Annotated in this window: 98 protein-coding genes, 7 tRNA genes and 3 rRNA genes (2 of these 108 cut by a window edge); 66 read left to right on the top strand and 42 right to left on the bottom strand. The window is 60.1% G+C overall.

Annotated elements, in window-relative coordinates; all coding sequences use genetic code 11:
• Both OGV19_RS21865 and OGV19_RS21860 read left to right on the top strand, forming a co-directional pair.
• Positions 1–1,624 carry the 3' portion of a phenylacyl-CoA dehydrogenase gene (locus tag OGV19_RS21865; RefSeq protein WP_264310597.1) on the top strand. 182 nt of this gene lie to the left of the window's left edge, so the window shows 1,624 of its 1,806 coding nt (coding positions 183–1,806); the start codon falls outside the window, past its left edge; the stop codon is at positions 1,622–1,624.
• A 201-nt stretch (positions 1,625–1,825) separates the two neighbouring features.
• A complete protein-coding gene (locus OGV19_RS21860) occupies positions 1,826–3,604 on the top strand; it encodes an acyl-CoA dehydrogenase C-terminal domain-containing protein (RefSeq protein WP_264310596.1) in 1,779 nt (592 codons plus the stop codon).
• Positions 3,605–3,924: 320 nt separating this feature from the next.
• On the opposite strand, the gene OGV19_RS21855 is transcribed toward OGV19_RS21860, so the two are convergent.
• On the bottom strand, positions 3,925–4,848 hold the full coding sequence (locus OGV19_RS21855) for a LysR family transcriptional regulator (RefSeq protein WP_264310595.1): 924 nt from the start codon (positions 4,846–4,848) through the stop codon (positions 3,925–3,927).
• 210 nt (positions 4,849–5,058) lie between these two features.
• On the opposite strand from OGV19_RS21855, the gene OGV19_RS21850 reads away from it, so the two are divergent.
• Positions 5,059–6,339 carry an aspartate aminotransferase family protein gene (locus tag OGV19_RS21850; protein ID WP_264310594.1) on the top strand — a complete coding sequence of 427 codons (1,281 nt, stop codon included), beginning with the start codon at positions 5,059–5,061 and terminating at the stop codon, positions 6,337–6,339.
• 151 nt (positions 6,340–6,490) lie between these two features.
• Entirely contained in the window at positions 6,491–6,649 is a 159-nt protein-coding gene (locus OGV19_RS21845) for a YqaE/Pmp3 family membrane protein (RefSeq protein WP_033727371.1), read from the top strand.
• 33 nt (positions 6,650–6,682) lie between these two features.
• Here the strand turns inward: OGV19_RS21845 and OGV19_RS21840 are convergent, their stop codons facing one another.
• The 10 genes from OGV19_RS21840 to OGV19_RS21795 all read right to left on the bottom strand — a co-directional run bounded on the left by OGV19_RS21840 (position 6,683) and on the right by OGV19_RS21795 (position 17,381).
• Positions 6,683–8,506, bottom strand: a complete 1,824-nt coding sequence (locus OGV19_RS21840; RefSeq protein ID WP_264310593.1) for a S9 family peptidase — start codon at positions 8,504–8,506, stop codon at positions 6,683–6,685.
• Positions 8,472–9,632 carry a pyrroloquinoline quinone biosynthesis protein PqqE gene (pqqE, locus tag OGV19_RS21835; RefSeq protein WP_264310592.1) on the bottom strand — a complete coding sequence of 387 codons (1,161 nt, stop codon included), beginning with the start codon at positions 9,630–9,632 and terminating at the stop codon, positions 8,472–8,474. The genes OGV19_RS21840 and pqqE overlap by 35 nt, the downstream gene beginning before the upstream one ends.
• On the bottom strand, positions 9,604–9,879 hold the full coding sequence (gene pqqD / locus OGV19_RS21830; protein ID WP_264310591.1) for a pyrroloquinoline quinone biosynthesis peptide chaperone PqqD: 276 nt from the start codon (positions 9,877–9,879) through the stop codon (positions 9,604–9,606). The genes pqqE and pqqD overlap by 29 nt, the downstream gene beginning before the upstream one ends.
• Entirely contained in the window at positions 9,876–10,631 is a 756-nt protein-coding gene (gene pqqC / locus OGV19_RS21825) for a pyrroloquinoline-quinone synthase PqqC (RefSeq protein WP_264310590.1), read from the bottom strand. Before pqqC ends, pqqD begins: the two co-directional genes overlap by 4 nt.
• A 9-nt stretch (positions 10,632–10,640) precedes the next feature.
• Positions 10,641–11,552 carry a pyrroloquinoline quinone biosynthesis protein PqqB gene (pqqB, locus tag OGV19_RS21820; protein ID WP_264310589.1) on the bottom strand — a complete coding sequence of 304 codons (912 nt, stop codon included), beginning with the start codon at positions 11,550–11,552 and terminating at the stop codon, positions 10,641–10,643.
• 78 nt (positions 11,553–11,630) lie between these two features.
• A complete protein-coding gene (pqqA, locus tag OGV19_RS21815) occupies positions 11,631–11,702 on the bottom strand; it encodes a pyrroloquinoline quinone precursor peptide PqqA (RefSeq protein WP_003243383.1) in 72 nt (23 codons plus the stop codon).
• Between the two features lie 170 nt (positions 11,703–11,872).
• On the bottom strand, positions 11,873–14,152 hold the full coding sequence (pqqF, locus tag OGV19_RS21810) for a pyrroloquinoline quinone biosynthesis protein PqqF (RefSeq protein WP_264310588.1): 2,280 nt from the start codon (positions 14,150–14,152) through the stop codon (positions 11,873–11,875).
• Positions 14,153–14,211: 59 nt separating this feature from the next.
• The gene (locus OGV19_RS21805) at positions 14,212–15,009 is read right to left on the bottom strand and encodes a carbon-nitrogen hydrolase family protein (protein ID WP_264310587.1); all 798 of its coding nucleotides are present in this window, start codon (positions 15,007–15,009) and stop codon (positions 14,212–14,214) included.
• Positions 15,010–15,023: 14 nt separating this feature from the next.
• On the bottom strand, positions 15,024–16,706 hold the full coding sequence (locus OGV19_RS21800; RefSeq protein ID WP_264310586.1) for a flavin monoamine oxidase family protein: 1,683 nt from the start codon (positions 16,704–16,706) through the stop codon (positions 15,024–15,026).
• A gap of 213 nt (positions 16,707–16,919) precedes the next feature.
• Positions 16,920–17,381 carry an Lrp/AsnC family transcriptional regulator gene (locus OGV19_RS21795; RefSeq protein WP_264310585.1) on the bottom strand — a complete coding sequence of 154 codons (462 nt, stop codon included), beginning with the start codon at positions 17,379–17,381 and terminating at the stop codon, positions 16,920–16,922.
• A gap of 114 nt (positions 17,382–17,495) precedes the next feature.
• Between OGV19_RS21795 and OGV19_RS21790 the strand changes: the two genes are divergently transcribed.
• The 8 genes from OGV19_RS21790 to OGV19_RS21755 all read left to right on the top strand — a co-directional run bounded on the left by OGV19_RS21790 (position 17,496) and on the right by OGV19_RS21755 (position 24,796).
• Positions 17,496–18,050, top strand: coding sequence for a serine acetyltransferase (locus OGV19_RS21790; RefSeq protein WP_264310584.1), 555 nt, complete (start codon positions 17,496–17,498; stop codon positions 18,048–18,050).
• Between the two features lie 264 nt (positions 18,051–18,314).
• Complete coding sequence (locus OGV19_RS21785; RefSeq protein WP_264310583.1) at positions 18,315–19,736, top strand: site-specific integrase; 1,422 nt, start codon at positions 18,315–18,317, stop codon at positions 19,734–19,736.
• A 481-nt stretch (positions 19,737–20,217) separates the two neighbouring features.
• Positions 20,218–20,433: a helix-turn-helix transcriptional regulator gene (locus tag OGV19_RS21780; RefSeq protein WP_016715743.1), complete on the top strand. Its 216-nt coding sequence runs from the start codon at positions 20,218–20,220 to the stop codon at positions 20,431–20,433.
• Between the two features lie 312 nt (positions 20,434–20,745).
• Positions 20,746–21,060: a hypothetical protein gene (locus OGV19_RS21775; RefSeq protein WP_016715744.1), complete on the top strand. Its 315-nt coding sequence runs from the start codon at positions 20,746–20,748 to the stop codon at positions 21,058–21,060.
• A 100-nt stretch (positions 21,061–21,160) separates the two neighbouring features.
• Complete coding sequence (locus OGV19_RS21770) at positions 21,161–21,775, top strand: YdhT family protein (protein WP_264310582.1); 615 nt, start codon at positions 21,161–21,163, stop codon at positions 21,773–21,775.
• Entirely contained in the window at positions 21,772–22,014 is a 243-nt protein-coding gene (locus tag OGV19_RS21765; protein ID WP_264310581.1) for a hypothetical protein, read from the top strand. Before OGV19_RS21770 ends, OGV19_RS21765 begins: the two co-directional genes overlap by 4 nt.
• The gene (locus OGV19_RS21760) at positions 22,011–23,027 is read left to right on the top strand and encodes a toprim domain-containing protein (RefSeq protein ID WP_264310580.1); all 1,017 of its coding nucleotides are present in this window, start codon (positions 22,011–22,013) and stop codon (positions 23,025–23,027) included. The genes OGV19_RS21765 and OGV19_RS21760 overlap by 4 nt, the downstream gene beginning before the upstream one ends.
• Positions 23,024–24,796: a DUF927 domain-containing protein gene (locus OGV19_RS21755; protein ID WP_264310579.1), complete on the top strand. Its 1,773-nt coding sequence runs from the start codon at positions 23,024–23,026 to the stop codon at positions 24,794–24,796. Before OGV19_RS21760 ends, OGV19_RS21755 begins: the two co-directional genes overlap by 4 nt.
• Positions 24,797–25,225: 429 nt before the next feature.
• Here OGV19_RS21755 and OGV19_RS21750 read toward each other — a convergent pair whose 3' ends face one another.
• Together OGV19_RS21750 and OGV19_RS21745 are read right to left on the bottom strand one after the other, a co-directional pair.
• The gene (locus OGV19_RS21750; RefSeq protein ID WP_264310578.1) at positions 25,226–25,438 is read right to left on the bottom strand and encodes a DUF4224 domain-containing protein; all 213 of its coding nucleotides are present in this window, start codon (positions 25,436–25,438) and stop codon (positions 25,226–25,228) included.
• On the bottom strand, positions 25,435–25,692 hold the full coding sequence (locus OGV19_RS21745; protein ID WP_264313986.1) for an ogr/Delta-like zinc finger family protein: 258 nt from the start codon (positions 25,690–25,692) through the stop codon (positions 25,435–25,437). Before OGV19_RS21745 ends, OGV19_RS21750 begins: the two co-directional genes overlap by 4 nt.
• A gap of 129 nt (positions 25,693–25,821) precedes the next feature.
• Here OGV19_RS21745 and OGV19_RS21740 point away from each other — a divergent pair, with 129 nt between their 5' ends.
• The 3 genes from OGV19_RS21740 (at position 25,822) to OGV19_RS21730 (ending at position 28,527) form a co-directional block, all read left to right on the top strand.
• Positions 25,822–26,400, top strand: a complete 579-nt coding sequence (locus OGV19_RS21740) for a GPO family capsid scaffolding protein (protein ID WP_413470106.1) — start codon at positions 25,822–25,824, stop codon at positions 26,398–26,400.
• A 55-nt stretch (positions 26,401–26,455) separates the two neighbouring features.
• Entirely contained in the window at positions 26,456–27,181 is a 726-nt protein-coding gene (locus OGV19_RS21735) for a hypothetical protein (RefSeq protein WP_264310577.1), read from the top strand.
• Positions 27,182–27,807: 626 nt separating this feature from the next.
• Entirely contained in the window at positions 27,808–28,527 is a 720-nt protein-coding gene (locus OGV19_RS21730) for a hypothetical protein (RefSeq protein WP_264310576.1), read from the top strand.
• A 42-nt stretch (positions 28,528–28,569) separates the two neighbouring features.
• Here OGV19_RS21730 and OGV19_RS21725 read toward each other — a convergent pair whose 3' ends face one another.
• From OGV19_RS21725 to rpsU, 6 genes are all read right to left on the bottom strand, one after another.
• Positions 28,570–29,232, bottom strand: a complete 663-nt coding sequence (locus OGV19_RS21725) for a hypothetical protein (protein ID WP_264310575.1) — start codon at positions 29,230–29,232, stop codon at positions 28,570–28,572.
• 389 nt (positions 29,233–29,621) lie between these two features.
• Positions 29,622–29,698: transfer RNA gene (locus tag OGV19_RS21720), tRNA-Ile, on the bottom strand.
• A 16-nt stretch (positions 29,699–29,714) separates the two neighbouring features.
• Positions 29,715–33,458, bottom strand: a complete 3,744-nt coding sequence (locus OGV19_RS21715; protein WP_264310574.1) for a bifunctional diguanylate cyclase/phosphodiesterase — start codon at positions 33,456–33,458, stop codon at positions 29,715–29,717.
• 131 nt (positions 33,459–33,589) lie between these two features.
• A complete protein-coding gene (rpoD, locus tag OGV19_RS21710; RefSeq protein ID WP_264310573.1) occupies positions 33,590–35,437 on the bottom strand; it encodes an RNA polymerase sigma factor RpoD in 1,848 nt (615 codons plus the stop codon).
• A 67-nt stretch (positions 35,438–35,504) separates the two neighbouring features.
• Complete coding sequence (dnaG, locus tag OGV19_RS21705; RefSeq protein ID WP_264310572.1) at positions 35,505–37,487, bottom strand: DNA primase; 1,983 nt, start codon at positions 37,485–37,487, stop codon at positions 35,505–35,507.
• A 307-nt stretch (positions 37,488–37,794) separates the two neighbouring features.
• Entirely contained in the window at positions 37,795–38,010 is a 216-nt protein-coding gene (rpsU, locus tag OGV19_RS21700; protein WP_003255575.1) for a 30S ribosomal protein S21, read from the bottom strand.
• Between the two features lie 204 nt (positions 38,011–38,214).
• On the opposite strand from rpsU, the gene tsaD reads away from it, so the two are divergent.
• Positions 38,215–39,240 carry a tRNA (adenosine(37)-N6)-threonylcarbamoyltransferase complex transferase subunit TsaD gene (gene tsaD, locus OGV19_RS21695; protein WP_264310571.1) on the top strand — a complete coding sequence of 342 codons (1,026 nt, stop codon included), beginning with the start codon at positions 38,215–38,217 and terminating at the stop codon, positions 39,238–39,240.
• A gap of 6 nt (positions 39,241–39,246) precedes the next feature.
• On the opposite strand, the gene plsY is transcribed toward tsaD, so the two are convergent.
• Positions 39,247–39,816, bottom strand: coding sequence for a glycerol-3-phosphate 1-O-acyltransferase PlsY (plsY, locus tag OGV19_RS21690; protein ID WP_264310570.1), 570 nt, complete (start codon positions 39,814–39,816; stop codon positions 39,247–39,249).
• Positions 39,817–39,890: 74 nt separating this feature from the next.
• Between plsY and folB the strand changes: the two genes are divergently transcribed.
• Entirely contained in the window at positions 39,891–40,247 is a 357-nt protein-coding gene (gene folB, locus OGV19_RS21685; RefSeq protein ID WP_264310569.1) for a dihydroneopterin aldolase, read from the top strand.
• Positions 40,238–40,747 carry a 2-amino-4-hydroxy-6-hydroxymethyldihydropteridine diphosphokinase gene (gene folK, locus OGV19_RS21680; protein ID WP_264310568.1) on the top strand — a complete coding sequence of 170 codons (510 nt, stop codon included), beginning with the start codon at positions 40,238–40,240 and terminating at the stop codon, positions 40,745–40,747. Before folB ends, folK begins: the two co-directional genes overlap by 10 nt.
• Positions 40,748–40,975: 228 nt before the next feature.
• Here folK and OGV19_RS21675 read toward each other — a convergent pair whose 3' ends face one another.
• From OGV19_RS21675 to OGV19_RS21625, 11 genes are all read right to left on the bottom strand, one after another.
• Positions 40,976–42,094, bottom strand: a complete 1,119-nt coding sequence (locus OGV19_RS21675) for a multifunctional CCA addition/repair protein (RefSeq protein WP_264310567.1) — start codon at positions 42,092–42,094, stop codon at positions 40,976–40,978.
• Between the two features lie 60 nt (positions 42,095–42,154).
• Positions 42,155–43,723 carry a SpoVR family protein gene (locus tag OGV19_RS21670; RefSeq protein ID WP_264310566.1) on the bottom strand — a complete coding sequence of 523 codons (1,569 nt, stop codon included), beginning with the start codon at positions 43,721–43,723 and terminating at the stop codon, positions 42,155–42,157.
• The gene (locus tag OGV19_RS21665) at positions 43,720–44,991 is read right to left on the bottom strand and encodes a YeaH/YhbH family protein (protein ID WP_264310565.1); all 1,272 of its coding nucleotides are present in this window, start codon (positions 44,989–44,991) and stop codon (positions 43,720–43,722) included. The genes OGV19_RS21670 and OGV19_RS21665 overlap by 4 nt, the downstream gene beginning before the upstream one ends.
• 119 nt (positions 44,992–45,110) lie before the next feature.
• The gene (locus tag OGV19_RS21660) at positions 45,111–47,033 is read right to left on the bottom strand and encodes a PrkA family serine protein kinase (RefSeq protein WP_264310564.1); all 1,923 of its coding nucleotides are present in this window, start codon (positions 47,031–47,033) and stop codon (positions 45,111–45,113) included.
• A 283-nt stretch (positions 47,034–47,316) separates the two neighbouring features.
• Positions 47,317–47,646 (bottom strand): thiosulfate sulfurtransferase GlpE, encoded by a 330-nt coding sequence (gene glpE, locus OGV19_RS21655; RefSeq protein WP_264310563.1) that lies wholly within the window; start codon positions 47,644–47,646, stop codon positions 47,317–47,319.
• A 14-nt stretch (positions 47,647–47,660) separates the two neighbouring features.
• Positions 47,661–48,527, bottom strand: a complete 867-nt coding sequence (locus tag OGV19_RS21650; RefSeq protein ID WP_264310562.1) for a symmetrical bis(5'-nucleosyl)-tetraphosphatase — start codon at positions 48,525–48,527, stop codon at positions 47,661–47,663.
• On the bottom strand, positions 48,527–48,907 hold the full coding sequence (gene apaG, locus OGV19_RS21645) for a Co2+/Mg2+ efflux facilitator ApaG/CorD (RefSeq protein ID WP_264310561.1): 381 nt from the start codon (positions 48,905–48,907) through the stop codon (positions 48,527–48,529). The genes OGV19_RS21650 and apaG overlap by 1 nt, the downstream gene beginning before the upstream one ends.
• A 210-nt stretch (positions 48,908–49,117) precedes the next feature.
• Positions 49,118–49,918 carry a 16S rRNA (adenine(1518)-N(6)/adenine(1519)-N(6))-dimethyltransferase RsmA gene (gene rsmA / locus OGV19_RS21640; RefSeq protein ID WP_264310560.1) on the bottom strand — a complete coding sequence of 267 codons (801 nt, stop codon included), beginning with the start codon at positions 49,916–49,918 and terminating at the stop codon, positions 49,118–49,120.
• Positions 49,915–50,904, bottom strand: coding sequence for a 4-hydroxythreonine-4-phosphate dehydrogenase PdxA (pdxA, locus tag OGV19_RS21635; RefSeq protein ID WP_264310559.1), 990 nt, complete (start codon positions 50,902–50,904; stop codon positions 49,915–49,917). Before pdxA ends, rsmA begins: the two co-directional genes overlap by 4 nt.
• On the bottom strand, positions 50,901–52,220 hold the full coding sequence (gene surA, locus OGV19_RS21630; RefSeq protein WP_264310558.1) for a peptidylprolyl isomerase SurA: 1,320 nt from the start codon (positions 52,218–52,220) through the stop codon (positions 50,901–50,903). The genes pdxA and surA overlap by 4 nt, the downstream gene beginning before the upstream one ends.
• Entirely contained in the window at positions 52,201–55,008 is a 2,808-nt protein-coding gene (locus OGV19_RS21625; RefSeq protein WP_264310557.1) for an LPS-assembly protein LptD, read from the bottom strand. Before OGV19_RS21625 ends, surA begins: the two co-directional genes overlap by 20 nt.
• A 130-nt stretch (positions 55,009–55,138) precedes the next feature.
• Here OGV19_RS21625 and OGV19_RS21620 point away from each other — a divergent pair, with 130 nt between their 5' ends.
• From OGV19_RS21620 to OGV19_RS21610, 3 genes are read left to right on the top strand one after another with little or no spacing between them, the layout of a single operon-like run.
• The gene (locus OGV19_RS21620; protein WP_264310556.1) at positions 55,139–56,158 is read left to right on the top strand and encodes an aminoglycoside phosphotransferase family protein; all 1,020 of its coding nucleotides are present in this window, start codon (positions 55,139–55,141) and stop codon (positions 56,156–56,158) included.
• Positions 56,155–56,826: an N-acetylmuramate alpha-1-phosphate uridylyltransferase MurU gene (gene murU, locus OGV19_RS21615; RefSeq protein ID WP_264310555.1), complete on the top strand. Its 672-nt coding sequence runs from the start codon at positions 56,155–56,157 to the stop codon at positions 56,824–56,826. Before OGV19_RS21620 ends, murU begins: the two co-directional genes overlap by 4 nt.
• Before the next feature lies 1 nt (position 56,827).
• Positions 56,828–57,592, top strand: coding sequence for a TerB family tellurite resistance protein (locus OGV19_RS21610; protein WP_264310554.1), 765 nt, complete (start codon positions 56,828–56,830; stop codon positions 57,590–57,592).
• A gap of 38 nt (positions 57,593–57,630) precedes the next feature.
• Here the strand turns inward: OGV19_RS21610 and OGV19_RS21605 are convergent, their stop codons facing one another.
• Entirely contained in the window at positions 57,631–58,629 is a 999-nt protein-coding gene (locus OGV19_RS21605; protein ID WP_264310553.1) for an alpha/beta hydrolase family protein, read from the bottom strand.
• A 95-nt stretch (positions 58,630–58,724) separates the two neighbouring features.
• Here OGV19_RS21605 and OGV19_RS21600 point away from each other — a divergent pair, with 95 nt between their 5' ends.
• The 9 genes from OGV19_RS21600 to trpE all read left to right on the top strand — a co-directional run bounded on the left by OGV19_RS21600 (position 58,725) and on the right by trpE (position 69,670).
• On the top strand, positions 58,725–61,112 hold the full coding sequence (locus OGV19_RS21600; protein ID WP_264310552.1) for a PAS domain-containing sensor histidine kinase: 2,388 nt from the start codon (positions 58,725–58,727) through the stop codon (positions 61,110–61,112).
• 7 nt (positions 61,113–61,119) lie between these two features.
• Positions 61,120–61,752 carry a response regulator gene (locus OGV19_RS21595; protein ID WP_264313985.1) on the top strand — a complete coding sequence of 211 codons (633 nt, stop codon included), beginning with the start codon at positions 61,120–61,122 and terminating at the stop codon, positions 61,750–61,752.
• 305 nt (positions 61,753–62,057) lie between these two features.
• Positions 62,058–63,182: an ABC transporter ATP-binding protein gene (locus OGV19_RS21590; RefSeq protein ID WP_264310551.1), complete on the top strand. Its 1,125-nt coding sequence runs from the start codon at positions 62,058–62,060 to the stop codon at positions 63,180–63,182.
• A 40-nt stretch (positions 63,183–63,222) separates the two neighbouring features.
• The gene (locus tag OGV19_RS21585) at positions 63,223–64,257 is read left to right on the top strand and encodes an ABC transporter substrate-binding protein (RefSeq protein ID WP_264310550.1); all 1,035 of its coding nucleotides are present in this window, start codon (positions 63,223–63,225) and stop codon (positions 64,255–64,257) included.
• Between the two features lie 66 nt (positions 64,258–64,323).
• Complete coding sequence (locus OGV19_RS21580) at positions 64,324–65,571, top strand: ABC transporter permease (RefSeq protein WP_264310549.1); 1,248 nt, start codon at positions 64,324–64,326, stop codon at positions 65,569–65,571.
• An 11-nt stretch (positions 65,572–65,582) separates the two neighbouring features.
• Positions 65,583–66,410, top strand: coding sequence for an ABC transporter permease (locus OGV19_RS21575; protein WP_264310548.1), 828 nt, complete (start codon positions 65,583–65,585; stop codon positions 66,408–66,410).
• Between the two features lie 218 nt (positions 66,411–66,628).
• Entirely contained in the window at positions 66,629–67,303 is a 675-nt protein-coding gene (rpe, locus tag OGV19_RS21570) for a ribulose-phosphate 3-epimerase (protein WP_264310547.1), read from the top strand.
• The gene (locus tag OGV19_RS21565; protein ID WP_264310546.1) at positions 67,300–68,118 is read left to right on the top strand and encodes a phosphoglycolate phosphatase; all 819 of its coding nucleotides are present in this window, start codon (positions 67,300–67,302) and stop codon (positions 68,116–68,118) included. Before rpe ends, OGV19_RS21565 begins: the two co-directional genes overlap by 4 nt.
• Before the next feature lie 70 nt (positions 68,119–68,188).
• Positions 68,189–69,670 (top strand): anthranilate synthase component I, encoded by a 1,482-nt coding sequence (trpE, locus tag OGV19_RS21560; RefSeq protein WP_264310545.1) that lies wholly within the window; start codon positions 68,189–68,191, stop codon positions 69,668–69,670.
• A gap of 63 nt (positions 69,671–69,733) precedes the next feature.
• Here the strand turns inward: trpE and estP are convergent, their stop codons facing one another.
• Entirely contained in the window at positions 69,734–71,623 is a 1,890-nt protein-coding gene (estP, locus tag OGV19_RS21555; protein WP_264310544.1) for an esterase EstP, read from the bottom strand.
• 373 nt (positions 71,624–71,996) lie between these two features.
• On the opposite strand from estP, the gene OGV19_RS21550 reads away from it, so the two are divergent.
• From OGV19_RS21550 to OGV19_RS21535, 4 genes are read left to right on the top strand one after another with little or no spacing between them, the layout of a single operon-like run.
• A complete protein-coding gene (locus tag OGV19_RS21550) occupies positions 71,997–72,590 on the top strand; it encodes an aminodeoxychorismate/anthranilate synthase component II (protein ID WP_027594404.1) in 594 nt (197 codons plus the stop codon).
• A 9-nt stretch (positions 72,591–72,599) separates the two neighbouring features.
• Positions 72,600–73,649 (top strand): anthranilate phosphoribosyltransferase, encoded by a 1,050-nt coding sequence (gene trpD, locus OGV19_RS21545; protein WP_264310543.1) that lies wholly within the window; start codon positions 72,600–72,602, stop codon positions 73,647–73,649.
• Positions 73,646–74,461: an indole-3-glycerol phosphate synthase TrpC gene (gene trpC, locus OGV19_RS21540; RefSeq protein ID WP_264310542.1), complete on the top strand. Its 816-nt coding sequence runs from the start codon at positions 73,646–73,648 to the stop codon at positions 74,459–74,461. The genes trpD and trpC overlap by 4 nt, the downstream gene beginning before the upstream one ends.
• Before the next feature lie 19 nt (positions 74,462–74,480).
• Positions 74,481–75,185 carry a lipoate--protein ligase family protein gene (locus OGV19_RS21535; protein WP_264310541.1) on the top strand — a complete coding sequence of 235 codons (705 nt, stop codon included), beginning with the start codon at positions 74,481–74,483 and terminating at the stop codon, positions 75,183–75,185.
• On the opposite strand, the gene crp is transcribed toward OGV19_RS21535, so the two are convergent.
• Complete coding sequence (crp, locus tag OGV19_RS21530; protein WP_264310540.1) at positions 75,182–75,826, bottom strand: cAMP-activated global transcriptional regulator CRP; 645 nt, start codon at positions 75,824–75,826, stop codon at positions 75,182–75,184. The two genes, OGV19_RS21535 and crp, sit on opposite strands and share 4 nt — an antisense overlap.
• A 191-nt stretch (positions 75,827–76,017) precedes the next feature.
• On the opposite strand from crp, the gene OGV19_RS21525 reads away from it, so the two are divergent.
• A complete protein-coding gene (locus tag OGV19_RS21525; protein WP_264310539.1) occupies positions 76,018–76,440 on the top strand; it encodes an OsmC family protein in 423 nt (140 codons plus the stop codon).
• Positions 76,441–76,480: 40 nt separating this feature from the next.
• Here OGV19_RS21525 and OGV19_RS21520 read toward each other — a convergent pair whose 3' ends face one another.
• The 6 genes from OGV19_RS21520 to hemJ form a co-directional block, all read right to left on the bottom strand.
• Entirely contained in the window at positions 76,481–77,521 is a 1,041-nt protein-coding gene (locus OGV19_RS21520) for a DUF2157 domain-containing protein (RefSeq protein WP_264310538.1), read from the bottom strand.
• Between the two features lie 10 nt (positions 77,522–77,531).
• Positions 77,532–78,179, bottom strand: coding sequence for a 2-polyprenyl-3-methyl-6-methoxy-1,4-benzoquinone monooxygenase (gene coq7 / locus OGV19_RS21515; RefSeq protein WP_264310537.1), 648 nt, complete (start codon positions 78,177–78,179; stop codon positions 77,532–77,534).
• A gap of 65 nt (positions 78,180–78,244) precedes the next feature.
• Entirely contained in the window at positions 78,245–78,583 is a 339-nt protein-coding gene (locus OGV19_RS21510) for a histidine triad nucleotide-binding protein (RefSeq protein WP_264310536.1), read from the bottom strand.
• A gap of 64 nt (positions 78,584–78,647) precedes the next feature.
• Positions 78,648–79,430 carry an SDR family NAD(P)-dependent oxidoreductase gene (locus OGV19_RS21505; RefSeq protein ID WP_264310535.1) on the bottom strand — a complete coding sequence of 261 codons (783 nt, stop codon included), beginning with the start codon at positions 79,428–79,430 and terminating at the stop codon, positions 78,648–78,650.
• A gap of 68 nt (positions 79,431–79,498) precedes the next feature.
• Positions 79,499–80,455 carry an NAD(P)H-dependent flavin oxidoreductase gene (locus tag OGV19_RS21500; RefSeq protein WP_264310534.1) on the bottom strand — a complete coding sequence of 319 codons (957 nt, stop codon included), beginning with the start codon at positions 80,453–80,455 and terminating at the stop codon, positions 79,499–79,501.
• A gap of 27 nt (positions 80,456–80,482) precedes the next feature.
• Positions 80,483–80,908, bottom strand: a complete 426-nt coding sequence (gene hemJ / locus OGV19_RS21495; RefSeq protein WP_264310533.1) for a protoporphyrinogen oxidase HemJ — start codon at positions 80,906–80,908, stop codon at positions 80,483–80,485.
• A gap of 142 nt (positions 80,909–81,050) precedes the next feature.
• Here hemJ and argC point away from each other — a divergent pair, with 142 nt between their 5' ends.
• Together argC and erpA are read left to right on the top strand one after the other, a co-directional pair.
• Positions 81,051–82,085 (top strand): N-acetyl-gamma-glutamyl-phosphate reductase, encoded by a 1,035-nt coding sequence (gene argC, locus OGV19_RS21490; RefSeq protein WP_264310532.1) that lies wholly within the window; start codon positions 81,051–81,053, stop codon positions 82,083–82,085.
• Between the two features lie 145 nt (positions 82,086–82,230).
• Positions 82,231–82,581 carry an iron-sulfur cluster insertion protein ErpA gene (erpA, locus tag OGV19_RS21485; protein ID WP_099455778.1) on the top strand — a complete coding sequence of 117 codons (351 nt, stop codon included), beginning with the start codon at positions 82,231–82,233 and terminating at the stop codon, positions 82,579–82,581.
• Between the two features lie 58 nt (positions 82,582–82,639).
• On the opposite strand, the gene OGV19_RS21480 is transcribed toward erpA, so the two are convergent.
• Positions 82,640–83,731 (bottom strand): anhydro-N-acetylmuramic acid kinase, encoded by a 1,092-nt coding sequence (locus tag OGV19_RS21480; protein ID WP_264310531.1) that lies wholly within the window; start codon positions 83,729–83,731, stop codon positions 82,640–82,642.
• A 3-nt stretch (positions 83,732–83,734) separates the two neighbouring features.
• Positions 83,735–85,156 (bottom strand): peptidoglycan DD-metalloendopeptidase family protein, encoded by a 1,422-nt coding sequence (locus OGV19_RS21475; protein ID WP_264310530.1) that lies wholly within the window; start codon positions 85,154–85,156, stop codon positions 83,735–83,737.
• A 217-nt stretch (positions 85,157–85,373) separates the two neighbouring features.
• Between OGV19_RS21475 and tyrS the strand changes: the two genes are divergently transcribed.
• The 29 genes from tyrS to rplC all read left to right on the top strand — a co-directional run.
• Positions 85,374–86,573, top strand: coding sequence for a tyrosine--tRNA ligase (gene tyrS, locus OGV19_RS21470; protein WP_264310529.1), 1,200 nt, complete (start codon positions 85,374–85,376; stop codon positions 86,571–86,573).
• A 573-nt stretch (positions 86,574–87,146) separates the two neighbouring features.
• Positions 87,147–88,683: ribosomal RNA gene (locus OGV19_RS21465) — 16S ribosomal RNA — on the top strand.
• 87 nt (positions 88,684–88,770) lie between these two features.
• Positions 88,771–88,847 (top strand) — tRNA-Ile (locus OGV19_RS21460).
• A 23-nt stretch (positions 88,848–88,870) separates the two neighbouring features.
• Positions 88,871–88,946: transfer RNA gene (locus tag OGV19_RS21455), tRNA-Ala, on the top strand.
• A 237-nt stretch (positions 88,947–89,183) separates the two neighbouring features.
• Positions 89,184–92,076 (top strand): 23S ribosomal RNA (locus OGV19_RS21450).
• A 135-nt stretch (positions 92,077–92,211) separates the two neighbouring features.
• Positions 92,212–92,327, top strand: a 5S ribosomal RNA gene (gene rrf, locus OGV19_RS21445).
• Together the 16S, 23S and 5S rRNA genes with 2 tRNA genes alongside form the textbook arrangement of a ribosomal RNA operon.
• 155 nt (positions 92,328–92,482) lie before the next feature.
• Positions 92,483–93,442: a bifunctional biotin--[acetyl-CoA-carboxylase] ligase/biotin operon repressor BirA gene (gene birA, locus OGV19_RS21440; RefSeq protein WP_264310528.1), complete on the top strand. Its 960-nt coding sequence runs from the start codon at positions 92,483–92,485 to the stop codon at positions 93,440–93,442.
• The gene (locus tag OGV19_RS21435) at positions 93,432–94,181 is read left to right on the top strand and encodes a pantothenate kinase (RefSeq protein WP_264310527.1); all 750 of its coding nucleotides are present in this window, start codon (positions 93,432–93,434) and stop codon (positions 94,179–94,181) included. The genes birA and OGV19_RS21435 overlap by 11 nt, the downstream gene beginning before the upstream one ends.
• A gap of 8 nt (positions 94,182–94,189) precedes the next feature.
• Positions 94,190–94,615, top strand: coding sequence for a hypothetical protein (locus tag OGV19_RS21430; RefSeq protein ID WP_264310526.1), 426 nt, complete (start codon positions 94,190–94,192; stop codon positions 94,613–94,615).
• Positions 94,616–94,767: 152 nt separating this feature from the next.
• Positions 94,768–94,851: transfer RNA gene (locus OGV19_RS21425), tRNA-Tyr, on the top strand.
• Positions 94,852–94,875: 24 nt separating this feature from the next.
• Positions 94,876–94,949, top strand: a tRNA-Gly gene (locus tag OGV19_RS21420).
• A gap of 29 nt (positions 94,950–94,978) precedes the next feature.
• Positions 94,979–95,054 (top strand) — tRNA-Thr (locus OGV19_RS21415).
• Between the two features lie 87 nt (positions 95,055–95,141).
• Positions 95,142–96,335: an elongation factor Tu gene (tuf, locus tag OGV19_RS21410; protein ID WP_264310520.1), complete on the top strand. Its 1,194-nt coding sequence runs from the start codon at positions 95,142–95,144 to the stop codon at positions 96,333–96,335.
• A gap of 54 nt (positions 96,336–96,389) precedes the next feature.
• A tRNA-Trp gene (locus tag OGV19_RS21405) sits at positions 96,390–96,465 on the top strand.
• Positions 96,466–96,509: 44 nt separating this feature from the next.
• A complete protein-coding gene (gene secE, locus OGV19_RS21400) occupies positions 96,510–96,878 on the top strand; it encodes a preprotein translocase subunit SecE (protein WP_099452743.1) in 369 nt (122 codons plus the stop codon).
• Positions 96,879–96,887: 9 nt separating this feature from the next.
• Positions 96,888–97,421 carry a transcription termination/antitermination protein NusG gene (nusG, locus tag OGV19_RS21395; RefSeq protein WP_003255501.1) on the top strand — a complete coding sequence of 178 codons (534 nt, stop codon included), beginning with the start codon at positions 96,888–96,890 and terminating at the stop codon, positions 97,419–97,421.
• A gap of 119 nt (positions 97,422–97,540) precedes the next feature.
• Positions 97,541–97,972, top strand: a complete 432-nt coding sequence (gene rplK / locus OGV19_RS21390; RefSeq protein WP_027595466.1) for a 50S ribosomal protein L11 — start codon at positions 97,541–97,543, stop codon at positions 97,970–97,972.
• On the top strand, positions 97,972–98,667 hold the full coding sequence (gene rplA, locus OGV19_RS21385; RefSeq protein WP_027595467.1) for a 50S ribosomal protein L1: 696 nt from the start codon (positions 97,972–97,974) through the stop codon (positions 98,665–98,667). The genes rplK and rplA overlap by 1 nt, the downstream gene beginning before the upstream one ends.
• A 197-nt stretch (positions 98,668–98,864) precedes the next feature.
• Complete coding sequence (rplJ, locus tag OGV19_RS21380; RefSeq protein ID WP_264310525.1) at positions 98,865–99,365, top strand: 50S ribosomal protein L10; 501 nt, start codon at positions 98,865–98,867, stop codon at positions 99,363–99,365.
• Positions 99,366–99,443: 78 nt separating this feature from the next.
• On the top strand, positions 99,444–99,809 hold the full coding sequence (gene rplL, locus OGV19_RS21375; RefSeq protein ID WP_007957596.1) for a 50S ribosomal protein L7/L12: 366 nt from the start codon (positions 99,444–99,446) through the stop codon (positions 99,807–99,809).
• Positions 99,810–99,859: 50 nt separating this feature from the next.
• On the top strand, positions 99,860–100,030 hold the full coding sequence (locus OGV19_RS21370) for a hypothetical protein (protein ID WP_264310524.1): 171 nt from the start codon (positions 99,860–99,862) through the stop codon (positions 100,028–100,030).
• Entirely contained in the window at positions 100,030–104,103 is a 4,074-nt protein-coding gene (rpoB, locus tag OGV19_RS21365; protein ID WP_264310523.1) for a DNA-directed RNA polymerase subunit beta, read from the top strand. Before OGV19_RS21370 ends, rpoB begins: the two co-directional genes overlap by 1 nt.
• A 64-nt stretch (positions 104,104–104,167) precedes the next feature.
• Positions 104,168–108,367, top strand: a complete 4,200-nt coding sequence (gene rpoC / locus OGV19_RS21360) for a DNA-directed RNA polymerase subunit beta' (RefSeq protein WP_264310522.1) — start codon at positions 104,168–104,170, stop codon at positions 108,365–108,367.
• 211 nt (positions 108,368–108,578) lie between these two features.
• Complete coding sequence (gene rpsL / locus OGV19_RS21355) at positions 108,579–108,950, top strand: 30S ribosomal protein S12 (protein ID WP_003255492.1); 372 nt, start codon at positions 108,579–108,581, stop codon at positions 108,948–108,950.
• Positions 108,951–109,056: 106 nt separating this feature from the next.
• The gene (rpsG, locus tag OGV19_RS21350; RefSeq protein WP_008089143.1) at positions 109,057–109,527 is read left to right on the top strand and encodes a 30S ribosomal protein S7; all 471 of its coding nucleotides are present in this window, start codon (positions 109,057–109,059) and stop codon (positions 109,525–109,527) included.
• A 30-nt stretch (positions 109,528–109,557) separates the two neighbouring features.
• On the top strand, positions 109,558–111,705 hold the full coding sequence (gene fusA, locus OGV19_RS21345; RefSeq protein WP_264310521.1) for an elongation factor G: 2,148 nt from the start codon (positions 109,558–109,560) through the stop codon (positions 111,703–111,705).
• Between the two features lie 27 nt (positions 111,706–111,732).
• Positions 111,733–112,926 (top strand): elongation factor Tu, encoded by a 1,194-nt coding sequence (gene tuf / locus OGV19_RS21340; protein WP_264310520.1) that lies wholly within the window; start codon positions 111,733–111,735, stop codon positions 112,924–112,926.
• Positions 112,927–113,067: 141 nt separating this feature from the next.
• Entirely contained in the window at positions 113,068–113,379 is a 312-nt protein-coding gene (gene rpsJ / locus OGV19_RS21335; RefSeq protein ID WP_003186070.1) for a 30S ribosomal protein S10, read from the top strand.
• Positions 113,380–113,459: 80 nt separating this feature from the next.
• Positions 113,460–114,007 carry the 5' portion of a 50S ribosomal protein L3 gene (gene rplC, locus OGV19_RS21330; protein ID WP_027594871.1) on the top strand. 88 nt of this gene lie beyond the right edge of the window, so the window shows 548 of its 636 coding nt (coding positions 1–548); it begins with the start codon at positions 113,460–113,462; its stop codon lies beyond the right edge, outside the window.

Here is a 114,007-nt window from a genome sequence, read left to right as displayed (position 1 = left end):
CGATCAGGAAGGCTGCACCTGGAGCGAGTCGGGTGTGAAGACGCCGACCGGTTTCAAGGCAGCTTACGAGCAGTTCGTCGAGGGTGGCTGGCCGAGCCTGGCCCATGATGTGGCCCACGGCGGCCAAGGCCTGCCAGAGTCGCTGGGCCTGGCCCTGAGCGAGATGGTCGGTGAGTCGAACTGGTCGTGGGGCATGTACCCTGGCTTGTCCCATGGCGCCATGAACACCATCTCCGAGCACGGCACGCCCGAGCAGCAAGAGACCTACCTGACCAAGCTGGTCTCCGGTGAGTGGACCGGCACCATGTGCCTGACCGAGCCGCACTGCGGCACCGACCTGGGCATGCTGCGCACCAAGGCTGAGCCGCAGGCTGACGGTTCGTACAAGGTGTCTGGCACCAAGATCTTCATTTCTGCTGGCGAGCACGACATGGCCGACAACATCGTCCATATCGTCCTGGCCCGCCTGCCCGATGCACCGGCCGGCACCAAAGGCATCTCGCTGTTCATCGTGCCCAAGTTCCTGCCCAACGCCGAAGGCGCTGCCGGTGAGCGCAACGCGGTGACCTGCGGCTCGATCGAGCACAAGATGGGCATCCACGGTAACGCCACCTGCGTGATGAACTTCGACGGTGCTACCGGCTACCTGATCGGCCCGGCCAACAAAGGCCTGAACTGCATGTTCACCTTCATGAACACCGCTCGCCTGGGCACCGCGCTGCAGGGCCTGGCCCACGCCGAAGTGGCCTTCCAGGGTGGCCTGAAGTACGCCCGTGAGCGCCTGCAGATGCGTTCGCTGACCGGCCCTAAAGCGCCTGAAAAGGCTGCCGACCCGATCATCGTCCACCCAGACGTGCGCCGCATGCTGCTGACCATGAAGGCCTTCGCCGAAGGCAACCGCGCCATGGTCTACTTCACTGCCAAGCAGGTGGACATCGTCAAGTACAGCCAGGACGAGGAAGAGCGCAAAAAAGCCGACGCCCTGCTGGCCTTCATGACCCCGATCGCCAAAGCCTTCATGACCGAAGTCGGCTTCGAAGCCGCCAACCACGGCGTGCAGATCTACGGTGGCCATGGCTTCATCGCCGAGTGGGGCATGGAGCAGAACGTGCGCGACAGCCGTATTTCCATGCTGTACGAAGGCACTACCGGCATCCAGGCCCTCGACCTGCTCGGCCGCAAGGTACTGATGACCCAAGGCGAAGCGCTGAAGGGCTTTACCAAGATCGTGCACAAGTTCTGCCAGGCGCAGGAAGGCAACGCTGCGGTCAAAGAGTTCGTCGAGCCTTTGGCGGCCATCAACAAGGAATGGGGCGAGCTGACCATGAAGGTCGGTATGGCTGCCATGAAAGACCGCGAAGAAGTGGGTGCCGCTTCTGTCGATTACCTGATGTATTCCGGTTACGCCTGCCTGGCCTACTTCTGGGCTGACATCGCCCGCCTGGCGGCCGAGAAGCTGGCTGCCGGTACCGCAGAAGAGGCGTTCTACACCGCCAAGCTGCAGACCGCGCGCTTCTACTTCCAGCGCATCCTGCCGCGTACCCGTACCCACGTGGCGACGATGCTGTCGGGTGCTGGGAACCTGATGGCAATGGATGAAGAGCACTTCGGTCTTTCTTACTGATCCACCGCTTGCCCAAAAACCCGCCTGCCTTCATCGGCAGGCGGGTTTTTGCATTTTTGGGCGCCTTGTAGTGCGTGACTGTAAATGACTATGCGGTCTAGTGATGACCCTATGTCTCGTAAAAGTTGTTCGGTTACACTGCCAACAACCCAGTGTCGCGGTTCTCCGAGACCGCCCCGACCCTACTAGCGAGAGGTTGTCATGGCCGACTATAAAGCGCCCCTGCGCGACATGCGCTTCGTTTTGAATGAAGTCTTCAACGTGACCGAGCAATGGGCGCAGTTGCCCGCGCTGGCCGAAGTGGTCGATGCCGAGACCGCCCTGGCCGTGCTGGAAGAGGCCGGCAAGGTGACCGCCAGAACCATCGCCCCGCTCAGCCGCGCTGCCGACGAAGAAGGCTGCCACTGGGACAGCGGCGCGGTGCGCACGCCGGCCGGCTTTATCGAGGCCTACAACACCTACGCAGACGGCGGCTGGGTGGGCGTTGGCGGTGACCCGCTGTTCGGTGGCATGGGTATGCCCAAGGTCATCTCGGCCCAGGTCGAAGAAATGGTCAACGCGTCGAGCCTGGCCTTCGGCCTGTACCCGATGCTGACCGCTGGCGCTTGCCTGTCGATCAATGCCCACGCCAGTGAAGCGCTCAAGGCAAAGTACCTGCCCAACATGTACGCCGGTGTGTGGGCCGGCTCCATGTGCCTGACCGAGCCCCATGCCGGTACCGACCTGGGCATCATCCGCACCAAAGCAGAACCCCAGGCCGACGGCAGCTACAAGGTCAGTGGCACCAAGATCTTCATCACCGGTGGCGAACACGACCTGACCGAGAACATCATCCACCTGGTGCTGGCCAAGCTGCCTGACGCGCCAGCCGGGCCTAAAGGCATTTCGTTGTTCCTGGTGCCTAAGTTCCTGGTCAATGACGACGGCAGCCTGGGCGCGCGTAACCCGGCCACCTGTGGCTCGATCGAACACAAGATGGGCATCCAGGCTTCGGCCACCTGTGTGATGAACTTCGACGAAGCGGTCGGGTACATCGTCGGTGAGCCCAACAAGGGCCTGGCGGCCATGTTCACCATGATGAACTACGAGCGCCTGGGTGTAGGCATCCAGGGCCTGGCCTCGGCCGAACGTTCCTACCAGAACGCCGTGGAATACGCCCGCGACCGCCTGCAGAGCCGTGCCCCGACCGGCCCGCACGCCAAGGACAAGGCCGCCGACCCGATCATCGTCCACCCCGACGTGCGCCGCATGCTGTTGACCATGAAAGGCTTGATCGAAGGTGGCCGCGCCTTCTCAAGCTACGTGGCGATGCAGCTCGACAGTGCCAAGTACAGCGAAGACGCGACCACGCGCAAGCGCAGCGAAGAGCTGGTGGCGCTGTTGACCCCGGTGGCCAAGGCCTTCCTCACCGACCTTGGCCTGGAGTGCACCGTGCATGGTCAGCAGGTGTTCGGTGGGCATGGCTACATTCGCGAATGGGGGCAGGAGCAATTGGTGCGTGATGTGCGCATCACGCAGATCTACGAAGGCACCAACGGCATCCAGGCCCTCGACCTGGTGGGGCGCAAGGTGGTTGCCAGTGGTGGTGCGTACTACAGGCTGTTCTCGGACGAAATCCGTGGGTTTATCGCCAGTGCTGGCAGTGACCTGGACGAGTTCGCCAAGCCGCTGGGCGCTTACCTCGACCAACTGGACGGGCTGACCGAGTGGGTACTGGAGCAGGCCAAGGGCAACCCCAATGAAATTGGCGCAGCCTCGGTCGAGTACCTGCATGCCTTTGGTTACGTTGCCTATGGCTACATGTGGGCGTTGATGGCGCGGGCTGCCAAGGCCGGCGAGGGTGATGAAGCATTCTATTCGGGCAAGCTGGGGACGGCGCGGTTCTACTTCGCGCGCCTGCTGCCGCGGGTGCAGTCGTTGGTGGCGTCGGTGAAGGCGGGGAGTGAGTCGTTGTACCTGCTGGACGCTGAGCAGTTCTGAGGACGCCGGGGCCGCGTTGCGGCCCTTTCGCGGCGCAAGGCCGCTCCCACAGGGACAGCACCGCCCCCATTGCCTGTATGACTAGCAATGAGTCGTCTTTGTAAGCTTTCTCCTACACGACGTGGTGACTTTTCACCACTGTTCTCAGATTGGATCCACGTGTAATCTTTACCACATGGACGTTGCGCAGGAAGCGCAAAGGACAGATCAAGGATGACGACGAAGGACCACCTGCCAGGATGGCGGGGCGATACGGATGTCACAGGGAAACAGTCTGGGAAACCCCGCTTCGGCGGGGTTTTCTTTGTGCGCGTGTTTTGTCAGCCGAGCACATCCAGCGGCGAGCCCCCCAGCTGGCGCGCGTCTGTCTCTTCTTCCAGCAACGTACGCAGCAGCTCGACCGACGCTTGCTGGCGCTGCGCATCGCGGAACACCAGGCCAACCTTGAGCGGTACTCGCGGCTCGCTCAGCGGCTTCCACAGCAGACCCTGGTCATCCTCGGCCGCATCCTTGGCCCGACCCGGCAGAATGGTGGCCAGCGCCGTGTGCGCCAGGCTGTCGAGAATCCCCGCCATGTTATTCATCTCTGCCTGAACCTGTGGCCGACGGCCCTGGCTGGCCAGTTGCGCCTGCCAGATCTGGCGAATCTGGAACTCCTCGCCCAGCATCAGCATGGGCAGCTCGGCGGCCTGGCGGATCGATACCTTCTTGAAATCCTTCAAGGGGTGGGTATCGGGGATGACCAGCTGCAGTTCATCTTCGTACAACAGCAGGCCATGCAGGCCAGGTTGGCGCGGCGGCAGGTAGCTGATGCCGATGTCCAGGCTGCCATTGAGCAGGCGCCGTTCGATTTCCAGCCCCGACAATTCGTAGATCTGCACGACGAGATGCGGCTGCGCCCTGCGCAAGCGTTCGAGCAACTGCGGCACCAGGCTGGGCCGCACGGTCTGCAGCACGCCGATGGCCAAGGTGCGCAGGGACTGGCCCTTGAAGTTGCGCATGGCCTCATGGGCCCGCTGCAGGCCATCGAGTAGCGGCAGGGCATGGTTGTACAGGGTGTGGGCGGCCAAGGTCGGCAGCAGGCGCTTGTTGCTACGTTCGAACAGGCTCAGGTCGAGGCTGTGTTCCAGTTGGCGGATCTGCTGGGAAAGCGCCGGTTGGGACAGTGACAGACGCTCGGCGGCGCGGCCCACATGGCCTTCTTCGTACACCGCGACGAAATAACGCAGTTGGCGGAAATCCATAAGTAACACTTATCGAAAATGCTGGAAAAACGGAATGGTCGAAAACCTTCGCGAAGCCTAGTCTATCGCCGTATTCCAGTGGGTTACAGCGGTTAATCAGCCGATTGTTACCTGGAATGAAAAACACTTTTGATAGGCAAGGCTGAATATCAAGTGCTGGCATCAAGACCGCACGTTGGCCGCCCTTTACCGTGATTGGTTGGAGCCCTGATGAACCTGTTCAACCTGCGCCGCTCGGCTACTGCCGCCGTCGCCGAGGCCGAGCGTGCGCCGGTGATCGTGGCGGATGCGCCGCAGTTGTCCCGTGAGCGCCTGATGCCGAGTACCGAACGTGCTTCGCAGGTTTTCGTGCGCGGCCAGGGGTCGTGGTTGTGGGACAGCGAGGGCCATGCCTTCCTTGACTTCACCCAGGGGGGCGCGGTGAACAGCCTGGGCCACAGCCCCAGCGTGCTGGTCAAGGCGCTGGGTAGCCAGGCCCAGGCGCTGATCAATCCGGGTGCGGGTTACCACAGCCGTGCCCTGCTGGCCCTGGTCGAGCGCCTCTGCCAAAGCACCGGCAGCGACCAGGCCTACCTGCTCAACAGCGGCGCCGAAGCCTGCGAAGGGGCAATCAAGCTGGCGCGCAAATGGGGCCAACTGCACCGCAACGGCGCCTATCACATCATCACCGCCAGCCAGGCTTGTCATGGCCGCAGCCTGGGCGCGCTGTCGGCCTCCGACCCGCTGCCGTGCAATCGCTGCGAGCCCGGCCTGCCGGGCTTCAGCAAGGTGCCGTTCAATGACCTGGCGGCGCTGCATGCCGAAGTAGATTCACGCACCGTGGCGATCATGCTTGAGCCGATCCAGGGCGAGGCGGGGGTTATTCCGGCCACGCAGGCATACCTCAAAGGGGTCGAGAAGCTGTGCCGCGAGCTGGGCATCTTGCTGATTCTGGATGAAGTGCAGACCGGTATCGGCCGTTGTGGCGCATTGCTTGCCGAGCAGACCTACGGTGTGCGTGCCGACATCATCACCCTGGGCAAGGGCCTGGGCGGTGGTGTGCCGCTGGCCGCCTTGCTGGCCCGTGGCAGCGCTTGCTGCGCCGAGCCCGGTGAGCTGGAAGGCAGCCACCATGGCAACGCGCTGATGAGCGCGGCAGGCCTGGCCGTGCTGGACACCGTGCTGGAGCCTGGTTTCTTCGAGCAGGTGCAGGACAACGGCCGCCACCTGCGCGAAGGCCTTAGCCGCTTGGCTGGGCGTTATGGCCAAGGCGAGGTCCGTGGCCAAGGGTTGCTATGGGCCTTGCAATTGCAAGAGCGCGTTGCCCAGGACTTGGTAAAGGCAGCCTTGCACGAAGGCCTGCTGCTTAACGCACCGCAGGCCGATGTGGTGCGCTTCTCGCCGGCGCTGACCGTGAGCAAGGGCAACATCGACGAAATGCTCCTGCGCCTGGCCCGCGCCTTTGCCCGCCTGCATGCACAGCAGCAGGCCCGCCGCGAAATGCCGGCGTAACCGAATTCAACGAACCGTCTGGCGTTCCTGCGCATCGCCCCTGGCCTGTTTCATTTGGTCAGGGGCGTTTTTTTTGCCTGGCATTGGGGGCGTGTGGAACCTCTACGATGCGCGGCTAGTCTCTGTTGAAACCCCTTCAGGAGAGACTTGCATGGACTTCATTCGCATCATCATCGCCATCTTGCTGCCGCCGCTTGGGGTATTTCTGCAGGTGGGGTTCGCCGGGGCGTTCTGGCTGAATATCCTGCTGACGCTATTGGGGTACATTCCGGGGATCGTGCACGCGGTGTATATCATCGCCAAGCGCTGACAACATCGGGGCCGCAACGCGGCCCCCTTGGCTTTACTGCCCCAACACCCGGCAATAGAACTTCCATTCTTCTTCCAACGCATGCGCCAGGTTCTGGGCCTTGCGGAACCCGTGCCGCTCCCCCGCATAGAAGTGCCCTTGCGCATCGATGCCATTTGCCTTGAGTGCATCGAGCATCAGGCGTGTCTGTTCCGGCACCACCACCGCATCCAGCTCACCCTGGAAGAAAACCACCGGCACCTTGATCTGCGCTGCATGCAGCAGTGGCGTGCGGGCGCGATAGCGTTCGGCGTCCTGTAGCGGGTCGCCGATCAACCAGTCCAGGTAATCCCCTTCGAACTTGTGCGTGGCGCGGCCCAGGGCGATGGGGTCACTGACGCCGTAAAGGCTGGCCCCAGCCCGGAACACGTCATGGAATGCCAGGGCACACAGCGTGGTGTATCCCCCTGCGCTGCCGCCCCGAATAAAGGCTTTGCTCGGGTCGATCAGCCCCTGATCCGCCAGGTGCGCGACAACCGCGCAGGCATCCTCGACATCGCTCTCGCCCCAACGCAGGTGCAGTGCCTGGCGATAGTCGCGCCCATAGCCTGTGCTACCCCGGTAGTTGAGGTCAGCGACGGCGAAGCCTCGTTGGGTCCAGTACTGGATGCGTGGGTCGAGTACCGGGTAGCACGCCGAGGTCGGCCCGCCATGGATAAACACCACCAGGGGGGCGGACGCGCCAACGTTCATGGCCGGGTAGAAGAAACCATGGGCGATGCCGTTGCCGCTGGCGTAGCGGATAGCGTGCGGCTGGCTGATGGATTCGGCGGGTAGCACCTCGGCACCACCGGCCAGCACCCGTACCTCATGATTGCTACGGTCGATGGCAATGACTGCCGGTGGGCTGATGGGTGATGCGGCGATGGCATAGAGCTGCTCAGCATCCATGGCCAGGCTGCGAAAGCGCGTGTAGGCGCTGGCGAAGCGCTCTACCGGTTGGTCGGCGGTGCGCAGCCCCAACTGGGCAAAACCGTCCACGAACCAGCTGGCCACATAGCGTTGCGGCCCCAGGGCCAGCCAGGTGCAGGTGCCAAGTTGCCAGGGTGCGGCAGCGTGGTCGGCGGCTTCGGCGGGCAGGGCTTGCCAGTGCCCGTCGATTTCGGCCCAGGGTTGCCAGAAGCCGTTGCGATCCGACAGGCAATACACATGGCCGTCTTCGTCGAAGCGCGGTTGCTGCAAGGACTCTTCCACGCCTGCCAGGCAACGCGCAGCCCCCCAAGCGCCGCTGCTGTCACGCTCGCGAAGCATCAGGCGAGTGTGTGTCCAAGGCTGCGCCGGGCGGTCCCATTCGACCCAGGCCAGGCGCTGACCGTCGTGGCTCAAGGTGGGTGATGCGTAGAAGTCGGCACCTTCTGCCAGCACCTGGCGGGCGCCTTCGCCCAGGGCGATGAGGCGATGCTCCACGGTTTGCCCATGACATTCTTCGACCGCCAGCACCTGGCCGTCATGCCATTGCACATCGCCGTAGCGGCAGTCGTCGGCCTGGGTAAGCGGGCGCGGCATCTCGCCATCCAGCCCTTGGGTGTAAACCTGTTGATCCTTTTCGTTGACGAAGACCACCCCGTCACCGCCGATACAGAAGCTGCCGCCCCCGTATTCGTACACCCGGCTGCGCACGCTGAAGCCATCCGGTGTCAGGCACTGGGCCTGGTGCTGGTGCCAGTGCCAGATTCGGCAAGCACCGTCGGCTGGGCGAAACTCGTTCCAGAACAACCCGGTCGGGTCGACCTTGAGCTCGGCGAAGTCGGTGCCTGCGGCGACTGCCTGGGCCGCGCTGAAATCAGCCGCGGGCGATGACACGGGAGTTTCGTTCATTGCGGAAGGTCATCTGTTCAATGGCGAGTTGGGCGGTTTCTGCCTCCTCGCGGGCCTTGAGGATGATGCCGTGGTCAGCCGATTTTGCGCACACCGGGTCGGCGTTGCTGGCATCGCCAGTGAGCATGAACGCCTGGCAACGGCAGCCGCCGAAGTCCTTTTCTTTCTCGTCGCAGGAGCGGCAAGGCTCAGGCATCCATTGGTAACCGCGGAAGCGGTTGAAACCGAACGAGTCGTACCAGATGTGGTGCAGGTCGTGGTCACGCACGTTGGGGAACTGCACCGGCAGCTGGCGGGCGCCGTGGCAGGGCAGGGCGGTGCCGTCCGGGGTGATGGTCAGGAACAGGTTGCCCCAGCCATTCATGCAGGCCTTTGGGCGCTCTTCGTAGTAGTCCGGGGTGACGAAGATCAGCTTGCAGGGGTTGCCTTCGGCCTTGAGCTTGTCGCGGTACTCGTTGGTGATGCGCTCGGCCCGCTCCAGCTGCGCCTGGGTCGGCAGCAGGCCCAAGCGGTTGAGGTGCGCCCAGCCATAGAACTGGCAGGTGGCGAGCTCGACGAAGTCGGCTTCGAGCGCGATGCACAGCTCGATGATGCGGTCGGTCTTGTCGATGTTGTGCCGATGGGTAACGAAGTTGAGCACCATCGGGTAGCCGTGGGCCTTTACGGCACGGGCCATCTCCAGCTTCTGCGCGAAGGCCTTCTTCGAGCCGGCCAGCAGGTTGTTCACCTGCTCGTCGCTGGCCTGGAAGCTGATCTGGATGTGGTCCAGGCCAGCTTTTTTGAACTCGGCGATGCGGGCTTCGGTGAGGCCGATGCCGGAGGTGATCAGGTTGGTGTAGTAGCCCAGCCGACGGGCCTCGCCGATCAGTTCGGCGAGGTCCTGGCGCACCAGCGGTTCGCCACCGGAAAAGCCGATTTGTGCGGCGCCCATTTCGCGCGCTTCGGCCATCACCTTGAACCACTGCGCGGTGCTCAGCTCCTTGCCCTGCTCCGCAAAATCCAGCGGGTTAGAGCAATACGGGCATTGCAGCGGGCAACGGTAGGTCAGCTCGGCCAACAGCCACAACGGCAAGCCGACCTCGGGCGTGGCCGGCAACTCAGGTGAGGACGATCCAGTGTTCGCCACGGGCCACCTCCATGAACTGCTCAATGTCGTCGGCAACTTCCGGTACATCGGGGAACTGCCGCGCAAGTTCGGCAATGATCGCCGCGACGTCGCGCTGGCCATCGATCAGGCCGCCGATCAGCGCGGCGCTTTCGTTGAGCTTGATCATGCCTTCGGGGTACAGCAACACATGGCCTTTCTGGGCCGGCTCGTACTGGAAGCGGTAGCCGGGGCGCCAGTTCGGCACCTGCTTGCGATCGAAACTCATAGGGCGATCCCCTTGTGCCAGACCCGTTCCTGGGTGACCGAATGATAAGGCGGGCGGTTCAGCTCGTAGGCCATGCTCATGGCATCGAGCATGCTCCAGAGGATATCCAGCTTGAACTGCAGGATCTCCAGCATACGCTCCTGGCCCGCGCGGGTGGTGTAGTGCTGCAAGGTGATCGCCAGCCCGTGCTCGACATCACGCCGGGCCTGGCCCAGGCGAGTGCGGAAGTATTCGTAGCCGGCGGGGTCGATCCAGGGGTAGTGCTGTGGCCAGCTGTCCAGCCGCGACTGGTGGATCTGCGGGGCGAACAGCTCGGTCAGCGAGCTGCTGGCCGCCTCTTGCCAGCTGGCGCGGCGGGCGAAGTTGACGTAGGCATCGACCGCAAAACGCACGCCGGGCAGCACCAGCTCCTGGGAGCGCAGTTGATCGGGGTCCAGGCCCACGGCCTGGCCAAGGCGCAGCCAGGCTTCGATGCCACCGTCTTCGCCAGGTGCACCATCATGGTCGAGCAGGCGCTGGATCCACTCGCGGCGTACTTCGCGGTCCGGGCAGTTGGCCAGGATCGCGGCATCCTTCATCGGGATGTTGACCTGGTAGTAGAAGCGGTTGGCTACCCAGCCCTGGATTTGCTCGCGGGTGGCGCGGCCCTGGTACATCGCCACGTGATACGGGTGATGAATGTGGTAGTAGGCGCCTTTGGCGCGCAGGGCCTGCTCGAATTCGGCAGGGGACATCGGCAATGGGTCGCTCATCAGGCCTCCTTAAAGCTCGATGCTCATGCCATCGAAGGCGACTTCAACGCCCCGACGCTGGACCTCGGCCCGCTCTGGCGAATCTTCATCGAGGATCGGGTTGGTGTTGTTGATGTGGATAAGTACCTTGCGCTGGCGCGGGAAGCCATCGAGCACTTCGAGCATGCCGCCTGGGCCGTTCTGCGCCAGGTGGCCCATTTCGCGACCGGTACGGGTGCCGACACCACGGCGCTGCATTTCATCGTCTTCCCAGAGGGTGCCATCGACCAGCAGGCAATCAGCGCCGTGCATCATGGTCAGCAGCTTGTCGTCGACCTGGCCCAGGCCTGGGGCGTAGAACAGTTTGCCGCCGGTAGCGGTGTCCTCGACCAGCAAGCCCAGGTTGTCGCCCGGGTGTGGGTCGAAGCGGTGCGGCGAATAGGGCGGTGCGGCGCTGCGCAGCGGGAAGGGCGTGAATCTGAGGTTGGGGCAGGCGTCGATGACGAAGCTGCCTTCCAGCTCGATGCGGTTCCATTGCAGGCCACCGTTCCAGTGGCTGAGCATGGTGAACAGCGGAAAGCCGGTGGTCAGGTCTTGGTGGACCATGTCGGTGCACCAGACCTGATGCGGGCAGCCTTCGCGCAGGCTGAGCAGGCCGGTGGTGTGGTCGATCTGGCTGTCGAGCAGGACGATGGCATTGATGCCGGTATCGCGCAGGGCGCGGGCCGGCTGCATCGGCGCGAAGGCCTGGAGCTGGGCGCGGATGTCGGGCGAGGCATTGCACAGGATCCAGTGCTCGCCGTCGTCAGACAGTGCGATGGACGACTGGGTGCGCGCCGTGGCCCGCAGGCTGCCGTCGCGGTAGCCCTTGCAGTTGACGCAGTTGCAGTTCCACTGGGGGAAGCCGCCGCCAGCGGCAGAACCGAGAATCTGGATGTACATGGCCACTCTCTACCGGAAAACCGTATTCGAAAAACACAAACGCCCCGGCGGGCCGAGGCGTCGAACCGTAAGCAGGGCTTAGCGGTTGGCGAAGTACATGGTGACTTCGAAGCCGATACGCAGATCAGTGTATGCAGGTTTGGTCCACATGGGATGACTCCTTCCGAACAGGGTTGGGTTGGTCAGTTACTTGATTGGGTACCGCCGTGCGGCGGAGGTTCCCTTGACTGAGATTGCGCTATCTTACAAGAAAAACTTGTACCGAAAGGTTAATTATTCGAAAAGTGCCCTTGCAGTTCACGTAACAATCCTCGTTTTGCTCACTGCCATGATGGGTCTGGCGCTGCGGCATTGGCCAGGCAGAGCCAGGGGGCATCAGGGCCTAGAAGGCTGCCGAGCAGCGCGTCCAGATCCGCTTGCCGAGTCATCAGGATAGACCTGTGCAGGTCAGTCAGCCTGTCGGGTTGTGTCGCCAGGTATGTCTGCCACGCCCATTCGGCCACTTCGGCATTGGCCATGGCAGGCTCGACGAACTGTTCGGCCAAGGCGTGCTGGGCCGTGCTGTCCAGTACCACGCCTTGGCTTAGCAAAGGCTGCAGGTGAGCGAGAATATCGGCGTGGCTGGCATGGGGCGATTGCACGCCAAACAGCAGGCCACCACAGCCTTCAATCTGACGGAAGGCGCTGAAAACGGCGTAACCCAGTTGCAGTTCTACCCGCAGGCGTTGATACACCGGCCCCTGCAACAGGTGGGCGAGCAGGCGGCCGCTGGCGTGCTGGTTGGCCGGAACAGGGCAGAACAGCAACAGGGCGTTTTCGCTGCCGGCGACGCCTGCGTCAACCCATCGACGGCCCTTCCACAGGGGCAGCGCAGTCGCGGCGGCGGCGTGCCCTGGGCAGTTGCTCAGCACGCTGCCAAGGGGGGCGGTGTTTTCAAAGCCCAGTGCCAGGCCTTGCCAGCGGGCATTCTGCAACACCTGATCAAGCCGTTGCTGGTCAAGTGTGCAAGGCGGTAGCGGTTCGGGGTTGCTGGCAAGAATGGCATCAGGCAGTTGTTTGAGCAGGGCTCTGATCGGGATCAGCGCGGGCTCTGGGCTCGGCTGGGCTTGCCAACTGTCGGGTGAGGGCGCGTTGAGTATCGCCAGGGCTTCATCGACGGCGTGGATGACCGCTGACGGTTGGCCAGCACAACGTAGCTGCCAGTACTCGCCAGCTTCGCTGAACTGTAAGTGCAATGCGGCGCGTTCGGCACGTTCTTGCAAGGGGCGCAGCGCCCGGCAAAGGATCGGGAAAAACCCACGACGCAGACGCGAGGGCAGGTGCCAGCGTAGAGAGAGGGCGGCGTACTGGCGTGCTGCGGGGAGCAAGTCGCTGAGGGCCAGCGCTTCGGGGAGCGGCGCCTGCGTGGAGCTTGATTCGGCTGTCAGCAGAGGGTCTGCGACGGGTATCTGCCAGTGGCCCTGTTCACCGCCGGGAAGGCTGGCGAGCAGCGCTTTCAGTGCGTTCAGGCCTTGCTCGTCGAGTGCTGCGAAAGGCTGGCCTGAGCTGTCCCGCCGTGCCAGCTCCAGAGGGCTTGCAGCCCACTCGCGGCTGCGCTGCAGTTGCCCGAATTGGGCATTGAGTTGCGCAAGGTCGGTCTGACGGATAAAACCGAACCAGCCGTGCAGCAATGCGACAGCCTCGTCTTTACATGCATCGGTACCGAGCTGCAGGTCGATGTGCCAGAGCATCTGCCCGGCGAACGCATACAGCGGTTCGGCTTTGCGCCTCTGCAGCCAACCGCGTTGGCGCAGTGCGCCCAGCCATCCGCCCGGGCGGCTGTCATCGAGCAGATCAATCAGCCATCCCAGTGCCTGCTCGGCCCCCTCTGGTAGGCGTTCGTGGGCGAACGTGAGCGGCTGTTTGGCGGCCAGCAGTGGCGGCGGCAATGCCTGCGCGACACGGCCACCAGTCGGGAACAGGCTGCCGAACTGTCGGCCCAGGCGCTCCAGCGCTTCCAAAGGTTGTGGGCCGCACAGGCTCAGGGTGATCTGCCCGCCTTGGTAGAAGCGTTGGTGAAACAGCCCGAGCGCCTGTTGGAACGCCGGGTCCTGCAGGGCAAGGGTAAACCGATTGCCCGCATGAAAGCCGCTCAGCGGATGCTGAGGCGAAGCCGATTGCAGCAAGGCGAATTGCTGTTGTGCCTGCGCGTTACGCGACCATGCGATGAATTCGGCATGAATCACCTCACGCTCCCGGCGCTGGCGCTCGATGCCAAGGTCGGGTTCGGCCAGCATCTGGCACAGGCGCTCCAGCCCTCCGGCCAAGGCCGCTGGGGGGACTTCAAAGAAAAAGTCGGTGGTGCGCTCACGGGTGCTGGCGTTGACCTGGCCGCCAAGGGACTGCACATAACGCATCAGGCCGTCTTCCAGTGGGAAGCGCGTTGTGCCCAGGAAGAACAGGTGTTCGAGAAAATGCGCCATCCCCGGCCATTTTGCCGGGGCATCATGGCTGCCTGCATGCACCCGCAACGCGGCCGCCGCACGCTTGAGGCGTGGGGCATGGCGCAGGGTCAGCTGCAGGCCGTTGGCGAGGGCTACGTGGTGCGTGGCGTCAGGCATGGGAGCTCCGGGTAGGCGTTCATGCTAGCGCATTTGCACTGCCATAACCCTTGCCGCTCCTACAAACCCTTGCGCACATGCAACTCCTGGCGCAAATCGGTGAGGTAGGAAAACGCCTTGCGACCTTGTACCACCTGCTCACGCTCAAGCTCTGCCAGCAATTGGCACTCATCCCGCCTGGCCATGGCCAGCAGGCTGCCATCCGGGCCGATGATGCTGCTTTGCCCACAGTACTGGATGTCTTCCTCGGCCCCGCAATAGTTGGCGTACACCAGGTAGCACTGGTTCTCCTGCGCCCGTGCTCGCACCGTCACCTGGCAGATGAAATCGTAAGGCGTCATGTTCGCCGTCGGTACCAGGATCAGTTCAGCGCCATCCAGCGCCAGGCGCCGGGCGTTCTCTGGGAACTCGATGTCGTAGCAGATCAGCATGCCGACCTTCCAGCCCTCCAGTTCCACAACCGGGAAATGATCGGGGCCTGCGCTGAACATCGAGCGGTCCAGCTCACCGAACAAGTGCGTCTTGCGGTAGTTGCACAGGCTGCGACCGTGGGCGTCGATCAGTTGCACGCTGTTGTAGAACGCGCCGTCATCGCCCCGCTCCGGGTAGCCATAGGCGATGGCGATGCGATGGGCTTGGGCGATCTCCACCACGTCCATGGCCGCAGGGCCATCGCTGGGCTCGGCCAGGCGCTCGACCTGGGCCAGGCCAATGTTGTAGCCGGTCAGGAACATCTCCGGGCACACCAGCAGTCGAGCGCCGCGCTCAGCCGCCAGTTGGGCCTGGTGCTGCAGCCGTTGCAGATTGCCGGGCACGTCCAGTGGGTTGGGCGCGCCCTGGAACAGAGCGATGCGCATGGCGCCTCCTTGTCTCAGTCGGCCAGCGCGATCGGGCCGATTTCGTCGAACACATCGCCTGGGCCTGGGTTTTCCGGGTGGGTCTGGCCACCGAAGTGATTCATGATACCCCACACGGCATTGAGCGAGGTCTGCACCGCGCCTTCCACCCAGGCCGGCGTCCACGACACATCGTCACCGGCGATGAACATGCCGCGCTGTTCGGCGGGCATGTCCTGTTGCATGAAGTGCGCGTACATGCGCTGGTTGTAGCGGTAATGGCCCGGCAGCGCGCCCTTGAAGGCGCCGAGGAAGTGCGGGTCGGCCTCCCAGGAAATGGTGATCGGGTCGCCGATGATGTGCCCGGCGATATCGGTCTTCGGGTAGATTTTCTTCAGTGCGTCGAGGGCCAGTTGCACGCGCTTTTCGACGGGGTGCGGGAGCATCTTCAACGCATCGCTCATCCACGCGTAGGACAGGCAGATCACCCCTGGTTTGTCGTCACCGTTGTCGAACAGGTAGGTTCCCCGGGTCAGGCGATCGGTGAGGGTCATGCTCATCAGGTCGCGGCCGGTTTGCGGGTCCTTGTCCTTCCAGAATGGGCGGTCGACCATGACGAAGGTTTTCGACGATTGCATGTAGCGGGTCCGGTCCAGGGCCATCCACATCTTCTGCGAGAACAGCGACTCTTCGCAGTCGATCTGCGTGGTCAGCAGCCAGGTCTGGCACGTTGCAAGCACGGCGGCGTATTGGCGGGTGTCGCCCCAATTGTCGGTAACCGCGATGCGGCCATCGGCGGCGCGGGCGATGCGCTTGACCCCGGTGCGCGGCGCGCCCCCGTGCAGCGAGCTGAGGCTGGTGCCTTGCGGCCAATGGGCGCAGCGTTCCGGTACATGACGCCAGATGCCTTGTGGCACCTGCTCGACGCCGCCTACGACCAAGTGCTGGTGATCGTCGCAGTTGGTCATTACCACGCGGAAGATTTCCAGCATCGAGTTGGGGAAGTCCGAGTCCCAGCCGCCGGTGCCGAAGCCGACCTGGCCGAACACCTCCCGGTGCTGGAAGCTCAACTTGGCGAACGAGCGCGAGGTGGCGACGAAATCGTAGAACGTGCGGTCGTCCCACAACGGCACCAGTTCGTTCCACAGCGCCTTGAGGCGCGGCACGTCACGGTCGCGAATCGCCTGCTGGATATCGGCAAATTGCGCGCCGCTTTCCAGGGCGTCGGCCCAGGCGTCGGCCACTTCGTGGAACAGGTCGGGCAGGTCGGCGGCCTTTTCGGCGTAGTAGGTCTGGCCTTCCAGGTCGATCACCGTGCTGCCGGAGGCTGGGGTCAACGGGTTGGGAAAGGGCTTGGTTTCCAGGCCCAACTTATCCACATAGTGGTAGAAGGCCGTTGAAGAGACCGGAAAGCGCATGCCACCCAGCTCGGCGATGATCCCGTCGGTGCCGTTGAAGGCTTGCGAGCGCAGCCGGCCGCCCAGCTTCGACGCTTCGTAGACCACGGGCTTGAGGCCCAGCTTCATCAGCTCGTAAGCCGCCACCAGTCCGGCGATACCGGCACCGACGATCGCCACTTCCTCGCCATGGCGCTCGGCGGGGATGCTACCCAGGCCAGCGGGGTGTTCCAGCCAGTCGTCGAAGGCGAAGGGGAAGTCCGGGCCGAAGATGGTGATGGGCTTTTTGCCGTCGGCGGGGTGGCGGTTCTTGTTATTCATGAAGTGACCTTGCCAGAGGGGCTGCGCGGAGAGCGGAGCCTGAGTATAGGAGATGGCTGGGGGTCATTTTAGGGAGTGAAGTATTCGTAATTAAGGTGCAGAGTGTTGTCTTAATGTATGTTTTTTAGTCGAAATGATCAGCTATTGGTTGTTTTTGACGAAACCGGCGGGACGGGCCACAAAATGCAAGCCAGGCACCTCGTGCCCCTCACGTCAGAGCGGCTGCCCGCGGTCCACCTTGCTGCTCAGAATGATCGACGTGGTGGTCTTCTCGACCCCGTCGACACTGCCGATCTGGTCGAGCAACTGGTCCAGCTGCTCCGGCGAGTCGGTGCGCAGCCAAGCCACATAATCGAACTCACCACTCACCGCGCACAGTTGCTGCACCTGCCCCATGGCACTCAGACGCCGCACCACCTCCTTACCGGAACGGGGCTGCACCTTGATCCCGACATACGCCTGCAAGCCACCGCCCATCACGTGTTGGCCCAGGCGTACGCCGTAGCCTGAGATCACCTTGTTCTTCTCCAGCCGCTCCAGCCGCGAGTTGACCGTGGTACGTGCGATACCCAGCAGGCGGGCGAGGGTGGCAACGCTCTCGCGGGCATTGATTTGCAGCAGGGCGATCAGCTGGCGATCGATTTCATCCAGCGTGATGGGGCGGGCATCCGACATGGCAAGTCTCTACAGTGGGCCCGCTAGCCTAGCCAGCCAATGGCAGCCAGGGCAAGGCTGCGTCGCGGGCTTTCTTTCGGCATCATGACAAACCGACCGTACTGGACTCGCGCCGTGAACCTCGCAAACCTGCTCGAATGCTGGCGACTGGAAGTCTCCAACAAGAAAAAGCCCGGACGCCGCATCAGCCTGCTGTTCAACGTGCTGCGCCGCGCCCGCAAGGACAACAAGCTGCGCTTTCTCTTTGCCTTTCGCCTGGCCCAGTACCTCGACGCACGAGGCGGCCTGGCCCAGCGCCACGCCAAGCGCATGCAGCAACGGCTCAATCTGAAGTACGCCGTGGACATCGACATCGGCGCTCAAATCGCCCCAGGGCTGCGCATTGCCCACCTTCCTGGCGTGGTGATTACCCGTCACGTGAGCATCGGGCGTAACTTTTTCATCCGGCAGAATTGCTCGATCGGCATCAAGACCCTTGGGTTGGAGGCGTATGCGTTGCGCATTGGCGATAACGTCAGCGTGGGCGCCAACAGTTGCATCGTGGCGGACCGGATCAGCATTGGCGATGACGTGGTGATTGGTGCGATGTCGCTGGTGATGCGGGATATTCCGGCGGGGACCACGTTTTACAACACGCGGCAGGTTGAGATGCAGCCTCGGGCGAGCTAGGGAGCTGTATTTTTGCGCTGGGCAACAGGCACAAAAAAGCCGCGCTATTGCGCGGCTTTGTCGTATTTGGTGGGCCCACACGGACTCGAACCGTGGACCAAAGGATTATGAGCGAGCTAAGGTGGCGTTTCGCGGTGTCGCTTACCGTTCCTGCTATTCCATAAAATCCAGTAAAAACAGACAGTTTCCACGTTTCTTTGTTTTCCGGCGTTTCAGTCAGTACCCTAGCTTTTCGTCCGAAACGGGGAAGGAACGGGGAAGGCAATGGCAAAACGTGCAAGATTGACCGACCTGGAAGCTCATGCGGTCAAGACCAGGAAGTCGGAGCCAGTCGGTTCGCGAGGCAAAGGAACGTTGCTCCTGGAGCGCAAGGCATCAGGAGCCATTAACGCCTACTACCGTGAGAGAACACCCACCAGCGATCAGCGTCTGCCGCTTGGCACGCTAGCCCGCAAGCCCCGACCAGGAACAGGTGAGCGAACACTAGATGGGCTGAGGTCTGATGCTATGCGCCTGGCTGGCGAGGTAGGGGCCGCAGGCGGTATTGGAAAGTACCTGGTACAGCTGGCAGAGCATAGCGCGGCGATGGAGGTGGAAAGGCTTCGGCTACAGCGCCAGGCGGAGGCTTTGGCGCGGCGCGGTACCTTTGGTGAGCTGCTGGATAGTTACGTGAGCAAAATGGTGTCAGAGGGCAGGGTGAGCGCCAAGGAAATCGACAACATGTTTCGACTGCATGTGAAGGACTACCATCCGGGGCTGGTAGACCGTGTGGCTGCCGACATCGAGCCAGAGGATATACAGCTCATCCTGGCAGGCGTGCTGGGTCGTAAACCCAAGGGGCGGGGGATTGGCCATAAGGCTGCGGGGACATCGGCCAACGGCATGCGCACGACGTGTGACAAGCTACGCCGCTACCTGCAAGCCGCCTTTAGCCATGCTGCAAAAGCCCACCTTGCTCCTGAGCGGATAGCCAATGAGGGCAAGGTCTTTTCGATCCGCTCCAACCCAGTGAGAGACATTCCTGTCACTCAAGGCACTGGGGCCGGTGACACCGAGTCGCTCACACCTGATGAGTTGGGAGCCCTTCTGAGGCACCTCGACACACTGCCCGTCAGGCACGCGGCGATCGCCAAGGCAGCCATTTACCTGGGTGGTCAACGCCTCACCCAGCTATGCACTGTGCCTTGGGAGGCCGTCACAGACGACACGCTGTGCCTTATGGACGGGAAAGGGCGCAAGCTCCAAGCGTGGGAGCATTTGCTACCGATCACCGAGCGAATCGGCCAGATCCTCAAGCCGCTGCTAGATGACCGCATTGGCCCTGGGCCTTTCTCGCTGACGCTCGGGAAGTCTGCTAATCCAAATACTGTCTCGGCCATGTTTATCGATGCAGGTCGATCACTTTCGGCAGCCGGTAAGTCCCGTGCGTTCACCTGGAAGAATGTCCGCGTGACGGCTGAATCACTCCTGGCACACCTGGGCGTCGGCGCTGAGGTGCGGGCTTGGCTGCTATCACATGGCCGTAGTGGAGTGCAGGCAAAGCACTACGACCGTTATAGCTACCTGCCTGAGAAGCGCGCGGCTCTGGAGCAGTGGGGTAGGTACTTAGATGGCCTGGTCAACGGCGATTCACCTGCCAATGTGGTGTTATTAACCCGTCGCCCAAAAAAATCCGACGAACGGTAAGTTCGTCTCGGTTAATGGATATGTGGCCCACATATCCGTGCATATCCCTCAGAGTGATAACGAGAAAGCTAAAAGCCTTCTAAATCAGCTGCTTGACCGGCTTTTCTGTGCTCTTTGCGCATTGTTTTAAGTGAGAAACCGTAGATACCATTCGATCACTGGATGACCTCCACGAACATCTCTGAAACACCCGAATTAGAGGGTTCTGACCAGAATGACTTCGTGGACTTGTGTGTACTGCAGGCATAAGAAGCCCCGGTATTTGCCGTACCGGGGCTTATCAGATGAGGGCGATATCAGCGCCCTCCTGCGTACATGGGAAAAACCAGTACACGTTCCGAGAGGTGAAGCGGTTGCAGAGATTTCGACATGGGTCGTAAGCCCAGCCGGAACTGTATTGCGAGTGGTGGGGCCATGCAACATCTGCCTTCCACTCGTGCTCCACCGTCTCGGTTTTTCATAGCGCTTAGAGAAATCGACGATGACACCCGCCATTGACAATGCGCCAGTTCCGAATGTTCCGCGTGCTGGTATCCGCGCCACCACCGAACAGCTATGCACCCTGTACCAGATCAGCCGTACGACGTTCTGGCGTTGGACCAAAATCGACAACTTTCCCATACCGATCCGTGCTGGCCGTGTCCTGCGCTGGGATGCTGAAGCTGTAGATGCCTTCCTCACCAACAGGAAGGGTTAAGCCATGGCGATTAACACCGCGACCCAACCGAGGGTTGCAAAGTCACGTGTGCGCCGCTATCGTTTGGCTGTCGTTGCAAATTCAGCGACCGGGTTTGGCGACCCGACTAGTAACAGGCGCATAGGCGCCCATACCATCATTGCAGGCGCTTTTTTTGTGCCCGCAATGTCCTGTTATGGTGGCCGTGCGCGGGAGACCCTCGGGTCTGCCGGGTTCCTGTTACCCCGGTTCGCCAACCTGCGCATGGCTGCCACCCATAATCGTTTGGCGACGGTTTGTGGCAGCTCCTTATCAGTAACAGGAGCACTACCGATGACCTCCCTCATTCCGTCCGCAATCCGCGCACTAGCTCACCGCCGCATGGCTTTGAGCGCCCTCCGCGCAAATTCATCTCTCTCTGTACGTCTCAAGCGCTACAACGACCACATGAACATTGTTCGAACCCTGGAAAGCCAAGGGTGCGCAATGAGCAAGCAACAAATCAACAACCCTGATGCCTTCGCCCCTGCGGGGCTCAGCTCGCTACGCTCGACTCTTTACCAGCGTGGGCTGCTCGCCCACACCCCGGCAGGGCAGTGCCCTGCACCCATGGGCTGCACATCGCCGCTGCTGAATCCGGCCGATTGATCACCTGGGGCACTGGTTGCCATTGATTCGAGCTGTTGCGAAGCGGGTTACAGGCGTATCAGCCCTGTGATCTTCCTCCCCTCATTACGGGACGATTGAGATGAACATTTTCAAAGAGCGCAGTGATGCGCTGACGGGTTCGGCTTGCCTGGAAAAAGCCTTTGATGTGTTGCACCTGGATGCGCACAGCGCTCAAGTCGGGTATGTGAAGCCTATTCGGACATATCGCTTGGTTGGTGACCAAGATAGCGTCCAGGCGGGCGACTACGGAACGGCAATTGGCGGGGACAGTGGCACTGCCATGACCGGGGAAAGCGGAATGGCAGTCGTGGGCGATCGGGGCTCAGCGCTGGCAGGAATGTTCGGGACGGCAAGTGCTGGAGAGTGGGGACGTGCCACCGCTGGTGATGGCGGTGTGGCCTCTGTTCTTACTTGCGGTATCGCCGTTGCTGGGCACTGTGGGGTAGCAAATGCCGGAGATCACGGTACCGCCTCTACCGGAGCCCAGGGTACAGCCAGCGCAGGAGTCGGTGGGACGGTCTGTGCCGGTGAGCAGGGGGAAATTCGCCTCAAATATTGGGATGGTCGGGCGCAGCGCTATCGCACCGCTGTTGGTTACATAGGAGAGAAGGGTTTATTGGCCGGAGTTTTTTACAAGCTGGACAAAAACCATCGCTTCATCGCTGTGGGCGCTTGCAAGGGAGACGTTCAATGAAAATTGGCGTTAAAACCTCCCCACTTACGATAGAGCAGCTATCGCAGCTCTCCGGTCAGTCCATCTCTTCGATCCGTCGTGAGATCAAGAATGGGGCCTATCGCACCATTCCAAAGACTGACGGCACAAAAGGCGTGCTCATCGACATGGAAGACTTGGCGCAGCAAGCAACGCAGCAAGCCGAAGAAGCGCTACTCCAGGTCCGTGGGACAACGTTTCTCCGAAAGGAGCAGAAATGATGAGCCACTTGCGACCTGTTGAATTGATTCGTCATGCAGCAGCCGGAGCCCTGAGTGCGGCTGATGTGCTTTTGGCGGAGTGGCTTCCTGAAGGCAAACGTAAAGGCCGCGAGTGGGTGGCGGCGAACATCGCCCGGGGGGATCGGCAAGCCGGTTCCTTCGGTGTATCGCTCGACACAGGCCGGTGGAATGATTTCGCTGACAGCGGTGCCCATGGCGGCGACCTGGTGTCGCTGCTGGCCTATCTGCGCGGATGCGGTCAACTGGATGCGGCCAAGGAAGTGGACGAGCGCCTGGGCCTGGGCCTCTTCAAGCTTACGGTTACGGATGCTCAGCAGCTACAGGAACGCCAACAAGTGTCCGAGCGCGAGCGTGCCTCTTGGCGCCTGCGTGAACAACAGCTCCAGGAGGAAAAGCAGCTCCAGGCTGCCCGTGAAGCCGCGCAGCTCTGGAAAGTAGCGAAGGCCGCCGATCCACTGCACACCTACCTGTTGGCCAAGGGGGTGAAACCGCACCTAGTGCGCCAGTTGGGCCAAGGGCGGTTGGTGGTGCCGCTCTGTGATAACGGGCGCTTGGTGAACCTGCAGATCATCACGCCGGATGGCAGCAAACGCTTTCTGATGGGTGGGCGTGTCCAAGGCTGCTATTCGCCACTGGGCAAACTCTCCGAGGGATGCCGCCTGTATGTGTGTGAGGGGTGGGCCACGGGCGCCACGCTGCACCAAACCACCGGGTGTCCGGTGGTCTGTGCGATGAATGCCGGAAACCTTAAGGCTGTAGCCATGGCCATGCGTGAGCGCTATGGCGCCACGCTTGACCTAGTTATTGCCGGTGACGATGACCGCAGCACGGCTAGTAATCCGGGAAAGCGTGCTGCCAACCAAGCCGCTCGTGCTGCCGATGCTCGTGTGGTTTTCCCTGAGTGGCCCTCTAACGCCCCCTCCGCCCTATCCGATTTTAACGACCTGCACCTCTGGCTTGCGGGTCAATCCAACAAGAGCTGCAAGCCATGAGCACACATGAAAAGCCCCCGACCTTGAGTCTGGTGGGCGAGCCACAAGCACCTGCATTCGAAAAGCTGGAGCGGCCCCGCTACGCCGTTTACGAGCACCCTTGCACCGTGGAGGGCAAGCTCTATAAGGCCGGCACCTGGTATCACGGATTGAAGCAAAGCGGGCCTGATGAGAAGGCCATTCCGGTCGATCACTGGATCTGTGCTCCCTTGAATGTAGAAGCTGAAACGATTAATTCAGAGGACGGCACCATAGGCCGCTTGCTGTCGTTCACTCACCGGGGACGGCGCATCGAATGGGTCATGCCTATGGAGGCACTGGGTGGGAAGGGTGATGAGGTATTGAAGGTACTGCTGAGTCGCGGCCTTGTCATCGAGCACCACCAGCGCCGCCAGATCGTGCCCTACTTGGCCAGCCACCAGTCACCTGAGTTGGTGATCGCTACCACCAGCAAGCCGGGCTGGCATGAGTCGGGGGCGTTTGTACTGCCGTCTCGCGTCATTGGCGGGGACAACGTGCGTTTCCAAGACTCTGGCAGGGCAGCCAACATTTTCACCAGCAAGGGCACCGTCGACGGTTGGCAGACCGAAATTGCCGCCCGGTGTGTGGGCAACCCCGTGTTGATCCTGTCAGTTTGCTGTGCCCTGGCGGGCCCTTTGCTCGCCAAGGTGGGGGTGAATGGCGGCGGCGTGCACCTGGTGGGTGATTCGTCGAGTGGTAAATCCCTTGCCCAGCTCCTCGCAGCGTCCGTATGGGGCAATCCTGGGGCGTTCGCCGCGTCCTGGGACGTATCGAAGGGCGGTATCGAGATCGAGGCCGCATCGCGTAATGACACCATCCTGATCCTGGACGAAATCAAGCGGGCTGACCCAAAGCGGGTTCAGGAAATGGCGTATGCCATCGCCAACGGCATGGGTAAGGGCACCATGACCAGGGAGCGAGAGGGTCGTGCCAAGTTGACCTGGCGTGTCCTGGCGCTATCCAGCGGGGAGCGTTCACTGTCAGACCACGCCGCCATTGGTGGCAGCAACGCCCACGCCGGTGCCGAACTGCGCATGGTGGATGTCAATGCGGGTACTCGCGCACACCGCGCTTTTGATGACGTGCATGGGTTGACGGGCCAGGAGTTTCACCGAGTTGTGAGCGATGCCGTCACCCAGCATTACGGCCACGTAGGCCCGGCGTTCGTGGAGTCGCTCATTCAGCATCCGGAAGATCTGCACAGCACATTCCGGCAGGTACGGGAAGCCTTTGCCACCGAGAGTTCACAGGCAGGCCGGGTAGCGGATCGCTTCGCAATCATGGCGCTGGCTGGTGAATCGGCTATTCGCCGCAAACTGCTGAAATGGCCGAAAGGGACTGCCGTCAAGGGCTGCCAAACGCTGTTCAACGAATGGCTGCAAACGATGGGTGACGGTAGTGCAGAAGATCGGCAGATACTCAGTGGTATTAGCGAATTTATCGCCCTACACAGTGATAGTCGTTTCTCAGACATATGCGCAGAACATGCCAATGTCACTGTTCGTGAACGCGCTGGTTACTACCAGGTTGAATCCGATAAGCGTCTCTATTTGTTTAACCCTCCAGGTCTTAAAGAGGCTGCCTCGGGTTTTAGCCAGGCACGAATCGTACGCGCCTTGATCGGCGTGGACGCTTTGGTGCAAAAGGATAGTGAAGACAACCGGTGGACGAAAAAGCGACGCACGCCAGGTGGTGGGAATTCCCGTTTTTACGTGATTGACCCCGATAGGCTAGAGAAAGAGGGGTAAGCCGGCCGCGCTACCCCACAAGACATGGGCGCAGAGCTATTTTTGATCGGGAACACCGGGAACACCGGGAACGGCCAGAGAATACGGGGCTTCTGGCGTTCCCATTTAAAACACAAGAGTGGGAACATGGGAACACAACTCTGTTTAATAGGGTACGGCCCACCCATTTTGTTCCCGGTCAAAAAAATACGGGAACAGAAAAATGCTCTGGAGGCCGTATTCTAGAAGGGTTTTCCCGAAAATCCCGCGTTCCCCGTTTTTTTGAAATCAGACGCGGTAAATAGGGGGTGTCGGTGGTTTTTGTTGACAGATATCTGAAACTTTGACCTATGCGAGTGTTTTGCACGCCAGGTGGTGGGGTTGAGGCAAGACGCCGACCGTGACCCCCCATCCCCTTGGCGAGCCGCTTCGAGTCGTTGCCGTCTGGCATCAAATGACGTCTGCACCATACTTATCATCGCTGTCCGGTTTGATACCCCCCGCCTGATTGATTAGATCGATAGTTGTCCAGGGGCCCGAGCGACCACGGAATATCCTTACCCCTTGATCTATTAAGCACCGCTCAACATCAGAGCGCCGTTGGTAGCCTGTAATCTGCTGCAGGTCTTGGAACGTCAGCACACCAGGTACGGCCCTAGTCATGTCAATAGGTCCAGCTGCTGGAGTATCTGTCTTTGCTGTTCCTCAGTGAGCTGCAAGATTCGATCAATAATTGTGTTTCCTACTCTCTTTAAACTTGAAGGCTTTAGAGTATGAGAAAAACTGAACTCTGAAACAAAGCTATGCCCGCAGTGCGACTCAAGACAAATGCAATAGAGTTTTGCATAGGTTGGTGATTCTTCTTCCACTCTAAAAATACGTGCCTTTTTTCCACAAGATCTACAATAAATCCGCATTCGTTGCGCCTCAAAAGGACGGATTGGTGTCTGCTGTATGTTAATATTAACATGTTGGTGCGGCATGTTGCGCAAGTTTGCAGCGGTTGCACTTGTCAGATTTATTACCTTCGCTGAGTGAGGCTATTAATGCCCCGATCACTTATAACCTCCTGGAAGCGTGTCGCTACGAGTGGGCCGACTGCTGACGGGCGAGAAATCAAAGCGCAGGACTTACGTGACTGTGCCGAAACCTATTCGCCATCTAAGTATACCGCCGTTATCTGGAACGATAACCAGCGCGGCTCCGGCGCGCACGGTACGGTTTATTCTGTACGCTTAATTGATAATGATCCTGAGCTTGCAAAGGGCCAAGTAGCATTAGAAGTACAGATGAAGCCAAACGCCCGCTTGCTCCAGTTGAACCGCGACGGGGAAAAATTATTTTCTAGCGTCGAGATAACACCAAACTTCGCAGGGTCTGGTAAATCTTATATGACAGGTCTTTCTGTGACTGATGAGCCCACCAGTCTCGGTACGCAAGAGCTCTTTTTCTCCAGAAAAGCCAATACAGCGACCTATCGCACCAAAGCTATGCCGATGCGCCCTGCACCCATGAGCAAGTCGTTGGCTACCAACTTGAAGAGCGTTAAGCGGGATGTAAGTGCTCTGGTGAGAGCCTTCAGGGCGCGCAAGTACCGAGCCAAACCCACCAAGCGACTGCTCTAGCCACGGTCGTATCAGGGCGCTCTAAATAATGATTTAATAATTAAGGAACAATCATATGAATACCCAAGCCGTAGACGTCGGGAGCCTTACGCCTGATTTGCAACATCGCTTAAATTGCTTTGAGGCGGATAAGGCTGTGTATGTCGACCTGCAAAGTAAGCTAGTGGCAGTAACACAAGAAAACCAACGTCTGCTACAAAAGGCTGCTGAGCTTGAGGGGCAAGCTAGCCGTACTGATGCGTCCTGGAAAAGGCTTGCAGCAACGGGTGATATCGACCAAGCTAAAGTCAATGAAGAAATTGAACGCGCCGAGAAGCTCAGGAAAGAAGCCAAAACCATGCGCGCTACTGTTGAGGCGCGTGCCGAGCTTGAAAACAATTTGATCTTGCGTGCAGCAAAGGCGCGCATGGCGATTGTCAAAGAACCGGGAGCTATCAATAAAGATTTCTGGCAAGGCCAGCTTGAAAGAATTCTGGCTCGCGATGGTCTGCGCGATGAGTTATTGAATGCCTTCATTTTGTCCAGGGCGCTATGTCTCCGCGATCTTGAAGCGAACGAAGTTCTTTTGAGTTCCTGTAATGGCCAGCGCGAGAGAAAGGCAAAGACGGATGAACTTATCTGGGGGTATTTCAGGAAAGAACTGGAAATTATTTTTGATGGGGGCGAGGTTGATGCGAGACCGCCAGCTTTGGCCACTATTCCTGCTGCCTTAGCGAAAGAGGCAGTTGTGAACTCGCCTTCTGCACTGCACAAACTGCAATTCCAGAACGCCAAATCCTGACCTACCCCCCCGCTTGGCGAGCAAAGCGGCTCACGCGGTAGCTGCCGGGGCTGGGCAATCGGCCTCGGTGGGTTTGCGGATTTTTCGCAGCGTCCTTTGATCCACATTCTGCTGCCCCGCAATCAGCTCTGCCGTGCTGTTGAGTGCAACCGCCAAAACCTCTCTATCGAGCCTGAAAGCCTTGCGGTTGCTGGGAGCAAGGCTTTATTCCTGCGTCCTATGGAGCAGAAGTAGCACCGTCAAAACTGAGCGGTGCATTTTGAAAAAATCCGGGCGCCCCCCTATTGCCATTGGGTCTGATGCCGCAGAGCGCGGCCACAATCTGCCAGTTTCTCGTGCAATGGCTTTGCATTAATTTGCAGAACTTTGCACTCAGTGCAATGGCCGATCAGTTGCCAGAGCCCGCAGCGGGCCTGGGCCGGGCATTCAGTTGCACTACCCATAGCCTTTGCACTTTTTTGCGACGGGAAGCGCGTCGGCGGGAGGGGGATAAGTGATTTTACGCCTCAATTTTTCTTCGCAGCTGAAATTTGTCTAGGTGATGCTCATGCAGCATCCAACTGGCCTGACCAGGGTGCTAATCTGCGCCCAGGACGATCATTCGATTACGATCAATAGGAGAGGATATGCGACGTGAGGTAACCATTTGGGAAAACAACTTCGTGCTGATCTTCACGGATGCAGTGATGCTGTATGAGGCTGCCGTCGCCTGTGATAACTCGGACTTGAACAGCGCGATGGCTAAGGCGTCGATCTTGTCTGTAAACTGCGCGATTGAGGCAGCGGCGAACTCGTTTCTTCAGTCGCTCGAAATTAACGACAAGCTGTCGAAGGAGCTAGATAAGCTGAAGACTTTGGATAAGTTTGATTTTGTATTGCAGTGGCATACAGACAAAGAGCTGCCCCGTGGTGATGCTCATGTCCAGGCGATCGCCAAAATGATCGGAAATAGAAATAACATGGTTCATCCTAAGGTGAATTCTAGAAAGGTGATAGCTGAGACAAGCGCTGGGCCTAACGGTATAACTCATACAATGATAAAGCCGCCGTCCAAGAAAGGGCAGGATACTAAGCATAGGTTGCTTGGCGAGGACTTCGAGCTTTATACGGACAAAGACGCAAAGGCTGCTCTAATAGCAATGACAACATTCCTTAATGCGTTTGTACAGTATTGGGGTATTGGATATGAGGAGGCGGAGAAGTTTCTATTTCAGGTGTGGGATGGATCGATTAATGCGCGCCCGGTTATGTTTAGAACGAATCAAATAGAAACTTTAGTCAGGAATGATTACTTTTTAAATATCCAGTTTATGGGTGTTCATGGCATGATAAAGCCCGAGGTTTGATTCGGATGTAAATTGTCTTGGGAAGGCATTTCTAATGCATAATTATCTATCTAGCCCAAGCAATGCGTCATCACGCTGGATGTTCAGAACCAGAGTCCGGTACGCAAGTATAGATGATTTATTTGCGCCTGACTGGAGCATCATTGTTTCAATGCTTGGTAGTTCGATCTCTTTATTCTCAAGTACGCATAGCGTTACCTTGAATACATCGTGCAGTGATGTGAGTAAATTTACTAGGGTCTTAGATATTTTGTACAAGGACTTCTCGGATGGTGAGTCGTTTATGGCTCGTAGTCCTTCATTTATGTCGTCAATGTATCTGAATATTAATTTTATCCATATTTGCTGGTCTGCGCTAAAGGAGCTGGCGATTTCGGGATACATTTTTTCTAAAAGTATAAGCTTTACATTGGATGGAAGACTGTGTGCTTTGGGACGCTTCTTTGTCGCTAGGTCTGCGACCAATACTGATACTTCCTTTGAGGAGTATCCGCAAATACTCTTCAGTTCCTGAATGTCCCTAACACAGCAATCCTTCTTCGCTGTTTCGGTTCGCTTCTCTTTTTTACCTGTTACCCAATGGTTCAACCAGAAGCCAAAGCCGGTGCCAGCTAGCGTACCGGCTATGCCGAGGTAAGCGTCGAATGAATTTTTGGTATTAGCCTGCATATAGAGCAGGCACTGATTGAAAGTATCGATATCCACGTTACAAACCATTCTGAAAGCCTAGAGGCAGTATGCCATGACTCTCCCTCGCGGTGCCGCCACGTCTTTGGACTGCGTTAGGTAGGCGAGCGCATTTGGATGCTTACCTCTCCCTGCCACCAAGCCCATATCTTGTCAGCAGGTTTGCATCGCGGGCGATCATGTCTGGTTCAGTGCGTGGAAGATGCGTTAGATCTCACATACGCGTGGCACGGCGCTGCGTGAAATCTGGGCTAAGAACTGGCCTTGTCCCCTGCGCTTTGCGCCAGGGACCGCATCGGTCACTGGCATCGTAGGATGGCGCGGACGAAACGGGGACGAAACGGGGAAAATTTTGGCCCAAAAACACAAATGGCTTACGCATATTTTGCGTAAGCCATTGATTTCATTGGTGGGCCCACACGGACTCGAACCGTGGACCAAAGGATTATGAGTCCTCTGCTCTAACCAACTGAGCTATAGGCCCTCAGTAAGTGGCCGGATTATAACGAGGGTTTTGAAAGGGTGCCATCCGAAAGATCGGATAGTGCTATACGAAGAAACGCCGCTGCGAACTCCTCCGGCGGCAGGGGCAGGCTGACGATGTAGCCCTGGATCTGTTCGCAGCCCTCGGCGGCCAGGAAGCGTTGCTGGGCCTGGTTCTCCACGCCTTCGGCAATGATCGTCAGTTGCATGCTGCGGCCAAGGGCGATGATCGCGCGGGCGATGGCGGCGTCGTGGGGGTCGTCGGGCAGGCCACGGATGAATGATTTGTCGATCTTGAGGATGTCCAGCGGCAGGCGTTTGAGGTAGCTGAGGGATGAATAGCCGGTGCCGAAGTCGTCGATGGCCAGTTGCACGCCCAGTTTTTTCAGTTGGTGCAGCACGGCCAGGGCTTCCTCGGCTTGGCTCATGATGAAGTTTTCGGTGATCTCCAACTGCAGGTCGCCCGCCTTGAGCTGATAGGTCTTGAGCAACTGCTCAATGCGCCGTGCCAGGTGGGGGTGGCGTAGCTGGGCGCCGGCCAGGTTGATCGACAGTGGGCCAAACACCTCGTAGTGGGTTTTCCAGATGTGCATCTGCTGGCATGCCTGCTCCAGCACCCAGTCACCCAACTGAAGGATGGTGCCGTTTTCTTCCGCGAGGTGGATGAAGTGCTCTGGCGGCACCTCGCCGAAGGTCGGGTGGCTCCAACGGATAAGCGCTTCGGCGCCGACCAGGCTTTGAGTCTTGAGGCTGAGTTTGGGTTGGAAGCACAGGCTCATCTCGTTGCGTTCGACGGCGCGGCGCAACTCATGTTCAAGCGCGATGCGTTCGCTGGCCTGGGCGGTGAGGTCGCGGGTGTAGGCTTCGACGCGGTTACGGCCTTTGGCCTTGGAGCGGTACATGGCGGCGTCGGCATTGCGGATCAGCGTGGAGACGTCGCTGCCGTCCTGCGGGTACAGGCTGATGCCGATGCTGGCACTGGTGAAAAACTCGTGCTCGCCGGCCTGGAAGGGCGCGCTGAAGCACGCCAGCAGTTTGCCGGCGATGCTGTTGGCGTCACTGGGCCTGTGCAGGCCGGGCAGGAGGATGATGAATTCGTCACCGCCCAGGCGGGCCACGGTGTCGACGTCGCGCACCTGCTCTTTAAGGCGCTGGGCGATGCCTTTGAGCAACAGATCGCCGACCGGGTGCCCCAGGCTGTCGTTGATGTGCTTGAAGCGGTCGAGGTCGAGGAACAGCACCGCGCCCTGGCGATTCGAGACCTGGGCGCAGGCGAGCACGGCCTGCAGGCGGTTCTCGAACAGAGCACGGTTGGGTAGGCCGGTGAGTGGGTCGTGGTGCGCCTGGTAGTCAAGCTTGGCCTGGGCGTGCTTGAGGCTGGAAATGTCGGCGAACACGGCAACGAAGTGCGTGATCTCGTACTCGCTGTTGCGCACCGCGCTGATGGTCAGCCAACTGGGGTAGAGCTCACCATTCTTGCGTTTGTTGTAGATCTCGCCCTGCCAATGGCCTTCGTCGGTCAGCTGGTGCCACATGGCGGCATAGAAGGCACTGTCGTGCTGGCCGGAGGCGAGCAGGCGTGGGGTCTGGCCGAGCGCTTCGATCTCGCCGTAGCCCGTGATTTCGCTGAACGCGCGGTTGACCGCGCTGATGCGCTGGTCGATATCGGTGATCAGCACGCCCTCGGCGGTGTTCTCGAACACCGTGGCGGCCAGTTGCAGTTTTTCCTGCATCAGGTGGCGCTCGGTGATATCGCGGGCGATGGTCAGCATGCAGTCGACACCGCCTATCGGCAGGGGCCGGGCAGACAGTTCGCAGAGGCGGATTTGCCCATCGCTGCGGCGGATGTGGCAACTGAAGTCGCGCACGAAACCATCCTGCTTGAGCTGCTCGACCAGCCGTTTGCGTTCGTTGAGGTCAACCCAGATGCCAAGGTCCAGCGAGGTCTGGTCGATACTCGGGTTCAGGTCGTAACCGGTGAGGCGGCAGAAGCCCTCGTTGACTTCGATCAGCAGCCCGTCACTCTGGCGCGACAGCAACAGGCCGTCCGGCGATGCATGGAACGCCTTGGCGAACTTCTCTTCCGAGGTCTGCAGTTGCTCCTGGGTTTCCTTGAGCTGGCTGATGTCACGCACGGCCACCACCAGTGCCGGGGTGCCATCGAGCTCGAACGTTTCTGCCGAGGTCAGCCCTGTGAACAACTGGCCATTGCTGCGCCGGAAGCTCATTTCCAGGTTGCGGATGCCGCCTTGGTGCAGGCGTTCGAGCAGCCGTGGCCCGGTGCCTTCCACGGCCCACAAGTTCAGCTCGGTGGCGGTGCGGCCGATTACTTGGCCTGGCGTCAGGCCGATCTGCTCTTCGAAGGCTTCGTTGACTTCCAGCAGGCAGCCGTCGCTGTGGCGGGCGATCAGCAGGATGTCCGGGCATTGCTGGAACACCGAGGCAAACTTCTGTTCCGACAGGCGCAGGGCATCTTCGGTGCGTTTGGTTTCGCTGATGTCGATCATCAGCCCGCGCATCACCGACCGGTGGCCGTGCTCGATCATGCTGACGATGTTGCGCACCCAGAGGGGTTGGCCATCGGCGCGGATTACCCGGTAATCAAGGCTGTGATCACGCCCGGCGGCGGTTTCACTGTCGCAGTAGGCCTGGGCCCAGAGCGCATCCTCTGGGTGCAGGATGCTGCGCCAGAAGCCGGGCTTGAGCCAGTCGTGCAGAGGATAGCCGAGCAGGTCTTCGGCATGGGGCGAGACATAGCTGTAGTTAAAATCGTTGGCGTCCGCCTCCCAGGCGATTGCTGACAGGCTTTCAACCAGGCCGCGGTAGTGATACTCGCTGCTGCGCAGCTCTTGTTCGAGGGCGATGCGCCGGGAAATTTCCGAGCTGAGCCGGCGATTGATGCGGATGACCACGGCGAGAATCGCCACCAGCAACAGCACCGCAGGCAGGCCATAGACCAGCATGTCGGACCAGAACAGACGCTGGTCCACTACGTTGCCGACCCAGCGTTGTTGAATATGGCTGACTTCGGCGCTGCTCATGTCGGCCATGACTTTGTCGAGAATGCCCACCAGGATTTTCTTGTCCCGTGGTGCGGCCATGGCCAATTGGTAGCGGTAGGGTGTTTCGCCGCTGACGTAGAGGCCGTCGAGCTTGAGCTGACGCAAGCTCCAGATGCTCGAAGCGAGGTCGCCCACCACGGCGTCGACTTCGTCGGTGGCCAGCGCCTGCAGCGCCGAACTGACATTGGGCATGGCCGCCAGGTTGAGGTCCGGGTGGTGGGTGCGCAGCAGTTCGTGTGGTGCGTAGTTCTCGACCACCGCGATCTTCAGGCCGTAAAGGTCCTTTAGTGAGCGTGGTTGCGCTCCGCCTTTGTGGGCCAGGATGACAATGGGGAAGTCGAGGTAGGGGCGGGTGAAAGCCAGATAGCCCTGGCGTTCGGGGGTCGACATGATGCCGGGAAGCAGGTCGAGCTGGCTATTGCGCGCCTGCGCCAATACCTCGGTCCAGCTCTTTGGCTCGACCGGTTTGAGCGTCACACCCAGGCGTTCCTGGATCATGGCGATGTAGTCGGCGGCCAATCCCTGGTACCGGCCCTCCTGGTCGCGAAACTCGAACGGTGGCCATGAGGCGTCTACGCCCAAGCTCAACTGCGGATGAGCAGCCAGCCAGGCTTTCTCCTCGTCTGTCAGGGTCAGGGCGCCGGCCGTTGTGTTCCACAGAATAAGGAGCAGCAACAGGATGGCCGGCATCAGGGGCATAGCGGCCTCGCGATCAGAGTGTCTGACGTCGAGTGTAGACGGGCATTGCGCGGGATGTGGGGTAGAAATCAGGCATTGTGTTGCAGCCGTGGCCGCAAAAGAAAAACCCCGGCCTGGGCCGGGGTTTGTCATCACTCGTCGAGGAAGGAGCGCAGATGCTCGCTGCGAGTCGGGTGGCGCAATTTGCGCAACGCCTTCGCTTCGATCTGACGGATCCGTTCACGGGTCACGTCAAACTGCTTGCCTACCTCTTCGAGGGTGTGGTCGGTGTTCATGTCGATGCCGAAGCGCATGCGCAGCACTTTGGCTTCGCGGGCGGTCAGGCCCGAGAGCACGTCACGGGTGGCTTCCTTGAGGCTTTCGACCGTGGCCACGTCGATCGGGGACTGCATGGTCGAGTCCTCGATGAAGTCGCCCAGGTGCGAATCTTCGTCGTCACCGATCGGGGTTTCCATGGAGATCGGCTCTTTGGCGATCTTCAGTACCTTGCGGATCTTGTCCTCAGGCATTTCCATGCGCTCGCCCAGCTCTTCCGGGGTCGGTTCACGACCCATTTCCTGCAACATCTGCCGGGAAATACGGTTGAGCTTGTTGATCGTCTCGATCATGTGCACCGGAATACGGATGGTGCGCGCCTGGTCGGCGATCGAGCGGGTGATCGCCTGGCGAATCCACCAGGTGGCATAAGTCGAGAACTTGTAGCCGCGACGGTACTCGAACTTGTCCACCGCTTTCATCAAGCCGATGTTGCCTTCCTGGATCAGATCGAGGAACTGCAAGCCACGGTTGGTGTACTTCTTGGCGATGGAGATCACCAGACGCAGGTTCGCCTCGACCATTTCTTTCTTGGCGCGGCGGGCCTTGGCTTCACCGATCGACATGCGACGGTTGATTTCCTTGATCTCGGCGACGGTCAGGCCAGTCTCGGTCTCAAGGTCGATCAGCTTCTGTTGGCAGGCGACGATAGCAGCGTCTTTCTCACCCAGGGCGGCAGCCCACTTGGTGTTACGCTTGGCCAGGTCACCGCTCCAGGTCTGGTCGGTTTCGTTGCTTGGGAACATGCGCAGGAAGTCGGCACGCGGCATGCGGGCGTCACGAACGCACAGTTGCATGATGGCGCGTTCTTGCTGACGCAGGCGGCTCAGTGCATCACGCACGCGCTCGACCAGTACCTCGAACTGCTTGGGTACCAGCTTGATCGGCATGAACAGGTCGGCCAGGGCCTGGAGGGCCGCGATGCTTTCCTTGTGGGCACGACCGTTCTTCTTCACGACCTTGAGGGTCGCCTGAAGCTGGTCGGATACCGCACCGAAACGCTGAGCTGCAACGACTGGGTCCGGACCGCTTTCGGCCTCTTCCTCATCGTCGCTCTCTTCGCTTTCTTCTTCGTCGTCCGATTCTTCCTTGGCAGCCGCGGCCTTGGCGCCTGGAACAGGCACTTCTTCGGTCGGGGCAGCGATGTTGTCATCAGGGTCGATATAACCGCTGAGAACATCGGACAGACGGCCACCTTCGGTGGTGACACGGTCGTATTCGCTGAGAATGTGGTCGACAGTACCCGGGAAGTGAGCGATGGCGCCCATGACTTCACGGATGCCTTCCTCGATACGCTTGGCGATTTCGATCTCGCCTTCGCGGGTCAGCAGCTCGACAGTACCCATTTCACGCATGTACATGCGCACTGGGTCGGTCGTGCGGCCGATATCGGTTTCAACGGCCGCCAACGCTGCTGCGGCTTCTTCGGCCGCGGCTTCGTCGGTGTCGGCTTCCGCCAACAGAAGGGCATCCGCATCCGGAGCACTCTCGAATACGTTGATCCCCATGTCGTTGATCATGCGGATGATGTCTTCCACCTGTTCAGGATCTGAAATATCCTCAGGCAGGTGGTCGTTGACCTCCGCGTAAGTCAGGTAGCCCTGCTCACGACCGCGGGTGATCAACTCTTTGATACGAGACTGCTGTTGCGCTTTTCCGGACATAACACCCTATCCACTGAAGGTCTTGGCGGGCAAAAAACAAGCCGAGGATTATACCCGAGCATGGGCCTCACGCGCCAGATGAGGTCGGCGTTTGTGCGGGAACATTCCTGCTAAGCAGGGCGAGAAGCTGCGATTTTTCCTCACTGCTCAACTCGCTTTGACGTGCTTTCCTGAGCAGATGTTCCAGGCTGCGCTCGCGTTGGCGGGCGGACAAGCTAGTTATAGTGTCGAAAAACTGTTGTTCAAGGTTGTCGGCCACGATCAGCCATTCCTTCTCGGCCAGTGCGCGCAGCAAGCGGCCCTGTTCGGTGCCGTGCCAGCGTGCGATCAACTGCATTGAGCTTAGCCCAGGATTCTTCTGAGCGGCTTCGATCAAGGCCACCAGCAACTGGCTGTACAGGTGCTCTTCGTCGGCGAAGTGGCTGGCATCTTCCACCTTGCCGGCCAGCAGCGGGTGGTGCAGCAGGGTGCGCAAAGCCGCCAGGGTCGGGGGCTCCACGGGGGCCGGGGTGCGCGGTGGTGCCTCGTCGCGTTGCTGCCAGGGCTTGCCACCTTTGCGATTCTTGTCCCAGGGTTTGTCGCTCCACGGCTTCTTGCCACCGGCCTTGTTCGGCTTCCATTGCTGCTCTTGCTGCGCCGGCGCGTAGTCGTGCTGCGGCATGTCGCCGTAGTCTGGCGTGTAGCTGGCCATGGCATCGTAGTCATAGCCCGGATCGTAGTCCGGTACGCTGCTGCTGGCTGCAGGTTGCTGGGCCAGTTGCTCTACTTGCTGCGGGTCGAGGCCGGTGATTTCCTTCAAGCGGTTACGCATGAGCTGACGCAGGTTGGCGCCAGGGATTTTTTCGATCAACGGTGCGGCCAGGGTCGCCAAATGCGCCTTGCCTTCCAGCGAGCGCGGGTCGGCCTCGGCGCTCAGTTGCTCGAAAAAGTAATCCGCCAGTGGCTGGGCGTGCTGGTTGATGCGTGCCATGAAGGCGTCGGTGCCTTCGGCGCGTACCAGGCTGTCCGGGTCTTCGCCTTCGGGCAGGAACAGAAAGCGTGCTCGGCGGCCATCCTGCAGGGTCGACAGGGTCGACTCCAGCGCGCGCCAGGCAGCCTTGCGCCCGGCCTGGTCGCCGTCGAAGCAGAACAGCACGCTGGGCACCACGCGGAACAGGCGTTTGAGGTGTTCTTCGCTGGTGGCGGTGCCGAGGGTGGCCACGGCGTTGCGCAGGCCCTGCTGGGCGAGTGCGATGACGTCCATGTAGCCCTCGACGACGATGATTTCGTCGAGGTTGCGGTTGTGCTTGCGTGCCTCGTAAAGCCCGTAGAGCTCTTGGCCCTTGTGGAAAACCGGGGTTTCCGGGGAGTTGAGGTACTTGGGCTTGTCGTCGCCCAGCACCCGGCCACCGAAGGCGATCACGCGGCCACGGCTGTCGCGGATCGGGAACATCACGCGGTCGCGGAAGCGGTCATAGCGCTTGCCGCTCTCGGCGTTCTCGATCAGCAGGCCGGCATCGATCATGACCTTTTGCTGCAGGGTGTCGGCGCCCAGGTGCTTGAGCAGGTTGTCCCAGCCGGGTGGCGCGAAGCCCAGGCCGAAGTCGCGGGCAATCTCGCCGGACAGGCCGCGGCCCTTGAGGTAATCCACCGCTGCTTTGCGGGTGGGGTGGTTGCGCAGGGCCTGGCGGTAGAATTCGGTGGCGGCATCTAGGAGTGGGTACAGCGGCGAATCCGTCGGCTGGCGCGGCTTTTGTGCGCGACGGCCCTCTTCGCGTGGGACTTCCATGCCTGCCGCGCGGGCCAGCTCCTCGACCGCCTGGGGGAAGTCCAGGTTGTCGTGGTCCATGACAAAGCCGAGGGCGTTGCCACCGGCGCCGCAGCCGAAGCAGTAATAGAACTGTTTGTCGGGGCTGACCGTGAAGGAGGGGGTTTTTTCCTTGTGGAACGGGCAGCAGGCGGAGTAGTTCTTGCCGGTTTTTTTCAGCTGGACGCGCGAACTCACCACGTCGACAATGTCGAGGCGGTTGATAAGGTCGTCAATGAAACTCTGGGGAATCAGCCCGGCCATGGCAGTCTCGTCATCTGGCAACTGGCAAGTCTAATCGCTCACGCGCCGGTTGGGGCGAATGCTGCAAGGGGAAGTGCGAGGGAAGATGTGCTCGTCGCCAGCCAATGAAGGCTCGTCAGACAGGACGTGCACGACTGGTCAAGGACCAGCTCTGACGTTTCAGGCGGGTTGCCCAATACAGTTCGCATGAGCGAGTGCGTAAGGGCCTTGAGCTAGCTGCCCAAGTTTGAAGCAATTGTGTAGCAACCGCTGCCATCGGCCCGGCGGTGAGCCGGGCAGGGCAGAAGCTTTGCGTAGAACGTCTGTATTAGTACAGACGAACGGCGCGGCGCTGTTCGCGCTGAACTTTCTTGGCGTGGCGCTTAACAGCAGCAGCTGCTTTACGCTTACGCTCGGCGGTCGGCTTCTCGTAAAACTCGCGGCTACGAACTTCAGCCAGTACACCGGCTTTTTCGCAGGAGCGCTTGAAACGACGCAGAGCTACGTCGAAGGGTTCGTTCTCTTTAACTTTGACGGCTGGCATCCAGGGCTACCTTAATTCATTACCGGGGTAGACGTGCTCCTGGCAAAACAAAGGTGTGCTGGAGAACGTCGGTTTTCAAGGGTTGCGGATGTTAACCCTTAGCTGGCCGGAATGCAAAGCCTCTGATCGAAAACCGCTGGTCGGCACCCGACACGGCGACTATCATGCGCGGCTTCGAATTCAGCCCCCACAAGGGACGAACCCATGCTAGTACTGGGATTGGAAACATCCTGCGACGAAACTGGCGTCGCATTATATGACAGTGAGCGCGGTCTGTTGGCCGACGCGCTGTTCAGCCAGATCGACCTGCACCGCGTGTTCGGCGGTGTGGTACCGGAGCTTGCCTCACGCGATCACGTCAAACGCATGCTGCCGCTGATTCGCCAGGTGTTGGACGAGGCTGGCTGCGTGGCCACCGAGATCGACGCCATCGCCTACACCGCGGGTCCTGGGCTGGTCGGCGCGCTGCTGGTCGGCGCTTCCTGCGCCCAGGCCCTGGCGTTTGCCTGGGATATCCCGGCGATTGGCGTGCACCACATGGAAGGCCATCTTCTGGCGCCCATGCTGGAAGAAAACCCACCCGAGTTTCCGTTCGTCGCTTTGTTGGTATCCGGCGGCCATACCCAGCTGGTACGTGTCGATGGCATCGGCCAGTACGAGCTGTTGGGCGAGAGCCTGGACGATGCGGCCGGTGAGGCATTCGACAAGACGGCCAAGCTGATCGGCCTGAACTACCCCGGCGGCCCTGAAATTGCCCGGCTGGCCGAACAGGGTGTGCCGGGGCGCTTTGTCTTCCCGCGGCCGATGACCGATCGACCCGGCCTGGAATTCAGTTTCAGCGGCCTCAAGACGTTCGCTTTGAATACCTGGCAGCAGTGCCGCGATGCTGGCGACGACGGTGAGCAAACCCGTTGCGACGTGTCCCTGGCGTTCCAGCAGGCCGTGGTGGAGACTTTGACCATCAAGTGCAAGCGGGCACTGAAGCAGACTGGCCTCAAGCGGCTGGTGATTGCCGGTGGCGTGAGCGCCAACAAGGCCCTGCGTGCGTCCCTTGAGGACATGCTGGGCAGCATGAAGGGCAACGTCTACTACGCGCGCCCGCAGTTCTGTACCGACAACGGCGCAATGATCGCTTATGCCGGCTGCCAGCGCCTGTTGGCCGGGCAGCAGCAGGACTTGGCGATCAGTGTGCAGGCGCGTTGGCCGATGGAGCAGTTGCCGCCGGTCTGAAACCTGTCAGAAGTGGCGTTCGCGCCCGGCGAACAGGTCGCGCAGGTTGTTGCGATGGCGCCAGACGATCATCACCGTGAGCACGCTGATCGGCAGCAACGCCTCTGGCTCGCGCCAGGCGAGCAGGGGCAGGGTCAGCGGCGTGGCGATGAGCGCCGCCAGCGAGCTGGTACGTGTGAGGTAGAAGGTCAGCAGCCAGGCAGCGATGGCCAGCAGTGCCGCCGGAAAGTACAGGGCCATGAGCATACCGGCCGCGGTCGCCACGCCCTTGCCACCCTGGAAGCGGAAGTACAGCGGGAACAGGTGGCCGAGCACTGCGCATACGCCCACCCAGGCCTGTTCGTGCAAGTCGAGCCCGGCAAGGCGGGCGAGCAATACTGGCAACAAGCCCTTGCACAGGTCGCCAAGCAGGGTCAGGATCGCCAACTTGCGGCCTGCCAGGCGTAGCATGTTGGTGGCCCCGGCATTGCCCGAACCGCTGGAACGAGGGTCCGGGCTACCGGACAGGCGGCTCAGGACAATGGCGAAGGACAGCGAGCCGAGCAGGTAGGCGAGCAGCGCCAATAACCAAAACATGCTAACTATTCCGGGCGAGGACGCCTTGATTCTAACGGCGCCAGTCGCCCTTGTCGTGCTGTGGAGAGAAGTGCTTGGACAGAGTGTTCATCGAAGGCCTGGAAGTCGATACCGTCATCGGTGCCTATGACTGGGAGCGGGATATTCGCCAGTGCTTGCGCCTGGACCTGAGTTTTGCCTGGGATAACCGCCCGGCAGCGGCCGGCGACGATCTGAGCCTGGCGCTGGACTACGCCAGCGTTTCGGCGCGTATCCAGGCATTTTCCGAGCAGGCGCGCTTCGAGTTGGTCGAAACCTTCGCCGAGCGCCTGGTCGCGGTGCTGATGGAGGAATTCAACATCCCGTGGGTGCGGTTGAAACTGACCAAGCCAGGCGCGGTCCCCGCTGCCCGTGGCGGTGTTGGCGTGGAGATCGAGCGCGGATGTCTCTGAACACGGTTTACCTGGGCCTTGGCAGCAACATCGACCGCCATGCGCACCTGTGCGCTGGGCTCGATGCCTTGGCGGGCATACTCACCGATATGCGCTGTTCGCCGGCTTTCGAGAGCCAGGCGGTGGGGATCAAGAGTGGTCCGTTCATCAACTTCGTGGTGACGGGCAAGACCGATTTGCCGTTGATCGAGCTGGACCGTCGGCTCAAGTTCATCGAAGCCGACAACGGCCGCTACGCGCCCGAGCGCAAAGGGCTGCCGTTGGATATCGACGTGCTGCTGTATGACGATCTGCATGGTGCATTCGATGGGTTGGTGCTGCCCAGGGCCGAGATTCTGAAAAACGCGTTTGTGCTGTGGCCGTTGTCGCTGCTGGCGCCCGAGCTGGTGCACCCTGGGGTGGGCAAGCCTATGGCGCAGGTGTGGCAGGAGGCGCGGATCGATCAGGTGTTGGCGCCTGTCGCGTTTGAGTGGCGCGGGTTGCAACTGACGCCGGCTTGAGCCGGACTCTCGTATTCCCTGGCCTGGCCCTTTCGCGGGGCAAGCCCGCTCCCACAGTAGTTCACTGATCCATGAGCAGTGGGGTATCTGATGGAGCCACAGTAGTTCACTGATCCATGAGCAGTGGGGTATCTGTTGGAGCCACAGTAGCTCACTGATCCATGAACAGTGAGGTATCTGTGGGAGCGGGCTTGCCCCGCGAAAGGGCCCGACGAGGCAATCGATAAATCAGCCTTCTGCAACGCCTTTGTAGGCAACTAGAGCCTTCAATCGCTCACCTTTCAGCGCCTCCCCAAGCGCCTGCCCGGTCAGCCCAGCCTGTACCAGCGGCTTAACATCCACAGCCCTCGCCGCTGCCGCCGCGCCCCTCAGGTAATCAGCCTGTGGATAAGCCAGACTGCCCTGGCGCGCACGCGCATCCATCTGGCAGGCGTTGATGAAGTCTTCAAAGCGCTGCGGACGGCGGTACACATCAAACTTCTGCAGCAGCTCCAGCAATGCCTGGGGAGGCAATTCCAGGGCCTGGTTGCAGTGTGTCAGGCACTCACCCACCAGCACGGCCAGCTCCTGGCAGTCTCGCGGCGCCTTGAAGCGCTGGCTGACAGCCTTGATCACTGGTGGCTCCAGCTCTCGCAGCAGGCAGGCCCAGCGCACGTGCAGCGGTTGCTCATGCAGGGCGGCCTGCTCCAGGCCTGCCAGGGCGTGGGGGCTATCCTTGAGCTCAGGCAGCAGCTCCTGCAAGGCATCGCACGCGTGCAAAACTTCGAAGAACACCTGGGGCTGTGCCTCCATCAGCGCGCGCTCGATCTCTTTCCAGCTACGCTCGGCGGTGAGCGCTTGCAGCTCGCCGGAGGCACTGATCTGGCGCATCAGCGCCAAGGTCTCGTCAGCGACCTTGAAACCTAGCGGCGCATAGCGTGCGGCAAAGCGGGCAACCCTGAGTACCCGTAGGGGATCTTCGGCGAATGCAGGTGAAACATGGCGTAAAAGACGCCTGTCGAGGTCATCTTTGCCGTGGTAGGGGTCGTACAGCGTGCCGTCTTCGTCCTCTGCCATCGCATTGATGGTCAGGTCGCGGCGTATCAGGTCTTCTTCGAGGGTGACGTCGGGGCTGGCATGAAAGGTAAAGCCACCATACCCTCGCCCGCTTTTGCGCTCGGTACGCGCCAAGGCATATTCCTCGCCGGTTTTCGGGTGCAGGAACACCGGAAAATCAGCGCCCACCGGCCGATAGCCCTTAGCGTGCATTTCTTCGACGGTAGCGCCAACCACCAGCCAGTCGATATCGCTGACGGGGCGCCCGAGCAAGCGGTCGCGCACGGCGCCGCCGACTTTGTAGATGTGCATGTACAGCCTCCATAACTGCCCACAGGATAACCTGTTGGCAGTGATGGAGGGGGCTCGGTGCTAGAGGTGGCGGATGACGGCCAGGTCCATGCGGCCATAGTCGGCGCTGTCGCCGTGCTCACCGCGGGGTGGCATGTGGTGGGTCTTCATGATTTGGTCGCCCTGGACGGTCTCCAGGTGGATGTCGAAGCCCCAGAGGCGATGCAGGTGCTTGAGCACTTCCTCGGTCGAGTCGCCCAAGGGTTTGCGGTTGTGCTGCTGGTGGCGCAGGGTCAGTGAGCGGTCGCCACGGCGGTCGATGCTCCAGATCTGCACGTTCGGCTCGCGGTTGCCCAGGTTGTACTGGGCCGCCAGTTGCTCGCGAATGACCCGATAACCGGCTTCGTCATGGATGGCGGGAACCAGCAGGTCATCGCGTTGGTCGTCGTCCAGAATGCTGAACAGCTTGAGGTCGCGGATTACCTTGGGTGACAGGTACTGCAGGATAAAGCTCTCGTCCTTGAAGCTGCTCATGGCGAACTTGATGGTAGACAGCCAGTCACTGCCGGCAATGTCGGGGAACCAGTGGCGATCTTCTTCAGTCGGGTTTTCGCAGATGCGGCGGATGTCGGTGTACATCGCAAAGCCGAGCGCATAGGGGTTGATGCCACTGTAGTAGGGGCTGTCGAAACCTGGCTGAAACACCACGCTGGTGTGCGATTGCAGGAACTCCATGATGAAACCGTCGGTAACCAGGCCTTCGTCGTACAGGTCGTTCATGAGGGTGTAGTGCCAGAAGGTCGCCCAACCTTCGTTCATGACCTGGGTCTGGCGTTGCGGGTAGAAGTACTGGGCGATCTTGCGCACGATGCGCACCACTTCACGCTGCCAAGGCTCTAGCAGGGGGGCGTGCTTTTCGATGAAATAGAGGATGTTTTCCTGAGGTTCGGCGGGGAAGCGCGCATCGTCGCGATCACCCCCTTTATCCGCGCCCTTGGGAATGGTGCGCCAGAGGTCGTTGATCTGCCGCTGCAGGTGTTCTTCACGCTCCTTCTGCCGGCGACGTTCCTCTTCGGCGGAAATCGGGTAAGGGCGCTTGTACCGGTCGACACCGTAGTTCATCAGTGCGTGGCAGGAGTCGATCAGGTCTTCGACGGCATCGATGCCGTGGCGCTCTTCACACTGGGCGATGTACTGCTTGGCAAACACCAGGTAGTCGATGATCGAGCTGGCATCGGTCCAGGTGCGGAACAGGTAGTTGCCCTTGAAGAAGCTGTTGTGGCCATAGCAGGCATGGGCGATCACCAGTGCCTGCATGCACATGGTGTTTTCTTCCATCAGGTAGGCGATGCAGGGATCGGAGTTGATCACGATCTCGTAGGCCAGGCCCATCTGGCCTCGGCTGTAGGACTTTTCGGTACTGAGGAACTGCTTGCCATAAGACCAGTGGTGATAACCCAGCGGCATACCTACCGAGGCGTAGGCATCCATCATCTGCTCGGCGGTAATCACCTCGATCTGGTTGGGATAGGTGTCCAGGGCGTAACGCTCGGCCAGGCGGCTGATTTCCCGGTCATAGGTCTGGATCAAATCGAACGTCCACTCGGACCCGGTGGAAATGGGTTGGCGTTTCTGAGCTCTGGCGGTCATGTGGCTAACCTGCGCTGGAAGAGTTCACGGAAGACCGGGTAGATGTCGCCGGCCGATACCAACTGCTGCTGGGCGAACGTGTCGGGGAAGCCCTCGCCGATTCGCTCGTACTCGTACCACAGCGCCTGATGCTCACGGGGGGTGATCTCAACGTAAGTGTAGTACTGCACATGCGGCATGATCTGCTTGGAGAGGATCTCGCGGCAGATTGGCGAGTCGTCGTTCCAGTTGTCGCCGTCGGAGGCTTGGGCTGCATAGATGTTCCAGTCGCTGGCCGGGTAGCGTTCGGCCATGATTTCCTGCATCAGCTTGAGCGCGCTGGACACGATGGTGCCGCCGGTTTCCCGCGAATAGAAGAACTCTTCCTCGTCCACTTCCCGCGCACTGGTGTGGTGGCGGATGAAGACCACTTCGATGCGGTCGTAATTGCGCTTGAGGAACAGGTACAGCAGGATGAAAAAGCGCTTGGCGATGTCCTTGGTGGCCTGGGTCATGGAGCCGGAAACGTCCATCAGGCAGAACATTACGGCCTTCGAGCTGGGGTTGGGCTGCTTGACCAGCAGGTTGTACTTCAGGTCGAACGTATCGAGGAAGGGCAGGCGGTTGATGCGTGCCTTGAGGCGTTCGATCTCTTGCTCGACTTCCTGGATATCGGTGAAGTTGTCAGGCTCTTCGACCTTCAGGCGGTCGAGTTCTTTCTGCGCTTCGCGTAACAAGGCGCGGCTGCTGCCGGTCAGGGCAATACGCCGGGCATGGGCCGAACGCAGGGTGCGAACGATGTTGATGCGCGATGGGTTGCCTTCGTTGGCGATACCGGCGCGTACGGTCTTGAAGGTGTCGGTACCGGTCAGGTGACGTTTGACCAGGTTGGGCAGTTCAAGGTCTTCGAACATGAACTCGAGAAACTCTTCCTGGGTGATCTGGAAGACGAATTCATCCATGCCCTCGCCAGAATTGCCGGCCTTGCCACGGCCGCTGCCGCCTCCACCGCCCTGGGGCCTGGCGATGTGTTCGCCGGCGGTGAACTCCTTGTTGCCGGGGTGCACGATGGTCTGCTTGCCGCCACGACCGTGGTGCAACACCGGTTCATCGATGTCCCGTCCCGGAATGCTGATCTGCTCGCCATGCTCCATGTCCATGATGGAGCGGCGGCTCACGGCCTCTTCGACGGCCTTCTTGATGTGTTCACGGTAGCGCCGCAGAAAACGCTGGCGGTTGACCGTGCTCTTGTTCTTGCCGTTCAGGCGTCGGTCGATTACGTAGCTCATGGTCCCTCCGGTAGCTGGGAACAGCTGCACGCTTCAAGCTACGAGCTGCACGTAATAGCAGCCGCCGCCGCCCAAGGCAGGCACTGCAGCCTTGGGCGTGCGGTGTGTAGCTTGCCGCTTTATTGCGATTTCCTGACCCGCAGGTACCATTCCGACAGCAGACGAACCTGCTTGTCGGTGTAGCCACGCTCCACCATCCGGGTGACGAAGTCGTTGTGTTTCTTCTGGTCTTCCTTGCTGGCCTTGGCATTGAAGCTGATGACCGGCAGCAGGTCTTCGGTGTTGGAGAACATTTTCTTCTCGATCACCACCCGCAGTTTTTCATAGCTCAGCCAGCTCGGGTTCTTGCCGTTGTTGTTGGCGCGTGCGCGCAATACGAAGTTGACGATCTCGTTGCGGAAGTCTTTCGGGTTGCTGATACCGGCTGGCTTCTCGATTTTCTCCAGTTCTTCGTTGAGGGCGATGCGGTTGAGGATCTCGCCGGTTTCCGGGTCGCGGTATTCCTGGTCCTGAATCCAGAAGTCGGCGTACAGCACGTAGCGGTCGAAGATGTTCTGGCCGTATTCGCTGTAGGACTCAAGGTAAGCGGTCTGGATTTCCTTGCCGATGAACTCGATGTAGCGCGGCGCCAGGTATTCCTTCAGGTAGCGCAGGTAGCGTTCGCGCACTTCAGCCGGGAACTGTTCCTGCTCGATCTGTTGTTCGAGCACATACAGCAGGTGAACCGGGTTGGCCGCAATCTCGTGCGGGTCGAAGTTGAACACCTTGGAGAGAATCTTGAAGGCGAAGCGGGTGGACAGGCCGTTCATCCCCTCGTCGACACCTGCCGAGTCACGGTACTCCTGGATCGACTTGGCCTTTGGATCGGTGTCCTTGAGATTCTCGCCGTCGTAGACGCGCATCTTCGAGTAGATGTTGGAGTTCTCAGGCTCCTTGAGGCGTGAGAGCACGGTGAACTGGGCCAGCATCTTGAGGGTATCGGGCGCGCAATGGGCCTTGGCCAGGGAGCTGTTGACCAGCAGTTTGTCGTAGATCTTGATTTCGTCACTGACGCGCAGGCAGTAAGGCACCTTGACGATGTAGATCCGGTCGATGAACGCTTCGTTGTTCTTGTTGTTACGGAAGGTGTGCCACTCCGATTCGTTGGAGTGGGCCAGCAGAATACCGGTGTAGGGAATTGCACCCAGCCCCTCGGTACTGTTGTAGTTGCCTTCCTGAGTCGCCGTAAGCAGTGGATGCAAGACCTTGATCGGCGCCTTGAACATCTCGACGAATTCCATCAGGCCCTGGTTGGCCCGGCACAGCGCACCCGAATAGCTGTAGGCGTCGGCGTCGTTCTGTGGGTATTCCTCAAGCTTGCGGATATCCACCTTGCCGACGAGGGCAGAGATATCCTGGTTGTTCTCATCGCCAGGTTCGGTCTTGGCGATGGCGATCTGGTTAAGGATCGACGGATAGAGTTTGACCACCTTGAACTTGGAGATATCGCCGCCGAACTCCTGCAGGCGCTTGGTGGCCCAGGGCGACATGATGGTGTTCAGGTAGCGCCGTGGGATCCCAAACTCTTCCTCAAGAATGGCCCCATCTTCGGTGGCGTTGAACAAGCCCAGTGGCGATTCGAATACAGGCGAGCCCTTGATGGCGTAGAAGGGCACCTTCTCCATCAGTTGTTTGAGCTTCTCGGCCAGCGATGATTTGCCGCCGCCTACCGGGCCCAAGAGGTAGAGGATCTGTTTCTTCTCTTCCAGGCCCTGCGCCGCATGGCGGAAGTACGAGACGATCTGGTCGATGCATTCTTCCATGCCATGGAAGTCTTCAAAGGCCGGATAGCGCCGAATCACCTTGTTGGAGAAGATCCGCGAAAGTCTGGAATTGTTAGAGGTGTCGACAAGCTCCGGTTCGCCGATGGCCAGCAACAGCCGTTCTGCCGCCGAAGCGTAGGCGCTGCGATCCTGTTTGCACAGTTCCAGGTAATCCTGCAGCGAAAGTTCTTCCTGGCGGGTGGACTCGAAACGTTGTTGGAAGTGGCTAAAAATACTCATGACGTCACCTCGCTCGATACGTGGAGACGACGCCGGATCAGTCAGCTGATGCTGGCATGCAACCGGGTTCGCCGATTGCTGTATACCCCCCAGAACACCCTTGAAACGCTACCGATGACCCGCACGCCGGTGTACCGGCTCTCCCCTTTTTTGGATGGCCTGGGCTTAAGGATAGTTGGTAATACGCAAGGTCAAGGGCGCGAGGCCGAGAAGTTGCTCGCGACCGTTCGTCAGGTGAGCCGCAAGCCCGCACGGGGCGCGGGCTGCAGTAAAAATGAAAAAATTATTCGGCAGAGCCTTGCGCGGTCTGGTCCGGGTAGGTGGCGCGCCACAGCTCAAAGCCGCCATCGACGCTGTACACCTGCGAAAAGCCTTGGCCGGCCAGGTAGGCGGCGGCGCTCTGGCTGGAATTGCCGTGGTAGCAGACCACCAGGGTCGGTGCATCGAGGTCGGCATTGCGGATGAAATCGGCGACCGAATGGTTATCCAGGTGGGTGGCGCCACTGATGTGGCCGGCGGCAAAGGCCTGTGGGTCGCGAATGTCGACCACTACCGCACCTTGCTCGCGCAGGGCCAGGGCCTGCTCGGGAGGGATGCGTTTGAATTCGCTCATGGCTACGGTTTCCTTCAGGGCTGATCGTTGATTCTAGTGGGTTGTTCCGGTGGGCGTACGGTGCCGTCGTCGGAACAGTCGCAGCGATGGTATTCACCGCTGTCGACGTTGTAGAGGGTCATGGCGCCACCCCACACGCAACCGGTGTCCAGGGCAATGATGCCGGGCTCGTCGACGCGCCCTTCAAGGGCGGCCCAGTGGCCGAAGATGATCTTCACGTGCCGCGAGCGCCGGTCCTTGTGCGCATACCAGGGTTTGTAGCCTTTGGGGGCCGTGCCCAGGCCTTCCTTGCTCTTGAGGTCGAGCTTGCCCTCGGGGGTGCAGAAGCGCATGCGCGTGAGGTAGTTGGTGATCACCCGCAGGCGCTCGATGCCTGTGAGGTTCTTGCTCCATTTGTTCGGCTCGTTGCCGTACATGCCATCGAGGTAGAGCTTGAGGCGGCCGTCATCGCGCAATACTTCCTCGACTTCGGCTGCAAGCTCCAGGGCTCTGCCCAAGGTCCATTGAGGCGGTATGCCGGCATGCACCATGGCGATGCCGCGGGGCTCGTCGTAATGCAGCAGTTTTTGCTGGCGCAGCCAGTCGAACAACAGGTCGGCATCCGGTGCTTCGATGATCTCGCGCAGGGTGTCGCTCTTTTTCAGGCGTTCGACGTTGTGCCAGGCGGCCAGCAGGTGCAGGTCATGGTTGCCCAGCACACAGACCAGCGACTGTCGGATCGAGTAGAGAAAACGCAGGGTTTGCAGTGATTCGGGGCCGCGATTGACCAGGTCGCCGACCAGCCACAGGCGGTCGACGGCGGGGTTGAAGCGAACACGTTCGAGCAGGCATTTGAGCGGTTGCAGGCAGCCTTGCAGGTCACCGACGGCGTAGGTTGCCATCAGTGCAGGGCCCCCGGTACCGCGAGGCGGAAGGGCGCGATTTCGGCATCGAAGCGTTTGCCGTCCTCGGCGAACATCTGGTAGCTGCCCTGCATGGTGCCGACACGGGTGCTGATGACCGCGCCGCTGCTGTAGGTATGGCTTTGGCCCGGGTCGATGCTGGGTTGCTGGCCGACCACGCCGGCGCCGCGCACTTCCTCGACTTCGCCGTCACCGTTGGTGATCAGCCAGTGTCGGGACAGCAACTTGGCCATGACTGAGCCGTTGTTTTGCACGGTGATGGTGTAGGCGAAAGCGAAACGACTGTTTTCGGGGTCGGATTGTTCTTTGAGGTAGCGGGTCACGACGCTGACGTCGATCTGATAACGGGGATCGGACATGCAAAGGCCTTGGGGGAACTGACGCAATAATGCAGTCTAGGCCATTGGTGGGGGGGAGGGCCAGCGGTGTGGTCGCGGGCAGGCATGTGCAGGAGGGGTGGGGTGACAGGGCTGGCCCCTTCGCGGGCAAGCCCACCCCCACAGTATTCAAGATCAGTGGAGATCCTGTGGGAGCGGGCTTGCCCGCGAAGAGGCCGTAACAGGCGCTAATCAGGCCTGCTGATCGGCCAATTGGTCAGCCAGGCGCACGAATGCAGCCAGGTCCAGCTGCTCAGGCCTCAGGCTGCCATCAACGCCAGCCGCTTCAATCGCCTGGCTGTCGAGCAGGCCTTTGAGGGTGTTGCGCAGTGTCTTGCGACGCTGGTTGAAGGCTTCGCGAACGACGCGCTCCAGCAACAGGTGGTCCTTGGCCGGGAACGGCAGCACCTCGTGTGGCACCAGGCGCACGATGGCCGAGTCCACTTTCGGCGGCGGGTTGAACGCGCCTGGGCCAACGTTGAACAGGTGTTCGACCCGGCAGTGGTACTGCACCATGATCGACAGACGGCCCCAGTCACCGCCACCTGGGCCTGCGGCCATGCGCTCGACCACTTCCTTCTGCAGCATGAAGTGCATGTCGCGGATCAGCCCAGCGTGGCTGAGCAGGTGGAAGATCAGTGGGGTGGAGATGTTGTAGGGCAGGTTGCCGACCACCTTGAGGCTGCGCGGTGGCACACCCAGCTGGTTGAAGTCGAACTTCAGGGCATCGCCCTGGTGCAGGCGGAAGTTGTCGCGGCCGGCGAACTTGTGCTGCAGGATCGGCACCAGGTCCTTGTCCAGCTCCACGACGTCCAGTTGCGCACCGCTGCCTAGCAGGCCCTCGGTGAGGGCGCCCTGGCCTGGGCCGATTTCCAGCAGGTGTTCACCTGCCTTGGCGTTGATGGCGCGCAGGATGCGGTCGATGACGCCGGCGTCGTGCAGGAAGTTTTGGCCGAAGCGCTTGCGCGCCCGGTGTTGGTATTGCTCGTTCATGGTCGGTTCTCGGCCATCTGATAGGCGGTTTCCAGGGCAACCCGCAGGCTGCCGGTATCGACCTTGCCGGTGCCGGCCAGATCCAGGGCGGTGCCGTGGTCGACCGACGTGCGGATGATCGGCAGGCCCAGGGTCACATTGACCGCGGCGCCGAAGCCTTTGTACTTGAGTACGGGCAGGCCCTGGTCGTGGTACATCGCCAGCACTGCGTCGCAGTGCTCCAGATATTTGGGGGTAAACAGGGTATCGGCCGGCAGCGGTCCGCGCAGGTCCATGCCTTCGGAGCGCAGGCGGGCCAGTGTCGGTTCGATGATGTCGATTTCTTCGCGGCCCAGATGGCCGCCTTCTCCGGCGTGCGGGTTGAGGCCGCAGACCAGGATGCGAGGGTGGGCAATGCCGAACTTGTCGCGCATGTCGGCGTGCAGGATGCGGGTGACACGCTCGACGCGTTCGGCCGTGATGGCGTCGGCAATCTCGCGCAGTGGCAGGTGAGTGGTCACCAGGGCCACGCGCAGACCACGGGTCGCCAGCATCATCACCACCTGTGCGGTGTGGGTCAGCTCGGCAAGGAACTCGGTATGCCCGGAAAAGGCAATGCCGCTTTCATTGATCACACCCTTGTGCACAGGGGCGGTGATCATCCCGGCGAAATGCCCATCAAGGCAGCCTTTGCCTGCGCGGGTCAGGGTTTCCAGCACGAAGGCAGCATTGGCCTTGTCCAGTTGCCCTGCCGTGACGGCGGTGGCCAGGGGTGTATCCCAGACATACAGGCTACCCGCAGGCGCCGGCTGGTCGGGCCAGTGATCCGGCGCTACCGGCAGCAGGTTGACGGCCAGCCCCAGCTGCGTGGCCCGCTCGGCGAGCAGGTCACGGCTGGTGATGGCGATCAGGGGGTGGGGCTGGACGTCTGCGGCGAGCAGCAGGCACAGGTCGGGACCTATGCCAGCGGGCTCACCGGGGGTGACGGCGAAGCGCAGAGGCTTCACTGTGCAGCCTGGTCGGCGCCAGGCAGCTTGATTTCAACGTAGGCTTCGTCGCGGATCTGGCGCAGCCAGGTCTGCAGCTCTTCGTCGTACTTGCGGTTGCGCAGCACGTTCAGTGCCTGTTGCTCGCGCGCCTGTTCAGTGCTGTCGGTGGCGCGGCGGCCCAGCACTTCAAGGACGTGCCAGCCGTACTGGGTCTTGAATGGCTTGGTGACTTCGCCTTGGGCAGCGTTGGCCATCTGCTCACGGAACTCCGGCACCAGGCTGTTCGGGTCGACCCAGTTGAGGTCACCGCCGTTAAGCGCCGAGCCCGGGTCTTCCGAGAAGCTCTTCGCCAGCTCGCCGAAGTCTTCGCCGTTCTTGATCCGGTCGTACAGGCGCTCGGCCAACTGCTCGGTGGCTGCGTCGCTGCGGATTTCGCTCGGTTTGATCAGAATGTGACGCACATGGACTTCGTCACGCAGCACGTTCTCGCTGCCACCACGCTTCTCCTCGAGCTTGAGGATGATGAAGCCGTTGGGGATGCGGATTGGCTGGGTGATGTCGCCCACGCTCATGCTGCTGAGCATCTTGGCGAAGTCGGGTGGCAACTGGCCGGCTTTACGCCAGCCCATCTCGCCGCCTTCCAGGGCGTTCTCGCTGGCGGAGCGGGCGATGGCCATCTGACCGAAGTCCGCGCCTTGCTTGAGCTGCTGGTACACATCACCGACTTGGCGCGCGGCTGCCTGGATAGCGTCCGAGTTGGCGCTTTCCGGGGTCGGGATGAGGATGTTGGCCAGGCGGTACTCTTCCGAGAGCTGCATCTTGCCCAGGTCGGAGGCGAGGAAGTTTTTCACTTCCTGCTCGGACACCTGGATGCGCTCGGCCACACGGCGCTGGCGCACCCGGCTGATGATCATCTCGCGCTTGACCTGCTCGCGAGCGTCGTCGAACGACAGACCATCGTGGGCGAGGGCGGCGCGGAACTGCTCCAGCGACATACCGTTGCGCTGGGCAATGGTGCCGATGGCCTGGTTCAGCTCTTCATCGGTGATGCGGATGCCGGAGCGATCGCCGATCTGCAGTTGCAGGTTCTCGACGATCAGGCGCTCGAGCACCTGCTGTTCAAGGGCGCTGGTCGGTGGCACGCCGGCGCCACGCTTGGCGATGGTTTGCTGAACTTCGTGGACGCGCTGGTCCAGTTGGCTCTGCATGACCACGTCGTTATCGACGATAGCCACCACGCGGTCCAGGGGTTGTACCGCGGCATGCACCGCGCCACTCAGCAAAGCGGCGCCCAGCAACACTGGGCGCAGACGATCAATAAGCTTGGTCTTCACGTGTACGGTAACCTTGAATGCCTTCGTCGAGGAAAGATTCGACCTTGTTGCCCACTACACCACCGAGGCCTTTCAGCACGATCTGCAGGAAGATACCGTGGTCGCCTTTTTCGTTCGCTGGAAGGGCTTGGCTGAAGTCGTCGTAGTCGATCCAGTAACGGTTGATCAGGCGCAGCTTCCAGCAGCAGTTGTCATACTCGAAACCGCCCATGGCTTCCAGGGTGCGGTTGCGGTTGTAGTCATGCTGCCAGCGAGCGATGACGCTCCACTGCGGAACGATCGGCCAGATGACCGAGAAGTCATGCTGCTGGATCTTGTAGTAGTCCTTGATGTAGTTCGGATTACCCGGAACGCTGTAGTCACCACCGCCCACTTTCCAGGTACCCGTGGTCGAGTCGTAGGAAATGGTGTCGTTGCGATAGCGATAGCCGAGGTTGACGACCTTGTTCGGATTGTCTTCAGGCTGGTAGTGGAACATCGCGCTACCCGAGCGGGTGCTGCGGCTGTCCGGGTCCCAGTTGAAGTCCGAGTTGAAGCGCCAGTCGCGGTTGAAGGCGTAGTTGTACACCAGGGCGTACGGCGAAACATTGGACTGCGAGTCTTGGCGAGTACGGTAGTCGATACCCGGCAATTGGACTTTGCGATCCTTGAAGTAGTAGGCCTGGCCGATACTGAAGCTCTGGCGCTCGAAGCCATTGTCTTCGATCCAGCGCGTGGTGACACCCAGGGACAGCTTGTTCTCGTCACCGATGCGATCGGTACCGCTGAAGCGGTTGTCTCGGAACAGCGAGTCGTAGCTGAACAGCGTTTCGCCCGAGTCGAACAGCGGGATGTCGGTCTGGTCCTTGTAGGGAACGTTCAGATAGAACAGGCGCGGCTCGAGGGTCTGGCGGTAATTGGTGCCGAACATCGAAGTGTCACGGTCGAAGTACAGGCCGCTGTCGACGCTGAAGATCGGCACGTCGCGGTTTTGGTTGCTCTTGAAGTCGCCGTACAGGGGGATTTTGCCGGGGTTCTGAATAAGATCGTTCTTGCCCTTGCTGTCCAGGTCCAGATCGTAATGGGTGTACATGTACTTCAGCTTCGGCGTGATATAGCCGTAGCTGGCTTCCATCGGCAGACTGATGGAAGGGGCGACGTTCAAGCGCGTGCCGTTGGAGCGTGCAACGCCGAAGACATTCTCGTCGAGGCGTTTGCCACCTGGGCCAGCAGTGAAATCCAGATTGCCGTCTTTGTCGCGTACGACGTCGTTTCTCAGGTCCCGGTCAAAGCGAACCGCTTCAGTCTCATAAGCAAGGTTCAAACCGCCCGGTTCGTAGGGCAGCTTACCGTTGAAGGTAATCTGCGGCAGGCGGTCATACGGCGTGATCTTCGAAATGGTCGCCATTTCGTAGGCATGCACGTTCAACCGCGCGGTGTAGCTGTCGCCGCGATAGGTCAGGGCGCCCTGCTGGTTGAGCAGGTCCTGGGATTCAACGCCGATCTGGTCGGATTCCAGGTCCTGGAAGTAGAACGGGTCGCTGATGTCGGTGTAGTCCACCTCGGCCATCAGGCGCTCGTCCAGCCCACCCTTGTGCTGCCAGTTGACCATCCAGCGCTGTTCTTTGTAATCAGTCTGCTCTTTACGGTCGTCGTTCTTGTCGTTCAGGTACGCGCCGCCGAGCTGGCCTTCGCTGGACGGGGTGAGGTAACGGAACTCACCTTCCATCAGCAGGCCGCGCTTGGTCATGTAGCGCGGGTACAACGTGGCGTCATAGTTGGGCGCCAGGTTGAAGTAGTACGGCGTGACCAGCATGAAGCCGGTGTCGCTGCTGGTGCTGAACGATGGCGGCAGGAAGCCGGACTGGCGACGGTCGTCGATCGGGAAGTAGATGTACGGTGTGTAGAACACCGGGAAATCCTTGACCCGCAAGGTAACGTTGGTCGCCGTACCGAAACCGGTCGCCGGGTTCAGGGTGATGTTGTTGCCCTTCAGCTGCCAGGCGTTGCTGCCCGGTTCGCAGGTGGTGTACGTACCGTCCTTGAGACGGATGATGGCGTTTTCGCCACGCTTGGCGTACAGGGCGTTGCCGCGAATGTGCGACTTGTGCATCACGTATTCGGCGTTGTCGACCTGGGCTTCGCCCGTGTCGAGCTGGATCTGCGCCTCGTCACCGACCACCAGCGAGCCGTTGTCACGGATCTTGACGTTGCCTTTGAGCTCGCCACGGTTTTCGGTCTGGTAGAGGTTGGCTTCGTCGGCCTCGGCCTGCATGCTGCCCTGGCGCATCACCACGTCACCGGCGAGGGTAGCGATCTGCTGCTCCTGCTGGTATTTGGAAACCTTGGCATTGATGTAGGTCGGCGATTCGTCCTTGGGCGTGGTGTCAGCCATGCCAGGGCGGGGCGGCTCGATGTACGCGCCACCACAGTACGGGCCGGTTTCGGCCAGTTGGGCGGCGGTGAGCTTGTCACGGGGGACCCAGTCCAGATGGCTGTAGTCTTCGCTGCGCGACTTCAGGCCACGGCCCTTGGCCTCGGTGACCAGCATCGGCTTATCCGCGGTTTCGGCCTCGGCCGCCTGGGCCTCGGTACCGGAACTGAGGGCAGCACCCTCGTGCACCGGACGCGGCGGCAGGTTATTGACAGGAGCCTTGGGCTTGCAGTCCCAACCACCGGAGGCGGACACTTGGCAGTCGAACTGTTCGGCTGCCACGACGTACGACGTGGCCAGAGGTTGCAGGGCCAGCAAACCGCCGGTTACCAGCAACGGAAACTTTCTACGAAACGCGGGGGATTTCAATGCCATCTTATTAGTCCGGGCTTCCTGCGTGCCATCTGCCCGCGTGTGGGGCCGCACGCCTCTCGATGGTCTGAAAAAGATGCTGGATAATAAAGCATGACCCGCTTGACGGCTAGGGCCGTCGGAGACCCTTGTAATGCCTGATCACGATGTACGCTTGCAACAACTGACTGTCTGGCTCGATGAGCAGCTCAACAATATTTTTCTGGAAAACGCCTGGGGCGAAGTGCCAGCAGGCAGCCTGACTGCCGCCAGCAGCGATGCGAGCTTCCGCCGCTACTTCCGCTGGCAGGGCGCTGGCCGCAGTTTCGTGATCATGGATGCACCGCCACCCCAGGAGAACTGCCGACCATTCGTCGCCATCGATCACCTGCTGGCCAGTGCCGGCGTGCATGTGCCGGTGATCCATGCCCAAGACCTGGAGCGCGGTTTCCTGTTGCTGGGCGATCTGGGCCATCAGACATACCTGGACATCATTGATGCCGACAATGCCGATGGCCTGTTCAGTGATGCTATCGATGCACTGCTGGCGTTCCAGCGCCTGCCGATGGACGCGCCACTGCCAAGCTACGACGATGCGCTGCTGCGTCGTGAAGTCGAACTGTTCCCGGAGTGGTACGTCGGGCGGGAGCTCGGCCTGACCTTCAGCGAAGCCCAGAAGGCCGCCTGGCAACGTGTGAGCCAGCTGCTGATCGACAGTGCCCTGGCCCAGCCCAAGGTGCTGGTGCACCGCGACTACATGCCGCGCAACTTGATGCAGAGCACGCCAAACCCAGGCGTGCTGGACTTCCAGGACGCGGTCTACGGCCCGGTCACCTACGACATCACCTGCCTGTTCAAGGATGCCTTCCTCAGCTGGCCGCAGGCACGGGTGGACGGCTGGCTGCGGGATTATTGGCAAAAGGCGCAGGCGGCGGGTATTCCGGTGCAGGCCGACTTCGAGGCGTTCCAGCGCGCCAGCGACCTGATGGGGGTGCAGCGCCACCTCAAGGTGATCGGCATCTTCGCCCGCATTTGCCACCGTGACGGCAAACCGCGCTACCTGACGGACGTTCCGCGTTTCTTCGCCTATATAAATGAAGTGATCGGGCGCCGCCCCGAGTTGGCGGAGCTGGGCGAGCTGATTGCCGAGCTGAAGGCCGGAGCGCGTGCATGAAGGCGATGATTCTGGCAGCAGGCAAGGGCGAGCGCATGCGCCCTTTGACCCTGCACACGCCCAAGCCTTTGGTGCCGGTGGCAGGCCAGCCGCTGATCGAGTATCACCTGCGGGCCTTGGCGGCTGCCGGTATTACCGAGGTGGTGATCAACCATGCCTGGCTTGGCCAGCAGATCGAGGACCACCTGGGTGATGGCAGCCGTTTCGGCCTGAGCATCCGTTACTCGCCCGAGGGCGAGCCGCTGGAGACCGGCGGCGGTATCTTCAAAGCGTTGCCCCTGCTGGGCGAGGCGCCGTTCCTGCTGATCAATGGGGATGTCTGGACCGACTACGATTTCGCTCGCTTGCAGGCGCCGCTTGCGGGGCTGGCGCATCTGGTGCTGGTCGACAACCCAGGGCATCACGATCGTGGCGACTTCCGCCTTGCCGGCAGGCAAGTCGTGGATGGCGATGAGGCGCCGGGTACCTTGACCTTCAGTGGCCTCTCGGTACTTGACCCGGCATTGTTCGCCGGCTGCCAGCCGGGTGCTTTCAAGCTTGCGCCGTTGCTGCGCCAGGCCATGGCAGATGGCAAAGTCAGTGGTGAGCACTACCGTGGCCATTGGGTCGATGTCGGGACGCTCGAACGCCTGGCGCAAGCCGAGCGGCTGATTGGCGGGCGCGCCTGACATGTGGTGGCCAAGCACGGTGATTGGTGCCGGCGCCGGTTTTGCCGTCGCCAGCATCCCGGGTGCCCTGCTCGGTGCGTTGCTGGGGCAGGCCATGGACCGGCGCCTGCGGGTGCGCGGCTGGGAGGACATGCGCGAGCGTCTGGGCGGGCGCCCGGCCTTGCGCGACGAGGAGTTGCTGTTCGTGCTGCTCGGCAGGCTGGCCAAGTGCGATGGGCGGGTTGCCGAGCAGCATATCCAGCAGGCACGCCAGGAGATGGTACGCCTGGACCTGGCCGATGCGGCCCGGCTACGAGCAATTGCAGCGTTCAACCGCGGCAAGGCCGGCAAGGACCGGCTGGCCGGCCATCTGCGCCGGATCCGCCAGCAGCCGCACGCTGCGGAAGGCACCTTGCGCGCGTGTTGGCGTATGGTCTGGGCCGACGGCAAGGTCGGCGCCAAAGAGCGCGAATTGCTGTTGGACTGGGGGCAAAAGCTGGGTTTGAGCAGGCGGCAGGTGCAAGCCTTGTCGCTGGAGTACGAGCCGCGCAAGACAGGGCTGGACGGTGGCACCATGACGTATGCGGCGGCCTTGCGGCTGTTGGCCGTCGAGGCCGATACCGAGGGCGATAAGGTCAAGCAGGCCTATCGCCGCCTGGTCAGCCGGCATCACCCGGACAAACTGGCGGGCAGCGCTGCTACGGAGGCTCAGGTGCGCGAAGCAACTGAGCGGACCCGTGAGCTGCATCAGGCGTATGCGCTGATTCGCAAGCGCCGGGGGTTGTAGAAAAAAACGGGGCGCGATGCGGCCCCGGCGACCTCAGATCAATGCTGCGGGTTCATCCAGCCTCGCACTCGGCGGAACAATTGTTCCTGCTCGGCCGCCTTGTTACCGGGCATGGCAATCAGCGACAACTGCCGATACTGGCTGTCCTTCTGCCGCTTGCTGGCCTGCAGGCGCAGTTCTGCAGCACGGCGGTCGCCCGTGCGGGTGGCGTAATAGAGGTCGGCGGTTGGCACCTTGAGGGTCGGCGCCAGGCTTTCCAGGTCGTGCTCCACCCGTGCTGGCGTCTGCGCGGCGACCATCACCAGCTTTTGCACCTGCGCGGGTTGTTTCTCGCTCAGGTAGCGCGCCGCCCAGTATGCGCCGCTGCCATGGCCGATCAGCACGATGCTGCGCGAATCCTGTTGTTGCGCGTAAGCGAGCGCAGCGTCGAGGCGGGCAAAGATGCGTTCGGCGTCGGCCGGGTCGTTCTGTTCGCTGGCCTGCTCGGCGTCGGTGCTTTCGGCGGCATCGGCGTCGGCGGCGGTCGCCTGGGCGACGTTGGCGTTGGCATCGGCTGGTGTGTCCTTGGCCGGTGCACTTTCGCCCTTGTCTTTGGCGGGCGCCTCAGTGGGCTTGGCTTCGACCCGCGCCTGCGGGCTGTCGGCAAGCAGGTCGGGCAGGCTGACGCTCAGGCTGTGCCAGCCCACATCGGGGAACTTGCGCCGCAACGGGCCGACCGCGTTCGGCCAGTCGGCCGTTTCACCTGCACCGGGAACAATGATCACCGCGCCTTGCGGGTCGTCGCTGTTGGCCGGTTTCCACAGTGCCAGGAAGCTTTCGGCACCCGCCTGCAGGGTTTGCTGCTCGGCCTTGGGCACCAGGCGTTCCAGGGCCTGGGCGTCTTCCTGGCTGCGCTCCAGCAGGGGAGGCCGGGTAACCTCGACGGGTGGCGCTTCGGCGGTGGTGGGTGGTGTTTCGGCGTCGGCGGCCAGGGCGCCGAACGGAAGGATCGAGGCTAGGCAGCACATTGCCAGCGTCGTGCGATAAAGTGTGGACATGCGTCAACCCAAGGCCAGAATAATACCGGCAGCCTAATAGTATTTGCCCGTGACGGCCATGCTGCATGGCCGCCCTTGCCAAGACGAGCGTGTAGATGAAGCGAATGCGTCGCCTGTTGGTTATCGGCTGCTTGTGGCTGCCCTTGATCGCGTTGGCAAGGCCTGAGGTAGCGCCGACCGTGGCCCTTGACCCCGCCCAGCAGCAGTGGCTGGAGGCGCACCGCAGCCTGCGGGTTGGCGTGGTGTTGCAGGCACCCTATGCGCAGTTCGACCGGCGTCTGCAGCAACTCTACGGGGCTAATGTCGAGCTGGTGAACTGGCTGGCCCAGGCGCTGGGGCTGGACCTGACCTGGCGCAACTTTGCCGACCAGGCCAGCCTCGAACACGCGTTGCAGGCAGGCGAAATCGATTTTGCCCCCGGCCTTACCCAGACCCCGACGAGCCTGCGGCTATGGCTGTTCAGCGACCCGTACATGCGCGTGCCGCAGCTGGTGGTTGGCCCACGCACGGGCGCGATGGCGGTGGAGCTGGAAAAACTCGAACCTGATCAGCGCGTCGCGGTACGCATGCCCAGCCCGTTGGCGGATTACCTGCGCAGCAATTACGGCAACCTCAACGTGCAGGGGGTGCCCAACGAGCGCGAGGGGCTGCAATTGATTGTGGGTGGCCAGGCCAGCTACGCGGTGCTCGATGAAGCCCAGCTCAGCCGCCTGTCGCGTGAGAGCGAGTTCGGCGAGCTGGCGGTGGTTGGCGATATCGGCCTGCCGCAGTTGCTGCGGGTGGGCTCGCGGCGTGACTGGCCGCTGCTGGCCGACGTGCTCGAACGCGGTTTGCAAGCCATGCCGGCCAAGGTGCTGGAGCAGCTTCACCAGCGCTGGCTGCAGCCCAAGTATCCGCGCTTGAGCGAATCGGCCGGCTTCTGGCAGAACCTCGCCTTGCTGTTCGGCATGTTGTTGCTGTGCGCGCTGGCCACGCTGATTTGGCAACGCCGGCAACAGCGCCAGCTGGAACGTAGCCTGCTGGCAACGCGTGAGAGCCTGGTCGAACGCCAGGTGCGTGAAGAGGCGCTGCGGCTGAGCCAGTTCGCCATCGACCAGAGCACCGTGGGTATTTTGTGGGTCAACTGGGACAGCCATGTGCGTTATGCCAACCATGCCGCAGAGCGCATGCTTGGCTATGGCGAAGGCGAGTTGCTGGAGCGCCCGCTGATCGACTTCGAGCCGAACCTGAACATGGACCGTTGGCTGGAGCTGTGGCGGGGCGCGCGGGCGGGGGAAGGCGGCGTAGGGCAATTCGAAACCCATTGTCAGCGAGCCGACCACAGCTTGTTGCCGGTGGAGCTGTCGTTGAGTTTTCTGCGCTTTCGGGACGCTGAGTACCTGGTGGTGTACATCGCCGATGTCACCGAGCGCCACCGCGCGCTGGCAGCGCTGCGCGAAAGTGAAGCGCGGCTCAAAGGGATCGCCGGCAACGTGCCGGGGCTGGTGTTCCGGCTGGAGCGTGACCCTGCCGAGGGCGACCTGGAGTTCCCTTACATCAGCGAGGGCAGCGAGGCGTTGGTTGGCTACGCACCCGCCGAGATCCAGCACCCGCACATGGGCCTGCGCAATCTGGTTCACCCCGAGGACCGCAGCGACTATCACCGGGTGCAGGACCTGGCCCTGGCCAGCAACCAGGACTGGTCGTGGCAAGGGCGTATCCTCACGCGCCAGGGTGAACAGCGTTGGGCCGACATCAAAGCCAGTACCCGGCGCCTGGTCGATGGCCGGGTGGTGTGGGACGGTATTGTCTGGGACATCACCCAAGGCAAGCGTGCAGAGCTGGCGCTGGCGCGTTCCCAGGAGCAACTGCGCGAGTTGTCGGCGCACCTGGAGAGCGTGCGCGAAGAAGAAAAGGCGCGCATCGCCCGTGAGGTGCACGACGAACTGGGGCAGATGCTGACCGTGCTCAAGCTCGAACTGTCGATGTGCGAGCTGGCCTTTGCCGAGTTGGACCCAGGGCTGAACGAGCGCTTGTCGAGCATGAAACGCCTGATCGCGCAGCTGTTCCAGCTAGTGCGTGACGTGGCCACGGCACTGCGCCCGCCCATTCTCGACGCTGGCATCGCCTCGGCCATCGAATGGCAGGCGCGGCGTTTCGAGGCGCGTACACAGATCCCCTGCCTGGTGCAGGTACCGGATAATCTGCCAGCATTGAGTGATGCCAAGGCTACCGGGCTGTTTCGTATCCTTCAGGAGGCGCTGACCAACGTCATGCGCCACGCCCAGGCGCACAGCGTGGAGATCGAGCTGGTGCGTGAAGAGGGGCAACTTCGAATGACCGTCAGCGACGACGGCACCGGTTTTTGCCGCGACCAGACCAGGCCCACGTCGTTCGGCCTGGTAGGTGTGCGCGAACGGGTGCTGATGCTCGGTGGCAGCATGATGCTGGACAGTGAACCGGGCGAGGGCACCAGCCTGAGCGTGGCCATTCCGTTAGAGTAGGAGAGCGATCGTGATTCGAGTGCTGGTGGCGGAAGACCACACCATTGTCCGTGAAGGCATCAAGCAATTGATTGGCCTGGCCAAGGACATGCAAGTGGTGGGTGAGGCCGGTAATGGCGAGCAGTTGCTGGACGCCTTGCGGCATAGTCCCTGTGAGGTGGTGTTGCTGGATATCTCGATGCCTGGCGTCAACGGCCTGGAGGCGATCCCGCGGATCCGCGCCCTGAGCGACGCGCCTGCGATCCTGATGCTGTCGATGCACGACGAAGCGCAGATGGCGGCGCGGGCGCTGAAGGCGGGCGCCGCCGGTTATGCCACCAAGGACAGTGACCCCGCCTTGCTGTTGACCGCCATTCGCCGGGTTGCGGGGGGAGGGCGCTACATCGACCCGGCCCTGGCCGACCGCATGGTCTTCGAGGTCGGCCTGACCGAATCGCGGCCGTTGCATACCTTGCTCTCGGAGCGTGAGTTCTCGGTGTTCGAGCGCCTGGCCCAGGGCGCCAACGTCAACGACATCGCCCAGCAACTGGCGCTGTCCAGCAAGACCATCAGTACCCACAAAGCGCGGCTGATGCAGAAGCTCAAGGTCAACTCGCTGGCCGAGCTGGTGAAGTACGCCATGGAGCACAAGCTGGTCTGAGTGTTCTGGTTGCGACATGGCCTGACGGCTGGCAATGAGCGAGTACTGTGGGAGCGGGCTTGTCCCGCGAAAGGGCCGGCAAGCTCAACCTCATTGCCTAGGGTGGCGCATTCGCGGGGCAAGCCCGCTCCCACAAGGTGAAGTGGTGTGCCTGGGGTCTATTCCAATTCCGCCATTGTTGTAGGGCGATCCCTACAACGAATCTTCCATCTGGATGATGGCATTCTCTCAGCACCCCCGATTTTCGGGCGCTTGCGTCTTGTCTAGTCTTTGCCTACGCAGTCATCCAACAAGAAGGTGCAGGCATGAGCGAGGCGAATTCGAACGCTGCAACCAGCGAAACGCTGGTCAGCTTCCGCGGTGTGCAGAAGAGCTACGACGGCGAGTCGCTGATCGTCAAAGACCTCAACCTGGACATCCGCAAGGGCGAGTTCCTCACCTTGCTTGGCCCGTCCGGCTCGGGCAAGACCACCAGCCTGATGATGCTGGCCGGTTTCGAAACCCCCACCGCAGGTGAAATCCAGCTGGCCGGGCGCTCGATCAACAACGTGCCGCCGCACAAGCGCGACATCGGCATGGTGTTCCAGAACTACGCGCTGTTCCCACACATGACCGTGGCCGAAAACCTCGCCTTCCCGCTGAGCGTGCGCAATTTGAGCAAGACCGACATCAGCGAGCGGGTAAAGCGTGTGCTCAACATGGTTCAGCTCAATGCCTTCGCCAAACGCTACCCCGGCCAGCTGTCTGGCGGCCAGCAGCAGCGGGTGGCCCTGGCGCGTGCCTTGGTGTTCGAGCCGCAGCTGGTGCTGATGGACGAACCGTTGGGCGCGCTCGACAAGCAACTGCGTGAACACATGCAGATGGAGATCAAGCACATCCACCAGCGCCTGGGCGTGACCGTGGTCTACGTGACCCACGATCAGGGCGAGGCGCTGACCATGTCCGACCGGGTGGCTGTGTTCCACCAGGGCGAAATCCAGCAGATCGCCGACCCCCGCACCCTTTATGAGAAACCGTGCAACACCTTCGTCGCCAACTTCATCGGCGAGAACAACCGCATCAACGGCACCCTGTTGGCCAGTGATGGCCATCGTTGCCAGGTGCAGCTGGCGCGGGGCGAGCGGGTCGAAGCACTGGCCGTGAATGTCGGCCAGGCCGGTGAGCCGGTGACCTTGTCGATCCGCCCGGAGCGTGTGCGCCTCAACGGCCACAGTGAAAGCTGCGTCAACCGCTTCTCCGGCCGTGTGGCCGAGTTCATTTACCTGGGCGACCACGTACGGGTGCGCCTGGAAGTGTGTGGCAAGGCCGACTTCTTCGTGAAGCAGCCGATCGCCGAGCTCGACCCGGCCCTGGCCGTGGGCGATGTGGTACCGCTGGGCTGGGAGGTGGAGCACGCCCGCGCGCTCGATCCGATTGCCGAAGCCCATTGATGGATTGCTTCACCAACCCTGTACTGTGGAGAGAATAATAATGCGCAAGCAGTTGAAACTGACCGCCCTGGCCCTGGGGCTGTTCGCCGCTGGCCAGGCCCTGGCGGCCGACCTGACCGTGATCTCTTTTGGCGGCGCCAACAAGGCTGCCCAGACCAAGGCGTTCTACGAACCCTGGGAAAAGGCAGGTAACGGCAAGATCGTCGCCGGTGAGTACAACGGTGAAATGGCCAAGGTCAAAGCCATGGTCGACACCAAGAGCGTGTCCTGGAACCTGGTGGAAGTCGAGTCGCCCGAGCTGTCTCGTGGTTGCGACGAGGGCATGTTCGAAGAGCTCGACCCGGCGTTGTTCGGGGATGAAGCCGACTACGTACCCGGCGCCATTCAGCCCTGCGGCGTGGGCTTCTTCGTCTGGTCCACGGTAATGGCCTACAACGCCGACAAACTCAAGACGGCGCCTACCAGTTGGGCCGACTTCTGGGACACCAAGCAGTTCCCTGGCAAGCGTGGCCTGCGCAAAGGCGCCAAGTACACCCTGGAATTCGCCTTGATGGCCGATGGCGTCGCGCCCAAGGACGTCTACAAGGTGCTGGCCACCAAAGAAGGTCAGGACCGTGCCTTCAAGAAGCTCGACGAACTCAAGCCCAGCATTCAGTGGTGGGAAGCCGGCGCACAGCCGCCGCAGTTCCTGGCCTCGGGGGACGTGGTCATGAGCTCGGCCTACAACGGCCGGATCGCCGCCGTGCAGAAAGAGAGCAACCTCAAGGTGGTGTGGAACGGCGGCATCTACGACTTCGATGCCTGGGCGATTCCAAAAGGCGCCAAGAACGCCGAAGAGGCGAAGAAATTCATCGCCTACAGCGTCAAGCCCGAGCAGCAGAAAACCTACTCCGAAAACATCGCCTACGGCCCGGCCAACACCAAGGCCGTCAGCCTGCTGACGGACGAGGTGAAAAAGGACATGCCGACCACGCCTGAGAACATCGCCAACCAGGTGCAGATCGACGTGGCCTTCTGGGCCGACAACAGCGAGCAGCTGGAGCAACGCTTCAACGCCTGGGCGGCGAAGAAGTAAAGCGCCTCGTCGGAGCGCCAGGGTTTGCACTGGCGCTTCCCGTTTTCCTGTTTTGCGGAGTTCGCCATGGCCATTGCAGTGCCCCTCAACGAAGGCGCAGGTCCAAGTCTCAAGCAGCGCCTCAAGCACGCCGAGCGGGTCAACCGCTGGAAGGCGCAGGCGTTGATCGCGCCGCTGGCGCTGTTCCTTCTGCTGGTGTTTCTGGTGCCGATCGCCGCGCTGTTGTACAAGAGCGTCGGCAACCCGGAAGTGGTCGCCGGCTTGCCGCGCACTGTCGAAGCGGTGTCCCAGTGGGACGGCAAAAGCTTACCGGGCGAAGCGGTGTACAAGGCACTGAGCCAGGACCTGGCCGAGTCGCGCAAGAACCAGACCTTGGGCGACCTCTCCAAGCGCCTGAACATGGAACTGGCGGGCTACCGCAGCCTGTTGACCAAGACCGCCCGGGCGCTGCCGTTCAAGGCTGAACCGGCCTCTTATAAAGAAGCATTGCAGACCCTCGATGAGCGTTGGGGCGACCCCGCCTACTGGCAGGCGATCCGCCGCAATACCAGCACAGTCACCTCGTTCTACCTGCTGGCGTCGCTCGACCACCGTATCGATGACCTCGGCGAGCTGGCCAAGGCCACGCCCGACCAGGCCATTTACCTGGATATTTTCGCCCGCACCCTGTGGATGGGTGTGGTGATTACCGCCATCTGCCTGGTGCTGGCCTACCCGCTGGCGTACCTGTTGGCCAATCTGCCGGCGCGGCAGAGCAACCTGTTGATGATTCTGGTGTTGCTGCCGTTCTGGACCTCGATCCTGGTGCGGGTGGCGGCGTGGATCGTGCTGCTGCAGTCGGGTGGCCTGATCAACAGTGCGTTGATGGCCATGGGCATCATCGATGAACCGCTGGAGCTGGTATTCAACCGCACCGGTGTGTACATCTCCATGGTCCATATTTTGCTGCCGTTCATGATCCTGCCGCTGTACAGCGTGATGAAGGGCATTTCGCCCAGCTACATGCGTGCGGCGATTTCGTTGGGTTGCCATCCGTTCGCCAGCTTTTGGCGGGTGTACTTCCCGCAGACCTACGCCGGTGTAGGCGCCGGGTGCTTGCTGGTGTTCATCCTGGCCATCGGCTACTACATCACCCCGGCACTGCTGGGCAGCCCGAACGACCAGATGGTCAGTTACTTCGTGGCCTTCTATACCAACACCAGCATCAACTGGGGCATGGCGACTGCGCTGGGTGGGCTGTTGCTGCTGGCGACCGTGCTGTTGTACTTGATCTATAGCTGGCTGGTCGGCGCCAGCCGCCTGCGCCTGAGCTGAGGAGCCTTGTCATGCTGAGCCCTTACATGTCACCCGTGGAGCGGGTCTGGTTCTACAGCCTGCGCATTCTTTGCGGCTTGATCCTGCTGTTCTTGATCTTGCCGGTGTTGGTCATCGTGCCGTTGTCCTTCAACAGCGGCAGTTTCCTGGTGTATCCGCTGCAGGGCTTTTCGCTGCAGTGGTACCAGGACTTCTTCGGCTCTGCCGAGTGGATGCGGGCACTGAAGAACAGCATCATCGTCGCCCCGGCGGCCACGGTATTGGCCATGGTCTTCGGTACGTTGGCGGCGATTGGCCTGACCCGTGGCGATTTCCCGGGCAAGTCGCTGGTGATGGCGCTGGTCATTTCGCCGATGGTCGTGCCGGTGGTGATCATTGGCGTTGCCAGTTACCTGTTCTTTGCGCCGCTAGGGTTGGGCAACAGTTTCACCTCGCTGATTCTGGTGCATGCGGTGCTGGGTGTGCCGTTCGTCATCATCACCGTGTCGGCGACTTTGCAGGGCTTCAATTACAACCTGGTGCGTGCGGCCGCCAGCCTGGGCGCCTCGCCACTGCTGGCGTTCCGCCGGGTGACCCTGCCGTTGATCGCGCCGGGGGTGATATCGGGGGCGCTGTTTGCCTTTGCCACCTCGTTCGATGAAGTGGTCGTAACGCTGTTCCTCGCCGGGCCTGAGCAGGCGACGCTGCCTCGGCAGATGTTCAGCGGTATCCGCGAGAACCTGAGCCCGACGATTGCGGCGGCAGCGACCTTGCTGATCGCATTTTCGGTGGTGCTGCTGCTGACCCTGGAGTGGTTGCGTGGGCGTAGCGAGAAGCTGAGAACTCAGCAGCCCGCTTGATTGAGGTTGCCAGTGCCGGCCTCTTCGCGGGGCAAGCCCGCTCCCACAAGTACAGCGCAGGTTTCGAATGCTGTGCTGAACCGGTGGGAGCGGGCTTGCCCGCGAAAAGGCCGGTACAGGTCGAAACAGCGGGTCGACACGGATTGATACCAATCAGCCTCTATCCGTTCGCCTGAGTTACAATGCGCGCCACCGTGATTCTGCCCTACAGGTGCGCCATGCAGCCCTACGCTATTGCCCCCTCCATTCTCTCCGCCGATTTCGCCCGCCTGGGCGAGGACGTCGACAAGGTGCTGGCCGCTGGTGCCGACATCGTTCACTTCGATGTGATGGACAACCACTACGTACCCAACCTGACCATCGGCCCGATGGTCTGCACGGCCTTGCGCAAGTACGGCGTGACCGCCCCGATCGATGTGCACCTGATGGTCAGCCCGGTTGACCGTATCATCGGCGACTTCATCGAGGCCGGCGCCACCTACATCACCTTCCACCCCGAGGCCAGCCAGCACGTTGACCGTTCGTTGCAGCTGATCCGCGACGGTGGTTGCAAGGCCGGCCTGGTGTTCAACCCGGCGACCAGCCTGGATGCCCTCAAGTACGTGATGGACAAGGTCGACATGGTCCTGCTGATGAGCGTCAACCCAGGCTTTGGCGGGCAGAAGTTCATCCCCGGCACCCTCGACAAGCTGCGTGAGGCGCGCGCGCTGATCGATGCCAGCGGCCGTGATATCCGCCTGGAAATCGACGGTGGCGTCAACGTCAACAATATCCGCGAGATCGCCGCCGCAGGTGCCGACACCTTCGTCGCCGGTTCGGCCATCTTCAATGCGCCGGACTACCAGGAAGTCATCGCCAAAATGCGCGCCGAGCTGGCCCAGGCCCGCCCATGAGCGGCTTCGAGCAGCTGTTCCCGGGGACGCTGCCCAAGCTGGTGATGTTCGATCTGGACGGTACCCTGATCGACTCCGTGCCAGACCTGGCCGCCGCCGTGGACCGCATGCTGCTCGAACTTGGGCGCCCGCCAGCAGGCCTGGACGCCGTGCGCCACTGGGTTGGCAACGGTGCCCAGGTGCTGGTGCGTCGGGCGCTGGCTGGGGGTATCGAGCACGCCTCGGTGGACGATGCGCTTGCCGAGCAGGCGCTTACGCTGTTCATGGAGGCCTATGCCGAAAGCCATGAACTGACCGTGGTCTACCCCGGCGTGCAAGACACCCTGCGCTGGCTGCGCAAGCAAGGCGTGGAGATGGCGCTGATCACCAACAAGCCAGAGCGCTTCGTTGCCCCGCTGCTGGACCAGATGAAGATCGGCCGCTATTTCCGCTGGATCATCGGCGGAGACACCCTGCCTCAAAAGAAACCTGACCCAGCGGCGCTGCTATTCGTCATGCAAATGGCCGGCGTCACGCCGCAGCAGTCGCTGTTCGTAGGTGATTCGCGCAGCGATGTGCTGGCAGCCAAGGCCGCCGGTGTGCAGTGCGTGGGCCTGACCTATGGCTACAACCACGGCCGGCCGATCAACGACGAATCGCCGAACCTGGTGATCGACGACCTGCGTGCGCTGCTGCCCGGTTGCGCAGACCCGGCCACTGGGATAACGTTGGCGGACCTTCAAGCCTCACAAGACAGAGAGTCCACCGTGGCGGTTACTGGCAAATTCTGGATGAAAGTCATCAAGGCCCTGGCCCGTTGGCGTTGGCGCGCCTGACTTCTGCTTGCCGGCACCTGCCGGCCCGTCCGTTTGCCTGACCTTACTGCTGCTTGCCACGAGGCTACTCATGACCCGCGAAGAATTCCTGCGCCTGGCCGCTGCCGGCTACAACCGCATCCCCCTGGCCTGTGAAACCCTGGCCGACTTCGACACGCCATTGTCGATCTACCTGAAACTGGCCGACCAGCCCAACTCCTATTTGCTCGAGTCGGTACAGGGCGGCGAGAAGTGGGGGCGTTACTCGATGATCGGCCTGCCATCGCGTACGGTGATGCGCGTGCATGGCTACCACGTGAGTATCTTGCAGGATGGCGTCGAGGTTGAAAGCCACGACGTCGAAGACCCGCTGGCCTTCGTCGAGTCGTTCAAGGACCGTTATAAGGTCGCCGATATTCCTGGCCTGCCACGTTTCAATGGCGGCTTGGTCGGCTACTTCGGCTATGACTGCGTGCGGTATGTGGAGAAGCGCCTGGGCGCGAGCCCGAACCCGGATCCGCTGGGCGTGCCAGATATCCTGCTGATGGTGTCGGACGCCGTGGTGGTGTTCGACAACCTGGCGGGCAAGATGCACGCCATCGTACTGGTCGACCCGGCCCAGGAGCACGCCTTCGAACAAGGCAAGGCCCGCCTGGCAGGGCTGCTGGAAACACTGCGCCAGCCGATCACCCCGCGCCGTGGCCTGGACCTGAGCGGCCCGCTGGCTGCCGAGCCGGAATTCCGCTCCAGCTATACCCGCGAGGATTACGAAAACGCGGTTGGCCGCATCAAGGAGTACATCCTGGCGGGTGACTGCATGCAGGTGGTGCCGTCCCAGCGCATGTCGATCGACTTCAAGTCTGCGCCCATCGACCTGTACCGTGCTTTGCGCTGTTTCAACCCGACGCCGTACATGTACTTCTTCAATTTTGGCGACTTCCACGTGGTTGGCAGTTCGCCTGAAGTGCTGGTGCGCGTCGAGGACAACCTGGTCACTGTGCGCCCGATTGCCGGCACCCGTCCGCGTGGTGCGACGGAAGAAGCGGACCGTGCGCTGGAAGACGACCTGCTGTCTGACGAGAAAGAGATCGCCGAGCACTTGATGCTGATCGACCTGGGCCGCAACGACGTGGGCCGGGTGTCCTCGACGGGTAGCGTGCGCCTGACCGAGAAGATGGTGATCGAGCGTTACTCCAACGTGATGCACATCGTGTCCAACGTCACTGGGCACCTGCGCGAAGGCCTGACCGCCATGGACGCCTTGCGCGCGATTCTGCCGGCCGGGACCCTGTCGGGTGCGCCGAAGATCCGCGCCATGGAAATCATCGACGAGCTGGAGCCAGTCAAACGTGGCGTTTACGGTGGTGCTGTGGGTTACTTTGCCTGGAACGGCAACATGGATACCGCGATTGCCATTCGTACTGCGGTGATCAAGGACGGCGAGCTGCATGTACAGGCAGGCGGCGGTATCGTGGCCGACTCGGTGCCGGCGCTGGAGTGGGAAGAAACCATCAACAAGCGCCGCGCGATGTTCCGTGCGGTGGCGTTGGCTGAGCAGACGACTGCCAAATAGGGCAACGAACAGTGGTCATTGTGGGAGCGCCGTGCCGCCGCTCCCACAGGGCCCCATAACAGTTCAGAAGCCCACGCTGACCGCCAAGCTCACCCCCTGCTGCGTCAACTCATCACTCTTGCGCCAGTTGTAGTTCCCCCGCACATGTACCCCCGCCATCAACTCGTGGCTCAAACCCAGGCTGGCCCGGGTCAGGTCGCTGTGCGGCGTATACCCGGTCAGGGTGAAATCGTGCGCGGCCAACGTCGTCAGGTGCAAGGTCACATCCTGTTGGTCATCCTCGAACTCGTGCTCCTGGGCAACCTCGGCAAACAGCCGCGTCCCTGTCGCCACCTGCACACTGCCTAAAAGCCCGATACCCAGCCGCCGCGAGGTACGTTCCTGGTCATCGAAGCCCAGCGCGGTCGAGCGCCCGCTCTTCTCGTCATAACCATCGACTTTTACCCGGGCGTAGTCGGCACTGATGAACGGCGCCAGTTGCCATGGGCTGCTCTCGGCGGCCAGGTTGTAACCCAGCCGGCCTGTTACCGCCCACGCCTCGCCGTCGGTATCGCCTTTTTCGCTGCGGTCATTCACGCCGAGGGCGAAGGTGCGCTTGAGGTCGCTGTAGTCCAGATGGCCTGCCGTCAGTGCGGCATCCGCCCACCAGCGGTCCTGGCGGTACTGGGCGAAAGCCGTGGCCAGGTAACTGTCGAGCTTGTAGTCCGAGTCCTGTTCACCGGCCTCCAGTTTCTGCCGGTACACACCACCCGCCAGGCCCATGCGCCAGGCATCGTTCAATCGGTAGCTGCCACCCAGGGTAAGGTTGTAGCCACGACCATCGCCGCTGGCCGCACTGCGTTGGCCGTCAAAGTCCAGGTCCTGGGCGCCGGTGGCGACGAAGGCCTGCCATTGCCCAACCGCTTGCCAGGGTGTTTGCCACTGGTTGCGCAACTCGTCCTGGTGAGCGCGTAGGCTGGCGTGGGCCATTTCCGGCAACAGGGACAGCTCCCACGGCGCGGAGATGATCGAGTAGGCGTAGTCGGCAATCAGTTGCTGGCCGGCAATGGTCGGGTGCACCGAGTCGTTGAACAGCAGCTTGGTGGGGTCGGGTGTGGTGCCGTTGATACCGTATACCGGGTTTGCGACACAGCCTTGACCGCTGTAGCAGGTGCCGACCAGGTTCTGGCCGCTGGCCAGGCCGAATTGGGTCGGGCTGGCCAAGGCCTCGCCCAGCAATACCGGAATGTTCAGCGGGATGATCTCGGCGTCGATCTGCCCGAGCTGATTGAGCAGTGACTGGTTGAAGGCGCCGGACAGCAGTGACAGCGGGTTTTGTTGCGGGGTGCCGCTGAAGTTGGGCGTCTGGCCCAGGTCGGGCAGCAACCAGACCATGATGTAGCGCGCGCCGCCTTGTTGCAGGGCCTGGGCGCTGGCGGCCAGGCGGCCTCCGGCAGCGGCGGCGTCGGCGGGGCTGTTCACCAGGCCCTGGAGGAAGTCGTTACCGCCACCGGTAAGGTAGTAGAGGGCGTTGGGGTCGGCGCGCAGACCATTGGCCAGGTAGCCGGGGCGTTCACGGAAGACAAAGCCTGGTACAGGTCCATTGGGAGGGACGATCACTTTCGACGATTCGGTGATCGAATCGAGAATCTGCTGCGTCGTGTAGCCGCCCACTGCCCAGTTGTTGCCATCAGGCCGAATGCCGACCGATGTGGACGGGTTGAGTTCGTCCTGCACGATGCCCAGCCGACCGCCAAGAATCATCGGCGAAACCGGCGCGAAGTTGCCGTCGGCATCACGGTTGGTGAAGCGCTGGCCTGCCGTACCGCCGGTCAGGTCGGGAAATTGGCCGGCATCACTCAGGCTGTCGCCAAATACGATCAAGCTCGAATAGGGGGAAGGTGCAGCGAACGCCTGGCTGCAGGCCAGGGCCAATGTGGCGAGGGTAAAGCGCAACAATGGAGCTTTTCGCATCAGAGAACATCCTTTTCATTGTTTTTATGAGGACTACCCGATCGACCATAGCAAATCGCGGGGCTTGTCTCCCAAGTCCATTCGTTTCCCCGTGTTTACAGGCATATTGCGCCCATCGCCCCGGTAGGCTACTGTGCCGGGACGTATGAGCGAGACCTATCCTGTGTTGATCGTCAGCAAACTCTTGATGCGCGTAATCAAGGCCCACGCCCGTTGGCGTTGGCGCGCCTGACTTTATCTCCTGCCGGCCAGCCCGGCCCGTTTCTGTTTGCCTTCTTATCCGTTTTCGAATGCCCTTAGTGGCAATGCCGCGCTGCGGGCGGTGTAGGAAGGTTCGTATTCTGAAGTCAGTAGATTCAAGAGGTTTAGCCCGATGTTACTGATGATCGACAACTACGACTCATTCACTTACAACGTTGTTCAGTACCTGGGCGAGCTAGGTGCCGAGGTCAAGGTCATTCGCAATGACGAAATGACTATCGCTGAAATCGAAGCCCTCAATCCGGAGCGCATCGTTGTCTCCCCAGGGCCCTGCACGCCGAGCGAGGCGGGTGTGTCGATCGAGGCGATCCTGCATTTTGCCGGCAAACTGCCGATCCTGGGCGTCTGCCTGGGCCACCAGTCCATCGGCCAGGCGTTTGGCGGCGACGTCGTGCGGGCCCGTCAGGTCATGCACGGCAAGACCAGCCCGGTGCTGCACCGCGACCTGGGGGTCTTCGCCGGCCTCAACAACCCGCTTACCGTTACCCGCTACCACTCGCTGGTGGTCAAGCGTGAAACCCTGCCCGATTGCCTGGAAGTCACCGCCTGGACTGCGCATGCAGACGGTACGGTCGACGAGATCATGGGCCTGCGCCACAAGACTCTGAACATCGAAGGGGTGCAATTCCACCCCGAGTCCATCCTCACCGAGCAGGGCCACGAGCTGTTCGCCAACTTCCTCAAGCAGACCGGCGGCCGCCGCTAAGGATCGAACATGGATATCAAAAGCGCGCTGAGCCGCATCGTCGGTCATCTGGACCTGTCCACCGAAGAAATGAGCGACGTCATGCGTCAGATCATGACCGGCCAATGCACCGAGACGCAGATCGGTGCCTTCCTGATGGGCATGCGCATGAAAAGCGAGAGCATTGACGAGATCGTCGGTGCGGTCTCGGTGATGCGTGAGCTGGCCGACAAGGTCGAACTGAAGAGCCTCGATGGCGTGGTCGATATCGTCGGCACTGGCGGCGATGGCGCCAACATCTTCAACGTTTCCACCGCTTCTGCGTTTGTCCTGGCCGCAGCCGGTTGCCCAGTGGCCAAGCATGGTAACCGGGCCGTTTCGGGCAAGAGCGGCAGCGCCGACCTGCTGGAAGCTGCCGGCATCTACTTGAGCCTGACCCCGGTGCAGGTTGCCCGTTGCATCGAGAGCCTGGGTATCGGTTTCATGTTTGCCCAGAGCCATCACAAGGCAATGAAGTACGCCGCTGGCCCGCGTCGCGACCTGGGCCTGCGCACCCTGTTCAACATGCTGGGCCCGCTTACGAATCCGGCCGGTGTGAAGCACCAGGTGGTCGGCGTGTTCAACCAAGCGTTGTGCCGCCCGTTGGCCGAAGTGCTGCAGCGGTTGGGCAGCAAGCATGTGCTGGTGGTGCACTCCAAGGATGGCCTGGACGAGTTCAGCCTGGCGGCACCGACCTTTGTTGCCGAGCTGAAAAAGGGCGAGATCACTGAGTATTGGGTAGAGCCTGAAGACCTCGGCATGAAGAGCCAGAGCCTGCATGGCCTGGCAGTCGATGGCCCGCAGGCTTCGTACGAGCTGATTCGTGATGCGCTGGGCCGACGCAAGACCGAGAACGGCCAGAAGGCCGCCGAAATGATCGTGCTCAATGCTGGCGCCGCGCTGTATGCCGCCGATCATGCCATGACCCTGGCACAGGGCGTGGAGCTTGCCCATGACGTGCTGCACACCGGCCTTGCCTGGGAAAAACTGCAGGAGCTGGGCGCCTTCACCGCCGTATTCAAGCTGGAGAACGAAGCATGAGCGTACCGACCGTGCTGGAAAAGATTCTCGCCCGCAAAGTCGAGGAAGTGGCCGCGCGTAGTGCCCAGGTCAGCCTGGCCGAGCTGGAGCGCCTGGCCAAGGTCGCCGATGCCCCACGTGGCTTTGCCAATGCGCTGATCGAGCAAGCCCAGCGCAAGCAGCCAGCGGTCATTGCCGAGATCAAGAAGGCGTCGCCGAGCAAGGGTGTGATCCGTGAGCACTTCGTGCCGTCGGACATCGCCGTCAGCTACGAGAGGGGTGGGGCGACCTGCCTGTCGGTGCTGACCGATGTGGATTATTTCCAGGGCGCTGATGTGTACCTGCAGCAGGCCCGCGCCGCGGTGTCGCTGCCGGTGATCCGTAAGGACTTCATGATCGACCCCTACCAGATCGTCGAGGCCCGGGCACTGGGTGCTGACTGCGTGCTGTTGATCGTCTCGGCGCTGGATGACGTGAAGATGGCCGAGCTGGCCGCCACGGCTAAGGACGTCGGCTTGGATGTGCTAGTCGAGGTGCATGATGGCGATGAGCTGGAGCGTGCGCTGAAAACCCTGGATACACCGCTGGTGGGGGTGAACAACCGCAATCTGCACACCTTCGAAGTCAGCCTGGAAACCACCCTTGACCTGCTGCCGCGCATTCCGCGCGATCGCCTGGCGATTACCGAGAGCGGTATTCTCAACCGGGCCGATGTGGAGCTGATGGCAATCAACGAGGTTTACTCGTTCCTGGTGGGGGAGGCGTTCATGCGCGCTGAACAGCCTGGGCTGGAACTGCAGCGGTTGTTCTTCCCGGAGCAGGTGAACCAATAACAACATCAAAGGTGGATCAATGACCGATCAGCCCCTGGCCCTGACCGTTGAACAAGGCCTGCACGCCGAACAAGACCTGCTGGCCGCCGTTTGCCGCGGCGAGCACGATTACGGTGTACTGTTCTGGCGCCCGACCGACCATGCCCTGGTCATGCCGCGCCGCATGAGCCGCCTGGACAACTTCGAAGCCGCCTGTGCTGAGCTGGCGATCGCCGGCTGGCCGGTGCTGTTGCGCGAGACCGGCGGTGAGCCGGTGCCGCAATCGCATGCCACGGTCAATGTGGCACTGGTCTATGTGGCACCGCGCAGCGAAGGTGACCATGGGCGTATCGAAAATGCCTACGAACGCTTGTGCCTGCCGTTGTGCGAGGTACTACGGGAGTGGGGCGGGGTGGCTTCGGTGGGCGAGATCGATGGGGCGTTCTGCGATGGCCGCTACAACGTCAATCTCAATGGCCGCAAGCTGGTCGGCACGGCCCAGCGCTGGCGCCAGGGGCTGGGTGGCAAGCGCCCAGTGGTGCTGGTGCATGGCGCATTGCTGCTGGATAACGAGCGTGAGTCGATGGTCGCGGCGGTCAACCGCTTCAACGAATGCTGCGAGCTGGAGCAGCGTTGCCGCGCCGATGCGCATATCGCCCTGCACGAAGTGGCGCCCGAAGCGCCCTGGTTCGAGCGCCTCTCGCAGGCTTATGCCAAAGTGCTGGCAGATCTGCCCAAGGACTAACGGGTGCCGTAGACCACCATGGTCTTGCCCTTGACCTGCACCAGGCTGCGTTCTTCGAGGTCTTTGAGGACGCGGCCGACCATCTCCCGCGAACAACCGACGATACGGCCAATCTCCTGACGGGTGATCTTGATCTGCATGCCGTCGGGGTGGGTCATCGCATCAGGTTGTTTGCACAGCTCAAGCAGGCAGCGCGCGACCCGCCCAGTAACGTCGAAGAAGGCCAGGTCACCCACCTTGCGCGTGGTGTTACGCAGGCGCTGGGCCATCTGGCCGCCCAGGGCGTAAAGAATGTCTGGGTCCTGCCGTGAGAGTTCGCGAAACTTGTCGTAACTGATCTCTGCCACTTCACATTCAGTCTTGGCGCGGACCCAGGCGCTGCGCTGCTGTTCGCCTTCTACGGGTTCAAAAAGCCCAAGCTCGCCAAAGAAATCACCGTTGTTGAGGTAGGCAATGATCATTTCGTGACCCTCGTCGTCCTCGATGAGGATGGTCACCGAACCCTTGATGATGAACGACAGTGTTTCGGCCTTGTCGCCGGCGCAGATGATATTGCTCTTGGCGGTGTAGCGGCGGCGCTGGCAGTGCACCAGCAATTTGTCGATGTTCTTGATCTTGGCGGGTAGGGCGGAGGCAACCATCACGAAATCCTGTTCGATACGACGCATAGGTTTCTTATAGGAAGTGTCTGACGGCGAGCGCCAGTCATTTGGCGCCAGCTTATCAGACACAACGGGATGTTTCGGTACTAAACCGACACGTCTCGAGCTTTTCCCACAGCCACACAAGGTCTAAGCTGACACCCTTTTCCGAAAATTAGGAGTCCGGGTAGATGAAGGCACGTATCCAGTGGGCCGGTGACGCGATGTTCCTCGGTGAGTCGGGGAGCGGGCATGTCGTCGTGATGGACGGCCCGCCTGAGGCCGGTGGCCGAAACCTGGGCGTGCGCCCGATGGAAATGCTGTTGCTTGGCCTGGGTGGCTGCAGCAGCTTCGATGTGGTCAGCATCTTGAGAAAGTCGCGCCAGGCAGTGGAAAGCTGCGAGGCATTTCTGGAGGCTGAGCGCGCCAGCGAAGACCCCAAGGTGTTCACCAAGATTCACATGAACTTCGTGGTCAAGGGCCGTGGCTTGAAAGAAGCCCAGGTCAAGCGCGCGGTGGAGCTGTCGGCGGAGAAGTACTGCTCGGCTTCGATCATGCTCGAGCGTGCGGGTGTCGAGATTACCCACGGTTACGAGATTGTAGAGCTGGGTTAAGTTCTGGATTGTTGGGGCCGCAAAGCGGCCCCGGCGTTCTTCAGTTGCGCAATGCCGGAAGGGCTACCCGCAACCATTGCGGTACTACGTGTCTGAACGCCTGGCTCAACCGCTCCCGCCGCTTCTGGTAAACCAGACCCAGCCAGATCACACCCAGCCCGATCAAGGTCAGTACCACCGGGAACAGCAGCGACTCGGCAAACACCTCGTATGACAGATACCCCAGGTACGCCGCCACACCCAATGCCCCGAACACCATGAACACCGGCCTGCGCAACAGCACGGCCATGCCCATAAAGCCGATATTGATCAGGCAGTAGAGGGCTTTGCCCAGCTCGCTGCCGCTGTCCACCAGCGTCAGCCCACCCCAGAACGCAGCGAGCCCAGCCAGATAGCCCCAATGGGCATAGTCCTCACGGGTGCGGCCGTCCACCAGCAGAAATACCAGCAGCATGCCCAGACCGAACCAAAGTGACACCTCGCGTCGTTGCTCCCAGCTGAACGGCGAGCCGTAGAACCATTCGCTGAGGTCCATCGACATGAACCACAGTGCCACGGCAATTGGCATCACGATGAACGGGAAGGGGATCAGCCTTAGCATCAGCAGCCCAGCGACAACCGTTGCCGCCTCCATCAACAGCCAGCCGCCCTGCACATAGGTGTAGTACTGGTGATAGGCGCTTTGCCTGTCATCCAATGGCCACCAGCCAACCAGGCGCTCGATGGCGAACACTGCCAGCGGCACGATGCTGACTGCGACCGCAGCCAGTGCACCGGCGGCAATCGGCTGGGCGCGCCGTTGCAGCGTGAGGGCGAAGAGGGTCAGCAGGGTGATGTACAAGGTGGCGATGGCCAGCAGCGCCGAGTCGCCGATCTGCATCCACGCTTCGTTAAGCAGCCAGCCCATGGCGCCCATGATGAGCAAGGCGCCGAAATAGAAGGCGACGTGCGCCAGTTGGAAGCTGCCACGCGTTGCCGGTTGCTGGCGTAGAAACTGCAACAGGGCCTGGTCCTGGCCCGGTTGGAGGATACCGGCGTTCACGGCGCGCGCCAGGTCCTTGGCGCTGAAACGTTCCGTCATGGGCGTGCCTTCAGATGCGGTAAGTGCTTTTGGTCATGACCTTGGCCAGCAGGCTCATGCCGAAACGCACCGGGGCAGGGAAGCGATAGCCGCCCGCTTCGAGGGCAGACTCGGCGTGCTGCTCTTCATCGATGCGCATTTGCTCAAGGATGGCGCGGGACTTTTCGTCCTCGTGCGGGATCTGCTCCAGGTGTTCGTCCAGGTGCTTGCACACCTGATGCTCGGTGGCTGCAACGAAGCCCAGGCTGACCTTGTCGCTGACCAGGCCAGCGAGTGCGCCGATGCCGAACGACATGCCGTAGAACAGCGGGTTGAGTACGCTCGGGTGGCTGTTCAGCTGACGGATACGCTGTTCACACCAGGCCAGGTGGTCGATTTCTTCCTCGGCGGCGTGCTCCATGGCCTTGCGTACCTGGGGCAGCTTGGCAGTCAGTGCCTGGCCCTGGTACAGCGCCTGGGCGCAGACTTCGCCGGTATGGTTGATACGCATCAGGCCAGCAATGTGGCGGCTCTGGGTGTCGTCCAGGTCGGCATCCGGCTGGACGATGGCCGGGGATGGGCGGGACGGTTGGCCGCTGAAGGGCAGCAAGGTGCGCATGGCGGTATCGGCCTGCAGCAACAAGCGGTCGAGCGGCGAGTAGTGACGTTCGGTAGCCATCGGGCACCTCCGCAAGAGTGTGCCCGACAGTTTACCGCAATAGCGCAAGGGTCGCTTGCCCTGGATCAGCCCGGTGGCCAGCGCATCTGGCGCTGGCCAAGCACGTGCATATGGATGTGGTAGACGGTCTGGCCACCTTTCGGATTGCAGTTCATGACTACACGGAAACCTTCTTCGCAGCCTTGCTCGACAGCCAGACGCTGGGCAGTGAACAGAATGTGGCCGGCCAGGGCCTTGTCTTCCTCGGTCAAGTCGTTGAGGGTGCGGATGTGTTTCTTGGGGATAACCAGAAAATGTACCGGCGCCGCTGGGGCAATATCCTTGAAGGCCAGAATCTGGTCATCTTCGTAGATGATCTCTGCCGGGATTTCCCGGTTGATGATTTTGAGGAATAGATCGTCCACAGCACTTGCTCCATGGTGAGGGTCCGGGCCGAGTGTACTCAGCCGAGCGCCGCTCGCCCAGTGGCTATTCCATTCCGACCGGGCAGTAGCGGCGATGGATCACCCCGGCGAGCTTGCGCACCAGCCAGCGGGGTAGCAGGCGTGGCGCGAACGCCAGCCAACGGTTGCGCCGACCGGGGGTGATCAGCATGCGGTTTTTGTCCAGGGCGCGCACGGTGTACAGGGCCACTTCCTCGGGGCTGAGGCAACGTGTGCTGCCTTCGAGCCGGGGAATGCGCCGGCGTGATGAGCGCACCGGGCCAGGGCATAACACCGAGACCTTGATACCGGTACGCTTGAGCTCCTCGCGCAGTGCTTGGGTAAAGCTCATCACATAGGCCTTGCTGGCCGCGTAGGCCGCCATCCAGGGGCCCGGTGCGACAGCGGCCAGGCCAGCGACATTGAGGATCTGCCCGCCACCCTGTACGGCCATCAGGTTGCCGATGGCATGGCAGAGACGGCTCATGGCGAGGATGTTGACCTCCAGCAGGTCCTGTTCGTCGGCCCATTCGTGGGCCAGGAACGGCCCATAGGTGCGCAGGCCTGCGCAGTTGACCAGCAGGTCTATACGCCGCTCACCTTCTTCCAGCTCAAGCACGAAGCCCGACAGGCGAAGCGGCTGGCTGAGGTCGCACGCGCGGAACAACACCTCGACACCGAAGCGTTGGGTCAGCTCGATGGCCACCGGTTCCAGCGTCTCGCGCTGGCGTGCCACCAGGATCAGGTTGCGCCCGCGCCGTGCCAGGGCTTCCGCCAGGGCCAGGCCCAGGCCGCTGGAAGCACCAGTGATCATGGCGTAACGGGTCATGCAAAGGCTCCTGGGGGCTGAAGAGGGCGCCTAGTGTACAGCTTGGCCGGGCAAGGTGTTGCCTTTTGCTACAAGGCCTGGGTGCGAATACCCTGGCAGCGTTCCAGGGCCTCTCGGTACTCGCTTTGCAGGCGTTCGATCAGTACGCGGGCGTCGGGCAGATCATGAATGCCGCCTACTCCCTGGCCGGCCGACCATACGGTTTTCCAGGCCTTGGCTTCGTCGTCGATCGGCTTGAGTTTGCCCGGTGCGTGGCCATTGTTGAGCGCGTTGATGTCGTAGCCCGCCTGCTCCAGGCTCGGGCGCAGGAAGCTGGCCGGCACGCCGGAGACTGCCGGGGTGTGGACGATATCGGCGGCATGAGCATCGAGCAGCATCTGCTTGTAGGCATCCTGGGCCTGGCTTTGCGTGGTGGCGATGAAGCGGGTGCCCATGTACGCCAGGTCCGCGCCCAGCAGTTGTGCCGCGAGAATTTCATGGCCGTGGTTAAGGCAGCCCGCCAGCAGCAGGGTCTTGTCGAAGAACTGCCGGATCTCGGCCACCAGGGCGAACGGGCTCCAGGTGCCGGCATGGCCACCGGCGCCCGCTGCGACTGCAATCAGGCCGTCGACACCCGCCTCGGCAGCCTTCTCGGCATGGCGCCGGGTGGTGACATCGTGGAACACCAGCCCGCCGTAGCTGTGCACGGTGTCGACCACTTCCTTGACCGCCCCCAGGCTGGTGATGACGATCGGCACCTTATGCGCCACGCACAGCGCCAGATCAGCCTGCAAGCGTGGGTTGGTCGGGTGCACGATCAGGTTCACCGCATAGGGTGCCGGTGACTGCAGTTGCGCCAACCCCGCCTCGATTTCTTCAAGCCAGGCCTTGAACCCCGCACTGTCGCGCTGGTTTAGTGCCGGGAAGCTGCCGACTACGCCACTGGCGCAGCAGGCCAGCACCAGCCTGGGGTTGGAAATCAGGAACATCGGTGCTGCGACCACGGGCAGGCGCAGGCGTTGTTCGAGCGAGGCGGGCAATGACATGGCAAGGCTCCTGAATGGGGGTTACCGTCAGAACGGTTTGACCACCACGAGAATTACGATACCCAGCAGGAACAGCACCGGGACTTCGTTGAACCAGCGATAGTAGACATGGCTGCGGGTATTGGCGCCGCTGGCGAAGCGTTTGCGCTGCGCGCCGCACATGTGATGGTAGCCGGTCAGCAGAATCACCAGGGTGAGTTTGGCGTGCAGCCAGCCCTGGCTCAGCCAGCCCGGGGTCAGGTAGAGCATCCAGGCGCCGAATACATAGGTGGCGATCATTGCCGGGTTCATGATGCCGCGGAACAGCTTGCGTTCCATGGTCACGAAGCGTTCTTGGCTGATGCTGTCCTGGCTCTGGGCGTGGTAGACGAACAGCCTGGGCAGGTAGAACAAGCCGGCGAACCAGCAGACCACGCTGACGATGTGCAGCGCTTTGATCCATAGGTAAAGCATGGAGGGAGTTCCTTCAGGTTTTCACGGTCGTCAGATAGTAGTGGTCAAGCGCCCGAAGGGTCACCCGAAGAGTTGTTACAGGCGGCTTGCGCCCCTATTATCGTGCGCTTTCCAGTGGGCTCGTTGATAAGGGGCAAGCGTTATGATCAAGGTCGGTATCGTCGGCGGCACGGGTTACACCGGCGTCGAACTGTTGCGTCTGCTGGCGCAGCATCCACAGGCCGAAGTGGCGGTCATCACTTCGCGCTCCGAGGCGGGTGTGGCGGTAGCTGACATGTACCCGAACCTGCGTGGCCACTACGACGGCCTGGCGTTCAGTGTGCCGGACAGCAAGGCCCTGGCGGCGTGCGACGTGGTGTTTTTCGCAACGCCGCATGGCGTTGCCCACGCCCTGGCGGGCGAACTGCTGGCGGCCGGGACCAAGGTGATCGACCTGTCGGCCGACTTCCGGCTGCAGGACGCCACCGAGTGGGGCAAGTGGTATGGCCAGCCTCATGGCGCGCCAGAGCTGCTCAAGGATGCCGTCTATGGTCTGCCTGAGGTCAATCGCGAAAAAATCCGCCAGGCACGCCTGATTGCAGTGCCAGGCTGCTACCCGACGGCCACCCAGCTGGGCTTGCTGCCACTGCTGGAGGCCGGCCTGGCCGACCCGTCGCGCCTGATTGCCGACTGCAAGTCGGGTGTTAGCGGTGCTGGGCGTGGCGCTGCGGTAGGTTCGCTGTTCTGCGAAGCGGGCGAGAGCATGAAGGCCTATGCAGTCAAGGGCCATCGTCACTTGCCGGAAATCAGCCAGGGCTTGCGCCTGGCGGCGGGCAAGGATATCGGCCTGACCTTCGTGCCGCATCTGACGCCAATGATCCGTGGTATCCACGCCACCCTGTACGCAACCGTGGCAGATACGTCGGTCGACCTGCAGGCGCTGTTCGAAAAGCGTTATGCTGATGAGCCGTTCGTCGATGTGATGCCGGCCGGCAGCCACCCGGAAACCCGCAGCGTGCGCGGTGCCAACGTCTGCCGTATTGCCGTTCATCGCCCGCAAGGTGGTGATCTGGTGGTGGTGCTCTCGGTAATCGACAACCTGGTCAAAGGGGCCTCGGGCCAGGCGGTGCAAAACCTCAACATCCTGTTTGGCCTGGATGAGCGTATGGGCCTGTCCCACGCGGGCCTGCTCCCATAACGGGGTAAGCAAGCCAAAGGCCCGCCATGCGCGGGCCTTTTTGTGGGAGCGACTAAAGCCGCACAATTGTTGACCGATTTTCTCGGAGAAGCGGATAATGCGCGTCATCGAGTTTTATGGCGGCAACTGCGCCGGGAGAATCAGCATGAGCGTCGAAACCTTCACCCCTACCGGTCTGGAATTCACCCAAGGGGCAGCCCAAAAGGTGAAGACCCTGGTCAACGAAGAAGGCAATGAGCGTCTGAAGTTGCGAGTGTTCGTGACCGGCGGTGGCTGCTCGGGCTTCCAGTACGGTTTCACCTTCGATGAAGATGTGGCCGAGGATGACACCATCGTCGAGCGTGAAGGCGTATCGCTGGTGGTCGACCCGATGAGCTTCCAGTACCTGGCAGGTGCCGAAGTGGACTATCAGGAAGGTCTGGAAGGCTCGCGCTTCGTCATCAAGAACCCGAACGCCGCCACCACCTGCGGGTGTGGTTCTTCGTTCTCGATCTGATCACGGGCTGTACGAAAACGCCGCGCATTTGCGCGGCGTTTTGCATTCTGCCAGGGCGTTACGCGGGGTAGATGGCGCCAAGCACGCGCAACCCGCGGGCAGCCGTCACACTGGGGCGGTTGGCGGGGATGCCTTCCAGGCAGCAATGGGCAAGCCAGGCGAAAGCCATGGCCTCTACCCAGTCCGGGTCGACGCCATGGGCTGCGGTGCTGTCCACCTGGGCACCTGGCAGCAGCTGGGCAAGCCGGCGCATCAGCGTGCCATTGCGGGCCCCGCCACCGCATACCAGAAGTGCCTCGGTGCCTTGCTGAGCGTTGCACAGTGAGTCGATGATGCTGCGAGCGGTTAGCTCCAGCAGGGTTGCCTGCACATCCTCGGCACGATAGGGCGGCTGGTTGCTCAGGTGGCTGTGCAGCCACGCCAGGTTGAACACTTCGCGGCCTGTGCTTTTGGGGCCGGCGCCGGCAAAAAACGGGTCGCGCAGCATCGCCGCAAGCAGGTCCTCGATCACCACGCCACTCGCCGCCCAGGCGCCGTTAGCATCGTAATGCTGGCCGCGCGTGTGCTCGATCCAGGCGTCCAGCAACACGTTGCCGGGCCCACAGTCGAAACCATGCACCGGCGTGTCGCTTGCGATCAGGCTGAGGTTGCTGAACCCCCCCACATTAAGCACGGCGAGCCGTTTGCCCAGGTGGCCGAACAACGTTTCGTGAAAGGCCGGGACCAACGGCGCCCCTTGCCCGCCAGCGGCCACATCGCGGCGGCGGAAGTCGCCGATCACGCTGATCTGAGTGAGTTCGGCAAGCAATGCCGGGTTGCCGATCTGCACGGTGAAGCCGCGGGCAGGCTCGTGGCGGATTGTCTGGCCATGGCTGCCGATGGCGCGAATGGCGCTTGCCGGTAGCCCTTGGCTTACGAGCAAATGGCCAATGCCTTCGGCCGCCAGGCTGGCCCAGCGGTTTTCGGCCAATGCAGCGCGCGCAATCTCGTCAGGCCCGCTGGCGCAAAGGCTCAGCAGGTCCTGGCGAAGGTCGGCAGGCATGGGGATATAGTGAGTGGCGAGCAGTTGCGGCTGCTCGCGCTGTTCGATCAGGGCGATGTCCAGGCCATCGAGGCTGGTACCGGACATGACCCCCAGATAAAGCGCCATATCTCAGCGCTTGTTCGCAGCGAGCATGGTGGCCTTTTCCTGATCCATACGGGCAATCAGTGGCTGGCTCTGCTGCATGAAACGTTGGCGTTCGGCCTTGGCAATCGGGTCGGCCATCGGCACTTTCTGGCTCAGCGGGTCTACGTGAACGCCGTTGACCTGGAACTCGTAATGCAGGTGCGGGCCGGTAGAAAGGCCGGTAGTGCCGATGTAGCCGATGATCTGGCCTTGCTTGACCGAGCCGCCGGTCTTGATGCCTTTGGCAAAGCCCTGCATGTGACCGTAAAGCGTCTTGTAGCGGTTGCCGTGCTGGATGACCACGGTATTGCCGTAGCCGCCACGACGCCCGGCCAGTTCAATGCGACCATCACCTGCAGCCTTGATCGGCGTGCCACGTGGTGCGGCATAGTCGACACCTTTGTGGGCGCGGATCTTGTTCAGAATCGGGTGTTTGCGACCCGCAGAGAAACGCGAGCTGATGCGCGCGAAGTCGACTGGGGTGCGGATGAACGCTTTGCGCAGGCTGTTGCCATCGGCAGTGTAGTAGTTGGTATTGCCTTGTTTGTTGGTGTAGCGCACGGCGGTGTAGGTTTTGCCGCGGTTGGTGAAGCGTGCGGACAGGATGTTGCCGGTCCCGACCACCTTGCCATCCATGACTTTCTGCTCGTACACCACGTCGAATTCGTCTCCCGGGCGGATGTCCTGGGCGAAGTCGATGTCGTAGCCCAGCACGCGTGCCATGTCCATGGTCATGCTGTGGGACAGGCCGGCGCGTTGGGCGGAGGCCGAGAGCGAGCTCTTGATCACACCATGGGCGTAGGCCGTGCGGACCACGGGTTTGCTGATTTCGCGGTTGAAGCTGTAGCCCTTGGCGTTCTTGGTCAGGCGAATGGTTTCGAGGTTGCTGACCTTGCTGTGCAGGTTGGTCAGCTGGCCATCCTTGTCGAGCTCGAACTGCAGCACCTGGCCGTGCTTGAGCTGGCTGAACTGCTTGGCCTGCTTGTTGCTGGCCAGCACCTCATGCACCGCAGTGGCAGGCAGGCCGACCTTTGCGAACAGGGTTGAAAGGGTGTCGCCACGCGCTACGGTGACTTCACGGTGGCCAGGCTGTTTGGCGGCTTCGGCTACTGGTGCTACCGCAGGCGCTTGCTGCTCAGCCTTTTGGGTGGCCGTATCGGCCTCTTCGATCTGAGCGAAAGGCGAGCTTTGCTCAGCGTCGGCCTGCACCAGGGGCGCGGCCTTGGATTCTTCTTTCAGTTGCTCGACCGGGCTTTCCAGTTCGAGGTTGAGGGTGGTCTTCTTGGCTTCGACTTCGCTGGAGGGAAACACCAGCAGGGCCAGGCTGAGCAGGGCGGCGATGCCGCTGGCGGCCAACAGATGGCTTTTCGGATAAAGCGGGGGCGCTTTAGGCGGTTCGTTGGTCATAGGTAAGGTGACTTTTTGAAGAAAAGTGAATATGGAAAAGATGAATGACATGATGAAGATGAAATAACTGTATAAAATATAACCAAATCCATTTTCACGCAAGGGCGCGTAGACGCCGCAAGCCTGCGGTCAGGTCACATTCCGTTGCGAAACTTGTATTTGATGGCCGATCTTGTATGGTTGGCTCCCCTTGAATCTGAGCCTTGCGGGTCTGTCTATGAAGTCGGTTGAAGAGCAGCTGGCGCTTATCAAGCGCGGTGCGGAAGAAGTATTGGTCGAGTCGGAACTGGTGGAGAAGCTCAAGCGCGGCCAGCCTCTGCGCATCAAGGCAGGTTTCGATCCGACCGCGCCTGACCTGCACCTGGGGCACACCGTGCTTATTAACAAGCTGCGTCAGTTCCAAGAGCTGGGACACCAGGTCATCTTCCTGATCGGTGACTTCACCGGCATGATCGGTGACCCGAGCGGCAAGAGCGCCACGCGTCCGCCACTGACCCGCGAGCAGGTCCTGGATAACGCCGAGACCTATAAGCAGCAGGTGTTCAAGATCCTGGATCCGGCCAAGACCGAGGTCGCGTTCAACTCCACTTGGATGGACACGTTGACTCCAGCCGATTTCATCCGCCTGGCGTCGCAGTACACCGTGGCGCGCATGCTTGAGCGCGATGACTTCGACAAGCGTTACACCACCAATCAGCCGATCGCCATTCACGAGTTCCTTTACCCGCTGGTGCAGGGTTATGACTCCGTTGCGCTGAAGGCCGACGTGGAGCTGGGCGGTACCGACCAGAAGTTCAACCTGCTCATGGGGCGCGAGCTGCAGCGCGCTTATGGCCAGGAAGCACAGAACATCGTAACCATGCCGCTGCTCGAAGGGCTCGACGGCGTGAAGAAGATGTCCAAGTCGCTGGGTAACTATGTGGGTATCCAGGAAGCACCGGGGGTGATGTACAGCAAACTGGTGTCGATCCCGGACACGCTGATGTGGCGTTACTTCGAGCTGCTGAGCTTCCGTTCGATGGAAGAGATCGAGCAGTTCCGTGCCGATGTTGCCAATGGCGCGAACCCGCGTGACATCAAGATCAAGCTGGCGGAAGAGATCGTTGCGCGCTTCCATGGTGAGGAGGCGGCTGCCAACGCTCACCGTGCGGCGGGTAACCGTATGAAAGAGGGCGAGTTGCCGGAAGACCTGCCTGAGATCGAAGTTGGCGCAGCTGAAGACTTGCCGATTGCGGCCGTGCTGAACCGTGCGGGCCTGGTGAAGAACTCGGCGATGGCGCGCGACCTGCTCAATGGTGGCGCGGTCAAGGTTGACGGTGCTGTGGTTGATCGTGACTTCATGTTTGCGCTTGGCTCGACCCATGTGTGCCAGGCGGGCAAGAAGGCGTTTGCCCGGGTCACCCTCAAGGCTGAGTGATCGCTTGCTGGTGTAGCTATATATAGAAGCGGGGAGGTCGGAAGGCCTCCCCGCTTTGTTTTCAGCGATATTAAGGTTTCTTGAAATTAAAGGTTGACGGGGTTTCGAATCCCCTTATAATGCGCCCCACTTCCAGCGTAGATGGAGCGAGAAACTCCTTGAGTATCAAAGAGTTAATCGATTCAGGTGATGATGGAAGGGCTTTGATCGAAAGATCGTCAGCGGTTGAAATGGTGGTTGACAGCGCTTCTAAACGCTGTAGAATTCGCCTCCCGCTACGAGAGATCGCAGCGAGTTAAGTGTTTGAAGCTAAACGAGATTCTCGCGAAAAACTTCAAAATAAACGCTTGACAGGCTCTGAGGAAAGCGTAGAATGCGCGCCTCGGTTGAGACGAAAAGCTCTTAACCAAACGCTCTTTAACAAATTGAATCAAGCAATTCGTGTGGGTGCTTGTGAGTATGGACTGATAGTCACAAAGATTATCAGCATCACAAGTGACCATGCGAGAAATCACATAGTCATTTGAGATTGCTGAGCCAAGTTTAGGGTTTCTTAAAAACCCAAGCAGTATTGAACTGAAGAGTTTGATCATGGCTCAGATTGAACGCTGGCGGCAGGCCTAACACATGCAAGTCGAGCGGATGAGAAGAGCTTGCTCTTCGATTCAGCGGCGGACGGGTGAGTAATGCCTAGGAATCTGCCTGGTAGTGGGGGACAACGTTTCGAAAGGAACGCTAATACCGCATACGTCCTACGGGAGAAAGCAGGGGACCTTCGGGCCTTGCGCTATCAGATGAGCCTAGGTCGGATTAGCTAGTTGGTGGGGTAATGGCTCACCAAGGCGACGATCCGTAACTGGTCTGAGAGGATGATCAGTCACACTGGAACTGAGACACGGTCCAGACTCCTACGGGAGGCAGCAGTGGGGAATATTGGACAATGGGCGAAAGCCTGATCCAGCCATGCCGCGTGTGTGAAGAAGGTCTTCGGATTGTAAAGCACTTTAAGTTGGGAGGAAGGGCAGTAAGCGAATACCTTGCTGTTTTGACGTTACCGACAGAATAAGCACCGGCTAACTCTGTGCCAGCAGCCGCGGTAATACAGAGGGTGCAAGCGTTAATCGGAATTACTGGGCGTAAAGCGCGCGTAGGTGGTTTGTTAAGTTGAATGTGAAAGCCCCGGGCTCAACCTGGGAACTGCATCCAAAACTGGCAAGCTAGAGTACGGTAGAGGGTGGTGGAATTTCCTGTGTAGCGGTGAAATGCGTAGATATAGGAAGGAACACCAGTGGCGAAGGCGACCACCTGGACTGATACTGACACTGAGGTGCGAAAGCGTGGGGAGCAAACAGGATTAGATACCCTGGTAGTCCACGCCGTAAACGATGTCAACTAGCCGTTGGAATCCTTGAGATTTTAGTGGCGCAGCTAACGCATTAAGTTGACCGCCTGGGGAGTACGGCCGCAAGGTTAAAACTCAAATGAATTGACGGGGGCCCGCACAAGCGGTGGAGCATGTGGTTTAATTCGAAGCAACGCGAAGAACCTTACCAGGCCTTGACATGCAGAGAACTTTCTAGAGATAGATTGGTGCCTTCGGGAACTCTGACACAGGTGCTGCATGGCTGTCGTCAGCTCGTGTCGTGAGATGTTGGGTTAAGTCCCGTAACGAGCGCAACCCTTGTCCTTAGTTACCAGCACGTTATGGTGGGCACTCTAAGGAGACTGCCGGTGACAAACCGGAGGAAGGTGGGGATGACGTCAAGTCATCATGGCCCTTACGGCCTGGGCTACACACGTGCTACAATGGTCGGTACAGAGGGTTGCCAAGCCGCGAGGTGGAGCTAATCTCACAAAACCGATCGTAGTCCGGATCGCAGTCTGCAACTCGACTGCGTGAAGTCGGAATCGCTAGTAATCGCGAATCAGAATGTCGCGGTGAATACGTTCCCGGGCCTTGTACACACCGCCCGTCACACCATGGGAGTGGGTTGCACCAGAAGTAGCTAGTCTAACCTTCGGGAGGACGGTTACCACGGTGTGATTCATGACTGGGGTGAAGTCGTAACAAGGTAGCCGTAGGGGAACCTGCGGCTGGATCACCTCCTTAATCGACGACATCAGCCTGCTGATGAGCTCCCACACGAATTGCTTGATTCACTTGTATAAAGACGATGCTGTAACGCGACCCTGTTATAGGTCTGTAGCTCAGTTGGTTAGAGCGCACCCCTGATAAGGGTGAGGTCGGCAGTTCAAATCTGCCCAGACCTACCATTACATGGTGCAGCCTAGACTACGGGGCCATAGCTCAGCTGGGAGAGCGCCTGCCTTGCACGCAGGAGGTCAGCGGTTCGATCCCGCTTGGCTCCACCACTTCCGCAGTATGCAGTAGCTTGTCAGAACTTAGAAATGAGCATTCGGTGATGAATGTTGATTTCTGACTTTTGTCAGATCGTTCTTTAAAAATTCGGATATGTGATAGAAATAGACTGAACACTACTTTCACTGGTAGTGGATCAGGCTAAGGTAAAATTTGTGGGCTCGAAAGAGCAAAACGAATTTTCGGCGAATGTCGTCTTCACAGTATAACCAGATTGCTTGGGGTTATATGGTCAAGTGAAGAAGCGCATACGGTGGATGCCTTGGCAGTCAGAGGCGATGAAAGACGTGGTAGCCTGCGATAAGCTTTGGGGAGTCGGCAAACAGACTGTGATCCAGAGATCTCTGAATGGGGGAACCCACTCAGCATAAGCTGAGTATCTTGTACTGAATACATAGGTGCAAGAGGCGAACCAGGGGAACTGAAACATCTAAGTACCCTGAGGAAAAGAAATCAACCGAGATTCCCTTAGTAGTGGCGAGCGAACGGGGACCAGCCCTTAAGTTGGTTTGAGATTAGTGGAACGCTCTGGAAAGTGCGGCCATAGTGGGTGATAGCCCCGTACACGAAAATCTCTTATCAATGAAATCGAGTAGGACGGAGCACGAGAAACTTTGTCTGAATATGGGGGGACCATCCTCCAAGGCTAAATACTACTGACTGACCGATAGTGAACTAGTACCGTGAGGGAAAGGCGAAAAGAACCCCGGAGAGGGGAGTGAAATAGATCCTGAAACCGTATGCGTACAAGCAGTGGGAGCCTACTTTGTTAGGTGACTGCGTACCTTTTGTATAATGGGTCAGCGACTTATATTCAGTGGCGAGCTTAACCGAATAGGGGAGGCGTAGCGAAAGCGAGTCTTAATAGGGCGTTTAGTCGCTGGGTATAGACCCGAAACCGGGCGATCTATCCATGGGCAGGTTGAAGGTTAGGTAACACTGACTGGAGGACCGAACCGACTACCGTTGAAAAGTTAGCGGATGACCTGTGGATCGGAGTGAAAGGCTAATCAAGCTCGGAGATAGCTGGTTCTCCTCGAAAGCTATTTAGGTAGCGCCTCATGTATCACTGTAGGGGGTAGAGCACTGTTTCGGCTAGGGGGTCATCCCGACTTACCAAACCGATGCAAACTCCGAATACCTACAAGTGCCGAGCATGGGAGACACACGGCGGGTGCTAACGTCCGTCGTGAAAAGGGAAACAACCCAGACCGTCAGCTAAGGTCCCAAAGTCATGGTTAAGTGGGAAACGATGTGGGAAGGCTTAGACAGCTAGGAGGTTGGCTTAGAAGCAGCCACCCTTTAAAGAAAGCGTAATAGCTCACTAGTCGAGTCGGCCTGCGCGGAAGATGTAACGGGGCTCAAACCATGCACCGAAGCTACGGGTATCATCTTATGATGATGCGGTAGAGGAGCGTTCTGTAAGCCTGTGAAGGTGAGTTGAGAAGCTTGCTGGAGGTATCAGAAGTGCGAATGCTGACATGAGTAACGACAATGGGAGTGAAAAACTCCCACGCCGAAAGACCAAGGTTTCCTGCGCAACGTTAATCGACGCAGGGTTAGTCGGTCCCTAAGGCGAGGCTGAAAAGCGTAGTCGATGGAAAACAGGTTAATATTCCTGTACTTCCAGTTATTGCGATGGAGGGACGGAGAAGGCTAGGCCAGCTTGGCGTTGGTTGTCCAAGTTTAAGGTGGTAGGCTGAGATCTTAGGCAAATCCGGGATCTCAAGGCCGAGAGCTGATGACGAGTTGCCTTTAGGCGACGAAGTGGTTGATGCCATGCTTCCAAGAAAAGCTCCTAAGCTTCAGATAACTGGGAACCGTACCCCAAACCGACACAGGTGGTTAGGTAGAGAATACCAAGGCGCTTGAGAGAACTCGGGTGAAGGAACTAGGCAAAATGGCACCGTAACTTCGGGAGAAGGTGCGCCGGCGAGGGTTAAGGACTTGCTCCGTAAGCCCATGCCGGTCGAAGATACCAGGCCGCTGCGACTGTTTATTAAAAACACAGCACTCTGCAAACACGAAAGTGGACGTATAGGGTGTGACGCCTGCCCGGTGCCGGAAGGTTAATTGATGGGGTTAGCGCAAGCGAAGCTCTTGATCGAAGCCCCGGTAAACGGCGGCCGTAACTATAACGGTCCTAAGGTAGCGAAATTCCTTGTCGGGTAAGTTCCGACCTGCACGAATGGCGTAACGATGGCGGCGCTGTCTCCACCCGAGACTCAGTGAAATTGAAATCGCTGTGAAGATGCAGTGTATCCGCGGCTAGACGGAAAGACCCCGTGAACCTTTACTATAGCTTTGCACTGGACTTTGAATTTGCTTGTGTAGGATAGGTGGGAGGCTTTGAAGTGGGGACGCCAGTTCTCATGGAGCCATCCTTGAAATACCACCCTGGCAACTTTGAGGTTCTAACTCAGGTCCGTTATCCGGATCGAGGACAGTGTATGGTGGGTAGTTTGACTGGGGCGGTCTCCTCCCAAAGAGTAACGGAGGAGTACGAAGGTGCGCTCAGACCGGTCGGAAATCGGTCGTAGAGTATAAAGGCAAAAGCGCGCTTGACTGCGAGACAAACACGTCGAGCAGGTACGAAAGTAGGTCTTAGTGATCCGGTGGTTCTGTATGGAAGGGCCATCGCTCAACGGATAAAAGGTACTCCGGGGATAACAGGCTGATACCGCCCAAGAGTTCATATCGACGGCGGTGTTTGGCACCTCGATGTCGGCTCATCACATCCTGGGGCTGAAGCCGGTCCCAAGGGTATGGCTGTTCGCCATTTAAAGTGGTACGCGAGCTGGGTTTAGAACGTCGTGAGACAGTTCGGTCCCTATCTGCCGTGGACGTTTGAGATTTGAGAGGGGCTGCTCCTAGTACGAGAGGACCGGAGTGGACGAACCTCTGGTGTTCCGGTTGTCACGCCAGTGGCATTGCCGGGTAGCTATGTTCGGAAGAGATAACCGCTGAAAGCATCTAAGCGGGAAACTTGCCTCAAGATGAGATCTCACTGGGATCTTGAATCCCCTAAAGGGCCGTCGAAGACTACGACGTTGATAGGTTGGGTGTGTAAGCGCTGTGAGGCGTTGAGCTAACCAATACTAATTGCCCGTGAGGCTTGACCATATAACACCCAAGCAATTTGAGCGTAAGGCGCCGAATTGTGGTGGTGAAGACGAAATAACCGAAAGTTCGTAACCACAAATATCGCATATCCGAATTCGCTGGGCTGTCCATCTGGACATTCTGGCTACAGAATTTCTTGACGACCATAGAGCATTGGAACCACCTGATCCCATCCCGAACTCAGTAGTGAAACGATGCATCGCCGATGGTAGTGTGGGGTTTCCCCATGTGAGAGTAGGTCATCGTCAAGATTCATTTCGCAAAACCCCTATCTGCGCAAGCAGGTAGGGGTTTTGTCTTTTGGGCTGAAAAACTCCCTGTTTGTAGTGTTTCTGGGCGGCCCTTTTCCTATGCAAGCCCACTACCCATAGCTATCATGCCAGCCTTATTCCAAGTCGAGACTGGCATGCTGAAGTTGTTGAATCTCCTCAAGGATGGCCGATTCCATTCCGGAGAAGCCTTGGGGGCAGCCCTCGGGGTGAGTCGCAGCGCCGTTTGGAAGCAGCTGCAGCACCTGGAGAGTGAGCTGAACCTCACCATTCACAAGGTTCGTGGGCGTGGCTACCAGCTAGCCGCTCCTCTTGCTCTGCTCGAAACGAAGGCGATCGCCGAGTTTGCCGAGGGTGAGCAGTGGCCCGTCTTCATCCACGAAACCATCGATTCGACCAACGCTGAAGGGTTGCGGCTTGCGGGCGAGGGGCAGGCTGCTCCTTTTCTGGTCCTGGCCGAGCGCCAGAGCGCTGGGCGTGGCCGCCGCGGTCGCCAATGGGTAAGCCCCTTCGCGGAAAACCTCTATTACAGTCTCGTCCTGCGCGTCGAAGGTGGGATGCGCCAGCTCGAAGGGTTGAGCCTGGTGGTGGGGTTGGCGGTAATGCGTACGCTGCAGGGCTTCGGTGTAAAGGATGTGGGGCTGAAGTGGCCCAATGATGTGCTTGTGCGTGGGAAGAAGATCACTGGCATCTTGCTTGAGTTGGTCGGTGATCCAGCAGATGTCTGCCACGTTGTCCTGGGTATAGGCATCAATGTGAACATGCAGACCAATGATCAGGTCGACCAGGAGTGGACATCGATGCGGCGCGAAGTCGGTACCGCAATTGATCGAAATCGGTTGGTGGCAATGCTCAGTCAGCAGCTGCAACATGAATTGGCACGTCACCGCCGCTATGGTTTTGCTGCGTTCCAGGAGGAGTGGGAGCAGGCGCACCTTTGGCAGGGGCGTAATGTATCGCTGGTAGCCGGCAGCACCCGAATTGATGGGGTGGTGCTAGGTGTGGACGGGCAGGGCGGCTTGCGCCTTGAGGTCGAGGGTGTGGAAAAGAGCTTCAGTGGTGGTGAGCTCAGTCTGAGGTTGCGTGATGATTCTTGAGCTCGATTGCGGAAACAGCTTCATAAAATGGCGGGTGATTCATGCCGCCGACGCTACGATCGTGGGTGGTGGTATTGTCGATACGGACCAAGCGCTGGTAGCTGAGGTCAGTGCGTTGGCGTCGCTGCGTTTGTCGGGCTGTCGTATCGTCAGTGTGCGTAGTGAAGAAGAAACTGCGGCACTTTGCGCGCTGATCGGTCAGGCGTTCTCCGTGGTGGCACGAGTCGCAGAGCCTGCCCTGCAAATGGCTGGGGTGCGTAATGGTTATGAAGACTATCAGCGCCTGGGGATGGACCGTTGGCTCGCAGCGCTGGGGGCATTCCACCTGGCCAAGGGGGCGTGTCTGGTCATTGACCTTGGGACCGCCGCCAAAGCTGACTTCATTGCCGCTGATGGTGAGCACCTGGGTGGTTACATCTGCCCGGGCATGCCGCTGATGCGTAGCCAGTTGCGCACCCATACGCGGCGTATCCGCTATGACGATGCTTCGGCGGCGCGTGCATTGACAAGCCTTGCGCCAGGGCGCTCGACCGTCGAGGCTGTGGAGCGTGGTTGTGTGTTGATGCTGCAGGGTTTTGCCCGTACTCAGCTCGAACAAGCGCGTGCGTTGTGGGGGGAGGACTTTACTGTGTTCCTTACCGGAGGGGACGCGCCGTTGGTGCGTGAAGCTGCGCCGCAGGCTCGCGTAGTCCCTGACCTGGTTTTCGTTGGCCTGGCAATGGCCTGTCCACTGGACTGAGGTGCTTTATGCGTTGGTTGTTTCTGCTGTTGCTGGTGCTGAACGTCTTCTATTACGTCTGGCATCAACAGGAAGCCCCGCTCAAGGTCAAGGATGTCGCCCCGCTGTCGCTGTACAAAGGTAATCAACAAGAGATCCGCCTGTTGCGTGAAACGGGCGTGTCTGCGCCGGCCCGTCGTCGTGATGAATGCCTGGTCGTAGGTGGTTTGGCGGGTAGAGAGCAACTCGACGCACTCCGCCAGCGCTTGCTGAGCTTGGATATCGATGCTCTGCCGGTGTTGGGCCAGTTGCCGGGTGCAGAGGGTCTCTGGCTCAAGATTTCCCCGGAGAGCGAGCGTTTGCTGGACCCAGAGGTGCTCGCCACTCTTTCCAGCGATTTCAAAGACTTAAAACATAAAATTATTTTCTGCCAGGGTATTGCAACTGGCGAATAGCTTGATAGAATGGCGCCCGCTTCACAGGGAACACCACTTAGGTGGTAGAGCTGGAAGCGGTGTCAACGCTGCTAAGTTTCAGATTTGATTGAAAAAATTTGAAAAAAAGCTTGACACTAGGACGGCAGACAAATAGAATGCCGGCCACATCTGGAGGGATTCCCGAGCGGTCAAAGGGGACGGACTGTAAATCCGTTGCGAGAGCTTCGAAGGTTCGAATCCTTCTCCCTCCACCAGTTTTAGCGAGAGCCGCAAGCTCCGCGGGTATAGTTTAGTGGTAGAACCTCAGCCTTCCAAGCTGATGATGCGGGTTCGATTCCCGCTACCCGCTCCAAGTTTGCTGGGTTTTGCGCAATGTGTTTCGCTCTTGTAGCTCAGTTGGTAGAGCACACCCTTGGTAAGGGTGAGGTCAGCGGTTCAAGTCCGCTCAAGAGCTCCATATAAACAAGGCAGATATGAAAATATCTGCCTTTGTTTTATCAGCTTTATCAGCGTAAGACTATTTCTTCTGCGGAGGACTGTATCGATGGCTAAGGAAAAGTTTGATCGTTCCCTACCACACGTGAACGTTGGCACTATCGGCCACGTTGACCATGGTAAAACCACTCTGACCGCAGCTCTGACTCGCGTCTGCTCCGAAGTTTTCGGTTCGGCAGTCGTTGATTTCGACAAGATCGACTCGGCTCCGGAAGAAAAAGCGCGCGGTATCACCATCAACACCGCACACGTCGAGTACAACTCGAAGATCCGTCACTACGCTCACGTCGACTGCCCAGGTCACGCTGACTACGTGAAGAACATGATCACCGGTGCTGCCCAGATGGACGGCGCGATCCTGGTTTGCTCGGCCGCCGATGGTCCGATGCCACAAACCCGTGAGCACATCCTGCTGTCCCGTCAGGTTGGCGTTCCGTACATCGTGGTCTTCCTGAACAAGGCTGACCTGGTAGACGACGCTGAGCTGCTGGAACTGGTCGAGATGGAAGTTCGCGACCTGCTGTCCACCTACGACTTCCCAGGCGACGACACCCCGATCATCATCGGTTCGGCTCGTATGGCGCTGGAAGGCAAAGACGACAACGAAATGGGCACCACCGCTGTCAAGCGTCTGGTTGAAACTCTGGACAGCTACATCCCAGAGCCAGAGCGTGCTATCGACAAGCCGTTCCTGATGCCAATCGAAGACGTATTCTCGATCTCGGGTCGTGGTACTGTTGTTACCGGTCGTATCGAGCGTGGCATCGTCCGCGTTCAGGATCCGCTGGAAATCGTTGGTCTGCGTGACACCACCACCACCACCTGCACCGGCGTTGAGATGTTCCGCAAGCTGCTGGACGAAGGTCGTGCTGGCGAGAACTGCGGCGTCCTGCTGCGTGGTACCAAGCGTGACGACGTTGAGCGTGGCCAGGTTCTGGTCAAGCCAGGTTCGGTCAAGCCGCACACCAAGTTCACCGCAGAAGTCTACGTTCTGTCGAAAGAAGAAGGCGGTCGTCACACTCCGTTCTTCAAAGGCTACCGTCCTCAGTTCTACTTCCGTACCACTGACGTGACCGGTAACTGCCAGCTGCCGGAAGGCGTTGAGATGGTAATGCCAGGTGACAACATCCAGATGGAAGTCACCCTGATCAAGACCATCGCAATGGAAGACGGTCTGCGCTTCGCTATCCGTGAAGGCGGTCGTACCGTCGGCGCCGGCGTCGTAGCAAAAATTATTGAATAAGTAGTTGATTTACTTGATCAGGCCGGTATAATGGCCGGCCTGATACAGCGTTACAGGTCAGTAGCTCAATTGGCAGAGCGACGGTCTCCAAAACCGTAGGTTGGGGGTTCGATTCCCTCCTGACCTGCCATTCACCTCGGTGTGATTGGCTTTCTTCTCACAGGATCCTCCCCGATGACTCCCAAAACTGAAGCCCAAGAATCGCGTTTTGATCTATTCAAGTGGCTGGCTGTAGTTGCTTTGGTGGTTGTTGGCGTCGTGGGTAATCAGTATTACTCCGCCTCCCCAATCCTGTATCGCGTACTTGCACTGCTCGCCCTGGCTGCGGCTGCTGGCTTTGTTGCCTTGCAGACTGCGAAGGGTAAGTCGTTCTTTACGCTGGCGAAGGAAGCTCGTACCGAGATCCGTAAAGTCGTGTGGCCGACCCGCCAAGAAACCACTCAGACCACGCTGATTGTCGTGGCTGTTGTTCTGGTTATGGCGCTGCTGTTGTGGGGTCTTGATTCCCTGCTCGGCTGGGCGGTCTCCTTGATTGTTGGCTAAGGGTGTCCCGTGGCTAAGCGTTGGTACGTAGTGCATGCTTACTCGGGTTACGAGAAGCATGTGATGCGCTCGCTGATCGAGCGCGTCAAGCTGGCTGGCATGGAAGACGGTTTCGGCGAAATTCTGGTTCCGACCGAAGAAGTCGTTGAAATGCGTAACGGCCAGAAGCGCAAAAGTGAGCGTAAATTCTTCCCTGGCTATGTTCTGGTCCAGATGGAGATGAACGAAGGGACTTGGCACTTGGTCAAGGACACCCCTCGTGTGATGGGCTTTATTGGTGGTACCGCAGACAAGCCTGCGCCAATCACCGATAAGGAAGCTGAAGCTATCCTGCGTCGCGTTGCCGACGGTAGCGACAAGCCGAAGCCTAAGACGCTGTTCGAGCCCGGTGAAGTGGTTCGAGTTATTGATGGTCCGTTCGCTGACTTCAATGGCAGTGTCGAAGAGGTTAACTACGAAAAGAGTCGCCTCCAGGTGGCGGTGCTCATTTTCGGTCGCTCTACCCCGGTAGAGCTCGAGTTCAGTCAGGTCGAAAAGGTCTAGGCGAACGAAGCATCCCATACCCCGCAGCCCTGTGTGCTGCGGGGTTTTGTCGTCACTGGGATAAAACGCAAGTCATCCGGGGAGCCATCTGGCGTTCGTACCCGATTTTGGAGTAGCTCATGGCTAAGAAGATTCAGGCTTACATCAAGCTGCAAGTTAAGGCCGGCCAGGCCAACCCAAGCCCACCCGTTGGTCCAGCACTGGGCCAACACGGTGTGAACATCATGGAATTCTGCAAGGCCTTCAACGCCCGTACTCAGGGTCAAGAAGCCGGCCTGCCGACTCCTGTGATCATCACTGTCTACAGCGACCGTAGCTTCACTTTCGAGACCAAGAGCACCCCTGCCTCGGTTCTGCTGAAGAAAGCTGCTGGCCTGACCAGTGGTTCGGCTCGCCCGAACACCGTCAAAGTCGGTACCGTGACCCGCGCTCAGCTCGAAGAGATCGCCAAGACCAAACAGGCTGATCTGACCGCTGCTGACCTGGACGCTGCTGTACGCACCATCGCTGGCTCTGCCCGCAGCATGGGCCTGAACGTGGAGGGTGTGTAATGGCTAAGCTGACCAAGCGCCAAAAGGCTATTGCTTCGAAAATCGAAGCTGGCAAAGTTTACAACTTCGAAGAAGCAGCAGTGCTGCTGGCCGAACTGTCCACCGTGAAGTTCAGCGAATCCTTCGACGTTGCCGTCAACCTCGGCGTTGACCCGCGTAAATCCGACCAGGTCGTTCGTAGCGCTACCGTGCTGCCACACGGCACTGGCAAGACCGTACGCGTTGCCGTCTTCACCCAGGGTCCAGCTGCTGAGGCCGCTTTGGCTGCCGGCGCTGACCGTGTAGGTATGGACGATCTGGCTGCTGAAATGAAAGCCGGCGACCTGAACTATGACGTTGTCATCGCATCGCCTGATGCCATGCGCGTTGTTGGTCAGCTGGGTCAGGTACTGGGTCCTCGCGGCCTGATGCCTAACCCGAAAGTGGGTACCGTGACTCCAGACGTAGCCGGCGCTGTCAAAAACGCCAAGGCTGGTCAGGTTCGCTACCGTACCGACAAGAACGGTATCATTCACACCTCCGTTGGCAAAGTCGGCTTCGAAGCTGGCAAGCTGAAGGAAAACGTTGAAGCCCTGATCGCTGATCTGAAGCGTATCAAGCCAGCTTCTTCGAAAGGTATTTACGTCAAGCGCGTTACCCTGAGCACCACCATGGGCCCAGGCCTGGTCATCGACCAGGGTTCGCTGAACGCGTAAGACCATGGCGGCACGATTCGTCGTGCTGCTAGCAAAAATTGGGGTCCCTGCCTGGCGGGGGCTATCCAAGACCGTAGGCGGCGCAAGCCTTAAACCATAAGCCTACGCAGATGGTGCTCCCGATTCGTTATCGAATCAGACACCAAAACGACATCCGGCCTCGGCCAGATGAAACGGTAGAAACCAGGAGTAAACCCGTGGCAATTAAACTCGAAGACAAGAAGGCCATCGTCGCTGAAGTCAACGAGGCTGCCAAAGTCGCTCTGTCCGCTGTCGTGGCTGATGCCCGTGGTGTGACTGTAGGCGCAATGACCGGACTCCGTAAAGAGGCTCGTGAAGCTGGCGTTTACGTACGTGTCGTACGTAACACCCTGCTCAAGCGCGCCGTTGCTGATACTGAATTCAGTGTCCTCAACGACGTGTTCACTGGCCCGACCCTGATCGCTTTCTCCAACGAACACCCGGGCGCTGCTGCTCGTCTGTTCAAAGAGTTCGCCAAGGGTCAGGACAAGTTCGAGATCAAGGCAGCTGCGTTTGACGGCAAGTTCATTGCCGCCAACCAGATCGATGTACTGGCTACCTTGCCGACCCGTGACGAAGCTATTGCACGTCTGATGAGCGTGATTCAAGGCGCTACCAGCAAGCTGGCTCGTACTCTGGCGGCCGTTCGCGACCAGAAAGAAGCTGCTGCTGCCTAAGGCGGCGTAACCTCTTTCAAAATCATTTGTTTAATTTGATGGCTGCGAAGGCTGTCACCCCAATACAGGATTTAAGTCATGTCCCTGACTAACGAGCAAATCATCGAAGCAATCGGCCAGAAAACCGTTCTGGAAGTTGTTGAGCTGATCAAAGCTATGGAAGAAACCTTCGGCGTTACCGCTGCTGTTGCCGCTGCTGGCCCAGCTGCTGCTGCTGCCGTTGTTGAAGAGCAAACCGAGTTCAACGTTGTTCTGGTTGAAGCCGGCGAGAAGAAAGTAAACGTGATCAAGGCCGTTCGTGAACTGACCGGTCTGGGCCTGAAAGAAGCCAAAGAGAAAGTCGACGGCGCTCCTCAGGTCGTAGCTGAAGGCGTTTCGAAAGAAGCCGCTGAAGACGCTAAGAAGAAGCTGGAAGAAGCAGGCGCTAAAGTCGAGCTGAAGTAATTTCGACTTTGCGATGCCAGCCTGAGCGTTGAGCAAAAGGCTGATGGCTGGTGGCTTATGCCACCGGCCTTTTTCCGTTATTGGTGGCCGATCAGAACGGCCCCGATAACGAGCTGCAAGACACCCATGTGGGTGGCGCAAACCAAGGGGTTTGCACGATTTTCTGGCTGCTCCCGCCGGGAGAAGCCAAACAAGCAGGTGACCAAGCTGGGGAACGCTGATGGCTTACTCATACACTGAGAAAAAACGTATCCGCAAGGACTTTAGCAAGTTGCCGGACGTCATGGATGTGCCTTACCTCCTGGCCATCCAGCTGGATTCGTATCGCGAATTCCTGCAAGCGGGAGCATCCAAGGATCAGTTCCGCGACGTCGGCCTGCACGCGGCCTTCAAATCGGTATTCCCGATCATCAGCTACTCCGGCAATGCTGCCCTGGAGTACGTAGGCTATCGCCTGGGCGAACCCGCCTTCGATGTGAAGGAATGTGTCCTGCGTGGCGTGACCTTCGCGGTCCCACTGCGGGTCAAGGTGCGCCTGATCATCTTCGACAAGGAATCGTCGAACAAAGCGATCAAGGACATCAAAGAGCAAGAAGTCTACATGGGTGAAATTCCCCTGATGACTGAGAACGGTACCTTCGTAATCAACGGTACCGAGCGTGTGATCGTTTCCCAGCTGCACCGTTCGCCTGGTGTGTTCTTCGACCACGACCGTGGCAAGACGCACAGCTCCGGCAAGCTGCTGTACTCCGCTCGCATCATCCCTTACCGCGGTTCCTGGCTGGACTTCGAGTTCGACCCGAAGGACTGCGTGTTCGTGCGTATCGACCGTCGCCGCAAACTGCCGGCCTCGGTACTGCTGCGCGCACTGGGTTACAGCACCGAAGAAGTTCTGAACACCTTCTACACCACCAACGTGTTCCACGTTTCCGGCGAAAAACTGAGCCTGGAACTGGTACCGCAGCGTCTGCGTGGTGAAGTCGCGGTCATGGACATCCATGACGAAAACGGCAAGGTCATTGTCGAGCAGGGTCGCCGTATCACTGCGCGCCACATCAACCAGCTCGAGAAAGCCGGCGTCAAGCAGCTCGACGTTCCAATGGAATACGTCCTGGGCCGCACCACCGCCAAGGCTATCGTGCATCCGGCTACCGGCGAGATCCTCGCCGAGTGCAACACCGAGATGACCACCGAGCTGCTGATCAAGGTCGCCAAGGCGCAGGTCGTCCGTATCGAGACCCTGTACACCAACGACATCGATTGCGGTCCGTTCATCTCCGACACCCTGAAGATCGACACCACCAGCAACCAACTGGAAGCGCTGGTCGAGATCTATCGCATGATGCGTCCAGGCGAGCCGCCAACCAAGGATGCTGCCGAGACCCTGTTCAACAACCTGTTCTTCAGTGCCGAGCGTTACGACCTGTCTGCCGTAGGCCGCATGAAGTTCAACCGTCGTATCGGTCGTACCGAGATCGAAGGTTCGGGCGTGCTGAGCAAGGAAGACATCGTCGAGGTCCTCAAGACCCTGGTCGATATCCGTAACGGCAAAGGCATCGTCGACGACATCGACCACCTGGGTAACCGTCGTGTACGTTGCGTCGGTGAGATGGCCGAGAACCAGTTCCGTGTTGGCCTGGTGCGCGTCGAGCGTGCGGTCAAGGAACGTCTGTCGATGGCTGAAAGCGAAGGCCTGATGCCGCAAGACCTGATCAACGCCAAGCCGGTTGCGGCGGCGGTGAAAGAGTTCTTCGGTTCTAGCCAGCTGTCGCAGTTCATGGACCAGAACAACCCGCTCTCCGAGATCACCCACAAGCGCCGTGTTTCTGCACTCGGCCCTGGCGGTCTGACCCGTGAGCGTGCTGGCTTCGAAGTCCGTGACGTACACCCGACCCACTACGGCCGTGTGTGCCCGATCGAGACCCCTGAAGGTCCGAACATCGGTCTGATCAACTCCCTGGCAGCCTATGCCCGCACCAACCAGTACGGCTTCCTGGAAAGCCCGTACCGCGTGGTGAAGGAAGGCGTGGTCAGCGACGACATCGTGTTCCTGTCGGCCATTGAAGAAGCAGATCACGTCATCGCCCAGGCTTCGGCCGCGATGAACGAGAAGAAGCAACTGATCGATGAGCTGGTAGCGGTTCGTCACCTGAACGAATTCACCGTCAAGGCGCCGGAAGACGTCACCCTGATGGACGTTTCGCCGAAGCAGGTTGTTTCGGTCGCCGCGTCGCTGATTCCGTTCCTCGAGCACGACGACGCCAACCGTGCGTTGATGGGTTCGAACATGCAGCGTCAGGCTGTACCCACCCTGCGTGCCGACAAGCCGCTGGTAGGTACCGGCATGGAGCGCAACGTAGCCCGTGACTCCGGCGTCTGCGTCGTGGCCCGTCGTGGCGGCGTGATCGACTCGGTCGATGCCAGCCGTATCGTCGTGCGTGTTGCCGATGACGAAGTCGAGACCGGTGAAGCAGGTGTAGATATCTACAACCTGACCAAGTACACCCGCTCGAACCAGAACACCTGCATCAACCAGCGTCCGCTGGTCAGCAAAGGTGATGTGGTCAAGCGTCACGACATCATGGCCGACGGCCCGTCCACCGATATGGGTGAACTGGCACTGGGTCAGAACATGCGCATCGCGTTCATGGCGTGGAACGGCTTCAACTTCGAAGACTCCATCTGCCTGTCCGAGCGTGTGGTTCAAGAAGACCGCTTCACCACGATCCACATCCAGGAACTGACCTGTGTGGCGCGTGACACCAAGCTTGGCCCAGAGGAAATCACCGCGGACATCCCGAACGTGGGTGAAGCTGCGCTGAACAAGCTGGACGAAGCCGGTATCGTCTACGTGGGTGCCGAAGTCGGCGCTGGCGACATTCTGGTCGGTAAGGTCACTCCGAAAGGCGAGACCCAGCTGACGCCGGAAGAGAAGCTGCTGCGCGCCATCTTCGGTGAGAAGGCCAGCGACGTTAAAGACACCTCCCTGCGTGTGCCAACCGGCACCAAGGGTACTGTCATCGACGTCCAGGTCTTCACCCGTGACGGCGTTGAGCGCGACACCCGCGCCCTGGCCATCGAGAAGATGCAGCTGGACGAGATCCGCAAGGACCTCAACGAAGAGTTCCGCATCGTCGAAGGTGCAACCTTCGAGCGTCTGCGTTCCGCCCTGAACGGCCAAGTGGTCGACGGTGGTGCGGGCCTGAAGAAAGGCACCGTGATCACTGACGAAGTACTGGACGGTCTGGAGCACGGCCAGTGGTTCAAACTGCGTATGGCCGAAGATGCTCTGAACGAGCAGCTGGAAAAGGCCCAGGCTTACATCGTCGATCGCCGTCGTCTGCTGGATGACAAGTTCGAAGACAAGAAGCGCAAGCTGCAGCAGGGCGACGACCTGGCACCGGGCGTACTGAAGATCGTCAAGGTCTACCTGGCTATCCGCCGCCGCATTCAGCCGGGCGACAAGATGGCCGGCCGTCACGGTAACAAAGGTGTGGTCTCGGTGATCATGCCGGTCGAAGACATGCCGCACGACGCCAACGGTACTCCGGTCGACGTCGTACTGAACCCGCTGGGCGTACCTTCGCGTATGAACGTCGGTCAGATCCTTGAAACCCACCTGGGCCTCGCGGCCAAGGGCCTGGGCGAGAAGATCGACCGGATGATCGAAGAGCAGCGCAAAGCCGCTGAGCTGCGCGTGTTCCTGACCGAGATCTACAACGAGATCGGCGGTCGTCAGGAAAGCCTGGAAGAGTTCACCGACGAAGAGATCCTCGCCCTGGCGAACAACCTGAAGAAAGGCGTGCCTATGGCTACCCCGGTCTTCGATGGTGCCAAGGAAAGCGAGATCAAGGCCATGCTGAAACTGGCAGACATGCCAGAAAGCGGCCAGATGGTGCTGTTCGATGGCCGTACCGGCAACAAGTTCGAGCGTCCTGTGACCGTTGGTTACATGTACATGCTCAAGCTGAACCACTTGGTGGACGACAAGATGCACGCGCGTTCCACTGGTTCCTACAGCCTGGTTACCCAGCAGCCGCTGGGTGGTAAGGCGCAGTTCGGTGGTCAGCGTTTCGGGGAGATGGAAGTGTGGGCGCTGGAAGCATACGGCGCGGCATACACCCTGCAAGAAATGCTCACAGTGAAGTCGGACGACGTGAACGGCCGTACCAAGATGTACAAAAACATCGTGGATGGCGATCACCGTATGGAGCCGGGCATGCCCGAGTCCTTCAACGTGTTGATCAAAGAGATTCGTTCGCTCGGTATCGATATCGATCTGGAAACCGAATAACACGTGACGCGAAGGGGAGCGGGGCAGGTATTGCCCGCTTCCTGCTCCGCCAGGAGGAAAGGCCTTGAAAGACCTACTGAATTTGCTGAAAAACCAGGGTCAAGTCGAAGAGTTCGACGCCATCCGCATCGGTCTGGCGTCGCCTGAAATGATCCGTTCGTGGTCGTTCGGTGAAGTTAAGAAGCCGGAAACCATCAACTACCGTACGTTCAAGCCTGAGCGTGACGGCCTGTTCTGCGCCAAGATCTTTGGCCCAGTCAAGGACTACGAGTGCCTGTGCGGCAAGTACAAGCGCCTCAAGCACCGCGGTGTGATCTGCGAGAAGTGCGGCGTTGAAGTTGCCCTGGCCAAGGTTCGTCGTGAGCGCATGGCGCACATCGAACTGGCCTCGCCGGTTGCCCACATCTGGTTCCTGAAGTCGCTGCCGTCCCGTATCGGCCTGCTGATGGACATGACCCTGCGTGATATCGAGCGCGTTCTCTACTTCGAGAGCTACGTCGTTATCGACCCAGGCATGACCACCCTGGAAAAGGGTCAGCTGCTGAACGACGAGCAGTACTTCGAAGCGCTGGAAGAGTTCGGTGACGACTTCGACGCCCGCATGGGTGCCGAGGCTGTCCGCGAGCTGCTGCACGCTATCGACCTGGAGCACGAGATTGGCCGCCTGCGCGAAGAAATTCCGCAGACCAACTCGGAAACCAAGATCAAGAAGCTGTCCAAGCGCCTGAAGCTGATGGAAGCTTTCCAGGGCTCGGGTAACCTGCCTGAGTGGATGGTCCTGACCGTCCTGCCAGTATTGCCGCCGGACCTGCGTCCGCTGGTACCGCTGGATGGCGGCCGCTTTGCGACCTCCGACCTGAACGACCTGTATCGTCGGGTGATCAACCGTAACAATCGTCTGAAGCGCCTGCTCGATCTGTCGGCGCCGGACATCATCGTGCGCAACGAAAAGCGCATGCTGCAGGAAGCGGTCGACGCCCTGCTGGACAACGGCCGTCGCGGTCGCGCCATCACTGGCTCGAACAAGCGTCCGCTGAAGTCCCTGGCTGACATGATCAAAGGTAAGCAAGGTCGTTTCCGTCAGAACTTGCTCGGTAAGCGCGTGGACTACTCCGGTCGTTCGGTAATTACCGTAGGCCCGACCCTGCGTCTGCACCAGTGCGGTCTGCCTAAGAAAATGGCCCTCGAGCTGTTCAAACCGTTCATTTTCGGCAAGCTCGAAATGCGTGGTCTGGCGACCACCATCAAAGCTGCCAAGAAGATGGTCGAGCGTGAGCTGCCAGAGGTATGGGACGTTCTCGCCGAGGTAATCCGCGAACACCCCGTACTGCTCAACCGTGCACCGACCCTTCACCGTCTGGGTATCCAGGCGTTCGAGCCTGTGCTCATCGAAGGTAAGGCGATCCAGCTGCACCCGTTGGTCTGTGCGGCGTACAACGCCGACTTCGACGGTGACCAGATGGCCGTTCACGTGCCGCTGACGCTGGAAGCCCAGCTCGAAGCGCGCGCGCTGATGATGTCGACCAACAACATTCTGTCGCCAGCCAACGGTGAGCCAATCATCGTTCCGTCGCAGGACGTTGTACTGGGTCTGTACTACATGACCCGTGAAGCCATCAACGCCAAGGGCGAAGGTCGCGTATTCGCCGACCTGCAGGAAGTCGACCGCGTATTCCGCGCCGGCGAAGCTGCCCTGCACGCGAAAATCAAGGTCCGTATCAACGAGACCGTGAACGACCGTGATGGCAGCTCCACCAAGAACACCCGTATCGTCGACACCACCGTCGGCCGTGCGCTGTTGTTCCAGGTTGTGCCGGCAGGTCTGCCGTACGACGTGGTCAACCAGCCGATGAAGAAGAAGGCGATCTCCAAGCTGATCAACCAATGCTACCGCGTGGTTGGTCTGAAAGAGACCGTGATCTTCGCTGACCAGCTGATGTACACCGGTTTTGCCTACTCGACCATTTCCGGCGTTTCGATCGGTGTTAACGACTTCGTTATCCCGGACGAGAAAGCCCGCATCATCGGTACTGCTACCGATGAAGTGAAGGAAATCGAGAGCCAGTACGCCTCCGGCCTGGTAACCCAGGGCGAGAAGTACAACAAGGTCATCGACTTGTGGTCGAAGGCGAACGACGAAGTGTCCAAGGCGATGATGGCCAACCTCTCGAAAGAGAAGGTCATCGACCGCGAGGGCAAGGAAGTCGAGCAAGAGTCCTTCAACTCGATGTACATGATGGCTGACTCGGGTGCGCGGGGTTCCGCTGCACAGATCCGTCAGCTGGCCGGTATGCGTGGTCTGATGGCCAAGCCGGACGGCTCGATCATCGAGACGCCGATCACCGCGAACTTCCGTGAAGGTCTGAGCGTACTGCAGTACTTCATCTCGACTCACGGTGCTCGTAAGGGTCTGGCGGATACCGCACTGAAGACTGCGAACTCCGGTTATCTGACGCGTCGTCTGGTAGACGTTGCGCAGGATCTGGTCGTGACCGAGATCGACTGCGGTACCGACCACGGCTTGCTGATGACACCGCACATCGAAGGCGGTGACGTTGTCGAGCCGTTGGGTGAGCGCGTATTGGGTCGTGTCATTGCCCGTGACGTGTTCAAGCCAGGCACCGAGGACGTCATCGTTCCTGCCGGTACCTTGGTTGACGAGCAGTGGGTCGAGTTCATCGAGCTGAACAGCATCGACGAAGTTATCGTGCGTTCGCCGATCAACTGCGAAACTCGCTACGGCATCTGCGCCAAGTGCTACGGTCGCGACCTGGCTCGCGGTCACCAGGTGAACATCGGTGAAGCTGTCGGCGTTATCGCTGCGCAGTCGATCGGTGAGCCGGGTACCCAGCTGACCATGCGTACGTTCCACATCGGTGGTGCTGCAAGCCGGACCTCGGCTGCCGACAGCGTCCAGGTGAAGAACGGCGGTATGGTACGTCTGCACAACCTGAAGCAGGTCGTGCGCGCCGATGGCAACCTGGTTGCCGTATCGCGTTCCGGCGAGCTGGCCATTGCCGATGAATTCGGTCGTGAGCGTGAGCGTTACAAGCTGCCTTACGGTGCGGTCATTTCGGTCAAGGAAGGTGACAAGGTCGAAGCTGGCGCCATCGTCGCCAAGTGGGATCCGCACACCCACCCGATCGTTACCGAGCTGAAAGGTACCGTGACCTTCGTGGGCATGGAAGAAAACATCACCATCAAGCGTCAGACCGACGAACTGACTGGTTTGACCAACATCGAAGTTCTGGACGTCAAGGATCGCCCTGCCGCAGGCAAGGAAATCCGTCCGGCAATCAAGATGGTCGATGCCAATGGCAAGGATCTGTACCTGCCAGGTACCGACGTGCCGGCTCAGTACTTCCTGCCGGCCAACGCCCTTGTCGGTGTGGCTGACGGTGCTCAGATCGGTGTTGGTGACGTTATCGCGCGTATCCCGCAAGAAACGTCCAAGACCCGTGACATCACCGGTGGTCTGCCACGCGTTGCCGACTTGTTCGAAGCACGTCGTCCGAAAGAAGCCTCGATTCTGGCTGAAGTCAGCGGCACCATCGCATTCGGTAAAGAGACCAAAGGCAAGCGCCGTCTGGTCATTACGCCGACCGACGGTAGCGATCCGTACGAAGAGCTGATTCCGAAGTGGCGCCACCTGAACGTCTTCGAAGGCGAACAGGTAAACCGCGGCGAAGTTATCTCCGACGGCCCGAGCGATCCGCACGACATCCTGCGTCTGCTGGGTGTGAGCGCGTTGGCCAAGTACATCGTCAACGAGATCCAGGACGTTTACCGCCTGCAAGGCGTTAAGATCAACGACAAGCACATCGAGACCATCCTGCGTCAGATGCTGCGTAAGGTCGAGATCGCCGAGTCGGGTGATTCCAGCTTCATCAAGGGCGACCAGATGGAACTGACTCACGTACTGGTCGAGAACGAGCGTCTCGCCAGCGAAGACAAGTTCATCTCGAAGTTCTCGCGTGTGCTGTTGGGTATCACCAAGGCGTCGCTGTCGACCGAATCGTTCATTTCCGCGGCTTCCTTCCAGGAAACCACCCGCGTACTGACCGAAGCGGCCGTCACCGGCAAGCGCGATTACCTGCGCGGCCTGAAAGAGAACGTGGTCGTGGGTCGTCTGATCCCGGCCGGTACCGGTCTGGCCTACCACAGCGAGCGCAAGCGTCGCCGTGATGCCGACAAACCGCTGCGTGTAAGCGCCAGTGAGGTGGAAGCCGCACTGACCGAAGCGCTGAATTCCAGCGGTAACTAAGTACAGGGCAGGGCCCCGGCAAGCCCCGAACGGCCATCGGTGACATGAATTGTTGCCGATGACCGGGCGGGGAGGGCCGGGGCCTCGTCTTGACTGGGTGCAAGATCCTCCGTAGACTTTTGTACCCTTAAATTTGGTGAGGCTCCGTCTCGTCAATTTTTGGCTTTCTTGCAAGACAATAGAGTCGCAAGACAATCAGTGGAGCTAGTAGATGGCAACTATCAACCAGCTGGTACGTCAGCCGCGTAAGCGTTCGGTCGAGAAGTCCGACGTTCCTGCGCTGCAGAACTGCCCGCAACGTCGTGGCGTGTGCACCCGCGTGTACACCACCACGCCGAAAAAACCTAACTCGGCACTGCGTAAAGTTTGCCGTGTGCGTCTGACCAACGGTTTCGAGGTTTCCTCGTACATCGGCGGTGAAGGCCACAACCTGCAAGAGCACAGCGTCGTCCTGATCCGTGGCGGCCGTGTAAAAGACTTGCCAGGTGTTCGTTACCACACCGTTCGCGGCTCTCTGGATACTTCGGGCGTTAAAGGCCGTAACCAGGGTCGTTCGAAGTACGGTACCAAGCGTCCGAAGTAATCGGTCGTTTGCACACATCCATTTTTTTGAGTCGATAAGAGTAAGGTCGGGCAGGGGTCGAAGACCCACGTCCCGGGCTAACCTGAAGACCGTTTGAGGGCTTATCATGCCAAGACGTCGTGTAGCAGCAAAACGTGAGATTCTGGACGATCCTAAATACGGATCCCAAATCCTCGCCAAGTTCATGAACCACGTGATGGAAAGCGGCAAAAAGGCCGTCGCCGAGCGCATCGTTTACGGTGCACTGGACAAGGTCAAAGAGCGCAAGAACAGCGACCCCCTGGAAATCTTCGAGAAAGCTCTCGACGCCATCGCTCCGCTGGTCGAAGTAAAGTCCCGTCGTGTCGGCGGTGCCACTTACCAGGTTCCGGTTGAAGTTCGTCCATCCCGTCGTAATGCTCTGGCAATGCGCTGGCTCGTAGACTACGCCCGCAAGCGTGGCGAGAAGTCGATGGCTCTGCGCCTGGCTGGCGAGCTGCTGGATGCTGCTGAAGGCAAGGGTGCTGCAGTCAAGAAGCGTGAAGACGTTCACCGTATGGCTGAAGCCAACAAAGCGTTCTCGCACTACCGCTTCTAATTCAAGCATCAATCATTTTGCGAGGGCTTTATGGCTCGTACTACAGCAATTAACCGCTACCGTAACATTGGTATCTGTGCCCACGTTGACGCGGGCAAGACCACCACTACCGAGCGGATCCTGTTCTATACAGGCCTGAGCCACAAGATGGGCGAGGTGCACGACGGCGCCGCGACCACCGACTGGATGGTGCAGGAGCAGGAGCGGGGTATCACCATTACCTCCGCTGCCGTTACCACCTTCTGGAAAGGTTCCGTTGGTCAGTACGACAACTACCGCGTAAACGTCATCGATACCCCCGGCCACGTTGACTTCACCATTGAAGTAGAGCGTTCGCTGCGTGTACTCGACGGCGCGGTCGTTGTGTTCTGCGGTACTTCCGGCGTTGAGCCGCAGTCCGAAACCGTATGGCGTCAGGCCAACAAGTACGGTGTTCCACGTGTTGTTTACGTGAACAAGATGGACCGTGCCGGTGCAAACTTCCTGCGCGTCGTAGGTCAGATCAAGAACCGTCTGGGTCACACCCCGGTTCCTGTTCAGCTGGCCATCGGTTCGGAAGATAACTTCCAGGGTCAGGTCGACCTGATCAAGATGAAGGCTATCTACTGGAACGACGACGACAAAGGCACCACCTATCGCGAGGAAGAAATTCCTGCCGATATGCTGGAGCTGGCTGAAGAATGGCGCTCCAACATGGTTGAGGCGGCTGCCGAGGCCAGCGAAGAGCTGATGAACAAGTACCTGGAAGGCGAAGAGCTGACCGTCGAAGAGATCAAAGCCGGTCTGCGCGCGCGCACCCTGGCCAGCGAGATCGTTCCGGCTGTCTGCGGTTCGTCGTTCAAGAACAAGGGCGTTCCCCTGGTTCTCGACGCCGTCATCGACTTCCTGCCTGCTCCTACCGAGATTCCTGCGATCAAGGGTATCCACCCTGACCTGATCGAGAAGCCGAAGGAAGAGTTGGTTGACGCTGACTTCGACGAGCGTCATGCCGACGACAACGAGCCGTTCTCGGCTCTGGCGTTCAAGATTGCCACCGACCCGTTCGTTGGTACTCTGACTTTCGTCCGTGTTTACTCGGGTATGCTGCAGTCCGGCGACTCGGTGATCAACTCGGTCAAAGGCAAGAAAGAGCGCGTTGGTCGTATGGTGCAGATGCACGCCAACCAGCGTGAAGAAATCAAAGAAGTACTGGCAGGCGACATCGCTGCTCTGATCGGTATGAAGGACGTCACCACTGGTGACACCCTCTGCAACGCCGACAAGCCGATCATCCTCGAGCGTATGGACTTCCCGGAGCCTGTGATCTCGGTAGCTGTAGAGCCGAAGACCAAGCAAGACCAGGAAAAGATGGGTATCGCACTGGGCAAGCTGGCTCAGGAAGACCCGTCGTTCCGCGTCAAGACCGACGAAGAAACCGGCCAGACCATCATCTCCGGTATGGGTGAGCTGCACCTGGACATCCTCGTTGACCGCATGAAGCGCGAGTTCAACGTCGAAGCCAACATCGGTAAGCCTCAGGTTTCGTACCGCGAGAAGATCACCAAGTCCAACGTCGAGATCGAAGGCAAGTTCGTTCGTCAGTCGGGCGGTCGTGGTCAGTTCGGTCACTGCTGGATCCGTTTCTCGGAGCCGGACGTCGACGAGAAGGGCAACATCACCGAAGGTCTGGTGTTCACCAACGAAGTCGTTGGTGGTGTGATTCCTAAGGAATTCATCGCCCCGATCCAGAAGGGTATCGAAGAGCAGATGAAGAACGGCGTTGTTGCCGGCTATCCGCTGCTCGGCCTGAAGGCCACGGTATTCGACGGTTCGTACCACGACGTCGACTCCAACGAAATGGCGTTCAAGATCGCCGCTTCGATGGCGACCAAGCAACTGGCCCAGAAGGGTGGTGGCGTGGTGCTTGAGCCGATCATGAAGGTCGAAGTTGTAACCCCGGAAGACTACCTGGGTGACGTGATGGGTGACCTGAGCCGTCGTCGCGGGATGATCCAGGGTAATGAAGACTCGGTGTCCGGCAAGGTAATCACTGCTGAGGTACCGCTCGGAGAGATGTTCGGTTACGCAACCGACGTTCGTTCCATGTCTCAGGGTCGCGCAAGCTACTCCATGGAATTCTCCAAATACGCCGAAGCTCCGTCGAACATCGTCGAAGCACTCGTTAAAAAACAAGGCTAATCCCCTTTAGGCAAGAGGTTCACTGTCGTGGCTAAAGAAAAATTTGATCGTTCCCTTCCCCACGTTAACGTCGGCACCATCGGCCACGTTGACCACGGTAAGACCACTCTGACCGCAGCTCTGACTCGCGTCTGCTCCGAAGTTTTCGGTTCGGCAGTCGTTGATTTCGACAAGATCGACTCGGCTCCGGAAGAAAAAGCGCGCGGTATCACCATCAACACCGCACACGTCGAGTACAACTCGAAGATCCGTCACTACGCTCACGTCGACTGCCCAGGTCACGCTGACTACGTGAAGAACATGATCACCGGTGCTGCCCAGATGGACGGCGCGATCCTGGTTTGCTCGGCCGCCGATGGTCCGATGCCACAAACCCGTGAGCACATCCTGCTGTCCCGTCAGGTTGGCGTTCCGTACATCGTGGTCTTCCTGAACAAGGCTGACCTGGTAGACGACGCTGAGCTGCTGGAACTGGTCGAGATGGAAGTTCGCGACCTGCTGTCCACCTACGACTTCCCAGGCGACGACACCCCGATCATCATCGGTTCGGCTCGTATGGCGCTGGAAGGCAAAGACGACAACGAAATGGGCACCACCGCTGTCAAGCGTCTGGTTGAAACTCTGGACAGCTACATCCCAGAGCCAGAGCGTGCTATCGACAAGCCGTTCCTGATGCCAATCGAAGACGTATTCTCGATCTCGGGTCGTGGTACTGTTGTTACCGGTCGTATCGAGCGTGGCATCGTCCGCGTTCAGGATCCGCTGGAAATCGTTGGTCTGCGTGACACCACCACCACCACCTGCACCGGCGTTGAGATGTTCCGCAAGCTGCTGGACGAAGGTCGTGCTGGCGAGAACTGCGGCGTCCTGCTGCGTGGTACCAAGCGTGACGACGTTGAGCGTGGCCAGGTTCTGGTCAAGCCAGGTTCGGTCAAGCCGCACACCAAGTTCACCGCAGAAGTCTACGTTCTGTCGAAAGAAGAAGGCGGTCGTCACACTCCGTTCTTCAAAGGCTACCGTCCTCAGTTCTACTTCCGTACCACTGACGTGACCGGTAACTGCCAGCTGCCGGAAGGCGTTGAGATGGTAATGCCAGGTGACAACATCCAGATGGAAGTCACCCTGATCAAGACCATCGCAATGGAAGACGGTCTGCGCTTCGCTATCCGTGAAGGCGGTCGTACCGTCGGCGCCGGCGTCGTAGCCAAAATCATCGAGTAATCACTCGATCGATTGAAAAAACCCCCGCTCAGCGGGGGTTTTTTTTATTGGGTTGACACTAAATTGAGCCGTCTATAGAATCACGCCTCCTTTTAGCGGGCGTAGTGCGTCCGTTGGGAACAGCCTGGAGTCTGAAATCCAATGCAAAATCAGCAAATCCGAATCAGGTTGAAGGCTTTCGACCATCGCCTGATCGACCAATCCACCCAGGAAATCGTGGAAACCGCGAAACGTACTGGTGCACAAGTGCGTGGTCCAATTCCACTGCCTACCCGCAAAGAGCGTTTCACCGTTCTGGTCTCCCCGCACGTCAACAAAGACGCGCGTGACCAGTACGAGATTCGCACTCATAAGCGTGTTCTGGACATCGTCCAGCCAACGGATAAAACCGTTGACGCGCTGATGAAGCTTGATCTCGCGGCAGGTGTGGAAGTGCAGATCAGCCTCGGCTAAGACTTCGGTCTTGTCCGTGTAACGCTCTGAAATGGGCGGCCATAGCGGGTGAAAGCCCCGTACACTCATGAGGTTACAACATGACTATTGGTGTAGTCGGTCGTAAATGCGGTATGACCCGCGTTTTCACCGAAGAAGGTGTCTCCATTCCGGTCACGGTCATTGAGATCGAGCCGAATCGCGTCACCCAGTTCAAGACTGAAGAAACCGATGGCTACCGTGCAGTGCAAGTCACTGTCGGCGAGCGTCGTGCTTCGCGTGTGACTGCTGCTCAAGCTGGTCACTTCGCTAAAGCGAACGTTGCCGCTGGTCGCGGTGTCTGGGAGTTCCGCCTTGAAGAAGGCGAGTTCCAGGCTGGCGACTCGATCAAAGCTGAACTCTTCACTGCAGGCCAGCTGGTAGACGTTACTGGTCAGTCCAAAGGTAAAGGCTTCGCCGGTACCATCAAGCGCTGGAACTTCCGTGGTCAGGACAACACCCACGGTAACTCCGTGTCGCACCGTGTCCCAGGCTCCATCGGCCAGTGCCAGACTCCTGGTCGTGTGTTCAAGGGCAAGAAAATGTCCGGTCACATGGGCGCCGAGCGCGTGACTGTTCAGTCCCTGGAAGTAGTTCGCGTAGACGCTGA

Origin of the sequence: Pseudomonas putida, assembly GCF_025905425.1 — a bacterium.
Lineage (GTDB): Bacteria > Pseudomonadota > Gammaproteobacteria > Pseudomonadales > Pseudomonadaceae > Aquipseudomonas > Aquipseudomonas putida_AF.
This window is presented reverse-complemented; position numbering and strand designations above follow the sequence as displayed.

What these genes read in the sequence shown, in the direction of transcription:
- OGV19_RS21845 (WP_033727371.1), top strand. Translation starts at nt 6,491, where the DNA reads ATGGACTTCATTCGCATCATCATCGCCATCTTGCTGCCGCCGCTTGGG.
- OGV19_RS21740 (WP_413470106.1), top strand. Translation starts at nt 25,822, where the DNA reads ATGCCCCGATCACTTATAACCTCCTGGAAGCGTGTCGCTACGAGTGGG.
- erpA (WP_099455778.1), top strand. Translation starts at nt 82,231, where the DNA reads ATGAGCGTCGAAACCTTCACCCCTACCGGTCTGGAATTCACCCAAGGG.
- OGV19_RS21550 (WP_027594404.1), top strand. Translation starts at nt 71,997, where the DNA reads ATGTTACTGATGATCGACAACTACGACTCATTCACTTACAACGTTGTT.
- tyrS (WP_264310529.1), top strand. Translation starts at nt 85,374, where the DNA reads ATGAAGTCGGTTGAAGAGCAGCTGGCGCTTATCAAGCGCGGTGCGGAA.
- murU (WP_264310555.1), top strand. Translation starts at nt 56,155, where the DNA reads ATGAAGGCGATGATTCTGGCAGCAGGCAAGGGCGAGCGCATGCGCCCT.
- OGV19_RS21535 (WP_264310541.1), top strand. Translation starts at nt 74,481, where the DNA reads ATGACCGATCAGCCCCTGGCCCTGACCGTTGAACAAGGCCTGCACGCC.
- rpsL (WP_003255492.1), top strand. Translation starts at nt 108,579, where the DNA reads ATGGCAACTATCAACCAGCTGGTACGTCAGCCGCGTAAGCGTTCGGTC.
- OGV19_RS21780 (WP_016715743.1), top strand. Translation starts at nt 20,218, where the DNA reads ATGACACCCGCCATTGACAATGCGCCAGTTCCGAATGTTCCGCGTGCT.
- rpoB (WP_264310523.1), top strand. Translation starts at nt 100,030, where the DNA reads ATGGCTTACTCATACACTGAGAAAAAACGTATCCGCAAGGACTTTAGC.
- coq7 (WP_264310537.1), bottom strand. Translation starts at nt 78,179, where the DNA reads ATGGCTACCGAACGTCACTACTCGCCGCTCGACCGCTTGTTGCTGCAG.
- OGV19_RS21775 (WP_016715744.1), top strand. Translation starts at nt 20,746, where the DNA reads ATGACCTCCCTCATTCCGTCCGCAATCCGCGCACTAGCTCACCGCCGC.
- trpC (WP_264310542.1), top strand. Translation starts at nt 73,646, where the DNA reads ATGAGCGTACCGACCGTGCTGGAAAAGATTCTCGCCCGCAAAGTCGAG.
- OGV19_RS21605 (WP_264310553.1), bottom strand. Translation starts at nt 58,629, where the DNA reads ATGTCCACACTTTATCGCACGACGCTGGCAATGTGCTGCCTAGCCTCG.
- OGV19_RS21660 (WP_264310564.1), bottom strand. Translation starts at nt 47,033, where the DNA reads ATGAGTATTTTTAGCCACTTCCAACAACGTTTCGAGTCCACCCGCCAG.
- OGV19_RS21585 (WP_264310550.1), top strand. Translation starts at nt 63,223, where the DNA reads ATGCGCAAGCAGTTGAAACTGACCGCCCTGGCCCTGGGGCTGTTCGCC.
- OGV19_RS21580 (WP_264310549.1), top strand. Translation starts at nt 64,324, where the DNA reads ATGGCCATTGCAGTGCCCCTCAACGAAGGCGCAGGTCCAAGTCTCAAG.
- tuf (WP_264310520.1), top strand. Translation starts at nt 95,142, where the DNA reads ATGGCTAAGGAAAAGTTTGATCGTTCCCTACCACACGTGAACGTTGGC.
- birA (WP_264310528.1), top strand. Translation starts at nt 92,483, where the DNA reads ATGCTGAAGTTGTTGAATCTCCTCAAGGATGGCCGATTCCATTCCGGA.
- pqqC (WP_264310590.1), bottom strand. Translation starts at nt 10,631, where the DNA reads ATGAGCGACCCATTGCCGATGTCCCCTGCCGAATTCGAGCAGGCCCTG.
- OGV19_RS21665 (WP_264310565.1), bottom strand. Translation starts at nt 44,991, where the DNA reads ATGAGCTACGTAATCGACCGACGCCTGAACGGCAAGAACAAGAGCACG.
- rplA (WP_027595467.1), top strand. Translation starts at nt 97,972, where the DNA reads ATGGCTAAGCTGACCAAGCGCCAAAAGGCTATTGCTTCGAAAATCGAA.
- trpD (WP_264310543.1), top strand. Translation starts at nt 72,600, where the DNA reads ATGGATATCAAAAGCGCGCTGAGCCGCATCGTCGGTCATCTGGACCTG.
- tsaD (WP_264310571.1), top strand. Translation starts at nt 38,215, where the DNA reads ATGCTAGTACTGGGATTGGAAACATCCTGCGACGAAACTGGCGTCGCA.
- crp (WP_264310540.1), bottom strand. Translation starts at nt 75,826, where the DNA reads ATGGTTGCCTCCGCCCTACCCGCCAAGATCAAGAACATCGACAAATTG.
- plsY (WP_264310570.1), bottom strand. Translation starts at nt 39,816, where the DNA reads ATGTTTTGGTTATTGGCGCTGCTCGCCTACCTGCTCGGCTCGCTGTCC.
- OGV19_RS21620 (WP_264310556.1), top strand. Translation starts at nt 55,139, where the DNA reads ATGCCTGATCACGATGTACGCTTGCAACAACTGACTGTCTGGCTCGAT.
- rpe (WP_264310547.1), top strand. Translation starts at nt 66,629, where the DNA reads ATGCAGCCCTACGCTATTGCCCCCTCCATTCTCTCCGCCGATTTCGCC.
- rpsG (WP_008089143.1), top strand. Translation starts at nt 109,057, where the DNA reads ATGCCAAGACGTCGTGTAGCAGCAAAACGTGAGATTCTGGACGATCCT.
- OGV19_RS21650 (WP_264310562.1), bottom strand. Translation starts at nt 48,527, where the DNA reads ATGGCAACCTACGCCGTCGGTGACCTGCAAGGCTGCCTGCAACCGCTC.
- OGV19_RS21750 (WP_264310578.1), bottom strand. Translation starts at nt 25,438, where the DNA reads ATGACTAGGGCCGTACCTGGTGTGCTGACGTTCCAAGACCTGCAGCAG.
- rpsU (WP_003255575.1), bottom strand. Translation starts at nt 38,010, where the DNA reads ATGCCAGCCGTCAAAGTTAAAGAGAACGAACCCTTCGACGTAGCTCTG.
- OGV19_RS21670 (WP_264310566.1), bottom strand. Translation starts at nt 43,723, where the DNA reads ATGACCGCCAGAGCTCAGAAACGCCAACCCATTTCCACCGGGTCCGAG.
- rsmA (WP_264310560.1), bottom strand. Translation starts at nt 49,918, where the DNA reads ATGAACGAGCAATACCAACACCGGGCGCGCAAGCGCTTCGGCCAAAAC.
- OGV19_RS21840 (WP_264310593.1), bottom strand. Translation starts at nt 8,506, where the DNA reads ATGAACGAAACTCCCGTGTCATCGCCCGCGGCTGATTTCAGCGCGGCC.
- OGV19_RS21675 (WP_264310567.1), bottom strand. Translation starts at nt 42,094, where the DNA reads ATGCACATCTACAAAGTCGGCGGCGCCGTGCGCGACCGCTTGCTCGGG.
- OGV19_RS21760 (WP_264310580.1), top strand. Translation starts at nt 22,011, where the DNA reads ATGATGAGCCACTTGCGACCTGTTGAATTGATTCGTCATGCAGCAGCC.
- glpE (WP_264310563.1), bottom strand. Translation starts at nt 47,646, where the DNA reads ATGAGCGAATTCAAACGCATCCCTCCCGAGCAGGCCCTGGCCCTGCGC.
- OGV19_RS21435 (WP_264310527.1), top strand. Translation starts at nt 93,432, where the DNA reads ATGATTCTTGAGCTCGATTGCGGAAACAGCTTCATAAAATGGCGGGTG.
- OGV19_RS21565 (WP_264310546.1), top strand. Translation starts at nt 67,300, where the DNA reads ATGAGCGGCTTCGAGCAGCTGTTCCCGGGGACGCTGCCCAAGCTGGTG.
- estP (WP_264310544.1), bottom strand. Translation starts at nt 71,623, where the DNA reads ATGCGAAAAGCTCCATTGTTGCGCTTTACCCTCGCCACATTGGCCCTG.
- rplK (WP_027595466.1), top strand. Translation starts at nt 97,541, where the DNA reads ATGGCTAAGAAGATTCAGGCTTACATCAAGCTGCAAGTTAAGGCCGGC.
- OGV19_RS21480 (WP_264310531.1), bottom strand. Translation starts at nt 83,731, where the DNA reads ATGGCGCTTTATCTGGGGGTCATGTCCGGTACCAGCCTCGATGGCCTG.
- OGV19_RS21610 (WP_264310554.1), top strand. Translation starts at nt 56,828, where the DNA reads ATGTGGTGGCCAAGCACGGTGATTGGTGCCGGCGCCGGTTTTGCCGTC.
- trpE (WP_264310545.1), top strand. Translation starts at nt 68,189, where the DNA reads ATGACCCGCGAAGAATTCCTGCGCCTGGCCGCTGCCGGCTACAACCGC.
- OGV19_RS21500 (WP_264310534.1), bottom strand. Translation starts at nt 80,455, where the DNA reads ATGTCATTGCCCGCCTCGCTCGAACAACGCCTGCGCCTGCCCGTGGTC.
- OGV19_RS21625 (WP_264310557.1), bottom strand. Translation starts at nt 55,008, where the DNA reads ATGGCATTGAAATCCCCCGCGTTTCGTAGAAAGTTTCCGTTGCTGGTA.
- argC (WP_264310532.1), top strand. Translation starts at nt 81,051, where the DNA reads ATGATCAAGGTCGGTATCGTCGGCGGCACGGGTTACACCGGCGTCGAA.
- OGV19_RS21755 (WP_264310579.1), top strand. Translation starts at nt 23,024, where the DNA reads ATGAGCACACATGAAAAGCCCCCGACCTTGAGTCTGGTGGGCGAGCCA.
- OGV19_RS21800 (WP_264310586.1), bottom strand. Translation starts at nt 16,706, where the DNA reads ATGAATAACAAGAACCGCCACCCCGCCGACGGCAAAAAGCCCATCACC.
- hemJ (WP_264310533.1), bottom strand. Translation starts at nt 80,908, where the DNA reads ATGCTTTACCTATGGATCAAAGCGCTGCACATCGTCAGCGTGGTCTGC.
- OGV19_RS21525 (WP_264310539.1), top strand. Translation starts at nt 76,018, where the DNA reads ATGAAGGCACGTATCCAGTGGGCCGGTGACGCGATGTTCCTCGGTGAG.
- OGV19_RS21430 (WP_264310526.1), top strand. Translation starts at nt 94,190, where the DNA reads ATGCGTTGGTTGTTTCTGCTGTTGCTGGTGCTGAACGTCTTCTATTAC.
- OGV19_RS21805 (WP_264310587.1), bottom strand. Translation starts at nt 15,009, where the DNA reads ATGCGCATCGCTCTGTTCCAGGGCGCGCCCAACCCACTGGACGTGCCC.
- OGV19_RS21590 (WP_264310551.1), top strand. Translation starts at nt 62,058, where the DNA reads ATGAGCGAGGCGAATTCGAACGCTGCAACCAGCGAAACGCTGGTCAGC.
- OGV19_RS21520 (WP_264310538.1), bottom strand. Translation starts at nt 77,521, where the DNA reads ATGACGGAACGTTTCAGCGCCAAGGACCTGGCGCGCGCCGTGAACGCC.
- OGV19_RS21745 (WP_264313986.1), bottom strand. Translation starts at nt 25,692, where the DNA reads ATGCGGATTTATTGTAGATCTTGTGGAAAAAAGGCACGTATTTTTAGA.
- OGV19_RS21860 (WP_264310596.1), top strand. Translation starts at nt 1,826, where the DNA reads ATGGCCGACTATAAAGCGCCCCTGCGCGACATGCGCTTCGTTTTGAAT.
- rpoD (WP_264310573.1), bottom strand. Translation starts at nt 35,437, where the DNA reads ATGTCCGGAAAAGCGCAACAGCAGTCTCGTATCAAAGAGTTGATCACC.
- OGV19_RS21770 (WP_264310582.1), top strand. Translation starts at nt 21,161, where the DNA reads ATGAACATTTTCAAAGAGCGCAGTGATGCGCTGACGGGTTCGGCTTGC.
- apaG (WP_264310561.1), bottom strand. Translation starts at nt 48,907, where the DNA reads ATGTCCGATCCCCGTTATCAGATCGACGTCAGCGTCGTGACCCGCTAC.
- OGV19_RS21575 (WP_264310548.1), top strand. Translation starts at nt 65,583, where the DNA reads ATGCTGAGCCCTTACATGTCACCCGTGGAGCGGGTCTGGTTCTACAGC.
- OGV19_RS21505 (WP_264310535.1), bottom strand. Translation starts at nt 79,430, where the DNA reads ATGACCCGTTACGCCATGATCACTGGTGCTTCCAGCGGCCTGGGCCTG.
- OGV19_RS21765 (WP_264310581.1), top strand. Translation starts at nt 21,772, where the DNA reads ATGAAAATTGGCGTTAAAACCTCCCCACTTACGATAGAGCAGCTATCG.
- OGV19_RS21850 (WP_264310594.1), top strand. Translation starts at nt 5,059, where the DNA reads ATGAACCTGTTCAACCTGCGCCGCTCGGCTACTGCCGCCGTCGCCGAG.
- fusA (WP_264310521.1), top strand. Translation starts at nt 109,558, where the DNA reads ATGGCTCGTACTACAGCAATTAACCGCTACCGTAACATTGGTATCTGT.
- OGV19_RS21600 (WP_264310552.1), top strand. Translation starts at nt 58,725, where the DNA reads ATGAAGCGAATGCGTCGCCTGTTGGTTATCGGCTGCTTGTGGCTGCCC.
- pqqF (WP_264310588.1), bottom strand. Translation starts at nt 14,152, where the DNA reads ATGCCTGACGCCACGCACCACGTAGCCCTCGCCAACGGCCTGCAGCTG.
- OGV19_RS21795 (WP_264310585.1), bottom strand. Translation starts at nt 17,381, where the DNA reads ATGTCGGATGCCCGCCCCATCACGCTGGATGAAATCGATCGCCAGCTG.
- OGV19_RS21730 (WP_264310576.1), top strand. Translation starts at nt 27,808, where the DNA reads ATGCGACGTGAGGTAACCATTTGGGAAAACAACTTCGTGCTGATCTTC.
- folK (WP_264310568.1), top strand. Translation starts at nt 40,238, where the DNA reads ATGTCTCTGAACACGGTTTACCTGGGCCTTGGCAGCAACATCGACCGC.
- OGV19_RS21855 (WP_264310595.1), bottom strand. Translation starts at nt 4,848, where the DNA reads ATGGATTTCCGCCAACTGCGTTATTTCGTCGCGGTGTACGAAGAAGGC.
- secE (WP_099452743.1), top strand. Translation starts at nt 96,510, where the DNA reads ATGACTCCCAAAACTGAAGCCCAAGAATCGCGTTTTGATCTATTCAAG.
- OGV19_RS21475 (WP_264310530.1), bottom strand. Translation starts at nt 85,156, where the DNA reads ATGACCAACGAACCGCCTAAAGCGCCCCCGCTTTATCCGAAAAGCCAT.
- OGV19_RS21735 (WP_264310577.1), top strand. Translation starts at nt 26,456, where the DNA reads ATGAATACCCAAGCCGTAGACGTCGGGAGCCTTACGCCTGATTTGCAA.
- OGV19_RS21785 (WP_264310583.1), top strand. Translation starts at nt 18,315, where the DNA reads ATGGCAAAACGTGCAAGATTGACCGACCTGGAAGCTCATGCGGTCAAG.
- dnaG (WP_264310572.1), bottom strand. Translation starts at nt 37,487, where the DNA reads ATGGCCGGGCTGATTCCCCAGAGTTTCATTGACGACCTTATCAACCGC.
- pqqD (WP_264310591.1), bottom strand. Translation starts at nt 9,879, where the DNA reads ATGAGTTTCGATCGCAAGCAGGTGCCGAACTGGCGCCCCGGCTACCGC.
- OGV19_RS21715 (WP_264310574.1), bottom strand. Translation starts at nt 33,458, where the DNA reads ATGCCCCTGATGCCGGCCATCCTGTTGCTGCTCCTTATTCTGTGGAAC.
- pqqB (WP_264310589.1), bottom strand. Translation starts at nt 11,552, where the DNA reads ATGTACATCCAGATTCTCGGTTCTGCCGCTGGCGGCGGCTTCCCCCAG.
- rplL (WP_007957596.1), top strand. Translation starts at nt 99,444, where the DNA reads ATGTCCCTGACTAACGAGCAAATCATCGAAGCAATCGGCCAGAAAACC.
- rpsJ (WP_003186070.1), top strand. Translation starts at nt 113,068, where the DNA reads ATGCAAAATCAGCAAATCCGAATCAGGTTGAAGGCTTTCGACCATCGC.